Genomic DNA, 115,343 nt, shown 5'->3' with positions numbered 1-115,343 from the left:
CCACCGCAACCCCCTCGTGTTCGACACGCACGAGCTGGGCCGGCGGCCCGGTGCGCTGCAGCGCCTGACCCGCACGGTCGACGCTCCCAAGGACTTCGGTATCAAGGGAGTCATCGGAGTGCCGGAAGGCGCCCCGGTGGAACTCGAACTCCGCCTGGAGTCGGTCATGGAAGGGGTGCTTGTCACAGGCACCGCCCGTGCCGGGGCCGAGGGGGAGTGCGTAAGGTGTCTGGAGCCGCTTCAGCTCGACGTCGAAGCGGAATTCCAGGAGATGTTCTCGTACCCTGACGCCGACGACCGGGGCCGTGTGATCGCGGAACCGGGCGACGACGCCGAGGACGACGAGGACAGGCTCTTCCTCGAGGACGGCTTGTTCGACCTCGAGTCCGTGCTGCGTGATGCGGTGGTGCTCGCACTGCCGATGCAGCCGGTGTGCCAGGAAGACTGCCCTGGTCTGTGCGCCGAGTGCGGTGTGCGACTGGCGGACGACCCGGACCACCACCACGACGCCGTCGACATCCGTTGGGCGGCTTTGCAGGGACTCGCCGGCACCATGAAGGACGGCGAGAAGGACGAGATGAGCGGCGCCGAACCGGGCGTCGACGAGAAGCAGGAGAAGTAGCCGTGGCTGTTCCGAAGCGGAAGATGTCGCGCAGCAACACGCGCCACCGCCGGTCGCAGTGGAAGGCTGCGGTCCCCACCCTGGTTGCGTGCGAGCGCTGCCACGAGCCCAAGCAGCAGCACATCGCGTGCCCGTCTTGCGGCACCTACAACAAGCGCCAGGTCCTCGAGGTCTGAGCGGCTGGTGAGAGGCACTGTGTCCACGCCGAAGAAAACCTCTGCGGACAACCAGGCCTCGTCCCACACGCTGTTGGAAGGGCGGCTCGGGTACAAGCTCGAGTCCGCCCTTCTGGTGCGTGCGCTGACCCACCGTTCCTACGCGTACGAGAACGGCGGTCTGCCGACCAACGAGCGCCTGGAGTTCCTCGGGGACTCCGTGCTCGGCCTCGTGGTCACGGACACGCTGTACCGAACCCACCCCGACCTGCCCGAAGGCCAGCTGGCCAAGTTGCGGGCCGCGGTGGTCAACTCGCGTGCGCTGGCGGAGGTGGGCCGTGGGCTCGACCTGGGCTCCTTCATCCGGCTCGGCCGCGGTGAAGAGGGAACGGGCGGCCGGGACAAGGCGTCCATCCTCGCCGACACCCTTGAAGCGGTGATCGGTGCGGTCTATCTCGACCAGGGACTGGAGTCCGCGGCGGAGCTCGTGCACCGCCTGTTCGACCCCCTGATCGAGAAGTCCTCGAACCTCGGAGCCGGCCTGGACTGGAAGACCAGTCTCCAGGAGCTCACCGCGACCGAGGGGCTCGGCGTGCCCGAGTACCTGGTCACGGAGACCGGCCCCGACCACGAGAAGACCTTCACTGCTGCCGCCCGCGTCGGAGGCGTCTCGTACGGCACCGGCACCGGCCGCAGCAAGAAGGAGGCGGAGCAGCAGGCCGCGGAATCCGCATGGCGGGCCATCAAGGCCGCCGCGGACGAGCGTGCCAAGGAGGCGGCCGCCCAGCAGGCAGCCGCCGACGAGAGTGCCGGCCCCGAGCCGGCGTCCGCCTGACCGAACAGAAACAGCGCACCCGAGCGCCCGCCCCTGCCCGGGGGCGGGCGCTCGGCTCGTACACCGGGGGAGCGAATGCCCGAGTTGCCCGAGGTCGAGGTCGTACGGCGCGGCCTGGAGCGGTGGGTCGCCCACCGGACCGTCGCCGAGGTCGAGGTGCTGCACCCGCGCGCGGTACGCCGCCATCTCGCCGGCGGCGACGACTTCGCGGACCGTCTGAAGGGTCATCGCATCGGCACGCCCAGCCGCCGGGGCAAGTACCTGTGGCTGCCGTTGGAGGACACGGACCAGTCGATCCTGGCCCACCTCGGCATGAGCGGCCAGCTGCTGGTGCAGCCGCGCACGGCTCCCGACGAGAAGCACCTGCGCATCCGCGCCCGCTTCACCGACGCCCTGGACACCGAACTCCGCTTCGTCGACCAGCGCACCTTCGGCGGGCTGTCGCTGCACGACAACACCCCCGAGGGCCTGCCCGACGTCATCGCGCACATCGCCCGCGACCCGCTCGACCCGCTCTTCGACGAAGAGGCCTTCCACGGCGCGCTGCGCCGCAAGCGGTCCACGATCAAGCGGGCCCTGCTCGACCAGTCGCTGATCAGCGGCGTCGGCAACATCTACGCGGACGAGGCCCTGTGGCGCGCCCGCGTCCACTACGAGCGCCCGACCGCGACCTTCACCCGTCCGCGCACGCTGTCGCTGCTGGGCCATGTGCGGGACGTGATGAACTCCGCCCTCGCGGTGGGCGGCACCAGCTTCGACAGCCTCTACGTCAACGTCAACGGCGAGTCGGGCTACTTCGACCGGTCGCTCGACGCGTACGGCCGCGAGGGCCTGCCCTGTCGGCGCTGCGGCACGCCGATGCGCCGGCGGCCCTGGATGAACCGGTCGAGCTACTACTGCCCGAAGTGCCAGCGGCCGCCGCGGATCACGCCCTAGCGGAGTCGTACCGCTCGCGCGCGGCCAGGACGTCGTCCATGCTGCCCTCCACGAAGTGGATCAGGGCGAGCAGGCGCTCGGCCACTCCGCGTCCCAGCGGCGTCAGCTCGTAGTCCACACGGGGCGGGTTGGTCGGCTGGGCCTCGCGGTGGACCAGGCCGTCGCGCTCCAGCGCGTGCAGCGTCTGGGACAGCATCTTCTCGCTCACACCGTCGACCCGGCGGCGCAGCTCGTTGAAGCGCAGCGACCCCTCGAACAGAGCGGTCAGCGCGAGCCCGCCCCAGCGGCCCGTGACGTGCTCGAGCGTGCCACGCGAAGGGCAGGCCTTGGCGAACACGCTGTACGGAAGGTCGTCCAGCCCCTCCGTGAACTCCTGGGTGGTGGTCATCCCCCCAGCGTACGCCAGCACAGCGCTGGCCAACAGATTGCGCTAACTGTGGGTTAGTGTCGAGAGGGTCTAGTAGCCGAAGTTCTGGGTCCACCACGGGCCGCCCGAGCCGAGCTCGACACCGACGCCCAGCGTCTTGAAATCGCAGTTCAGTATGTTGGCGCGGTGGCCGGGGCTGTTCATCCAGGCGTCCATCACGGCCGCGGCGTCCGCCTGGCCGCGGGCTATGTTCTCCCCGCCGAGGTTGGATATCCCGGCGGCCTCGGCCCGGTCCCACGGCGTCTTGCCGTCGGGGTCGGTGTGGTCGAAGAAGCCCCGGGCGCGCATGTCCTCGCTGTAGTTCTGCGCCAGCTCGGTCAGCGCGCTGTTCGCGGCGAGCGCGCTGCAGCCCACCTTGGCCCGCTCCTCGTTCACGAGTTTGAGCACCTGGGCCGCGGCGGCGGACTCCTCGGAGAGGGCTGCGGGGGCGCTGGGCTTCTCGGGTGCCTGCGCGGCCGTACGGGAGGGCGTGTTCTCCGGCTTCCTGCTGGGGGTCGCGGCCGGCTTCTTCTCCGGCGTCTTCTCCTGCGTCTTCTCCGGCTTCTCGGGCGTCTTCGTCGGCGCGGCCGACGACGTCGAGGCGGACGGCGACGGCGACAGGGAGCGCTCGGCGTCCCGGCTCGTGGGCGTGCCGCCCCGGCCGTCGGCGCTGCCGGAGGTGCCGCCCTGCTCGCTCGGGGTGTTGGTCGGCGTGTCCGCGGCCTGCACCTTGTCGGCGCCGCCGTCGCCGCCGAGCTTGTAGTTCTCGAGGCCGGGAACCGCGCCCGTGGCCACCGCGACCGTACCGATGGCGACCGCCGCGGACACCCCGAGCAGGCCCGTGCGCATCGGCCGTGCGGCCTTCTTGCGGCGGCGGTGCGAGCCCGCACGCCGGGTGCCGCCCTCGGGAGTGAAGCCGTCGCTCGCGAAGACCGCCGTCTCGGCGGTCCGCTGGCGGGGAATGGCGGCGTACCCGCCGTCACCCGCCGCGGTGGCCTCCGTCTCGAACAGGTAGGCCTCGCTCCGGGCGTACGTGTCGGCGTACGCCTCCGGGTTCAGATAGGGCGCGATGCCCATGGTCGGGCCGTCTTCCCCGCCGTACAGCGGATCGTGGCCCTCCGCGGCGCCGTCGGCCTGCATGATCCCCGTGGCGCTGCCCGTGGCGGCGCGGCCGGCGTCGGAGCGACGGTGGCGTCCCATGTTCTGGCCTTCCTCGTCCTGGCGGTCGACTCGTCCTCGAGATCAACACCAAACTCACTCGATGGTGTGAGTTTCATATGAGATTCGTTGGGTGGGGACGGTACCGCATGGTGCAAGTGGAGGAAGTGACCCCGAGGGAGATTGGGCGGTTAGGTTGCAGTCATGAGCGAGGATGTGCGACTGGTCGCCTGGGTGCGTGGACGCGTCCAAGGTGTGGGTTTCCGCTGGTTCACGCGGGCCAAGGCCCTGGAGATCGGCGGCCTGAGTGGTTTTGCTCTCAATTTGGGCGACGGCCGGGTCCAAGTGGTCGCGGAGGGCGCGCGAGAGGGTTGTGAAGGCTTGCTGGAGTGGCTCGAGGGTGACGACACGCCCGGCCGTGTGGACGGCGTCACCGAGATCTGGGACACACCTCGCGGCGGCTACGACGGCTTCGCCATTCGCTGATCCCGCGTCGGAGGGCGGGCCTCAGGGGCGCCCTCCGGCAGGCCGCCGATGGCCGCCGCGGACGGAAAGTGGCTGGTGATTGCCAAGAATCGCTTGCCTTGGCAGGCTCCGCACGCAAGGATGATCGACACGCCCCGAGGGCCCCGCAGAAGCCGCAGCGCCGCCGTATCAGGCCGCGCGCGCCCGGTCGGCCCCCAATACGGGGCGTGATCGTGTTGACCGTCAAACTTTTTGGTGAGACGCTGAAAGCCCCGCGCACCTTAGCTGTTTGGCATGGCTGAACGGCGGTACAACTCCAGGCCCTGCCAAGCATCGCGGGTGCGAATCCCTCACGACCCACACCGCATCGGTCGGTCACGCATTGTGGAGGACCATCCATCATGGCAAAGGCGCTTCTCGGTTACGTCGGCGGCTCCGACCCTCGACTCCTCGCCGAGATGCGACGGCTCCAGCAGCGCGTCCAGGACCTGGAATCCGAGCTCGGACGGATCCAGGCCGAGAACGAGGCGCTGACGGCTGCCGCTTCTCACGACAGGATCATGGAGAGCGTTGACGCACACCAGGCGGAGCCTGCGCTCACCTGATCACTGCATCGCTCCACAACAGCACAGCAGTGGTTGGGCCGCCCGTCATAACCGCTAAGTTGTCAGAAGTGCAAGGGACGCCATCGGCGTCCCTTCTTTCTTTCCCCCGCATCCTTTCACCGTCTTTAACGTGTGGTGTGCCCTGCGCGTTCAGCGGCGAAACCGTGGGTTCATGGAGTGAGACGAACCCGGGCGGTAGAGTCCGGCGGCGTGCACCTCAAGGCCCTGACCCTCCGCGGGTTCAAGTCGTTCGCCTCGGCGACCACACTCCGGTTCGAGCCGGGGATCACGTGCGTCGTAGGACCGAACGGCTCGGGCAAGTCCAACGTCGTGGACGCGCTCAGCTGGGTCATGGGCGAGCAGGGCGCCAAATCGCTGCGCGGCGGCAAGATGGAGGACGTCATCTTCGCCGGCACCACCGGCCGACCTCCGCTGGGCCGCGCCGAGGTGTCCCTGACCATCGACAACTCCGACGGGGCCCTGCCCATCGAGTACGCCGAGGTCACCATCACGCGGATCATGTTCCGCAACGGCGGCAGCGAGTACCAGATCAACGGCGACACCTGCCGCCTCCTCGACATCCAGGAACTCCTCTCCGACTCCGGCATCGGCCGAGAGATGCACGTCATCGTCGGGCAGGGCCAGCTCGACTCCGTGCTGCACGCCGACCCCATGGGCCGCCGCGCCTTCATCGAGGAGGCCGCCGGCGTCCTCAAGCACCGCAAGCGCAAGGAGAAGGCGCTGCGCAAGCTGGACGCGATGCAGGCCAACCTCGCGCGCGTGCAGGATCTCACCGACGAACTCCGACGCCAGCTCAAGCCCCTCGGCCGCCAGGCTGCCGTCGCCCGCCGGGCCGCCGTCATCCAGGCCGATCTGCGCGACGCCCGTCTGCGGCTGCTGGCCGACGACCTCGTACGGCTGAAGGAAGCCCTCAACGCCGAGGTCGCCGACGAGGCCGCGCTGAAGGGGCGCAAGGAGGCCGCCGAGCAGGAGCTGCGCAAGGCGCTCCAGCGCGAGGCACTCCTGGAGGACGAGGTACGGCAGCTCACCCCGCGCCTCCAGCGCGCCCAGCAGACCTGGTACGAGCTCTCCCAGCTCGCCGAGCGGGTGCGCGGCACGATCTCGCTGGCCGACGCCCGCGTGAAGAGCGCCACCTCCGCGCCCCCCGAGGAGCGGCGCGGCCGCGACCCCGAGGAAATGGAGCGCGAGGCCGCCCGCATCCGCGAGCAGGAGGCCGAGCTGGAGGCGGCCCTGGAGGCGGCCGAACGCGCCCTGGAGGACACGGTCGCCCACCGCGCCGAGCTGGAGCGCGCGCTGACCGAGGAGGAACGGCGCCTGAAGGACGCCGCCCGCGCCATCGCCGACCGGCGCGAGGGACTGGCCCGGCTCAGCGGCCAGGTCAACGCGGCCCGCTCGCGCGCGGCCTCCGCCCAGGCCGAGATCGAACGCCTGGCCGCCGCCCGTGACGAGGCACAGGAGCGGGCCGTCGCCGCGCAGGAGGAGTACGAGGCACTCAAGGCCGAGGTCGACGGCCTCGACGCCGGCGACGCCGAACTCGCCGAACAGCACGAGGCCGCGAAGCAGCGGCTCGCCGACGCCGAGTCCGCCCTCACAGCAGCCCGCGAGGCCGCCACGACGGCGGAACGCAAGCGCGCCGCGACCCAGGCTCGCCACGAGGCCCTGGCCATGGGCCTGCGCCGCAAGGACGGCACCGGAATACTGCTCGCGGCGAAGGACCGCCTCTCCGGCCTGCTCGGCCCGGCGGCGGAACTCCTGACGGTGACCCCGGGATACGAGGTCGCCCTCGCGGCTGCGTTCGGGGCGGCTGCGGACGCCATCGCGGTCACGACCCCGGCATCAGCGGCCGACGCCATCAGACTCCTCCGCAAACAGGACGGAGGCAGGGCGACTCTGCTCTTGGCAGGAGATCCTCGCCCTGTGGGCGCGGGGAACTGCGCGACCAGCCCCGACGAACCCGCGGACGAACGACGAATCTTCGCTGCCGACCTGGTCCGGGGCCCCGCCGAGCTGATGCCCGCCGTACGACGGCTCCTCCACGGCATCGTCGTAGTCGACACCCTCGAAGACGCAGAAGACCTCGTCTACACCCACCCCGACCTCACCGCCGTCACCTCCGAAGGCGACCTCCTCGGCGCACACTTCGCCCACGGCGGCTCCGCCGGCGCCCCCAGCCTCCTCGAAGTGCAGGCCTCCGTCGACGAGGCCGCCGCCGAGCTGGAAGAGCTGGCGGTGCGCTGCGAGGAGCTGACCGAGGACCAGCACGAGGCCGTCGAACGGCGCAAGGAGTGCGCCGCGCTCGTCGAGGACGTGGGGGAGCGGCGCCGGGCCGCGGACCGCGAGAAGTCGTCCGTCGCCCAGCAGCTCGGCCGGCTCGCCGGGCAGGCCCGGGGCGCGGCGGGGGAGGCCGAGCGGTCCACGGCCGCCGCAGCACGGGCGCAGGAAGCCCTCGACAAGGCCCTCGCCGAGGTCGAGGAACTCGCCGAGCGACTCACCGTCGCCGAGGAGATGCCGATCGAGGAGGAGCCCGACACCTCCGCACGGGACCGGCTCGCCGCCGACGGTGCCAACGCCCGCCAGACCGAGATGGAGGCCCGCCTCCAGGCCCGTACGCACGAGGAGCGGGTCAAGGGCCTGGCCGGACGGGCCGAGTCGCTCGACCGGGCCGCCCGCGCGGAACGGGAGGCACGCGCGCGTGCGGAGCAGCGGCGGGCCCGGCTGCGGCACGAGGCCGCCGTCGCCGAGGCCGTCGGCTCGGGCGCACGGCAGCTGCTCGCGCACGTCGAGGTCTCCCTGGCCCGCGCCGACGAGGAGCGCACCGCCGCCGAGGCCGCCAAGGCCCGCCGCGAGCAGGAACTCGCCCGCGCCCGCACTGAGGGACGCGATCTCAAGGCCGAGCTCGACAAGTTGACGGATTCGGTCCACCGAGGCGAGGTACTCGGCGCCGAGAAGCGGCTGCGGATCGAGCAGCTGGAGACGAAGGCGCTGGAGGAGCTGGGTGTCGAACCGGCCGGACTGGTGGCGGAGTACGGACCGCACCAGCTCGTGCCGCCCTCGCCCCCCGCCGAGGGCGAGGAGCTGCCGGAGGACCCGGAGCACCCGCGCAACCGGCCGAAGCCGTTCGTCCGGTCCGAGCAGGAGAAGCGCCTGAAGTCGGCCGAGCGTGCCTATCAGCAGCTCGGCAAGGTGAACCCGCTCGCCCTCGAGGAGTTCGCGGCACTGGAGGAACGCCACCAGTTCCTCAGCGAGCAGCTCGAGGACCTGAAGAAGACGCGGGCGGACCTCCTGCAGGTGGTGAAGGAGGTCGACGAGCGCGTCGAGCAGGTCTTCACCGAGGCCTACCGGGACACGGCCCGGGAGTTCGAGGGCGTCTTCAGCCGGCTGTTCCCCGGTGGGGACGGGCGGCTGATCCTGACCGACCCCGACAACATGCTCACCACGGGCGTGGACGTCGAGGCCCGGCCGCCGGGCAAGAAGGTCAAGCGGCTGTCGCTGCTCTCGGGCGGGGAGCGGTCGCTGACCGCCGTGGCGCTGCTCGTGTCGATCTTCAAGGCGCGGCCCAGCCCGTTCTACGTCATGGACGAGGTCGAGGCCGCCCTCGACGACACCAACCTCCAGCGGCTCATCCGGATCATGCAGGAGCTGCAGGAGGCCTCGCAGCTGATCGTGATCACCCATCAGAAGCGCACGATGGAGGTCGCCGACGCGCTGTACGGCGTCTCCATGCAGGGCGACGGTGTGTCGAAGGTCATCAGCCAGCGCCTGCGCTAGATGGATGCTGCATACACCTGTCTCACCTGCGACGCTCGATGGCTTCAATTCTTGAACACATCGCCCCCACACTCCTGACGCAGATTCACGTCTCGCGACCTATTGACTTCGAAACTTGAAGGCATAGTCTCGGCAACGTTCCTTTTACCTTCAGGTACCTTCAGGTGGCACCTCGAAGGGCTGATTCCCTCCGGCAGCGTTGCCGGTGGCCCGAGGAGTACACGTGACCAGCACAGCGCAGGCACCCAAGTCCGGAGCCAGGACGGCTCACCCCGAACATCTCGGGCACGTCATCTTCATCGCGGCGGCGGCCGCGATGGGCGGTTTCCTCTTCGGCTACGACAGTTCCGTGATCAACGGTGCGGTCGAGGCCATCCGAGGCCGCTACGACATCGGCTCCGCAGCCCTCGCCCAGGTCATCGCCGTCGCCCTCATCGGCTGCGCCATCGGCGCCGCGACCGCCGGCCGGATAGCCGACCGCATCGGCCGTATCCGGTGCATGCAGATCGCCGCGGTCCTCTTCACGATCAGCGCCGTCGGCTCCGCGCTCCCCTTCGCCCTGTGGGACCTCGCCTTCTGGCGCGTCGTCGGCGGCTTCGCCATCGGCATGGCCTCCGTGATCGGCCCGGCCTACATCGCCGAGGTCGCCCCGCCCGCCTACCGCGGCCGGCTCGGCTCCTTCCAGCAGGCCGCGATCGTCATCGGCATCGCCGTGTCGCAGCTGGTCAACTGGGGTCTGCTGAACGCAGCCGACGGCGATCAGCGCGGCAAGCTGATGGGCCTGGAGGCCTGGCAGGTCATGCTCGGCGTCATGGTCATTCCGGCCGTCCTGTACGGCCTGCTCTCCTTCGCGATCCCCGAGTCCCCGCGCTTCCTGATCTCCGTCGGCAAGCACGAGCGCGCCCGGGAGATCCTCACCGAGGTCGAGGGCAAGGACATCGACCTGGACGCCCGCGTCGCCGAGATCGAGCACGCGATGACCAGCGAGCACAAGTCCAGCTTCAAGGATCTGCTCGGCGGGAGCTTCTTCTTCAAGCCGATCGTCTGGATCGGTATCGGCCTGTCGGTCTTCCAGCAGTTCGTCGGCATCAACGTCGCGTTCTACTACTCCTCGACGCTGTGGCAGTCGGTCGGCGTCGACCCGGCGGACTCGTTCTTCTACTCCTTCACCACGTCGATCATCAACATCGTCGGCACCGTCATCGCGATGATCTTCGTCGACCGCATCGGCCGCAAGCCCCTCGCGATCATCGGCTCCGTCGGCATGGTCGTCGGCCTGGCGCTGGAGGCCTGGGCGTTCTCGCACCCCCTGGTCGACGGCACCCTGCCGGCGGCGCAGGGCTGGATCGCCCTGATCGCCGCGCATGTCTTCGTCCTCTTCTTCGCCCTGTCCTGGGGTGTGGTCGTCTGGGTCATGCTCGGCGAGATGTTCCCCAACCGGATCCGCGCCGCCGCCCTGGGCGTGGCCGCCGCCGCGCAGTGGATCGCCAACTGGGCCATCACCGCGAGCTTCCCGTCGCTGGCCGAGTGGAACCTCTCCGTGACGTACGTGATCTACACGGCCTTCGCCGCGCTCTCCATCCCGTTCATCCTGAAGTTCGTCAGCGAGACGAAGGGCAAGGCCCTGGAGGAGATGGGCTGAGCCCGCCCCGCACTCGGGGAGAAGGGCCAAAGTCCCCGCTGCCCCTCTCCCCGTAACCCGCCGCCGCCCCGGTTCGGCCACTGCCCGAGCCGGGGCGGCGGTCTGTCGTGTCACCAGACGAAGACGCGCCGGCCGGCGCGGGAAGGAACCGGGCACCCAGCGTGCGCACCGCCTCCAGCCATCAGTGGATCACCGAGGGCCAAGGCGGACCGCCCACGTGAACGTCAGCTCCCCAGCCCCGGCAGCACCCGCTCGCAGAACAGCCGCAGACTCCGCCACCCCTCCTCCACCGGCATCCCGCCCGCCAGCGGATGGAGCACATAGGAGTCCAGGCCCAGATCCGCGCACGCGTCGGGCGTGAGGATGCGGTACACGCCCTCGGCGCGCAGTTCCCCGACCGTCGTCGCGGCCGACTTCACCGCCGAGCGCACCCCGCTCGACTGCCAGGAGGCGTACGTCCGTGCCTCGTGCAGGAAGTGCCTGCCGTACTCCGCCCAGGCCCGGTCCGGGTCCTCGGCCAGGTGCAGCAGGGGTGTCTCGGCGGCGGGCATCATGACCCAGCCCTCGGTGCCGTACTCGGCGAGCCGGTCCTTGTAGTACGCCTCCAGCTCCGGCAGATGCGCGCTGGGGAAGAAGGGCAGGCCGAGCCGGGCGGCCCGGCGGGCGGCGGCCTTGGAGGAGCCGCCGGCCAGGAGCAGCGGGTGCGGGTCGGTGTACGGGCGCGGGGTGATGCGGACCGTGCGGCCCCGGTAGGCGAAGGGCTCGCCCGTCCACGCCTTCAGCAGGGTCTCCAGCAGCTCGTCCTGGAGCCGGCCGCGCCGGGCGAAGTCCACGCCGAACAGGTCGTACTCCTCCGGCCGGTACCCGATCCCGGCGACCGTGACCAGCCGGCCGCCGCTCAGCAGGTCCAGCACGGCGATCTCCTCGGCCAGCCGCAGCGGGTCGTGCAGCGGGCCGATCACCGCCGAGACGGTGACCGCGACACGCCGGGTCGCACCGAAGACGGCCCCCGCGAAAGCGAACGGCGACGGCAGCCAGTTGTTGTCGGCTCCGTGGTGCTCCTCCGTCTGCACGGTGGTGACGCCCCGGTCGTCGGCGTACGAGGCCATCTCCAGGGCCGCCCGGTAACGGGCGCCGAGCTCGGCGGGGGAGGCCCCCGGAGCGACCAGGTTGAAACGTGCGACCGTGACGGGCATGGGGACGTCTCCCTCCACCGGGCGGGTGTCCGGGGGACGTTAGCTGACGGAGCGTCAGACATCCAGGGGTGTGGAGATCCGGCGGCCCTCGGCCTCGCGGGACGCACAAGCGGGGTGACCCGGGGGCCCATGGCTGATACTGGACGCGTTATGGACATCGTCATCCTTGCTGTAGTCATCGCCGTGGTCGTGCTCGGCGCGCTCGGCGGGCTCATCGTCGGCAGCCGGCGCAAGAAGCAGCTGCCCCCGCCCCCGCCCGCAACGCCCGACATCACCGCCCCACCGGCCGAGCCGCACGTCGGCGACGAGGCCGAGACGCCGCGGGAGGAACCGCGGCGCACGATAGAGGAGGTGGATCTCCCGGACGGCTCGGCTCCCGTCACCGTCGAGGAGCCGCCCGCCGAAGCTCCCGAGATCGAGATCCCGGAGCCCACCGCGGGCCGCCTGGTCCGGCTGCGAGCCCGTCTCTCCCGTTCGCAGAACGCCCTCGGCCAGGGGCTGCTCACGCTGCTGTCGCGCGAGCACCTCGACGAGGACACCTGGGAGGAGATCGAGGACACGCTGCTCACCGCCGACGTCGGCGTGCAGCCCACCCAGGAACTGGTCGAGCGCCTGCGCGAGCGCGTCAAGGTGCTCGGCACCCGCACCCCCGTCGAACTGCGCACCCTGCTGCGCGAGGAACTGCTCACACTGGTCGGCCGCGACATGGACCGCGTGGTCAAGACCGAGCCGGAGGACCGCAAGCCGGGCATCGTGATGGTCGTCGGGGTCAACGGCACCGGCAAGACCACCACCACCGGCAAGCTGGCCCGCGTCCTGGTCGCGGACGGCCAGAGCGTGGTCCTGGGCGCCGCCGACACCTTCCGGGCCGCCGCCGCCGACCAGCTCCAGACCTGGGGCGAGCGCGTCGGGGCCCACACCGTGCGCGGACCGGAGGCCGGCGACCCGGCCTCCGTCGCCTTCGACGCGGTCAAGGAGGGCAAGGAGATGGGCGCGAACGTCGTGCTCATCGACACCGCCGGCCGCCTGCACACCAAGACCGGCCTGATGGACGAGCTCGGCAAGGTCAAGCGGGTCGTGGAGAAGCACGCCCCGGTGGACGAGGTGCTGCTCGTGCTCGACGCCACCACCGGCCAGAACGGCCTGGTCCAGGCCCGGGTCTTCGCCGAGGTCGTCGACATCACAGGCATCGTGCTCACCAAGCTGGACGGCACGGCCAAGGGCGGCATCGTGGTCGCGGTCCAGCGCGAGCTGGGCGTTCCGGTCAAGCTCGTCGGGCTCGGCGAGGGCGCGGACGACCTGGCGCCGTTCGAGCCGGAGGCGTTCGTTGACGCCCTTATCGGGGAGTGAGCTCCGGACACAGCCGAGGAGCGACCTCCGGATATCCGTATGTGCTCACGAAGCGCCCGCCCCGATACACCGTCGGGACGGGCGCTTCGCCGTGTACGCCTGTGTTGTGGCTAGGCCCGTGACCGATGTGCCACATACGCCAGCGTGCCCAGCACCAGGCGGGCCTCCGGTGCCCTGGACGCCGAGTCCAGGGCGGGGGAACGCAGCCAGCGCACCGGGCCGAGACCGCCGCGGTCGGAGGGCGGTGCCGTGATGTGCGTACCGGGGCCGAGGCCGCGCAGGTCGAGGGAGGCCGGGTCGTCCCAGCCCATGCGGTAGAGCAGGCCGGGCAGATCGGCGGCGGCGCCGGGGGCGACGAAGAAGTGGGCGCGGCCGTCCGGGGTCGCCGCGACCGGGCCGACGGGCAGGCCCATGCGCTCCAGCCGGGCCAGCGCACGGCAGCCGGCGGGTTCGGCCACCTCGATGACGTCGAACGCCTGGCCGACCGGCAGCATCACCGAGGCGCCGGGGAACTCGCCCCAGGTCTCGGTCACGTCGTCCAGAGTCGCCCCGGCGGGGATCACCGGCGCGAAGTCCAGCGGATGCGCGCCCGGCGCCGGGCAGTCGCGGCGGCCGCAGGAGCAGGCGCCCGCCGAGGCCCGGGCTCCCGGCACCACGTCCCAGCCCCACAGTCCGGTGTACTCGGCCACGGCGATGCCGTCCGACGTGCGGCCGCGGCGGCGCGACCCGGACCGGATGTCGCGCATGCCCCGGCTGATGCCGATCGTGAAGCCCATGCCCCCTCCAACGGGTCCGACGCACCGGTGGTTACGCAGCGGTCGCCTTGCGTGACTCTCTGTTTCCGCCTTCCCGAGCGGCGGTCCGTTCAGTCAGCGCCCGGAAGTGCCCAGGGTGGTGTGCCCGACGACACGCGCCCCTCAGTGCATCGCTGCACCCGCTCCTGGTTGTGCAGTGTCAAGTGAATCGCGAGGAGGCGTACGTGAGTTCATTCGAAGGGGTGGCGAATGGTGGCGTTTCCGTGTGAGCCGTGGCTGGACGGGTGATCGTAGGATTACTTTGTGTGCACGAGTCCTGGGGGCACATGCACTCGTGGGTATGCCGGAGGCAAGTCGGTATTCCGTTCGATGGGTGACAAGGACCGGACGGAGGGCCGTACGAACCGGCATGCTGATAGGGCTTGGCGCACTCGGCGACAAGTGGTCTCAGGGATGGGGGCGTTCCAGTGAGCGGCAACGGCGGAAGCGGAACGAACGCTGCGAGCGCGACGCACGCTGACAAGCGCCAGAACGAGCTGCTCACCTCCTGGTTCGTGCGCAGCGGCTGGTCCAAGGGCGAGCTCGCCCGCCAGGTCAACCGCCGGGCACGCCAGCTGGGCGCCAACCACATCTCCACGGACACCTCGCGCGTCCGCCGCTGGCTCGACGGCGAGAACCCCCGCGAGCCGATCCCCAGGATCCTGTCCGAGCTGTTCTCGGAGCGTTTCGGTGTCGTCGTCTCCGTCGAGGACCTGGGGCTGCGCACCGCGCGCCAGTCACCCTCCGCGACCGGCGTCGACCTGCCCTGGACGGGCCCGCAGACCGTGGCCCTGCTCAGCGAGTTCTCGCGCAGCGACCTGATGCTGGCGCGGCGCGGCTTCCTCGGGAGCTCGCTGGTCCTGTCTGCGGGCCCGGCCCTCATCGAGCCCATGCAGCGCTGGCTCGTCCCCTCGCCCCCGGCCCAGCGGTCGGAGCCCGAGTCCGGCTCCTCCGGGCGGGCCCGTGGCCGGCTCTCCAAACCGGAGCTGGACCTCCTGGAGTCCACGACCGTGATGTTCCGGCAGTGGGACGCCCAGTGCGGCGGCGGCCTGCGCCGCAAGGCGGTCGTCGGTCAGCTGCACGAGGTGACGGACCTGCTCCAGGAGCCCCAGCCCGAGGCCACCACCCGGCGGCTGTTCAAGGTCGCCGCCGAACTCGCCGAGCTGGCCGGCTGGATGTCGTACGACATCGGGCTCCAGCCGACCGCGCAGAAGTACTTCGTCCTCGCGCTGCACGCCGCGAAGGAGGCCGGCGACCGGCCCCTCGGCTCCTATGTGCTGTCCAGCATGAGCCGGCAGATGATCCACCTCGGGCGGCCCGACGACGCGCTGGAGCTGATCCACCTCGCGCAGTACGGCAGCCGCGACTGCGCGAGCCCGCGCACCCAGTCGATGCTGTATGCGATGGAGGCCCGCGCCTACGCCAACATGGGACAGCCCGGCAAGTGCAAGCGGGCGGTCCGGATGGCCGAGGACACCTTCGCCGACGCCGGCGAGTGGGACGAGCCGGACCCCGACTGGATCCGCTTCTTCTCCGAGGCCGAGCTGTACGGCGAGAACTCCCACTCGTACCGCGACCTGGCCTATGTCGCCGGCCGCAGCCCGACGTACGCCTCGCTGGCCGAGCCCCTGATGGAGCGGGCCGTGGAGCTCTTCGCCGAGGACGGCGAGCACCAGAGGTCGTATGCGCTCAACCTGATCGGCATGGCCACCGTGCACCTCCTCCGGCGCGAGGCCGAGCAGAGCACGGTCTTCGCCGCCCAAGCCATGCAGGTGGCCAAGAAGGTCCGCTCCGAGCGGGTCAACACTCGTATCCGAAAGACGGTCGACACGGCCGCGCGGGACTTCGGCGACCTCGGCGAGGTCGTCGACCTCACCGAGCGGCTCGCCGTCGAGCTGCCCGAGGCCGCCGAGGCGGTCTGACCGCCACCTTCCGAGACCAATGAACCCCGGCCGCGGCCGGCCCTCCCGAACTGCCCGACTCGGCTCCCCCATGCCAGGTCATCGGAAGGTCGACCGCGGCCGGCCTGTGTGTCCTGAAGACAGCGGGACCGAAGGTTGCGCCACGATAACGATCGGCGCGCCCGCAATCCGGCAGTTCATCGACGCGTAACACAGAACGCGCCTTCGTCACGGTCGCGAAACAACGAGGGGCTTCCACCGAAACCGCGCTGCGCCAATCTCGTGGCGCATAACCGGCCCGCCCCTCATTCCGCTCGAGGCTTCGCCCGCACGGGGCCGTACCAACGACGAGGAGACGCCGATGGCACCAGCCATCACCCTTGCCGCAGAAGCACCCAAGCTGTCTGCCGCCAACACAGGGTTCATGCTCATCTGTTCCGCCCTGGTGATGCTCATGACCCCGGGTCTGGCCTTCTTCTACGGAGGCATGGTCCGCGTCAAGAGCACCCTGAACATGCTGATGATGAGCTTCATCAGCCTCGGGATCGTCACCATCCTGTGGTTGCTGTTCGGGTTCTCCCTCGCCTTCGGTACCGACTCCGGCCACCTCATCGGCTGGAACTCCGACTGGGTCGGCCTCAGCGGTGTCGACAAGGGCGAGCTGTGGGGGACGTACAACATCCCGCTGCTGGTCTTCTTCGTCTTCCAGCTGATGTTCGCGATCATCACGCCCGCCCTGATCAGCGGTGCTCTCGCGGACCGTGTGAAGTTCTCCGCCTGGGCGCTGTTCATCGCGCTGTGGGCCACGATCGTCTACTTCCCCGTCGCCCACTGGGTCTGGGGCGAGGGCGGCTGGGCCTTCGACATGGGCGTGATCGACTTCGCCGGTGGTACCGCGGTCCACATCAACGCGGGTGCCGCGGCGCTCGGCGTGATCCTCGTCATCGGCAAGCGGGTCGGCTTCAAGCGGGACCCGATGCGTCCGCACAGCCTCCCGCTGGTCATGCTCGGCGCGGGGCTCCTGTGGTTCGGCTGGTTCGGGTTCAACGCGGGTTCGTGGCTCGGCAACGACGACGGCGTCGGCTCCCTGATGTTCGTCAACACGCAGATCGCCACCGCCGCGGCCATGCTGGCCTGGCTCGCCTACGAGAAGATCCGGCACGGCGCGTTCACCACGCTGGGCGCCGCCTCCGGCGCCGTCGCGGGCCTGGTCGCCATCACCCCGGCCGGTGGCGCTGTGACCCCGCTCGGCGCGATCGCCGTCGGTGCCATCGCCGGTGTCCTGTGCGCCATGGCCGTCGGCCTGAAGTACAAGTTCGGCTACGACGACTCGCTCGACGTCGTGGGTGTCCACCTCGTCGGTGGTGTGGTCGGCTCGATCCTGATCGGCTTCTTCGCCAGCGGCAAGGGCCAGTCCGACGCCACGGGCGTGTTCTACGGCGACCACAAGTTCGACCAGCTGTGGAAGCAGCTCGCCGGTGTCGGCGGTGTGCTCGCCTACTCCCTGATCGTCTCCGCGATCCTCGCCTTCATCCTCCACAAGACCATCGGTATGCGGGTCTCCGAGGACGAGGAGGTCGCCGGTATCGACCAGGCCGAGCACGCCGAGACCGCATACGACTTCAGCGGCGCCGGTGGCGGCGCCGCCAAGACCGCCGTCACGGCCCCGGTCGCCGCGGCCGCGAGCAAGAAGGTGGACGCATGAAGCTCATCACCGCCGTCGTGAAGCCGCACCGGCTCGACGAGATCAAGGAGGCCCTGCAGGCCTTCGGAGTCCACGGCCTGACGGTCACCGAGGCCAGCGGCTACGGTCGTCAGCGGGGCCACACCGAGGTCTACCGCGGTGCCGAGTACACCGTCGACCTGGTCCCCAAGATCCGCATCGAGGTCCTGGTCGAGGACGACGACGCCGAGCAGCTGATCGATGTCGTGGTCAAGGCCGCCCGCACCGGCAAGATCGGTGACGGCAAGGTCTGGTCCATCCCGGTCGAGACGGCCGTACGGGTCCGGACCGGCGAGCGCGGCCCCGACGCGCTCTGAGGACCCCTAAGGCAGGCAAACAGAACAGGAGTCGCCGGGTGACGGGAACGGACGTGCAGAAGGAAGCAGAGGACTCGGGACCCAGCGGCTACGCGGCGGCCCGGCTGCGTCTCCTCACCGAGGAGACGCGGTCCGGGCCGCCGCGCCGTGCGGCCCTGGCCGAGCTGACGGACGACTGGCTCACCGGCCTGTTCGCCGCCGGCGCGGAGGGCCTGCGCGGGGCCTCCTTGGTCGCCGTCGGCGGCTACGGACGCGGCGAGCTGTCCCCACGCAGCGACCTCGACCTGCTCCTGCTGCACGACGGCAGCGACACCAAGGCGGTCGCCGCCCTCGCCGACCGGCTCTGGTACCCCGTCTGGGACCTGGGTCTGGACCTCGACCACTCCGTGCGCACACCCGTCGAGGCCCGCAAGACGGCCGGCGAGGACCTCAAGGTGCAGCTCGGCCTGCTGGACGCCCGGCACATCGCCGGCGACCTCGGCCTCACCGCCGGACTGCGCACGGCCGTGCTGGCCGACTGGCGCAACCAGGCGCCGAAACGCCTCCCCGAACTCCAGGAACTGTGCGCCGAGCGCGCCGAGCGCCAGGGGGAGTTGCAGTACCTGCTGGAGCCCGACCTGAAGGAGGCCCGGGGCGGGCTGCGCGACGCCACCGCCCTGCGCGCCGTCGCCGCCTCCTGGCTCGCCGACGCCCCGCGCGAGGGCCTCGCCGACGCCCGGCGCCGGCTTCTCGACGTACGGGACGCCCTGCACCTGGCCACGGGGCGCGCCACCGACCGGCTCGCCCTCCAGGAGCAGGACCAGGTGGCCGCCGAGCTCGGCCTGCTCGACGCCGACACACTGCTGCGGCAGGTGTACGAGGCGGCGCGGCTCGTCTCGTACGCCAGCGATGTCACCTGGCGCGAGGTGGGGCGTGTGCTGCGGTCGCGCGCCGTGCGGCCCCGGCTGCGCGCCATGCTGGGCGGCGGGAAGTCCGTGACGGAGCGGTCTCCGCTGGCCGAAGGGGTGGTGGAGCAGGACGGCGAGGTGGTGCTCGCCCGTGCCGCGCGCCCCGAGCGCGACCCGGTGCTGCCGCTGCGCGCCGCGGCTGCCGCCGCGCAGGCCGGACTCCCGCTCTCCCTGCACGCCGTACGGCGCATGGCCGCCGCCACGCGCCCGGTGCCCACGCCCTGGCCCGCCGAGGCGCGCGAACAGCTCGTGACCCTGCTCGGCTCCGGCCGCCCGACCGTCGAGGTCTGGGAGGCGCTGGAGGCCGAGGGGCTGATCACCCGGCTGCTGCCCGACTGGGAGCGGGTCCGCTGCCGCCCGCAGCGCAACGCCGTGCACCTGTGGACCGTCGACCGGCACCTCATCGAGACCGCCGTACAGGCATCCGAGTTCACCCGCCGGGTCAGCCGCCCCGACCTGCTGCTGGTCGCCGCGCTGCTGCACGACATCGGCAAAGGCTGGCCCGGCGACCACTCCGTGGCCGGCGAGATCATCGCCAAGGACGTGGCCGCCCGGATCGGCTTCGACCGCCACGAGGTGACGGTCGTCGCCACCCTCGTACGGCACCACCTGCTCCTCGTCGAGACGGCCACGCGGCGTGACCTGGAGGACCCTGCCACCGTGCGTTCCGTCGCCGAGGCCGTCGGCTCCCAGGGCACCCTGGAACTGCTGCACGCGCTCACCGAGGCCGACGCCCTGGCCACCGGACCGGCCGCCTGGTCGTCCTGGCGCGGCTCGCTCGTCGCCGACCTCGTCAAGCGGGTCGCGGCGGTGCTCGCCGGGGACGCCCCGGACGACCCCGAGGAGGGTGCGCCGACCGCCGAGCAGGAGCGCCTCGCCCTCGAGGCGGCCGCGACGGGCAGCCCGGTCCTCGCCCTGCGGGCACAGACCGAGCCGCCCGCCGGTCAGGAGCCGTCCGGCGACCCCGAGCCGCTGGGTGTGGAACTTCTCATCGCCGTCCCCGACCAGCCGGGCGTCCTGCCCGCGATGGCCGGAGTCCTCGCCATGCACCGGCTGACCGTGCGCACGGCGGAACTGCGCTCGGTCACCCTCCCGGACGGTGTCGACGGCTCCGTCCTGCTGCTGGACTGGCGGGTCGCCGCCGAGTACGGCTCCCTGCCGCAGGCCGCCCGGCTGCGCGCGGACCTGGTCCGGGCCCTGGACGGCACCCTGGACATCGCCGGCCGCCTCGCCGAACGGGACGCGGCCTATCCGCGCCGCCGCGGCGTGGTGGCCCCGGCGGCGCGGGTGTCGGTCCACCCGGCCGCCTCCCGGCTGGCCACGGTCATCGAGGTACGCTCCCAGGACGCCCCGGGCCTGCTGTTCCGCATCGGCCGTGCCCTGGAGGACGCGGGCGTACAGGTGCGCAGCGCGCATGTCTCCACACTTGGCGCCAACGCCGTGGACGCCTTCTACGTGACCGGCCCGGAGGGCGCGCCCCTGCCCGGGGACGAGGCGGCCTCGGTGGCGCGGAAGCTGGAGGAGACACTGCGTGGGTGAGGCCGACCCGGCGACTTGTCACGCCGGGATACCCTGGAGGGCGATTCCCTGTAGCCACCAACCCTGAGGACCGCGAGCGCCGTGTTCGATACTCTTTCCGATCGCCTCTCAGCGACCTTCAAGAACCTGCGCGGCAAGGGGCGTCTCAGCGAAGCGGACATCGACGCCACGGCCCGGGACATCCGGATCGCGCTGCTCGAGGCGGACGTGGCACTGCCGGTCGTCCGGACGTTCATCAAGAACGTCAAGGAGCGCGCCCTCGGCGCCGAGGTCAGCAAGGCGCTGAACCCTGCCCAGCAGGTCCTCAAGATCGTCAACGAGGAACTCGTCACCATCCTCGGCGGCGAGACCCGGCGCCTGCGCTTCGCCAAGCAGCCGCCCACCGTGATCATGCTGGCGGGTCTGCAGGGTGCAGGTAAGACCACCCTCGCGGGCAAGCTCGGCCGCTGGCTGAAGGAGCAGGGCCACTCGCCCCTGCTGGTCGCCTGTGACCTCCAGCGCCCGAACGCCGTGAACCAGCTCAGTGTCGTCGCCGAGCGCGCCGGCGTCGGCATCTACGCGCCGGAGCCGGGCAACGGCGTCGGCGACCCGGTCAAGGTCGCCAAGGACTCGATCGAGCACGCCAAGTCCAAGGTCCACGACATCGTGATCGTGGACACCGCCGGCCGCCTCGGCATCGACCAGGAGATGATGCAGCAGGCCGCTGACATCAGGGACGCGGTCAGCCCCGAGGAGATCCTGTTCGTCGTCGACGCGATGATCGGCCAGGACGCGGTCAACACCGCCGAAGCCTTCCGCGACGGCGTCGGCTTCGACGGCGTGGTGCTCTCCAAGCTCGACGGTGACGCCCGCGGTGGTGCGGCCCTGTCGATCCGGCAGATCACCGGCAAGCCGATCATGTTCGCGTCGAACGGCGAGAAGCTCGACGACTTCGACGCCTTCCACCCTGACCGGATGGCCTCCCGCATCCTCGACATGGGTGACCTGCTCACCCTGATCGAGCAGGCGGAGAAGACGTTCAGCCAGGAAGAGGCCGAGAAAATGGCCTCCAAGCTGGCGTCCAAGAAGGGCCAGGACTTCACCCTGGACGACTTCCTGGCCCAGATGGAGCAGGTCAGGAAGATGGGTTCCATCTCCAAGCTGCTCGGCATGCTCCCGGGCATGGGCCAGATGAAGGACCAGATCCAGAACCTCGACGAGCGGGACGTCGACCGTACGGCCGCCATCATCAAGTCGATGACCCCGGCCGAACGCCAGGAGCCGACGATCATCAACGGCTCGCGCCGCGCCCGTATCGCGCGTGGTTCCGGTGTCGAGGTCAGCGCGGTGAAGAACCTGGTCGAGCGGTTCTTCGAGGCCCGCAAGATGATGTCCCGCATGGCCCAGGGCGGCGGCATGCCCGGGATGCCCGGCATGCCGGGCATGGGCGGCGGCCCCGGCCGGACGAAGAAGAAGCAGAAGCAGGCCAAGGGCAAGCAGCGCTCCGGCAACCCGATGAAGCGCAAGCAGCAGGAGCAGGAGGCCGAGGCCCGTCGCGCCGCGGCCGCCGAGGGCGGCAACGCCTTCGGGCTGCCGCAGCAGGGCGGCAAGGACTTCGAACTCCCCGACGAGTTCAAGAAGTTCATGGGCTGACGGCCCGTACCCGCACGACACCGAGGGCGCCCCCTTTCCTTCCGGAAGGGGGCGCCCTCGGTGCTCTGTCAGCGGCCTGCCGGTCAGGCGTTCGGGAACTTCCAGATGTAGGGCTCGCCGTCCTCCTCGGACCAGTGGACCTCGACGTTCTTGGCGTTGGCCGGGATCACGTAGGTCTCGCAGAAGACGTGGCTGTCGCCCTGCTTCCAGCTGTCGACGTCGTAGGGGTCCTCGCAGCCCGCGGCGTCCTCGGAGGCGCCGATGAGGACGGTGCCGCGCTGGCCGTCGGCGAAGACCGTGGTGCCGTCGTGCACGTCGGCGCCGTCGGTGAGGGCGGGGCCGCTCTTGTGCGTGTACTTCAGGTACGCGGTGGCCAGCACCTTGCCCTTGACCTTGTCCGGCTCCGAGACGGCCTTGGCGGCCTCGGACTCGGTGCCCACGTCCACCTTCTGCGCCAGGATCTCGTAGGTGACCTTGCCCGGGTCCTCGTCGACCTTGCCCGTGGCGCTCTCGCCGCTGCCCATCTCGCCGCCGGACGTCGGCTCCGGCGAGGGGGAGGCCTTGGCCTTCTCGGTGGCCGGGCTCTTCGCGTCGGCGTTGTCGTCGCCGCCTCCGCAGGCGGTGAGCGACAGGGCGAGGACGGCGACGGGCGCGACGAGACGCAGCGCGGTCGTGTGGTGCGGCAAAGCAGCTCCTGTATGCAGATGTGTAGATCCCCCGAGCGATGGATCAGATTAAGCGGTCATGATCCACTTCAAGGCGTCAGAAGCACCGCACCGTGCTTTCTTCACACCATTCACACCTGCACCAGACAAAGCTCGATCTTTACGGAACCCGGGCGATCAAATAGCGGAACACATTGGGCATCCACACGGTCCCGTCCTGCCGCTGGTGCGGATGCAGTGCCTCGCTCAGCTCCTTGTCGACCTGCACCTGGTCGGTCGCGGCCATCGCCGCGTCGAAGAGCCCCGTCGACTTGAGCCCGCGTACCGCGCTGTCCGCGTCGGCGTAGCCGAAGGGGCACGCCACCCGCCCGGAACCGTCCGGCTTGAGCCCGGCCCGCTGGGCGACGTCCTCCAGGTCGTCGCGGAGGGCGGGACGCCAGCTGCCCGTGTTGCGCAGCGGCTCCGCCAGCTTGGTGGCCACCCGCAGCACGGACGTCGTGGCGCACCGCTCCGGCGGACCCCAGCCCGCCAGCACCACGGCCGCACCGCGCTCGGCGAGCGGCGTCGCCTCCGCGAGCAGCCCGCTCATCCCCTCCGAGTCGCCCGCGAGGCACCCGATCGGCTCGAAAGCCGTCACCAGGGTGTACGCGGGAGCGCCCGGCACCGCCGCGTCCCGGGGCGAGCCCTCGACCAGCCGGGTCTCCGCACGCGGGCGCGTGCCCCACGCCTCGGGCTGCAGCCGCTCCCGTGCGAAGGTCATTCTTTCGGGGGAGAAGTCGACACCGGTGACCGTCGCTCCCCGGGCGGCGGCCATCAGCAGGGCGAGTCCGGAACCGCAGCCGAGGCCGAGCAGCCGCGTGGCGGGACCCACGTCCAGTCGCTCGTGGACGGCCTCGTAGAGCGGTACGAGCATCCGCTCCTGGATCTCGGACCAGTCACGCGCGCGTGCACGCAGGTCCACGCGGGGTGCGGCCCCCGCGTGAGGCAGGTGCTGCCGCACGAGCGTAGGTGTCATAAGTAAGCGCCCCAATCCGCCGAGAGTTGCCTCTTGCCCGATTCCATGGCCCCCGTGACAGTGCGCTCGCACTACCCCCGTATGCCAGGAAACTCCCCCCTCGACCTGTCGTCCAGTGGAATGCGCCCCGGCATATGAGTTGTCATGTGCCTATGGCGAGATTTCACATTCCGGCAACTTGGGCCCGTACCATCTCGCCATGACCAAGGCACCCGTTCTCACCCCCCGGGCGGACGATTTCCCGCGCTGGTACCAGGACTTGATCACCAAGGCGGAACTCGCCGACAACGGTCCGGTGCGCGGCACCATGGTCATCCGACCGTACGGGTACGGGCTGTGGGAGCGGATGCAGTCCGAGATGGACGCCCGCATCAAGGAGACGGGCACCCAGAACGCGTACTTCCCGCTGCTGATCCCCCAGTCGTACCTGACCAGGGAAGCGGACCACGTCGAGGGCTTCGCGCCCGAGCTGGCCGTGGTCACCCATGGCGGCGGCAAGGAACTCGAAGAGCCCGCCGTGGTCCGGCCCACCTCCGAGATGATCATCAACGACTACTTCTCGAAGTGGGTGCAGAGCTACCGCGACCTGCCGCTGCTCATCAACCAGTGGGCGAACGTCGTGCGCTGGGAGCTCAGGCCCCGCCTGTTCCTGCGCACCTCCGAGTTCCTCTGGCAGGAGGGCCACACCGCGCACGCCACCTACGAGGAGGCGCGCGACTTCGCCGCGCACATTCACCGGCAGGTCTACGAGGACTTCATGGTGAACGTGCTCGCGATGGACGTCGTCCCGGGCCGCAAGACCGTCAAGGAGCGGTTCGCCGGCGCCGTCAACACCCTCACCCTCGAAGGCATGATGGGCGACGGCAAGGCCCTCCAGATGGCCACGAGCCATGAACTGGGCCAGAACTTCGCGAAGGCCTTCAACACCCGGTACCTGTCCAAGGACGGCAAGCAGGAGCTGGTCTGGCAGACGTCCTGGGGTTCCACCACCCGCATGATCGGCGCCCTGGTGATGATGCACGGCGACGACAACGGCCTGCGCGTCCCGCCGCGGCTCGCGCAGATCCAGGCCGTGGTGCTCGCGATCAAGGGCGACGAGGCGGTTCTGGCCACCGTCCGCGAGCTCGGCGACCGGCTGAAGGCCGCCGGTGTCCGCGTCCAGGTCGACGACCGCACCGACATCCCCTTCGGCCGCCGTGCCGTCGACTGGGAGCTCAAGGGCGTCCCGGTGCGCATCGAGGTCGGCCCGCGCGACCTGGAGAACGGCACGGCGATGCTGGCGCGCCGCATCCCGGGAGGCAAGGAGCCGGTGTCCCTGGACTCCCTGGTGTCGCTGCTGCCCGAGGTCCTGGAGGAGGACCAGGCCCTGCTGCTGAAGCAGTCCCGCGAGCGCCGCGAGTCCCGTACGACCGAGGTCGCCACGTTCGAGGAGGCCGTCGAGGCGGCCACCGCCGGCGGCTGGGCGCGCATCCCCTGGGCCGTGCTCGGCGAGGAGGGCGAGTCCAAGCTCGCCGATCACGCGGCGACCGTACGGTGTCTGGTCGCCGAGGACGGGTCGGTTCCGGACGCCGATGACGCACCCGGTAACGTCGCCGTCGTGGCACGCGCTTACTGAGCGGGACGCGAGGCGGCCGAAACGCCTCTTGCGTACATGTGGACCCCTGCTTCCCCGGCGCGTGGACCTGATCTACGCGCCGGTCGAGAGGGGTGGCCCGCAGGGCCTCCGTTGAGGGTGGTGGCGGGAGACGGGTGGGCGTACGCGGAACTACGCACCACCTTGTGGTGAGCTGCGAGGCTTCTCCACAGATCAGCGCACGCGCCCTCGTCAGGACGCATCAGAGGCAACTGACGGGTACGTGCAAATTATTTGGGATGGCCCGGAATCGGAACACTGTGGCACCCCGGCTCGTTGTCATTACGTGAGCACGACACAGACACCACCTGTTCTCGCCGCAGAGCTGGCACAGGCGTGGGCCGATATTCAGCGGTACCACCCCGAGCTGCCCGACCTTGCCGCGCCAGAGTCCCTGATCGGGGAGTCGTCGTCCGCGTGCGGTCACGAGCTCTCCTTCGAGCGACTGCTCCATGAGGCAGTCCATGGCATCGCCGCCTCGCGCGGCGTCCGCGACACCTCCCGTGCCGGCCGCTACCACAACCGCAGATTCCTCGCGATCGCCGAGGAGCTGGGCCTGGACCACCCCGAGGAACCGCATCCCAGCAGCGGTTTCTCCCTGGTCACGCTCACCCCCGAGGCGAAGCGCCGCTACCGCCCCACGATGGAACGCCTCCAGCGCGCCCTGAAGGCCCACACGGCCGCGACCTCCTCCGACACCTCCCGCACCTTCCGGGGCCCGGCCGCACGCCACGGCTCCTCCGGTGGCGGCGTACGCGTCAAGGCGGTCTGCGACTGCGGCCGCAACGTGCGCGTGGTTCCGTCCGTACTCGCCCAGGCGCCGATCGTCTGCGGCGGCTGCGGCAAGCCGTTCCGTATCCCGGACGTCGTGGGAGCGGGAGCGGTGGCGGGCTGACGTCGGCAACCGGCATCTCGTGGCTGCCGGTCGAGACGCGCTGCCGGGGTGTGCACCCGACGTACCTCACCTCCGCGCCGGGTGCCGGCCCGGCATGCCCGTGGAGCGGCGCACCCCCGGCAAAGCCGCCCGGCAGGGTGTGGCACAATGGCTAGCTGTACTCGACAGTCGCACAGGACCCCTCTCTCCTCCGGCTGACGCGTCCATCGGGCACTCGGGTACCGCAACCCCACGCGGCCGTCTCGCCGTGCCCAACCACGTCAAATCCAGGAGAATCCACTCCCGTGGCAGTCAAGATCAAGCTGAAGCGTCTGGGCAAGATCCGTTCGCCTCACTACCGCATCGTCGTCGCCGACTCCCGTACCCGCCGTGACGGCCGGGCCATCGAGGAGATCGGCAAGTACCACCCGACGTACAACCCGTCGGTGATCGAGGTCGACGCCGAGCGTGTGGCGTACTGGCTGGGTGTCGGCGCGCAGCCGACCGAGCCCGTGCTCGCCATCCTCAAGAAGACCGGCGACTGGCAGAAGTACAAGGGCGAGCCCGCCCCGGCTCCGCTGCTGCAGGCCGCCGAGAAGTCGGCCCGCCCGTCGTTCGAGGCCCTCGGTGGCGACGACGAGGGCAAGGGTGAGGCCATCACCCAGAAGAAGAAGGCTGAGAAGAAGGACGAGGCGGCCGCTGAGTCCTCTGCGTCTGCGTCGACTGAGGCCTGAGCATGCTCGAGGAGGCTCTCGAGCACCTCGTGAAGGGCATCGTCGACAACCCTGACGATGTGCAGGTCGCCTCGCGCAACCTGCGCCGCGGGCAAGTGCTCGAGGTCCGGGTGCACCCGGACGACCTCGGTAAGGTGATCGGCCGCAACGGCCGCACCGCACGCGCCCTGCGTACCGTCGTGGGCGCCATCGGCGGTCGCGGTGTCCGCGTCGACCTCGTCGACGTGGACCACGTCCGCTGACGCTTATCGCAACCGGCTCGGGCCGGGGAGGGCCTTCAGGGCCGTCCCCGGCCCGCAGTCGTATGACAGGAGAGTTGGACACGTGCAGCTGGTAGTCGCACGGATCGGCCGTGCCCATGGCATCAAGGGCGAGGTCACCGTCGAGGTCCGTACCGACGAGCCGGAGCTCAGGCTCGCGCCCGGCGCCGTACTCGCCACCGATCCCGCCACCACGGGACCGCTCACCATCGAGACGGGCCGCGTCCACAGCGGCCGTCTCCTCCTGCGCTTCGAGGGCGTCAGCGACCGCACCGGCGCCGAAGCCCTGCGCAACACCCTCCTGATCGCCGAGATCGACCCGGAGGAACTGCCCGAGGGCGAGGACGAGTACTACGACCACCAGCTCATCGACCTCGACGTGGTCACCGCGGACGGCACGGAGGTCGGCCGGATCACGGAGATCTCGCACCTGCCCTCCCAGGACCTGTTCATCGTGGAGCGCCCCGACGGCAGCGAGGTGCTGATCCCCTTCGTCGAGGAGATCGTCGCCGAGATCGACCTCGAGGAGCAGAAGGCCGTCATCACCCCGCCGCCGGGCCTGATCGACGACCGCGCCGAGATCGCGTCCAGCCGGGACGAGTCGTAATGCGCCTCGACGTCGTCACGATCTTCCCCGAGTACCTGGAACCGCTGAACGTCTCCCTCGTCGGCAAGGCACGCGCGCGTGGACAGCTCGACGTCCATGTGCACGACCTGCGTTCCTGGACCTACGACCGCCACAACACCGTCGACGACACGCCCTACGGCGGCGGCCCCGGCATGGTCATGAAGACCGATCCCTGGGGGGACGCGCTCGATTCCGTCCTGGCCGACGGCTACGAGGCCGGCTCCCGCCAGCCCGCCCTCATCGTGCCCACGCCCAGCGGGCGCCCCTTCACCCAGGAACTCGCCGTCCAGCTCTCCGAGCGCCCCTGGCTGATCTTCACGCCGGCCCGCTACGAGGGCATCGACCGGCGGGTCGTCGACGAGTACGCGACACGGATGCCGGTGTACGAGGTGTCCATCGGCGACTACGTCCTGGCCGGCGGCGAGGCGGCCGTCCTCGTCGTCACGGAGGCCGTGGCGCGGCTGCTCCCAGGCGTCCTGGGCAACGCCGAGTCCCACCGGGACGACTCCTTCGCGCCCGGCGCCATGGCGAGCCTGCTGGAGGGGCCCGTCTACACCAAGCCGCCCGAGTGGCGCGGCCGGGACATCCCCGACGTGCTGCTCAGCGGCCACCACGGGAAGATCGCGCGCTGGCGCCGGGACGAGGCCCTGAAGCGTACGACCGCCCACCGGCCCGACCTCATCGAGCGGTGTGATCCCAAGGCCTTCGACAAGAAGGACCGCGAGATGCTGTCCATCCTGGGCTGGGCTCCGGACCCCGCGGGGGAGCCGTACGGCCGATTTTGGCGCAGGACCGAGGGCATGGAACAATAGGTCGCTGTTGTGCGTCCGTCCGGCGTGCGCCCCTGCCACAGGGGGAGATGACGCCCGTTCCGACGCGTACAGCCCTGATCCGAAACACCTAGATTCCGTTGATGACCTGTGGCATCAGCGAGGAAAGCAGACGAAATGTCTCACCTGCTCGACACCGTCGACTCCGCGTCGCTGCGCAGCGATGTCCCCGCTTTCCGCCCGGGCGACACCGTCAACGTCCACGTCCGCGTCATCGAGGGCAACCGCTCCCGTGTGCAGCAGTTCAAGGGCGTTGTGATCCGCCGCCAGGGCTCCGGCGTGCGCGAGACCTTCACGGTCCGCAAGGTCTCCTTCTCCGTCGGCGTCGAGCGCACCTTCCCGGTGCACACCCCGATCGTCGAGAAGATCGAGCTCGTCACCAAGGGTGACGTCCGCCGCGCCAAGCTGTACTACCTGCGCGAGCTGCGCGGCAAGGCCGCGAAGATCAAGGAGAAGCGCGAGAACTGAGCGCTCTCCGGGGTTCGCGTCGGGGCCGGATAGCATCTGGCTCCGATGGACACCGAAGCACAGCCGACGGAGCGCGACCGCTCCTCCCGCCCTTCCGACTCCGAGGAGACCTCGGACTCAGGAGGGCCGGAGGAACGGTCGCGTTTCGCGTTGGTGTCGCGTGTCAGCGCATGGGTCCCGGGCGGCCGGATCACTCTGACCTTGCTGACCTGCCTGCTTTTCCTGCTGCTGCTCAGCACGTTCGTGCTGCGGCCGTTCCAGATCCCCAGCGGATCCATGGAGCCGGGATTGAGGATCGGGGACCGGGTTCTCGTAAATAAGTTGGCGTACCGTTTCGATGCCCAGCCGCAGCGGGGAGACATCGTCGTGTTCGACGGTACGGGGTACTTCGGGCACGCGGACTACATCAAGCGCGTTGTCGGTGTGGGGGCGGACCGCGTGGTCTGCTGCGACAAGAAGGGGAGGATCCAGGTGAACGGCCGGCCGGTCGACGAGTCGGGCTTCCTGTACCCCGGGGACAGTCCCTCCACGGTTCCCTTCGACGTCGTCGTGCCCGACGGCACTCTGTTCGTCCTCGGCGACCACCGCGGCGACTCCAGTGACTCCCGCGACCACCTCGGCTCCCCGGGCGGCGGCATGATCCCGGTCGGCGACGTGATCGGCCGCGCCGACTGGATCGTCTGGCCCTTCGGCCACGCCACCCGGCTCCAGCGCCCGGACGCCTACGCGCGCGTGCCCGCTCCCGACGCCGGAAGGGCGGGCGCCCATGGGTAACCGCGGCAAGCCGCGCGGCGTCGCCACCAGCGCCGCGGAAAACCTGCTGCCCACCGGCGCCCGGCGTGCCGCCAGCCCGTCCGGCGGACGTACCCGCGCCGAGCGGCGCAAGCTCCAGCGCAAGGTCAAGCGGCGCCGCAGGCGCGGTGCCGTCAAGGAGATACCGCTCCTCGTCGGCGTCGCCGTCCTCATAGCCCTCGTGCTGAAGACCTTCCTCGTCCAGGCCTTCGTCATCCCGTCGGGCTCCATGGAGCAGACGATCCAGATCGGCGACCGCGTCCTGGTCGACAAGCTCACCCCGTGGTTCGGCTCCGAGCCGCAGCGCGGGGACGTCGTCGTCTTCAAGGACCCCGGCGGCTGGCTCCAGGACGACCAGACCGCCACCCCGAAGGAAGACCCCATCGTCATCAAGCAGGTCAAGGAAGGGCTCACCTTCATCGGCCTGCTGCCGTCCGAGGACGAGAAGGACCTCATCAAGCGGGTCGTCGGCGTCGGCGGCGACAAGGTCAAGTGCTGCGACACCCAAGGGCGCGTGACCGTCAACGGCATCCCGCTGAACGAGGACTACCTGTACCCCGGCAACGCCCCGTCCGACACGCCGTTCGAGATCACGGTCCCCCAGGGGCGGTACTGGGTGATGGGCGACCACCGGAACAACTCCGCGGACTCCCGCGCCCACCAGGACACCGACTACGGAGGCACGGTCTCCGAGGACGAGGTCGTGGGCCGCGCCATGGTCATCGCCTGGCCCTTCGGCCACTGGAACATGCTGGAGGAACCGACCACGTACGCCTCCGTGTCCGACTCGGCCACCGGGTCGACCGCTGCCGCCCGGCTGTCGCATAGGGTTGCCTCCGACGATTCGAACGGAACGATCCAGCTCCCGACCCCTGCGGAACTCCCGCTCGTTATGGGAGTGGTGGGCCTGCGCCGTGTATGGGGCAGGCGGCGGCACAGAGTGAGGAGTTGGCGTGGGGGATGTGGCGGTCGGCGCACGGTCCGGACACGACGGCGAGGAGCATCGCGGGCGCCCCGCGGAATCCGCCGTCCCGGCCGCGGACAGCGCCGTGACCTCCGGGAATGACTCCGGGGCAGCCGAGGACGACAGGGTGACAGGCAAGCACACCACAGCGGAGAACCAAGGGCCGGGCGGTACGAACCGGACACCGAAGAAGGCGCGCTCCTTCTGGAAGGAGCTGCCCATCCTGATCGGCATCGCGCTGGTGCTGGCGCTGCTGATCAAGACCTTCCTGGTGCAGGCGTTCTCCATCCCCTCCGACTCGATGCAGAACACGCTCCAGCAGGGCGACCGCGTCTTGGTCGACAAGCTCACCCCCTGGTTCGGCTCCGAGCCCGAGCGCGGCGAGGTCGTCGTCTTCCACGACCCCGACAACTGGCTGGCGGGCGAGCCGACCACGGACCCGAACGCGCTGCAGACGTTCCTCAGCTGGATCGGCCTCATGCCGTCCGCGGAGGAGAAGGACCTCATCAAGCGCGTCGTCGGCGTCGGCGGCGACACGATCGAGTGCAAGGGCACGGGTCCGGTGACGGTCAACGGCAAGGCGCTGGACGATCGGTCGTACGTCTACCCGGGCAACACGCCGTGCAGCGTCGACGACCAGGGCGGCCAGTTCAAGGTGAAGGTCCCCGAGGGCTACATCTGGGTCATGGGCGACCACCGGCAGAACTCCCGTGACTCCCGCTACAACCAGGCGGACCGGCACAAGGGCATGGTCCCGGTGAAGGAGGTCGTCGGACGGGCCGTCGTCATCGCATGGCCGATCAACCGCTGGGACAACCTGCCGGTGCCGGACACCTTCGACCAGTCCGGTCTGAACGCCCAGCCGGCCGCGGCGGGCTGGGCGGTGGCGCCCCAGGGCCTGGCGCTCGCCGGTGCGGTGCCCGTGGTGCTGTGGTGGCGCCGGAAGCGATGATTCCGACGGCGGGCTGACCCTCGCTGGTACCCCCGGGTAGGGTGCGGACCCATGGGTGGCGAGAGCATGACGCACACGGCCCCGCGCAGCGGTGGCACAGGTACGGGCCCGGTGGGCAGCCGGACCGGACAGCGGTTGTCCGGGCTGGCCGTCGCGCTGGGCCTCGTGCTTTTCCTCGGAGGGTTCGCCTGGGGAGCGGTGGTCTACCGGCCGTACACCGTGCCCACCAGTTCGATGACACCGACGATCGACGCGGGCGACCGGATCCTCGCGCAGCGCGTCGACGGCGATGAGGTGCGCCGCGGCGATGTCGTCGTCTTCAAGGACACGACCTGGGCCAACGCGCCGATGGTCAAGCGCGTGGTCGCCATCGGCGGCGACACGGTCTCCTGCTGCCAGGACGGCAAGCTCAAGGTCAACGGCAAGGAGATCGACGAGCCCTACCTGCCCAAGGGCACGCCGGCCGAGATCAGCAACTTCCCGACCGTGACCGTTCCCAAGGGGCGGCTGTTCCTGCTCGGCGACGAGCGTGGCAGCTCCGTGGACTCCACCGCCCACCTGACCGACGCCGCCAGTGGCACGGTGGCGCGCTCCGCCGTCGACGCCCGCGTCGATTCCGTCGTGTACCCGATGAAGGGCATGCTGGAGCGCCCGACCGGCTTCGAGGCGCTCGGCAGCCTCTCCTCGCCCGGACCGCTGCTGACGATCACCGCTGCGGTGATCGCCGGCGCCGTGCTCGTCCTGGGCGGGGGCGCCTACGGCCCGATCGCCAAGCGTGCGGGCGCGGCCCGTGCCCGGCGGTCGAGCGCGGAGCCCGCGGGTGTCCGCTGAGGCCGCGGGGGAGGGCCAGGACTCCTCCGAGGGCGGGCTGCGCAAGGTCGCCCGGGTCGTGCTGCTCGACCCGCAGGACCGCATCCTGCTGCTGCACGGGCACGAGCCGGACGATCCGGCCGACGACTGGTGGTTCACCCCCGGCGGCGGAGTGGAGGGCGACGAGACCCGTGAACAGGCCGCACTGCGGGAACTCATCGAGGAGACGGGCATCACCGAGGTCGAGCTCGGCCCGGTGCTGTGGCGGCGGAAGTGCTCGTTCCCGTTCGCGGGCCGCCGCTGGGACCAGGACGAGTGGTACTACCTGGCTCGTACGGACCGAACGGAGATCGCCGCCGCCGGGCTGACCGAGCTGGAGCGGCGCAGTGTCGCCGGAGCGCGCTGGTGGACGTGTCCGGAACTGACCCGGGCACATGAGACGGTGTATCCGACCAGACTCGCCGGGCTGCTGCGTACGCTGCTCGACGAAGGTCCCCCGGCCAGGCCCGTGATCCTTGACCCGGAAATCGTCTAGGGGCTCACAGGACTGGCGCACAATGGTGGGATCGCACGGCTGAAGGGGAACATGCCATGAGCGCCGAGGACCTCGAGAAGTACGAGACCGAGATGGAGCTGAAGCTCTACCGGGAGTACCGCGATGTCGTCGGTCTGTTCAAATACGTGATCGAGACTGAGCGGCGCTTCTACCTGACCAACGACTACGAGATGCAGGTGCACTCGGTCCAGGGTGAGGTGTTCTTCGAGGTGTCCATGGCGGATGCCTGGGTGTGGGACATGTACCGGCCGGCGCGGTTCGTGAAGCAGGTTCGGGTTCTCACGTTCAAGGACGTGAACATCGAGGAGCTGAACAAGAGCGATCTCGAGCTGCCGAGCGGGTGACGTTCAGTGACGTTCACTCGGGTGGGTGAGGGCGTTTTCCACAGCCGCTGAGCTGTCCACCAAGATCCACTTCGTGGGGGCGGGTGCGTGATCGTTGGCGCCGGAGGTGGTGCCGACATGAACGCACATCGGGCGCGCAGCGCCATGGGCAAGTACGGCGAGAGCCTGGCCGCGCGGCGGCTGGCCGAGGCCGGTCTGACGGTGGTGGAGCGCAACTGGCGCTCCGGCCGGACGGGTGAGATCGACATCGTGGCCAGGGACGGTGACGTCCTGGTGGTCTGCGAGGTGAAGACCCGCAGGGAGGGGCACTTCGAGCATCCGATGGCGGCCGTGACCCCGCAGAAGGCGGAGCGGCTGCGGGATCTCGCCGAGCGGTGGATCCAGTCCCACGGGGGCGCACCACCCGGCGGGGTCCGCATCGACGTGGTCGGCGTGCTCCTGCCGAACCGCGGCGCGGCCGTGGTCGAGCATGTGCGGGGGGTGGCCTGATGGGATTCGCCCGTACGTGTTCGGTGGCGCTGGTGGGCGTCGAGGGTGTGGTCGTCGAGGTCCAGGCCGATCTCGAACCGGGTGTCGCGGCGTTCACGCTGGTGGGACTGCCCGACAAGAGCCTGACGGAGAGCCGGGACCGGGTGCGCGCAGCGGTCGTCAACTCGGGCGCGGCCTGGCCGCAGAAGAAACTCACGGTGGGCCTGAGCCCGGCCTCCGTCCCGAAGTCCGGCAGCGGCTTCGACCTGGCCGTCGCCGCGGCGGTCCTCGGTGCGGCGGAGCGCATCGATCCCCGGGTCCTCGCCGACGTCGTGATGATCGGGGAACTGGGGCTGGACGGCCGGGTGCGGCCGGTCCGCGGGGTGCTGCCGGCGGTGCTGGCGGCGGCGGACGCGGGCTATGAGCAGGTGGTCGTGCCGGAGTGCGCCGCCGCCGAGGCCTCCCTGGTGCCCGGGGTGTCGGTGCTGGGCGTCAGGAGCCTGCGGCAGCTGATCGCCGTCCTGGCCGACGAACCCGTGCCCGACGAGGAACCGGACGAACAGGGTCGCCCGGACCCGCTCCTCGCCGGCCTGCGCGTGCCCGGTACGGGCGCGGCCACGGGCATGCACAGCATCGGAGCGGCCCAGCACGATCACGCCCACGACCTCGCGGACGTCGTCGGCCAGACCTCGGCGCGCACGGCGGTGGAGGTGGCCGCGGCGGGCGGGCACCACCTCTTCCTCGAAGGGCCTCCCGGCGCGGGCAAGACGATGCTCGCGGAGCGGCTGCTGGCCATCCTGCCCCTGCTCGGCCGGCAGGACTCGCTGGAGGTCACCGCGGTCCACTCGGTGGCGGGCCTGCTGCCACCGGGCAAGCCGTTGATCGACGTCGCCCCCTACTGCGCCCCGCACCACTCGGCCACGATGCAGGCACTCGTCGGCGGCGGCCCGGGCATCGCGCGGCCCGGCGCCGTGTCGCTGTCCCACCGGGGAGTGCTCTTCTTGGACGAGACGCCCGAGTTCAGCAGCCGTGCCCTGGACGCCCTGCGTCAGCCGCTGGAGGCGGGGCACGTCGTGATCGCGCGCAGTGCGGGAGTCGTGCGCTTCCCGGCGAAGTTCCTCATGGTGCTCGCGGCCAACCCCTGCCCGTGCGGCCGGTTCTCGCAGCGGGACGACCTGTGCGAATGCCCGCCCTCGGCGATCCGCCGCTATCAGGCCAGGCTCTCCGGACCGCTGCTCGACCGGGTCGACCTGCGCGTCGAGGTGGACCGCGTCACCCGCACCGAGCTGACCGCCATCGGCGCGCGGGGCGAGTCCACGGCGACGGTCGCCGACCGGGTCCGGGCGGCCCGGGAACGGGCTTCGGAGCGCCTCGCCGGCACTCCCTGGCGCAACAACAGCGAGGTCCCCGGCCGCGAGCTGCGCAGCCGCTGGTCCGCGGTGCCCGGCGCGATGGACGAGGCCGAGCGGAACCTGGAGCGGGGTGTCCTGACCGCCCGCGGACTGGACCGCGTCCTGCGAGTGGCCTGGACCGTCGCCGACCTCGTCGGCCACGACCGGCCCCACGCCACGGACGTCGCCCTCGCGCTCCAGATGCGCACCGGTGTGCCACGAGGCGTCCCGATGGCCCTTGGAGCGCTGACGTGAGCGTCGTCGACGAACCGGACGACGAGCTGCTCGCCCGGGTGTTTCTCACCCGGGTCCTCGAGCCCGGTGATGAGGCCGGTGGGCGGTGGGTGCGGGAGTTCGGGGTCGGGGAAGTGGTGCGGCGGCTGGCGCAGGGCGGGCTGCCCCTGCCCGGGGTCAGCGGCAAGCGGTGGACGGGGTTGCTGGCCAGGGCTGAGACGGCACGGCCTGGCGAGGACCTCGCCGTCGCGCGGGAGGCCGGGGTGCGGTTCGTGTGCCCCGGGCACCCGGAGTGGCCCGGGCAGCTCGACGATCTCGGGGATACCCGGCCCCTCGGGCTGTGGGTGCGAGGGCGGGCCAGTCTGCGGATGTGGGCGCTGAAGTCGGTGGCCGTCGTCGGCGCCCGGGCCTGCACCGAGTACGGGGCACACATGGCGGCCACCCTCGCCGCCGGCCTCGCCGAGCAGGGCTGGGTCGTGGTGTCCGGCGGGGCCTACGGAGTCGACGGCGCCGCCCACCGCGGCGCCCTCGGCGCGGGCGGCGCCACCGTCGCCGTCCTCGCCTGCGGCGTCGACCGCCCCTACCCGCGCGGACACACCCAGCTGATCGGCAGAATCGCCGAACAGGGCCTGGTCCTGGGCGAGTTGCCACCCGGCGATCACCCGACGCCCAGCCGGTTCATCCAACGCAACCGCGTCATCGCGGCACTCACCCGCGGCACCGTGGTCGTCGAGGCCGCCCACCGCAGCGGCTCCCTGGTCACGGCGCGGGCGGCACAGCGCCTCAACCGTCACACGATGGGAGTACCGGGCCCGGCCACCAGCGGACTCTCCGCCGGAGTGCACGAACTGCTGCGTGGCGAGGCGGTCCTGGTCACCGACGCCGCGGACGTCGTCGAACTGGTCGGCGACATCGGGCAACTGGCCCCCGACCGGCGCGGCCCCGTTCTGCCCCGGGATCTGCTGGAACCCGTTACCCGGCAGGTGCTCGCCGCCCTGCCCGGTGGCCGGCCCGCCCGGCCGGACGAGATCGCGCGCCGTGCGCAGACCGCACAGGAGGACGCGATCGCGAGACTGTACGAACTCCGGGCACTCGGTTACGTCGAACGACACGGCGATGGCTGGAAGTTGACACGCCAGGCGGTGATGTCGGTCCGCAGTGGTCCCGGACCATGCTGACCCCGCGTGTTCGGCCGTCCGGGGGAACCTCGACACCCCTTGGAAATGCGCCCAGTTGGGCTCCTCCGGTGATCACGCTGAGCGATCGCGGCGCTCCGCCGGGACGCCTCCGGAACGCATTCGCGTCTCCCTTGGCCTCCGCCCTTCGCACACCGCGACACCACAGTCACGCTACGCTCACGAGGATTCCGACACGGACAGACCACTCGACATCAGTCAGACAGCTCACCCCAGCAGCACCACTGCGCAGCAGAACGGCACAAGGCGACGAATGCCCCAGCACACCTCCGGGTCCGACCGGGCGGCGATCCCCCCAGCCGCCCGTGACGGTGGCAGCGTACGGCCGCCCGCTCCCTCGACGCTCGACGAGCTGTGGCGGTCGTACAAGGCGACGGGGGACGAGCGGCTGCGGGAGCAGCTGATCCTGCACTACTCGCCGCTCGTGAAGTACGTCGCGGGACGTGTCAGTGTGGGTCTGCCGTCCAACGTGGAGCAGGCGGACTTCGTCTCCTCCGGGGTGTTCGGGCTGATCGACGCGATCGAGAAGTTCGACGTCGACCGGGAGATCAAGTTCGAGACGTACGCGATCACCCGGATCCGGGGCGCGATGATCGACGAGCTGCGGGCGCTCGACTGGATCCCCCGCTCGGTGCGGCAGAAGGCGCGCAACGTGGAGCGGGCGTACGCCACGCTGGAGGCGCGGCTGCGGCGGACGCCGACGGAGGGCGAGGTGGCCGGCGAGCTGGGGATCGCGGTGGAGGAACTCCACGCGGTGTTCAGTCAGTTGTCGCTGGCCAACGTGGTGGCCCTGGAGGAACTGCTGCACGGCGGGGGCGAGGGCGGCGACGGGCTGAGCGTGATGGACACGCTGGAGGACACCGCCGCCGACAACCCCGTGGAGGTCGCCGAGGACCGGGAGCTGCGGAGGTTCCTGGCACGGGCGATCAACACGCTGCCCGAGCGGGAGAAGACCGTGGTCACGCTGTACTACTACGAGGGGCTCACCCTGGCCGAGATCGGGAACGTGCTGGGCGTGACCGAGAGCCGGGTCAGCCAGATCCACACCAAATCCGTGCTGCAGCTCAGAGCGAAACTCGCGAGCTTCGGCCGCTGACCTGGCCTGATGCCGATGAGTCGGCGTGAGCCACTCCCGTCGGGCGTGACGCGTCCGTAGAGTGTTGACGTGCCAAGGATTCGAGCGGCCTCCGTGGCCGAGCACCGGTCGATGCAGCGAGCCGCCCTGCTGGACGCGGCTCGTTCCTTGTTGTCCGAGGGCGGTACGGAGGCGCTGACCTTCCCGGCCCTCGCCGAGCGGACGGGCCTCGCGCGATCGTCCGTCTACGAGTACTTCCGGTCACGGGCGGCCGTGGTCGAGGAGCTGTGCGAGGTCGACTTCCCGGTCTGGGCGGCGGAAGTGTCGGCGGCCATGGAGCGGGCGGAGACGTCCGAGGCCAAGGTCGAGGCGTATGTGCGCCAGCAGCTTGAGCTGGTCGGGGACCGGCGGCATCGGGCCGTGGTCGCGATCTCCGCGAGTGAGCTCGACGCGGGGGCCCGGGAGAAGATCCGGGCGGCGCACGGAGGGCTGGTCGCGATGATCGTCGAGGCGCTGGCCGAGATGGGACATGCGCAGCCTCGGCTGGCGGCGATGCTGCTGCAGGGGGTTGTGGACGCGGCCGTTCGGAGGATCGAGCTGGGGGCCGCGGAGGAGCCGGACACCATCGCGGAGGCGGCGGTGTCCATGGCCCTGCGGGGTGTAAGAGGCTGAGCCGGGTCTGTGCCGGGGCCGGGTGGGTGCGCAGCCCGGCGTGGCGGGGTGCCGCTGCGCCCACCCGTGCCGCCCCTGACGGCACGATTGCCCGCAGCGAGTCAGTACACCGGCAGCAGCCTCGACGGGCCCCGGTGCAGCAGCCACGGGGGCAGGAGTGACAGCGGGTTCAGGTATGTGTCGCCCCTGCGCAGGCCCCAGTGCACACACGGAGCCGTGCAGTGCGAGCCCGCCGCGTCCACCGTGCCGATCACCTCGCCGGGTTCCACCTCCTCGCCCTCCTGCACCGCCGCCTTCACCGGTTCGAGTGTCGTGCGCAAGGGTGGATCACCGGTCCCCGTGAGTTCCACCGAGACGACCCCCTTGCCGGCCACCCGGCCCGCGAAGGACACCCGGCCCCCGGCCACCGCCCGTACCGGCGTTCCCGGCACGGCCGCCAGGTCCACGCCCCGGTGGCCCGGGCCGTACGCCGTCGCCGGGGGTTCCCAGCCGCGGAGGACCTGAGGGCGTAACCCGACGGGCCAGGCGCGTCCCACCGCGGGAACGCTGGTGTCCGGGCCGGGCGGGGCCGCGAACAGCCGCGGCGGCGGGGACAGCAGGGCGGCCGTCGTCAGAACCAGCAGCAGGATCAGCCGCGTACACACACGCACACTTCGCTTCGCTCGCATGCGCAGAGCGTCCCGTACCACCGCCGGTCACCGTGTGTGGCTGTGGACCGCCGTTCGGTTGTGGACAACGGCGTCACCCGGTACCCCGCGGGTCCCGTACACTTCTGGTGGCGACCCGGGTCACCGGGTCGACTTCGCACGCCCCGATACGCACCCCGGAAACGGGCTGTATCAGCGCCCCTCGGTCCCTCGTGGAACGGCGCGCAGTGGGCGTCAGGCGCGGAAGCCGTCCGGCATCCGCGGCACAACCGAGAAATTCAAGGAGATACGGCCATGGCCGTCGTCACGATGCGGGAGCTGCTGGAGAGCGGCGTCCACTTCGGTCACCAGACCCGTCGTTGGAACCCGAAGATGAAGCGCTTCATCTTCACGGAGCGCAACGGCATCTACATCATCGACCTGCTCCAGTCGCTGTCGTACATCGACCGCGCCTTCGAGTTCGTCAAGGAGACCGTCGCCCACGGCGGCACGGTCATGTTCGTCGGCACGAAGAAGCAGGCGCAGGAGGCCATCGCCGAGCAGGCCACCCGCGTCGGCATGCCCTTCGTCAACCAGCGCTGGCTGGGCGGCATGCTCACCAACTTCTCGACCGTCTACAAGCGTCTGCAGCGCCTCAAGGAGCTCGAGCAGATCGACTTCGAGGACGTCGCCGCGTCCGGTCTGACCAAGAAGGAGCTTCTCGTGCTCTCGCGCGAGAAGGCCAAGCTGGAGAAGACCCTCGGTGGTATCCGCGAGATGCAGAAGGTGCCCAGCGCCGTCTGGATCGTGGACACCAAGAAGGAGCACATCGCCGTTGGTGAGGCCCGGAAGCTGAACATTCCGGTCGTCGCGATCCTCGACACCAACTGCGACCCGGACGAGGTCGACTACAAGATCCCGGGCAACGACGACGCGATCCGCTCCGTCACCCTGCTCACCCGCGTCATCGCCGACGCCGTCGCCGAGGGCCTCATCGCCCGTTCCGGCGTCGCCACGGGCGACAAGGGCGACAAGGCCGCGGGTGAGCCGCTGGCCGCGTGGGAGCGCGACCTGCTCGAGGGCGAGAAGAAGGCCGACGAGGCCGCCCCCGCCGCTGAGGCCGCTCCGGCCGCCGCCGCTGAGGCTGCTCCGGCCGCCGAGGCTGAGGCTGCTCCGGCCGCTGAGGCTGAGGCCGCTCCGGCTGCCGAGGCCGCCCCCGCCGCCGAGGCCGAGAAGCCGGCCGAGGGCGAGAAGGCCGCCGAGGCCGAGCAGGCCTGACCCGTCAGTCCGAGGTGACGGCGGGAGCGGTACTCCATCCCACAGCGCCTTCGGCGCGGTGAAGTCCGCTCCCGCCGTTCACCCGTAGGTCAGCGGAAAGACAGCGCCCTCCGGCTCCATGGGGGGCGCATCCGCAGATCTTCGATCTTCCAGACTTCGAGAAAGATTCACAGACTCATGGCGAACTACACCGCCGCCGACGTCAAGAAGCTCCGTGAGCTCACGGGCGCCGGCATGATGGACTGCAAGAAGGCGCTGGACGAGGCCGAGGGCAACGTCGAGAAGGCCGTCGAGGCGCTCCGCATCAAGGGCCAGAAGGGCGTCGCCAAGCGCGAGGGCCGTTCCGCCGAGAACGGTGCCGTGGTCTCGGTCATCGCCGACGACAACTCCTCCGGTGTCATCGTCGAGCTGAAGTGCGAGACGGACTTCGTCGCCAAGGGTGACAAGTTCCAGGCCGTGGCCACCACCATCGCCGAGCACGTCGCCAAGACCTCCCCGGCCGACCTCGAGGCCCTGCTCGCCTCCGAGATCGAGGCCGGCAAGACCGTCCAGGCGTTCGTCGACGAGGCCAACGCCAACCTGGGCGAGAAGATCGTCCTGGACCGCTTCGCGCAGTTCGCCGACGGCTACGTGACGGCGTACATGCACCGCACGATGCCCGACCTGCCCCCGCAGATCGGTGTCCTCGTCGAGCTGGACAAGCCGAACGCCGAGATCGCCAAGGGCGTCGCCCAGCACATCGCCGCCTTCGCGCCGAAGTACCTCTCCAAGGAGGACGTGCCGGCCGAGGTCGTCGAGTCCGAGCGCCGCGTCGCCGAGGAGACCACCCGCGCCGAGGGCAAGCCCGAGGCCGCCCTTCCGAAGATCGTCGAGGGTCGCCTCAACGGCTTCTTCAAGGACGCCACGCTGCTCGGCCAGCCGTACGCGCTGGACAACAAGAAGTCCGTCCAGAAGGTCCTGGACGAGGCCGGTGTCACCCTGAAGCGCTTCTCGCGCATCAAGGTCGGCATCTGAGTCCGTACCGCGATCGACGCCCGACCCCGATAAGGTCGGCAGCAGTCGTCCGTGTACGCCGTCACATGGGTGGCGGACGACAGCAGATCTGACAAGGAGGCCATTGCCGTATGGGATGCGAAACACGCCCCACCGGCAATGGCCTTCTTGGTATGTGCAACACGTGAAAGAGGCGGAATCCCCCATGACCACCAAGCCCCAGAAGAGCGACGACGGCAAAGTGCGCGGCCGGTTTCTGCTGAAGCTGTCCGGAGAGGCCTTCTCCGGTGGCGGGGGCCTGGGCGTCGACCCCGACGTGGTGCACAAGATCGCCCGCGAGATCGCGGCCGTCGTACGCGACGGCGCGCAGGTCGCGGTCGTCATCGGCGGCGGCAACTTCTTCCGCGGCGCCGAACTCCAGCAGCGCGGCATGGACCGGGCCCGCTCCGACTACATGGGCATGCTCGGCACCGTCATGAACTGCCTCGCCCTCCAGGACTTCCTGGAGAAGGTGGGCGTGGAAACGCGCGTGCAGACCGCCATCACCATGGGCCAGGTCGCCGAGCCGTACATCCCGCTGCGCGCCGTACGGCATCTGGAGAAGGGCCGTGTGGTGATCTTCGGAGCCGGTATGGGCATGCCGTACTTCTCCACCGACACCACCGCCGCGCAGCGCGCCCTGGAGATCGACGCCGAGGCGCTGCTGATGGGCAAGAACGGCGTGGACGGGGTCTACGACTCCGACCCGAAGACCAACCCGGACGCGGTGAAGTTCGATCACCTCGGCTACGGCGAGGTCATCACCCGCGACCTGAAGGTCGCCGACGCCACGGCCGTCACGCTGTGCCGCGACAACAAACTCCCGATCGTGGTCTTCGAGCTCCTGGCGGAGGGCAACATCGGGCGCGCCGTCAAGGGTGAGAAGATCGGCACGCTCGTGGGGGACGCGGCCAGCCGGGACTGAGGACCCGCACCACCCCGTCCGGGGGACGGACGGGACGGAGCCGGGCCGGGGGATGGACAATGTCCTGCCGGTCGGGAACCGTGCAGGAAGAAGACGCGACGCAGCCGGCCGCCGCCCCACATGGAACCGCAGCCGGGCCTACTCAAGACACGCAGGAGCAAGTGGTGATCGAAGAGACCCTCCTCGAGGCCGAGGAGAAGATGGAGAAGGCCGTCGTGGTCGCCAAGGAGGACTTCGCCGCGATCCGCACCGGCCGTGCGCACCCGGCGATGTTCAACAAGATCGTGGCCGACTACTACGGCGCGCCGACGCCGATCAACCAGCTGGCTTCGTTCTCCGTGCCGGAGCCGCGCATGGCGGTAGTGACCCCGTTCGACAAGACGGCCCTGCGCAACATCGAGCAGGCGATCCGCGACTCCGACCTGGGCGTCAACCCGAGCAACGACGGCAACATCATCCGAGTGGTGTTCCCCGAGCTGACCGAGGAGCGCCGCCGCGAGTACATCAAGGTCGCCAAGAGCAAGGGCGAGGACGCGAAGATCTCCATTCGCTCCGTGCGCCGCAAGGCCAAGGAGGCCATCGACAAGCTGATCAAGGACGGCGAGGTCGGCGAGGACGAGGGCCGCCGTGCGGAGAAGGAGCTCGACGACACCACCGCGAAGTACGTCGCGCAGGTGGACGAGCTCCTGAAGCACAAGGAAGCGGAGCTGCTCGAGGTCTGATGAACGACTCTTCCTGGGGGGCGCCGCCACAGGCCGGGTACTGGGGGCCCACCGACCAAGGGCATGGCCACGGGCACATCCAGAGCCCTGGCCATGGGTACGTCCAGGGGGCCGCCCCGGCGGGTCCCGCATACGATGCGTATGAAGCGCCTCAGACTCGCCCCATGCCCAGCGTGCCTGACCTAGCCGGCCACGGCGAAAACCAGGATGACGACCGGAGGGCTGCTCGGCTGAGCGGCCCCCCGGTCCGAAACGAGACGAATCCGGAACCCATGCCCGACGCCTCGCAGCCGGCACCCAAGCCGCCGAAGAAGAGCGCGGGTCGCGACCTGAGTGCGGCGATAGGGGTCGGGGTCGGGCTCGGTGCGGTGATCGTCGCGTCGCTGTTCGTCGTCAAGGCCGTGTTCGTCGGCGTCGTCGCGGTCGCCGTCGTGGTCGGCCTGTGGGAGCTGACCAAGCGGCTGGACGAACGCAAGGGCATCCGGGCGCCGCTCGTTCCGCTCGCGCTCGGCGGTGCCGCGATGGTCGTCGCCGGGTACGTCCGGGGCGCCGAGGGCGCCTGGGTCGCCATGGCGCTCACCACCCTGGCCGTGCTCGTCTGGCGTATGACGGAACCGCCCGAGGGCTACCTCAGGGACGTCACAGCGGGCGTCTTCGCGGCGTTCTACGTGCCGTTCCTGGCGACCTTCGTCGCGATGATGCTGACCGCGGACGACGGGCCGCAGCGGGTGCTCACCTTCCTGCTGCTCACGGTCGTCAGCGACACCGGTGCCTACGCCGTCGGCTGGCGCTTCGGCCGGAACAAGCTCGCCCCGCGCATCAGCCCCGGCAAGACCCGCGAGGGCCTGCTCGGCGCGGTCGCCTTCGCCATGGTCGCGGGCGCGCTGTGCATGGAGTTCCTCATCGACGGCGGTGCCTGGTGGCAGGGGCTGGTACTCGGCCTCGCGGTCGCGGTCAGCGCCACGCTCGGCGACCTCGGCGAGTCCATGATCAAGCGGGACCTCGGCATCAAGGACATGGGCACGCTGCTGCCAGGTCACGGCGGCATCATGGACCGGCTGGACTCCTTGCTGCCCACGGCTCCGGTGGTGTGGCTGCTGCTCGTGCTCTTCGTGGGGTCCGGCTGAGCCGGTCTCTTCCAGCGAGCTCCCGTCCTTGTGGGCGGGAGCTCGCTGTCGTTCCGGGGAGGCAGCGGAAGGCGCCGAGTGGGACGATTCAGGTGTAGGCCGCAAAGGGGGACATCATGTCCAGCATTCGACAGACCATCGATGTCGACCGGCGTCCCGAGGATGTCTACGACTACGTCATGGACACCCCGCGCATGCCGGAGTGGCAGCTGAGCGCCGTGTCCGCGGAACGCCTCGACGAGGGGCCCGTCGGTATCGGTACCAAGGTCCGCGTGACCCGGCACGTCGGGCGCCGCGTCATGCCGATGACCATGGAAGTCACCGAGTACGACCCGCCCCGCACCTGGGGCATGCGCGGCGTCGACGGCCCCGTCCGGGCGCGGGTGCACGGCGAGGTCGAACCGTTCGACGAGGGACAGCGCTCCCACGTGACGATCGACGTCGACTTCGAGGGCCACGGCGTCGGCAAGGTCCTGGTGCCGCTCGTCGTCCGCCCCCAGGTCCGCAAGGAACTCCCGCGCAACGAGCAACTCCTCAAGGACCGGCTGGAGCACACGGGCGAGTAGAACGCCTCTCTCCGGGTGTCGCAGGCGGGGTGCGGGCCACCGCTGACGATCTGCGACACTGGTTGGGCCATGCCTAAGCCCGGAGAACTCACTTTCGTAGCCCCCCGCGGAGCCAAGAAGCCGCCGCGGCATCTCGCTGATCTCACTCCTGCCGAGCGCAAGGAGGCGGTCGCCGCTGTCGGGGAGAAGCCGTTTCGTGCCAAGCAGCTCTCGCAGCACTACTTCGCGCGGTACGCGCACGAGCCGGAGCAGTGGACCGATATTCCGGCCGGTGCCCGGGGGAAGCTGCGGGAGGCGTTGCTGCCCGAGCTGATGAGCGTCGTGCGGCATCTGTCGACCGACCAGGGCACCACGCGCAAGACGCTGTGGCGGCTGTTCGACGGGACGCTCGTCGAGTCCGTGCTGATGCGGTACCCGGACCGGGTGACCATGTGCATCAGCTCGCAGGCGGGATGCGGGATGAACTGCCCGTTCTGCGCGACCGGGCAGGCGGGTCTGGACCGGAATCTGTCCACCGCCGAGATCGTGCACCAGATCGTGGACGGCATGCGGGCCCTCAGGGACGGCGAGGTCCCCGGCGGTCCGGCGCGGCTCAGCAACATCGTGTTCATGGGCATGGGCGAGCCGCTCGCGAACTACAACCGGGTCATCGGTTCCATCCGGCGGCTCACCGACCCCGAGCCCGACGGGGTGGGGCTCTCCCAGCGCGGGATCACCGTCTCGACGGTCGGTCTCGTCCCGGCGATCCACCGGTTCGCCGACGAGGGCTTCAAATGCCGGCTGGCCATCTCGCTGCACGCGCCCGACGACGAGCTGCGCGACACCCTCGTCCCCGTCAACACACGGTGGAAGGTCCGGGAGGTGCTGGACGCCGGGTTCGAGTACAGCGCCAAGTCCGGGCGGCGGCTGTCCATCGAGTACGCCCTGATCCGGGACATCAACGACCAGGCCTGGCGTGGTGACCGGCTCGGGCGGCTGCTCAAGGGCAAGCCGGTGCATGTGAATCTGATTCCGCTGAACCCGACGCCCGGGTCGAAGTGGACGGCCTCACGGCCCGAGGACGAGAAGGCGTTCGTGGAGGCCATCGCCGCCCATGGTGTGCCGGTGACGGTCCGGGACACCCGTGGACAGGAGATCGACGGGGCGTGTGGTCAGCTCGCGGCCACCGAACGGTAGTCTGACCGGCGTAAGAACATCTGCATATCCGACACCTGCATATTCCGACAGGGGAGCGCCACAGCGCTGAGAGTGCGGCACACGGCCGCAGACCCTCCGAACCTGGCCCAGGTCATTCTGGGTAGGGAGATCGGTCATCACTCGAGCTGTTGCGCCCTGCCCGGGATCCCCTGAGTTCCCGGGCGGGGCCGCGTCTTCTCCTGGTCATCCAGGAGGAATCCAGTGAGTAACAAGAGCAAGCGGCTGACGGCTGTGGTCGTCGGGCTCGGCATGGTCGGCACGCTCGCCGCCTGCGGGTCGTCCGACGGCGGCCAGGGGTCCGGCGACTCCAAGACCGTGACCCTCGTCAGCCATGACTCGTGGGCCGCGTCCAAGGGCGTCATCGCCGCCTTCGAGAAGCAGTCCGGCTACAAGGTCGACGTCCTGGAGGACGGCGACGCCGGGCAGGCCGTGAACAAGGCGATCCTGACCAAGGACAACCCGCAGGGCGACGTCTTCTTCGGCGTCGACAACACCCTGCTGTCCCGTGCCCTCGACAACGGCCTGTTCCAGCCGTACGAGGCGAAGGGGGCAGAGCAGGTCAAGGCCGAGTACCGGGCCGACCAGGACCAGCACCGGGTCACGCCCGTCGACACCGGCGACATCTGCGTCAACTACGACAAGAAGTACTTCGCCGACCACAAGCTGGAGCCGCCGAAGAGCTTCGACGACCTGGTCGAGCCCCGGTACAAGAACCTGCTCGTGACCGAGAACGCCTCCGCTTCCTCGCCCGGCCTCGGTTTCCTGCTCGGCACCGCCGCGAAGTACGGCGACGAGGGCTGGCAGGGCTACTGGAAGAAGCTCAAGGCCAATGGCGTGAAGGTCGTCGACGGCTGGGAGCAGGCCTACAACGAGGAGTTCTCCGGCTCGGCCGGCGGCAAGAAGGCCAAGGGCGAGAGGCCGCTCGTCGTGTCGTACGCCTCCTCGCCGCCCGCCGAGGTCATCTTCGCCGACCCCAAGCCGGGCACGGCACCGACCGGGGTCGCCGAGGGCACCTGCTTCCGGCAGGTCGAGTACGCCGGGCTGCTGAGCAACGCGAAGAACACCAAGGGCGGCAAGGCGTTCCTCGACTTCCTGCTCACCAAGAAGTTCCAGGAGGACATGCCGCTCAACATGTTCGTGTACCCGGTGCGCGAGGGCGCCCAGGTGCCGCCGGAGTTCGTGAAGTTCGGGCCGCAGGCGAAGGATCCCGAGACCCTGGACCCGGCGAAGATCGCCGACCACCGTGACCAGTGGGTCAAGTCGTGGACCTCACTCGTACTGAAGTAGCCGTCCGCGAGGACCGTCGCGGGAGCGCGGCGCGGTTCGGGCTCATCGCCCTGCCCGTCGCGTTCTTCGCGGCGTTCTTCGCCTACCCCGTCGCCGCGATCGTCGCGCGCGGCCTGAAGGTCGACGGGGCCTGGCGGTTCGGGCGGATCGGGGAGGTGCTGGCGCAGTCCGACGTCCGGCACGTCCTGTGGTTCACCACCTGGCAGGCGTTCGTCTCCACCGCGCTCACCCTGCTGATCGCGCTCCCCGGCGCGTATGTCTTCGCGCGCTTCGACTTCCGGGGCAAGCAGGTCCTGCGGGCGGTCGTGACCGTCCCGTTCGTGCTGCCGACGGTCGTCGTCGGTACGGCGTTCCTGGCGCTGGTCGGGCGGGGCGGGCTGCTCGACGAGCTGTGGGGCGTACGGCTGGACACCACCGTGTGGGCGATCCTGCTCGCGCACGTCTTCTTCAACTACGCGGTCGTCGTACGGACCGTCGGCGGGCTCTGGGCGCAGCTGGACCCGCGGCAGGAGGAGGCCGCGCGGATGCTCGGGGCGTCGCCCTGGAAGGCCTGGCGGCAGGTGACGCTGCCGGCGCTCGGGCCCGCGGTGGCCGCCGCCGCGCTCATGGTCTTCCTGTTCACCTTCACCTCCTTCGGTGTCGTCCAGATCCTCGGCGGGCCCACCTTCTCGACCCTGGAGGTGGAGATCTACCGGCAGACGTCGGAGATCTTCGACCTGTCCACGGCGGCCGTGCTGACGCTGATCCAGTTCGTCGCCGTGGGCGCGATCCTCGCCCTGCACGCCTGGACCGTACGGCGGCGGGAGACCGCGCTGCGGCTGGTGGACGCGTCGGTGACGGCGCGCCGGCCGCGCGGCGCCGGGCAGTGGGCGCTGCTGGGCGGGGTGCTTCTCACGGTCGTCGTATTGCTTCTGCTGCCGCTCGCCGTGCTGGTCCAGCGGTCCCTGGACGCGCCCGGCTTCGGCTACTACCGCGCGCTGACCAGGGCGGACGGCGGGATCTTCCTGGTGGCGCCGATCGAGGCGATCGGCAACTCGCTGGAGTACGCCGTCGCCGCCACCGTGATCGCCGTGGTGATCGGGGGACTCGCCGCCGTCGCGCTCACCCGCCGGGACGCCGGGCGGTTCGTGCGCGGCTTCGACGCGCTGCTGATGCTGCCGCTCGGGGTGTCGGCCGTGACCGTCGGCTTCGGGTTCCTGATCGCCCTCGACGAGCCGCCGCTGGACCTGAGGTCCTCGTGGATCCTGGTGCCGCTCGCGCAGGCGCTGGTCGGGGTGCCGTTCGTCGTCCGGACCATGCTGCCCGTGCTGCGGGCGGTGGACGCGCGGCTGCGGGAGGCGGCCTCGGTGCTCGGAGCCTCGCCCTGGCGGGTGTGGCGGGAGGTGGACCTGCCGATGGTGCGACGGGCGCTGCTGATCGCGGCCGGGTTCGCCTTCGCGGTGTCGCTCGGGGAGTTCGGGGCGACGGTATTCATCGCGCGGCCCGACAACCCGACGCTGCCGGTGGCCGTGGCGCGGCTGCTGGGACGGCCCGGGGACCTCAACTACGGCCAGGCGATGGCCCTTTCGACGATTCTGATGGTGGTGTGCGCCGTGGCCCTGCTGGTGCTGGAGAGGCTCAGGACCGCCGACCGGACAGGGGAGTTCTGATGCTGCTGGCTCTGCGGGGCGCGACGGTCCGTTTCGGCGGGCGGGCCGTGCTGGACGCCGTCGATCTGGAGGTCGCCGAGCACGAGATCGTGTGCGTGCTCGGGCCCAGCGGCAGCGGCAAGTCGACCCTGCTGCGGGCCGTGGCCGGGCTGCAGCCGCTCGACTCCGGGCGGGTGTCGCTGGACGGGCGCGACCAGGCCGGCGTGCCCGCGCACCGGCGCGGGGTCGGGCTGATGTTCCAGGACCACCAGCTGTTCCCGCAGCGGGACGTGGGCGGCAACGTCGCCTTCGGGCTACGGATGCGCGGGGTGTCGAAGCGGCAACAGGCCGATCACGTACAGGAGTTGCTGGACCTCGTCGGACTGCCGGGCGCGGCCCGCCGGGCCGTCGCCGCGCTGTCCGGCGGGGAGCAGCAGCGGGTGGCGCTGGCCCGGGCCCTCGCGCCGAGTCCCAGGCTGCTGATGCTGGACGAGCCGCTGGGCCAGCTCGACCGGTCGCTGAGGGAGCGGCTGGTCGTGGAACTGCGCGAGCTGTTCGGCCGGTTGGGCACGACCGTGCTCGCCGTGACGCACGACCAGGGGGAGGCCTTCGCGCTGGCCGACCGGGTCGTGGTGATGCGGGACGGGCGGATCGCCCAGTCCGGTACGCCGCTTCAGGTGTGGCAGCGGCCGGCCGACGCGTTCGTGGCCCGTTTCCTCGGCTTCGAGAACGTCGTCGAGGCGACGGTGGGCGCGGAGGCCGCGGACACGCCGTGGGGCAAGGTGCCGGTGCCGGAGGGAGCCCCGCAGGGCACGCGGACCCTCCTGGCGCGGCCCGCCGGCGTACGTCTGGTGCCCGTCGGCGAGGGCCTGCGCTGCACGGTGACCGCCCGCACCTTCAAGGGCACCCATGTCGCCGTCCACCTCCAGCCGGAGGACGCCCCGCGCCTGGAGGCGGCGTGCGCGCTGCGGGCGGCGCCGGAGGTCGGGGACGAGGTCGGAGTGGAGTTCGACGCGGCGGAAATCGCCGTGCTCGACTGATCGTCGCCCGCTTATGGTGCGGGCATGACGCTCCTCGAGCACGACCGCTACTGCGATGAAATCGCCCACCAGGTCGGCCTGTTGAGGTCGGTGGTGACCTCCGGGGCCGACCTGTCCGCCACTGTGCCGACCTGCCCGGACTGGTCGCTGGAGGAGCTGGTCCGGCATACGGGCGGCGCCCTGCGCTGGGTGGAGCTCATGGTGCGGACCCGGGCCCGGGAGGAGGTGCCCGAGGAGGAGGTGCCGGGTGGCGAAGGGCCCGAGATCCGGGGTGACGCCGCCGCGCTGGACGCGTGGCTGGGGGAGGCGGGCGAGCAGGTCGTCGCCGCGCTGCGGGAGGCCGGGCCGGACGCGAAGGTGTGGGGCTGGGCGGGGATCCTCAACGCCGGGTTCTGGGCCCGCCGGATGGCGCACGAGATCACCGTGCACCGCGCGGACGCGACACTCGCCGCCGGACTGCCCTACGAGGTCGCGCCCGACATCGCCGCCGACGCGATCGACGAGTGGCTGCAGATCGTGGAGTACGCGCAGCGGACGGACCCGCACGACGAGGCGGTGAGGGAACTGCGCGGCCCGGGCCGCAGCATCCACCTGCACGCCACCGACACCGGGCCGGAGGTGAACGCCGAGCGAGGCGAGACGGGGGTCCCCTCGCCCGAAGGGTGGGGGAGGCTGATCGCGCTCACCGAGGACGGCGTCACCTGGCGCCGGGGCCACGAGAAGGCCACGGTCGCCCTGCGCGGACCGCTCACCTCCGTCCTGCTCGCGTTCTACCGGCGGCTGCCACTGGACGCTCCGGAGCTGGAGGTGCTGGGAGAGCGGGAGTTGCTGGAGTTCTGGCTGGAGCGGGCGACGTTCGGATAGGGCAGTGGCCCGCCCCCGCGAAGGGGACGGGCCACCACCGTGCGTGGAGTGCGTCGGGCGTCAGCTGTCGCTGTTCGCCCCACGACGGCGCATGCCGAAGAACACCGCGCCACCACCGACGACGACCAGGGCCGCCGCGATGCCGGCGATGATGCCGGTGTTGGAGTTGGCGCCGGTCTCGGCGAGGTTGGAGTCACCGGCCGGGCCGGGCGCGTTGCCCGCCGGCGTGGTGCTCTCGCTCTCCGACGGCGTCGGAGCCGGGGTGTCGGTCTCCTCGGCCGGCTTCGAGGGGGAGGCCGACGGGGTCGGCGTGGCCGGGGGAGTCGAAGCCGGGGGCTCCTCCTCCTTCTTCTTGCAGGCCGTGGCCGGGGTGACGAGGTTCGGCTTGATGTCCTCGTCGACGTACGGAGCGGCCTTCACGTGGATGCGGTACTCCGCGTTCGGCTTCCAGTCCTCGGCGAAGGTGATGGTGGTCCCTTCGCGCGAGCCCTTGACCTCCTGCTCGCCGACCTTCTGCGCGTCGGCGCCGTTGTTCTGCAGGTACACGGTGACGGTCGCCTTGATGCCGGCGGGGTCCACGTCGGTGACGGTGATGACGCCCTTGTCGCCGTCACACTTCGCCTCGGCGGAGAACTCGTTGATGTTGCAGGCGAGCGCGTTGCCGGCGGTGCCGAGGGCGAGCGCGGCCGAGGCGGAGACGACACCGAGGATGCGCACGGCACGTGCGCGACGGGATACGGACAGAACTGCCACGTTTGTCCTTTACAGGATGCGTATAAGCGGGGGGTTGAGGCAGTGGTGACGGAACATCAGCACTACCGGGAGACTCACAGGTTTATAAGCGCCGCATAAGTAGTGTCAACGCATATGCAGCTTGCAAGCACTTGCTTTGCCTGCTTATTAACCGCCGAGGCGTTTCAACGCCTCGGGCGCCTCCTCGATCCGCTCGACCAGCGCGATCCGCGCCGCCATCGAACGCCCCCTGGCCAGCGACTGGAGCAGCGGCCACGTCGGCAGCTTCTCCGTCCAGTGCGCGCGGTTCACGAGGACCATGGGCGTGGGCTCGCCGCGCGACTCGTAGTAGTTCGGCGTCGCGTTGTCGAAGATCTCCTGTACGGTGCCGGCGGCTCCCGGCAGGAACACCACGCCCGCCGTCGACCGGGCCAGCAGGCCGTCCTCGCGGGTGGCGTTGGCGAAGTACTTGGCGATGTGCGAGGCGAACGCGTTCGGCGGCTCGTGGCCGTAGAACCAGGTCGGGATGCCGACGGAGCGTCCGCCCTGCGGCCAGCGGGCGCGTATCTCGAAGGCCGCCGCCGCCCACTCGGTGATCGACGGTGTGAAGCGCGGGGCCTTGCCGAGCAGTTCCAGCGACTCGGTGAGCATCTCGTCGTCGAACGGGGCCGCGTACGCGCCGAGGTTCGCCGCCTCCATCGCGCCCGGGCCGCCGCCGGTGGCGACCGTGAGACCGGCGCGGGCCAGTTCGCGGCCGAGCCGCGCCGCCCCCGCGTACTCCTCGGTGCCCCGGGCCATCGCGTGGCCGCCCATCACCCCCACGACCCGGGCGCCGGACAGGAGTTCGTCGAGCGCGTCCGAGACGGAGTCGTCGTGGACCGCGCGCAGCATGGACGCGTAGATGTCCCGGTCGGCCTTCGTGCGCTGGAACCAGGCGTAGGCGCGGGCGTCGGGCGTGGCCTCGTAGCCGTCCGGCAGCGACGCGAAGAGCTCGTCCGGCGAGTAGACCAGGCCGCGGTACGGGTCGAAGGGCAGATCCGGGACGGGCGGGAAGACCAGGGCGCCGTCGCCGCGTATCTTGGCGGCCGCGTCCTCGCGCATCGCGCAGCCGAGGAAGACCGCGCCCGCCGTGTCCGTGGTGAGCAGTTCGCGCGTACGGTCCGTCAGGTCGACGGCCTGGACGCGGTGACCGGCGAGTGTGCCGCGCGCCGCGACGGCCGCGTCGAACTCCTCGAGCGTCTCGATCTCACGGTCGTCATGGTGGGCCGCATGGGCGGGCATCGTCTGCACCCGCCCATGCTGGCACAGCGGGTCTCAGCCCTGGACGGCCGCCGGGTCCATCCACACGACCTCGAAGGTGTGGCCGTCCGGGTCGTCGAAGGCGCGGCCGTACATGAAACCGTGGTCCTGGGTCTCGCCGGAGACGGAGCCACCGGCCGCGACCGCCTTCTCCACGAGCTCGTCGACCTTCTCGCGGCTCTCCGAACTCAGCGCGATCAGCACCTCGCTGGTCGTCTTCGAGTCCGCGATCTCCTTCTTCGTGAACTGGCGGTACTTCTCCTCGGTGTGCACCATCACGACGATGGTCTCGCTGATCACAACCGAGGCGGTGGTGTCGTCGCTGAACTGCTCGTTGATCGTGTAGCCGAGCTCCGTGAAGAACTTCTTCGAGGCGGCGACGTCGCTGACACACAGGTTCACGAAGATCATCTGCTGGTACATGTGCGGTCTCTCCCATCGGGGCCGTGCCATCGGGTCCGTGTCGTTACGCGGGGATAGACCGGGGGTCCGCGCGGAACTCATCGCGGTCCGGAGATTTTTTTCCTACGGTTTCTCAGCGCGCCAGCGGCAGCGCCGCCAGCTCCGCGACCGTCAGGGTGAGCGGAGCGAACAGGGCGAGCAGCGCGCCCGCGCGCAGGGCCGCGGCGCTGCGCAGCATGGTCGCGGGGGCACCCAGCCGCAGCAGCGCGGAGGTGGTGTCGGCACGGGCCTGCCGGGCCTCGACGGCGGCCGTCAGGAGCGTCGCCACGGTGCAGCCGGTCACGAGGAGCACGCCCAGGAGGGTGAGCGGACCGAGCGACAGCCCGTCGGGGGCGTGCAGCAGCGCCATCGCGTACGTGGCCGACAGCACCGCGCAGACCACGCCCAGGGGGCGGCCGATGCGGGTGGCCTCCGTCATGAGGATGCGGCCGGCCAGCAGCCGCAGGGCGCCGGGGCGGGCCGACTGGAGCAGCCGGCCGCACAGGTGGGTCAGGCCGGGACCGGCCAGGGCCAGGCCGACGGTGGCCAGCGTCCAGCCCGCCATGACGCCGGGGGACGCGCCGGAGAAGGTGAGGTCGGGCGCCGTGGGGGCGGTACGGCTCGCGTAGGTCTCCACGGCGAGCCCCGCGGCCAGGACGGTGATGCCCCAGGGGAGGCCGGAGGGGGCGGCGGTGGGGGCGGAGTCGGCCGTGACGACGTCCGGCAGCACCGCCTCGGAGACCGCGAGGGCGTCGGTGGGATGCGGTGCCGTGGCGTGCCGGGCGGACGGCTGAGCGGGGTCCTCGATCGTGCTCACCGCACTCACCGCACTCCCGGCGTCCGTGACGGTCGCCGCCGAGGCCGGTTCGCTCGTCCGCGCCGGCGGGGGCGCGCTCCGCTGCCCGGCGGGAGCGCCCCCGGGCCGGATGATCTGCCGGCCGAAACGGCCGTACGCCCCGAAGGTGTCGAGCGTGCTCGTGCGCCGGTACGCGCCGAAGCGGCCGTACACCACTCTGGCCGCCGCGGCCGCCCGCTGTTCCCTGGGCCGCAGCGCCAGCACCACCGAGATCGACGCGCCCGCGGGCACGAGCGCCAGCAGCGTCAGGGCGCCCGGCAGCGGCAGCGGCCGGCCCGCTGCGAGGGCCTCGGCCGCCGCGCCGTCGAACGGCAGGCCCGTCAGGTCGCCCCGCAGGTGCAGGAAGACCAGCAGGGCCACCATCGAGCCCAGGGTGCAGGACAGGGCCGTCGTCGTCGCCGAGATGGCCATCAGGCGCAGCGGGCCGAGGCCGATCGCGGAGAGGCCGGTGCGGGGCTGGGTGCCGGGATCGGTGCGGGCCACCGCGAGGGCGAAGTACACCGTGGCGGCGAGGGGCGCCGCGCACCAGGCCAGGCGCAGCGCGGCGGCGCCGGGGGAGCCGGGGTGGCCCAGCGCGTAGCCCAGGGCGCAGAGCAGCAGGAAACCCGTGCCCGCCGAGGCCGCCGCGACCAGGAGGCGGCGCAGCTGGACGGCGGGGCGGGCGGCGCGGGTCAGACGGAGAGCGAGCACGCCGCCCGGCCTTCCGGCTCGGTGGTCTCGGCGACCGGTGGCAGGTGCACCGTCTGCACGCGCCGCCCGTCGAGCAGGAAGACCGTACGGTCGGCGAGGGCCGCGGTGTCCGGGTCGTGGGTGGCCAGGACGACCGTGATGCCGTGCGAGCGGGCCGCCGTGGTGAGGGTGCGCAGCGCGTGGGCGCGGTCGGCGCGGTGCAGGGGCGCCGTCGGCTCGTCGGCGAACAGGACCGAGGGCGCCGGGGCGAGGGCCCGGGCGATGCACACCCGCTGGCGCTCGGCCTGCTTCAGCTGGTGCGGGCGCTTGCGGGCGCCGTCGCCGATGTCCAGGCGCTCCAGCCACTCCAGGGCCGCTCTCTTGGCGCGGCGCCTGCTGGTGCCGCGCAGCATCAGCGGCAGGGCGGCGTTCTCCCAGGCGTTGAGTTCCGGGACCAGTGAGGGGACCGGGTCGATCCAGCCGAAGCGGTCGCGGCGCAGCCGCTCCCGGGTGAGGGCGCCCATGGTGTGCACGGGCACGCTGTTGAACCAGACCTCGCCGCGCCGGACGGGTGCCAGGCCGGACAGGCACCGCAGCAGGGTCGTCTTGCCGCTGCCGCGGGGGCCGCTGACGGCGAGGATCTCGCTCTCCCGGACGCCGAGGGAGACGCCGCAGAGCGCGGGCGAGCCGTCATGGTGCTGGAAGTGCAGGGCGCGTGCCCAGAGCACGTCGTTGTCCGGCGGGGCCTCCATGGGCGTACACCTCGGTTCAGATCCGTAGTTCCCGTGCCATCCCCCGTGCGGGGGAACGAAGGCGGGGCCGATCAGTCACTGGGCACGCTAGGCAGCAGGAGGCGGGAGGCCGGACAGCACGCGGCCCCGGGCCGCCGTTTCTCACTCGAACGGGCGGCACCGGGGCTGGTGTTGATCGTCCAGTCAGACGATCGGAGCGACGATGCTCAGAGCTTCGTCCAGGCCTCCGAGAGGGTGGCCCGCAGGATCTGCTCGATCTCGTCGAACGTCGACTGGTCGGAGATCAGCGGCGGGGCGAGCTGGACGACCGGGTCGCCGCGGTCGTCGGCGCGGCAGTACAGGCCGTTGTCGTACAGCGCCTTGGAGAGGAAGCCGTACAGGACGCGCTCCGTCTCCTCGTCGTTGAAGGACTCCTTGGTGTTCTTGTCCTTGACCAGCTCGATGCCGTAGAAGAAGCCGTTGCCGCGGACGTCGCCGACGATCGGCAGGTCGTGGAGCTTCTCCAGGGTGGAGCGGAAGTCGCCCTCGTTGTCCAGGACGTGCTGGTTGAGGTTCTCGCGCTCGAACAGGTCGAGGTTGGCCAGGCCCACGGCCGCGGAGACCGGGTGGCCGCCGAAGGTGTAGCCGTGCAGGAAGGTGTTGTCGCCCTTGTAGAACGGCTCGGCCAGGCGGTCGGAGATGATGCACGCGCCGATCGGGGAGTAGCCCGAGGTCATGCCCTTGGCGCAGGTGATCATGTCCGGGACGTAGTCGAACTTGTCGCAGGCGAAGATCGTGCCCAGCCGGCCGAAGGCGCAGATGACCTCGTCGGACACGAGCAGTACGTCGTGCCGGTCGCAGATCTCGCGGACGCGCTGGAAGTAGCCGGGCGGGGGCGGGAAGCAGCCGCCCGCGTTCTGCACCGGCTCCAGGAAGACCGCGGCGACCGTGTCCGGGCCCTCGAAGAGGATCTGCTGCTCGATCTGGTCGGCGGCCCAGCGGCCGAAGGCCTCCGGGTCGTCACCGAAGAGCGGGGCGCGGTAGATGTTGGTGTTCGGGACCTTGTGGGCGCCCGGGACCAGCGGCTCGAAGGGGGCCTTCAGACCCGGCAGGCCGGTGATGGACAGGGCGCCCTGCGGAGTGCCGTGGTAGGCGACCGCACGGGAGATGACCTTGTGCTTGGTGGGCTTGCCGACCAGCTTGAAGTACTGCTTGGCGAGCTTCCAGGCGGTCTCGACGGCCTCGCCGCCGCCGGTGGTGAAGAAGACCTTGTTCAGGTCGCCCGGCGCGTGGTGCGCGAGGCGCTCGGCCAGCTCGACGGCCTTGGGGTGGGCGTAGGACCACACCGGGAAGAACGCCAGCTCCTGCGCCTGCTTGAAGGCGGTCTCGGCGAGCTCGACACGGCCGTGCCCGGCCTGCACCACGAACAGTCCGGCGAGACCGTCCAGGTAGCGCTTGCCCTGGTCGTCGTAGATGTAGGTGCCCTCACCACGGACGATGGTGGGTACGGGGGCCTTCTCGTACGACGACATGCGCGTGAAGTGCATCCACAGGTGGTCGTACGCGGACTGGGAGAGGTCCTTGCTCACGGCTATCGGGTCCTCACGGTTATCGGGTTCCCCACATGTAGGTCTGCTTCTTGAGCTTGAGGTAGACGAAGCTCTCCGTCGAGCGCACTCCGGGCACGGCCCGTATGCGTTTGTTGATGACCTCGAGGAGGTGGTCGTCGTCCTCGCAGACGATCTCCACCATCAGGTCGAAGGAGCCCGCGGTCATCACCACGTACTCGCATTCGGACATGGCCGACAGCGCGTCCGCGACCGACTCCACGTCGCCCTCGACGTTGACGCCGACCATCGCCTGTCTGCGGAAGCCCACGGTGAGCGGGTCCGTGACGGCGACGATCTGCATCACGCCCTGGTCGAGCAGTTTCTGGACGCGCTGGCGCACGGCCGCCTCGGAGAGGCCGACGGCCTTGCCGATGGCGGCGTACGGCCGGCGGCCGTCCTCCTGGAGCTGTTCGATGATGGCGAGGGAGACGGCGTCCAGCTGGGGCGCGCTGCCGTTCCTGGACTCGCGGGAGGACTCGCGGAGTTCCCGCGGCCCCTTCTGGTCTGCGCTTCGACTGGCCACGGGCTCACTGTGCACGAGGTCTCGTCACTTCCGCAAGGCGTGATCGATGAAATCCGTTGTTTCGATTGCCTGAGTCTGCGGATTCCGCACGGATGAAGGGAGTGGGGGTGTTGAAAACGTGGACCTGGCGACTAGGGTGGGTGTCTCAAGTACTGGACATCCGAACTGGAGGGCCGGCAGTGAGCACCGAGCTTCGTCGTCTGCGCAACTACATCGGCGGTGAGTTCCGGGACGCCGCCGACGGACGGACCACCGAGGTGGTCAATCCCGCGACGGGTGAGGCGTACGCGACCGCTCCGCTGTCCGGGCAGGCGGACGTGGACGCCGCGATGGCGGCGGCCGCCGAGGCCTTTCCCGGCTGGCGCGACACCACGCCCGCCGAGCGGCAGAAGGCCCTGCTGAAGATCGCGGACGCCTTCGAGGAGCGCGCCGAGGAGCTGATCGCGGCCGAGGTGGAGAACACGGGCAAGCCCATCGGGCTGACCCGCTCCGAGGAGATCCCGCCGATGGTCGACCAGATCCGCTTCTTCGCGGGCGCGGCGCGGATGCTGGAGGGCCGCTCGGCCGGCGAGTACATGGAGGGCCTGACCTCCATCGTCCGCCGTGAGCCGGTCGGTGTCTGCGCGCAGGTCGCGCCGTGGAACTACCCGATGATGATGGCCGTGTGGAAGTTCGCCCCGGCGCTCGCGGCGGGCAACACCGTCGTCCTGAAGCCGTCGGACACCACCCCGGCCTCGACGGCCCTCATGGCCGAGATCATCGGCTCGATCGTCCCCAAGGGCGTCTTCAACGTCATCTGCGGCGACCGCGACACCGGCCGCATGATGGTCGAGCACGACACCCCGGCCATGGCCTCCATCACCGGCTCGGTGCGCGCCGGCATGCAGGTCGCCGAGTCCGCCTCCAAGGACCTCAAGCGCGTCCACCTGGAGCTGGGCGGCAAGGCGCCCGTCGTGGTCTTCGAGGACACCGACATCGCGAAGGCGGTCGAGGAGATCTCGGTCGCGGGGTACTTCAACGCCGGCCAGGACTGTACGGCCGCCACCCGCGTGCTCGTCCACGACTCCATCCACGACGAGTTCGTCTCCGCGCTGGCGAAGGCCGCCGCCGAGACGAAGACCGGGCAGCCGGACGACGAGGACGTGCTGTTCGGCCCGCTCAACAACCCCAACCAGCTCAAGCAGGTCGAGGGCTTCATCGAGCGGCTGCCCGCGCACGCGCGCGTGGAGGCCGGCGGCAAGCGCGTCGGCGACAAGGGCTACTTCTTCGCGCCCACCGTCGTCTCGGGCCTGAAGCAGGACGACGAGATCATCCAGAACGAGGTCTTCGGCCCGGTCATCACCGTCCAGTCCTTCTCCGACGAGGAGCAGGCCGTGACGTGGGCCAACGGCGTCGAGTACGCGCTCGCCTCCTCCGTGTGGACCAAGGACCACGGCCGCGCGATGCGCATGTCCAAGAAGCTCGACTTCGGCTGCGTGTGGATCAACACGCACATCGCGCTGGTCGCCGAGATGCCGCACGGCGGCTTCAAGAAGTCCGGCTACGGCAAGGACCTCTCGTCGTACGGCTTCGACGACTACACGCGCATCAAGCACGTGATGACGTCGCTGGACGCCTAGTCACCCGGTCGACGCCGCGGCCCCGGACGGTTGGTCTCCGTCCGGGGCCGCGGTGCGTGCTCAGGTGCTGTTCGCGCTCGACGGGCCGAAGAACTCGATCTCCGCGATGGCGACCTGCTTGTCCGCCGAGATGCCGTGGGCGGACTCGATGGTGAAGCGGACGGCGGTGACCTCGCCCACGCGGAAGGCACGCCGCTGAGGGCCCGCGCCCTGATCGAGAGTGATCTGACGGGTCGTCTTCTTGCCGTCGGCCCCCGTGATGGTGGCCTCCACGCGGTGTGGGAGCGCCGACTCGCGGAGCTTGTCGGGGCGGGTGGAGACGCCCGGTGTGATGATCAGGTCCAGGAGCCGGGTCGGCTGGTCGAAACGGGCCTCCACCCACTGGCCCTTGCCCGACTCGGAGACGCCCGGGCCCCACCAGGTGTCGTTGAGCTTGTCGAAGGCCAAATCCGGCTTGTGGCCCGGGAAGTAGCGGGACGCGGCGTAGCGGTCCGGGGACACCTCGGCGCGCTTGGCGAAGTGGTCGCGGGTGGCCTGGATGCCCTGGGGGATGTTGATCACCAGAACGATCAGCAGGGCCAGCACGATCACGATGCCCAGCCAGGACAGGACACGGTCGAAGGCACGGCGCAGCCGTGGGCGGTCGCCCGCCCACGGGGCCTCCTGGCTGCCGAACGGGCCGAACCGCCGCCACCAGGGGAGTCTGCCGAGAGCCGGTCCGTCACCGGCCATGGGCATCGCGCACCGGGCGCAGAAGTGCCGCTCGGGCCGGTTGCGGGTGGCACACCAGGGGCAGGGGGCGCCGCCGTCCATGCCGTGTTCCTGGCCCGGGGCGCGTACGGCCTGCGGGCGCTGCGGTTCGGGGCGGCCGGGCAGGACCGGGGTGACGGAGGGGTGCGGGTCGGGCCGGGGCTCGGGGTCGCCGACCGGGATGAGGAGGCTGCGGGCGCGGTCGGTCATGCCGTGCGTGTCGGCGTCGGTGTCGGCGGGGTGCGGGGTCCGGGTGGCCGGGGGGACGGGCTCGGTGGGGGCGGTGTCGTCCGGGAAGGGGACTGCCGTGGAGGGAGTGCCGGAGCCGGCGGTGTCGTGGTGAGGAGTGGCTCCGGGGCCGGAGGTCGTGTCCCGGTGAGCGGTGGCATCGGGGCCGGAGGTCGTGTCCCGGTGAACGGTGGCGTCGGGGCGGGTGTGGGTGCCAGGGCTCGGTGCGGTGGTGCCGGGCGTGCCGGGGTGGTCGCCGTGCCGTGGGGCGGCTTCGTCGGTGGCCGGGTCGGATGTGCCGGGGGTCGTGGCGGCTGTGCGGGTGGCGCCCTGGTGCGTCGCCGTGCCGGTGCCGAGCCGGTCGCGGGGTGTGCGGGCCAGACCTGTCCCGCCGTCCGGCCGGGCGAAGGCGTCCCAGCCGGGCTCGGGCGAGGGGGAGGAGGCACCGCCCGGCTCACCGTCGGGCCTCGCGTGGCCGGTCGGCCCCGAAGCCCTGGAACCCCCGGCGGGTCCGGTGGTCCCGGACGACCGGGCCGGCCCGGTGGACTCGGGCTCGCCGGCACTCTCCGAAGTCCGGGAGGGGCCGGTCCGCTCAGCGGCCCGGCCCGGGGCGGGCGGCCGGGAGGGCTCGGGCGGCCGGGACGCCCCTGCGCGGGAGCCGGAGCCGCCTGCCGGGCGGTCCGTCCAGCTCAGTACCGCCCCGCAGGCGTCGCAGAAGGACTGGCCCGGTTCCGCGCGGGTGCCGCAGTCGGCGCAGTTCTGGGGGGTTGTCATGTCTCCCGGGTCCTTTCGGCGGGGGCACTGGCGGTCACCTGGACCGTGTACGGCATATGAGCGGGGCGGGCGGCGGACACGAGGGTCTCCAGGCGGTAGTGGTCCGCGGGGGTCGGGGCGGGAAGTCGTAGGTGGACGTGCAGACGGGGGCGGGGCGCGCCGGGGAACGGGCCGAGCGGCCGGGCGCTCCACGCGGCGCCGCCGCTCTCGGTGATCTCGGGCTCCACGCCGAACGCGAGCCGGACCGCCTCGGACAGCCCGCGCCGGGTGCCGCGGATGCGGTGCAGATACGCGGCGGCGGCCACGGCCGCCCGCAGACGTGCTTCGGGTTCGTCGCCCGAGGTCTCCGCGCCCACCCAACTCCCCAGCCACTGGGTGAAGTCGAGCGGGGTGAGGGACGGGCGGAAGTAGGTGTCGAGACAGTCCAGCACGCCCAGGATCGGGGCGATCACGTCGTCGAGCCCGGCGACGAACCGCTGCGCGAGGTCGTCGTCGGCGAAGACGGCCGGCAGCATCGTGCCGATCGGCGCGGAGGATCCGAGGCCGTCGATCGAGCCCCTCATCAGGAACCGTCTCCGATCACCCGGACGCGGTGGTCGAACGAGAACACCAGCGACGGCGCGGACAGATCGATCCGGTTCGTGGGCTCGCCGCGTTTGCCGGTGAGCGGGTCCGCGGGGTGCAGGACCACCTCGTCGACCAGCTCCACCCCCGGCACGCGTTGCAGCACCGCGAAAACCTCCCCGGCCTGCACGGGCCGCCCGAACGGCCAGCCGGTGCCGTCCGTGCCGCCGGTCAGCGGATCGAGGTGCCGGTAGAGGGCGTCGTGCGCCTCCCGGCGCACCCGGTCGGTGTCGACACCCCGGAAGGCATGCACCGTGGCCACCACGGTGACGCCCTGGTAGTACGGCGGGCCCACCGCCAACCGGGTCCCGATCAGGCGCCGTTCGTCCAGATGCCGGGTGATGCGGTCCAGCAGCGCGTCGCCGGGCACGAGTTGCTCGAAGCGCAGCCGGCCGCCGGGGTCCGGCACGGCCTGCGGCACGACCAGCACCCGTACCGCGTAGGCCCCGTGCTCGCCCTCCTCACCCTCCAGGCAAGTGATGCGAGCCGTCTCCGGGGCGGCGCGGCGGGCCAGTTCCTCGTAGTCGCGCAGCGTCACGGCACGCTCCTGGGCGCGCAGGGTGATCGGGGCCCGGACCTTCGCCTCCTGAACCGTCTCCCCGTCCACACCGCCGCGCGCGGCCTCGCGGTTGACGACCTCGGAGACGTACGGGATGGAGGTGCGCAGGACCTGCACGGCACCGCGCGCCACATTGCCCGCGCGCCCGCCGCCCGTGCGGTAGCGGCGGGCCCGGACGGGGGCGCCCTTGGGGGCGACCATCCCGTACTGCCGCAGGGATCCGTCGGGTTCGCGCACGGCCGGGCCGAAGGCGATCTCGCCGGTCGTGGCGTCGAGGGTGATGTGCCGGTCGTACGGCCCGGAGCCCGCGAAGTTCGGGACGACCCGCCAGTCCGTCCAGCCGTCGTGCTCGGCGGTCTGCAGCAGCACCGGCGGGTCGTCGCCGACCACGGGCGCGTGCACCAGGCGCAGCCGCTGGCCCGGCAGCCCGGTGGACTCGCCGAGCGCCTCGTCGTACACCGTCTCGGCGTGCACGGCCCCGGTCGTGCCGCCGATCGTGAAGGCCTCGGCGGCGCGCACGGTGGGCGAGGTGGTGTAGAAGGGCTGGTTCGGCCGAGGGTCGGTGACCCGGCAGCGCAGCCAGCCGGCCTCCTGGCCGGCGTTGCGGGACAGCACATGCCCGCCGGGGATGTGCAGGACGACCTCGCCGGGCCGGTTCAGGCCGCCCGTGCCGTCCCGGTCGACCTCACAGGTCTGCCAGCCGTCCGCGGTCCACGCCTCCCACACCAGCGGCGGCTGGCGCGGGTCCACGCCGACGCCGTCCACCCGGCTGTCCAGGTCCAGGGCGACCGCGCAGTGCGGAACCGCGGCGGTCAGACCGAACAGCATGGCATCACCGGGGCCGGGCGACTCGGCGAAGCACAGCAGGTCCTTGTCCTCCTCGGCGAGGTCGGAGGTCCGGTCGACCATCGGCTCACCCCGGTGCTGCACCAGCAGATGACGCAACGCGCAGGGCACCACCGTCAGTTCGCGCTCGGTGCCGAAGACCACCGCCTCCTCGCTCTCGGTGCGCAGCGTGGCGATCTCCGTGCCGACCGGCACCCACACCGCCTCCTCCTGCGGAGCCGACAGCCAGAACGTCACCTCGGTGCGGGCCGCGGACGGCGGGAACAGGGTGATCCCGACGAGGTCCAGGAACGCCAAGTGGTTCTTCTCCGGCACCCGGTTGAGCCGGTAGACGATCTGGTCGGCCATGTGGGCGACCGTCTCGACGAGGGTGACGCCGGGGTCGGAGACGTTGTGGTCCGTCCACTCCGGGGCGCGCTGCTGGATGTAGCGCTTGGCGTCGTCGACGAACTGCTGGAAACGGCGGTCGTCGAGGTTGGGGGAGGGCAGTGCCATCAGCGGTCGCTTTCGGGGGCGTCGGGCTCGTCGTGGGACGGAATGACGTAGAAGGGGAAGACCAGGCTGCGCGGGTTGTTGGTGCCGCGGATCGAGTACCGGACGTCGATGTAGAGGACGCTCTGGTCGGTGCCGGTGGTGACCTCGACGTCGTCGACCTCGATGCGCGGCTCCCAGCGGTCCAGGCTGGCGTACACCTCGTGCTGGATACGGCCCGCGGTCTGCTCGTTGACCGGCGCGAACACCAGGTCGTGGATCGCGCAGCCGAAGTCCGGCCGCATCGGCCGCTCGCCCGGAGCGGTCGACAGGACCAGCCGGATCGCCTCCTCGATCTCCCGCTCCCCGCTGACCAGGGCGATCCCGCCGGTCGGCCCGATGCGCAGCGGGAACGACCAGCCGGACCCGACGAACTGCTCGGCCATCAGAACCACACCCTGTCTTCTCTGGAAACGGTCACGGGATCGGCATCGGCACGGGAATGGTGGTGACGCCGAACACCTTCGAACCGATGAGGGTGGTCGGGGACTTGATCGTCGTGTTCGCGAGCGAGTTGATCTGCACGGTGCCGACGCCGGTGAGGTTCGCGACGCCCTTCGCGTCCAGGTTCAGGGCGCCCAGCGCGTTCACGCTGATCGCTCCGGCGGCCCGCATGTTGACCACCCCGCCGCCCTGGATGGTGAGCGGACCGCCGCTCTTGAGGGTCAGGCTGCGCCGGGCGCTGAGCAGGAGATCGGCGCCGGCCTCCACCGACACCGACCGGCTGCCCTTGATGGTGACCGAACCCTTGCTGTCCACGACGATCTCGGTCTTCGTCCGGTCCAGGTTGATGATCAGCTGCTTGTCGCCGGAGGCCAGCCGGACACCCTGTTTGCGCAGGCCGGTCTTCTGGCTGAGCAGGTCCATCCGGTTGCCGTCCCGGTCCGAGACGGTGTGCCGGCTCGCCTTCTTGCGCACGGTGTCGTGCAGCGGCACGTCGTTCACGGGCGTCGGCTTGTCCTTGCCGTTGTAGAGCCCGCCGATGACGAAGGGATGGTCGAGGGCTCCCCGGTCGAACGCGACGAGCACCTCGTCGTTGACGTCCATGGGGAAGATGCCACCGCCGCCGAGACCTCCCCACTGCACGGTCCGCGTCCAGTCGCTGACATAGCTGTCGTCCAGCCAGGGGAACTGCAACCGGACCCGCCCCTGCTTGAGGGGGTCGTTCACATCGGTGACCAGGGCGTTGGCCACGCTCGGCAGCCGCGGCGCGCTCTCGGCGCCGCCGGAGGCGAGCCCGTACAGCGACCGCCACTGCCGCCCGCTGACCGTCACCCACGCCTCGTAGTGCTTGCCGTCGCCGAAGACGTGCCGTACGGACGTGGCCGTGTACTTGCCCTCGAAGGGCTCCCCCACGTCCGACAGCGTCACCGGAACTCCCGGGCGCAGCTTGGGATTTCCGCGCGCGACGACCTCCATCTCGGCGAACGAGGAGGTGAGGTCGTCGGCGAGGGCGTCGGCGGCGAACTTCACCTCGTTCTGCCGGTCGTACGGCGTGCTCGTCTCGACCAGCTTGGCCGGCTTGAACTTGCCGGCCGCCGCGCCGGGTGTCGTGCCGATGCCGATGCCCGGGTTGTCGGTGGCGGGCGCGGTCGCCGTCAGCTTCTTCTTCGTCGTGACGTCCCAGCCCCGCGACTCGACCTTGCCGACCTGGTCGGCGGCGGTGACCGCGGACCGCAGCCGCAGGATGTCGCGCCCGGCCTGGAGCACGAACGGGCTCTTGTCGCCGTCGGTCTGCGGCGAGGGCGCCCCGGACGACGGCTTCGGCTTCACGAACTGGAACGTGCCGTCCGCGTCGACGGACATCACCATCTCGTTCTCGTCGGCGAGCCGGGCGAGGAAGTCCCAGTCGGTGACGTTCGACTGGCTGATGAACTCGTACACGGTCTTCGTCGACTGCACCCGCCCCACCGGCACCCCGCCCTGCGCGGCGAGCTTGCGCGCGATGTCCGACGCGCTCTGGTTGCGGTAGGCGGCCACCCGGCGGCGGCGCAGCAGACGGTGCCCGAGGTCGTAGCCGCGGATCACGGTGAAGGTGCCCGTGCCGTCGTAGTCGGCCTCCAGACCGGTGACCTCGCCGGTCAGCAGCGGGTCGGCGGCGCCCTGGCCGTCGGACACCGGCGCGATGACCACCGGTGTGCCGAAGGTGACCTTCAGATCGCGCAGGAGGATCCGGTACGGGTCCCGGAACGTCAGCCGGAACGCGGCCGGCACCCCGGCGCCCTGGTCGACGTAGCTGTCGACCAGCGCCCGGGCGAACTCGGGAGGCAGCTTGGCGCCCCCGAGCTTCACCTCGACGACGTTGGAGAACGCGGACTGCACCATTACGGACGTACCTCCTCGGCGGCGGGCAGCACCAGTTCCGCACCGGCCGGCAACCGGGACGGGTCGTCGATGCCATTGGCCTCGGCGATCGAGCGCCAGGCGGCGGCGTTGCCGTACTCCCGCCAGGCCAGCGACTGCAGCGAGTCGCCCGCCACGACCCGGTGCACGCGCTGCGCGGTGAGCGCGCCCGACGTCGGGTTCTGCCTCTTGGTCTTGCTGGGGATCTCGTGCAACTGGAGCCGGCAGGTGGCGCGGATGGGCACGCCCGTCGTGCCGAAGAGGGAGTACGTCGCCTCCACCGAGCTCACGTACGCCGTGAACCGGGCCGTGGAGAACGACCCCCACTGGAACACCACCCAGGGCGGCGACGGCTGTTTCGCGGCGATGCTGGCGTTGGTCACCTCGCAGCAGGCGAGCAGCGACTCCACCTTCTTCAGCACGGTGTTGCCGGTCGGCCTGGCGGAGGAGTCGAGGAAGATCTCCACGCCCATCTCCCGCGCCTCGGCGCCCATGAACTCCGGCAGGGCGCCGTCCCGTTCGATCTGCGCGGGCGTCGACTTCCACTGGGCGCGGCGGGTCAGGGACAGCTGCGCGGGATTGAAGTCGAAGCCGAAGGTCTTGATGATCCCGCCGGGCGTGGTGCTCTTGCCGACGGGGGGCTCGTGGATCGCGAGCGTCGCCCTGACCAAGCTCTTTCCGGCGCCCCTGCTGCTGGCTCGTGCCATGTCGTGATGCCCCTTCAGTCCGTGAACCCGTGGTGGGCGATCTCCAGGACCTCGGTCGCCACGGCCGGGTTGGCGGGGTCCAGGCTGGGACCGCTCCAGCTCACCGGCAGTACCTCGATCAGCCCCCAGCGGGCGACCTCCGAACCGTCCGCGCGCAGCGCCGCGATCTGGGCGGTGGGCCGCTTGATCCCCGTCTGCACGGACGAGATCCACTTGGCGACCTTCGTGGTGTCCGGGGTGAGCGGGCGGGTCAGCCGGATGGTGGAGAAGGTGACACGGGTGGGCAGCTGCCAGACGAACCCGTTGTTGCCGCCCTCCTGGCGCTGCTCGACCTCCACCTGGGACGACAGCCCTTCGCATCCGTTGAAGTAGCCGAGGCTCTCACCGTCGATGCTGAGGGTGAACCAGATGGTGGAGCCCGGGTCCTGGCGGGACATCGAGGGCCTTTCTGTATCAGTGGCGGGGGTCGCGGAGTCGGCCGATCCGCTCGCGGTCCATGCGGAGTTCCGTGCGGATCAGCCGGGTGATGCGGCCGATGAGGCGGTGGACCAGTTCGTCGAGCTGGAAGTCGGTGAGCTCACGGGGGTCGAAGCCGCCGTTCGGGATCTCTGTGTAGGCGGGTGGGGGTGGTTGGTTCGCGGACGCGGATGTGGACGCGGATGTGGACGCGGATTCCGTGTACGGGGGTGGGGAGCTTTGGGGTGGTGAGGTCTGGGGCGTGAGGGTGTTGGCGATGGTGGCGGCCGCGGCGGCTGCGAGGGCGCCGGTGGTGTTCTTGGGGGCGTTCTTGGTGGTGGTCTTCGACTTCTTCCAGAAGCGTTGGACCACCGGGAGGGGGGAGGTGGGGGTGTGCGTCTGGGTGGCCGGGGGTGTCGGTGGTTGTGGCGTTGTGTTTACGGGGGCGCCCAGTGAGGGGCGGTTGGGCGTGGTGGGTGTGGCGGGGAGGGGCGGTGCCGGCTGCTGAGGTGAGGCGGTGGGCTGTGGGGTGATCGGTGCGCCGAGGCCGAGGTGGGGGGTGCGGCGTGTCGCGGGCGGTTGTGCGGGGCCGGATGCGGTGGGGCGGTTGGGCGACGGGGTGGTGGGAGGGAGGACCGCTCGCTGAACGGTGCGCGCTGAGGGCGGTGGAGCGACGGTTGCCTTGGCAGCGGGTGCTGAGGGCGGGGTGCCATGGGGCGGCTGTGGCTGCGGTTCGGGGCTCGTGGGGGACGGTGTGACGCCGGTGGGTGCCGGGGCAGGCCTGTCGGCAGGGGACCGTGGTGGTGCGGCGGGGGCGGGGGAGTCGGTCCGGCTGTCGTTGGCCGGTGCGGGTGTGGTCTTGCCGGGCTGTGGGCGTGGCGGTCGGGCGGGGGTGGCCTGTTGGCGTTGGACGGTCGGGGCCGGGCTGGTGCTGGTGTGGGTGTGGGCGGGCGTGTGGGGCGGTGGGGTGGGGGTGTCCGTCGGCGGTGTGGGTGTGGTGGGTGCCGTGTGGCTGTCCCGGCCGGGTGCGGGTGTGGTCTTGCCGGGCTGTGGGCGTGGTGGTCGGGCGGGGGTGGCCTGTTGGCGTTGGACGGTCGGGGCCGGGCTGGTGCTGGTGTGGGTGAGGGCGGGCGTGGGGGGCGGTGGGGTGGAGGTGCCTGCCGTCGGTGTGGGTGTGGTGCGGTTGGGGGCGGTGTCGCCGGTGGGTGTTGTGGTGCCGTTGCCGGACTGTGGGTGTGAGGGTGGGGCGGGGGTGTCCGTCGGCTGTGTGGGTGCGGTGGGTGACGTCGTAGCGGCGTTGCCCGCCTGCGTGCGTCGTGGCGCTTGTGCGGGGGTGGTCGGGGTGTGAACCGGTCCGGTGCCCCTGCCGGTGGGTGAGGGCTGGGGGCGGGTAGGGATGGCCGGTCGTCGTTGGACGGTCGGAGTCGGCGCGGCTGCGGTGTCCGCCGTGCTGTGTGCGGACTTGCCCGGCAGCGACGGAGCGCGGGTGGGCCCTTGCGCCCCGGCCGGTCCTGACGGCGGCGTCACCGCACCCGGCCGGGGCACGGCTCCCTTCGGCTGCGTGGGTGCTGCCTCCGCAGCCGGGCTGTTCGTCGTACGGCTCGTGACGGCCGGGCCCGACGGGAGGTCGTCGCCTCGGTGGGTGGTGGCCGGGGTGTTGCCGTGGCCTGTATCGGCCGGGCTGGTGACCGCGCGCTGCACAGAGGCCGGGGCTGTGGGCGCGGGTGTGTCAACTTCCGCCCTACTGCTGCTCGCTGACGTCCTGGACGTGGCGTCCGCCGGGGTATCGCCCTCGAGCCTCGCGGTCCGGCGCGTCGCCGGGAGCGTCCGTCGCTGTACCGGCGCCGCTCCTGCCTGTGTCCTCGTCAGGGAACTCGGCCGGGGCGGCCGGCTTGCCGGAACGGGCGTCACGTGGAGGCCAGGAACGGGGAGCGGTGCGGCGACCCGCTCCCGGACGGGCGGCGGTATCGGGGACACCACGGGCACTGCCGGAGCAGCCGTGGTGACAGGAGTGGTCGAACGGGCGGCCGCAGCACGTGCCGATCCCGCCGGCACCGATCCGCCACCCGACGGTGCAGAGCCGCTTCTACCCAGCCGCTGGACCACGCGCGCGTGCGCCCCGGCAGCCCTCGCGACCCCGCCGGCCTCCGCGCTCGCGGCAGACCTCGGGGTCACACCGGCTTCCGCGCCGCCTCCGGCATGCTCCGAGCCCCCGGGAACCTTCGTCGAGTCCCCGGCACCCATCGATGCCCGGGGAGTCTCCGAAGCCTGGGGGACCTTTGAGGCGTTGGCATCCTTCGGGGCCCCGAGAGCCCCTGAGGTCCCGGGTACCCCTGAGGTCCCGGGTGTCCCTGAGGTCCCGGGGGCCTCTGAGGTTTCGGCGCCCTTTGAGGCTCCGGGAGTCGACGAGGCTCGGGGAATTGTTGAGCCCCCGGCACCCTTCGAGGTCCCGGGTGTCCCTGAGGTCCCGGGGGCCTGTGAGGCTTTGGCGCCCATTGAGGCTCCGGGAGTCGACGAGGCCCGGGGAATCGCAGCGCCCCCGGCACCCTTCGAAGCCCGGGGAGCCCCCGAGCCTCCGCGCCACTTCGAGCCTCTGGCCACCTTCGAAGCCCCGGGAACCCCAGAGCCCCGGGAAACCCCCGAAACGCCGGACCCCTCCGAGCCCGAAGGCACCCCCGAGCCCCCCGAAACTCCGGCAACACTCCCAGCCCTGGCGGTACTGCCACTGCCACTGCCACCGGCCCCGGCCCCAGCACCGGCCCCAGCACCATCCCCGGCCCCAGCACCGACACCGGCCCTGGCCCCAGCACCATCCCCGGCCCCAGCACCGACACCGGCCCCGGCCCCGGCCCCAGCACCATCCCCGGCCCCAGCACCGACACCGGCCCTGGCCCCAGCATCAGCCCCGGCCCCAGCACGGGACCCCGTAGGCCCCACCCCCCTCGCCGGAATCTCTCGCAACGGCACCGCCGGTGCCCGTTGCACCACCGGCTCCGGGCCGGGCAACGGCAAAGCTCCAGTGGGGCGTTCGAGGCCGAAGACCGGTCGGCCCGACGCCGGGTGGGAGAGGTCGCCGAGGAGGGTGCGGGACTGCCCGTTCAGGACCGCGGGCGACGCCGTGCCCGCGAACGACGGGTTCTGCCATGTCGGCAGGCGCCCGCCGAACCCGGCGTCCGCGACCCCGGCCTCCTGGCCGGAGGCCAGGGTCCGCTGGATCGACGGCAGCCTCGACCAGGCGGCGCTCACCACAGGGCCGGCACCGGTGTCCGCACCCGTACGCGCGGAAGCAGCGTCGGCCGGTGCCGCTCCGCCGGGCGCCTCGGCGGCAGCGACCCGGTCGCCGCCGTCAGGCCCGTCGCCCCGTCGTGCCCGCAACCGGTCCAGGAACCCCATGCCTCAGTCCTCCGCCCCGCCCCGCGTGACCAGGGACGCGATCTCGGCCGTGTAGCGGCGGCGGTCGCGGTGTTCCAGGTCCAGGATCTCGTCCATGCTCCAGTGGAAGTGGTAGGCGACGTACGCGATCTCCTCGTGCAGCCGGTCGGTCGCGTACGTCACGATTCCCCCAGGCGGCTCCCGCCGAGTTCCACCTCGAAGGGCTCCGCGCAGTGCGGGCACTCCACCGCCGCGCGGGTGTGGCCCTCCGCGTTGATCTGGCGGTAGAAGTCCTGCAGGAAGGCGAGGTCCGAGGCGAACATGTTCTCCACGGTCCCGTCGTGCACATTCGGCAGCGTGCCGAGCCGGGTGATCACCCGGCCCAGCAGCACCACCGACAGGAACGCCGGGTTCTCCTGCACCCGCACGTCCCGCAGCGGCACGAGTTCGTCCCGGGCCGTCGACAGGCGCATCACGCCGTCGCGGTGGACGGTGCCCGCCTCGTCGACGTACCCGCGCGGCAGCTGGAAGGGGAACTCGGTGCGCAGTTCGTACTGTTGCTGCGGCGCGGCCTGCTCCGGGACCGGGGCGGCGGGCGGGGCCTGCATCGGCCCCGGCCCCACCGTCCCCGCCGCGTCGGCGCCCGCGTGCATGACCGCGCCGCCGGCCCTGGCAGCCGTACGCCGCATTACTCGATGTCCAGTTCTTCGAACACGATGGTGACGGTCTCGGTGAGCGCCGACGCCTCGCCCGCCTTCACGGTGCTCGTGTCGATCTTGCTGCACCACGCGTTGCGCATGTTGTAGCGCTTCACCGGGTTGCTCTGGTAGTCCATCATGATGATGGACGCGTTCTTGCGGGCCGTGCTCATCTGGCCGGTGATCGACTGGTTGATCCACTCGGTGAACGCGGCCGACTGGGTCATGCCGCGGACGACCGTGCAGGTCCCGTTCTTCTTCACGCCCGGCAGGTTCACGACCTTGTTCTGGCCGTTCTGGGTGTTCTGCTGGTACGTGATGACGTCCTGCTCCATGGACAGGCCGCTGACCTCGGCGAGGTACTCGACCATGACGCCGTCGATCTGCAGCCCGAAATTGTGTGAGGTGAGGGAGTCACCCGGCGAAAGGCTCATGTGCTGTTCGCAGTCCTTCTGGGGGGTCTTGGTGGATGGCGGGTGTGCGGCCGGGGCTTACTCCTCCAGCTCCCCGCCGCCGCTGGAGAACTGGGCCAGCCTGAAGATCACGAACTCGGCGGGCTTCACCGGGGCGATGCCGATCTCGCAGACCACCCGGCCGACGTCGACCGACTCCGGCGGGTTCGTCTCGTCGTCACACTTGACGTAGTACGCCTCCTCGGGGCGCTGGCCGAACAGGGCGCCGTCGCGCCACTCGTTGACCAGGAACGCCGAGATGTTGCGCCGGATCCGCGCCCACAGGTTGTGGTCGTTCGGCTCGAACACCACCCACTGGGTGCCGATCAGGATCGACTCCTCCAGGTAGTTGAAGTACCGGCGGATGTTGAGGTAGCGCCAGGCCGGGTCGGAGGAGAGGGTGCGGGCGCCCCAGACGCGGATGCCGCGGCCGGGGAAGGCGCGGATGCAGTTGACGCCGATCGGGTTGAGCAGGTCCTGCTCGCCGCGGGTGATCTGGAGTTCGAGGTCGACGGCGCCGCGGACGACCTCGTTGGCGGGGGCCTTGTGGACACCGCGCTCGGCGTCGTTGCGGGCCCAGATGCCGGCGACATGGCCGCTCGGCGGCACCAGCCGGGCATGGCCGGTAGCCGGGTCGAAGGTCTTGATCCAGGGGTAGTACAGGGCCGCGTACTTGGAGTCGTAGCCGGCGGTCTCCTGGCGCCAGACCCGGATCTGGCGGGCGTTCATGCCCGGCGGCGGGTCGATCACGGCGACCCGGTCGCCCATCAGCTCGCAGTGCGCGATCAGCCCGAGCTGGACCGCCTTGACGGCCTCCAGGTCGATCGCGCCGCGCTGGTAGGCGGCCATCAGGTCGGGGACGGCCACCATGGAGACCTCGTCCACGGCCTCCAGGCCGCCGAAGCCGGTGCGGTCGGCGGAGTCGCCGAGGTACTGGGCCGGGCCCGGGTGCGAGGCGTCCGCGTTCCCGGTGGGGGCGGCGGGCGCGGCGGGCGCGGGCGCCGGGGCGGCGAGGGCCACGGTCTGGTTGTCCGGGCGGGCCAGCTGCGCGGCCGGCGCGGCCTCGGTGACGGTGATGAGCTTGGAGCGCTCCTTGACCTGCGTGACGACGTAGTTGCGGCCGCCCTTCTTCGCGGTCACGTCGAACGTCTCGACCGGCTTGTCACCGTCCTTGACGATGAGCTTGAACCGCTCGGCGGGACCCTCGCCCTCGGGGTCCGCGACCTCGACGCTCAGGTCGCCCTGCGCCACGGCGGTGACGGCGAAGGTCCCGAGCTGCTTCGGCTCGCCCGCGGGCAGTGCGGCCGGGGCGTTGCCGGAACGGCCGGTGACGGCGGCGGGCCCCTGGCCGGCCTCGGCGGGAGCGCCCTCGGAGGAGCCCCCCACGCGGACGACGTACGCGGCGGAACCGCCGTTGTTGAAGAAGCCGTAGACGGAGTGCGCGAGGTAGTACCCGTCGGTGAACTCACCGAAGGCCGCCACGTACTGCGTCCAGTTGGTGACCAGTGTCGGCTCGTTCAGCGGTCCGGTCGGCGCGAGTCCGACGAAGGCCGCCACCGACGTCCCCACCCCCTCGATCGGGCGCGAGCCGCTGGCCACCTCCTCGACGTAGACGCCGGGCGACAGGTAGGACGGCATGCTCTGCTCTCCTCGGGGTACGAGACACGAACAGCTCTCACCCTCGCGCGCGCCGGACCTGCGGGGAAACGGCCTCCGGTGCCGAAGCGGGGGCAATCCGGTTGCCCGCAAGGGCACTTCCGACGGTGCCCCGGCCCTCGCCGCGCGCGCCCTGCCCTCACCTCTGCCCTCGTGGCCCTCCCGTTCCACTCCCGTGGCGGGTGAAACTGACGGGTCAGCCGTCCAGTGACGAGTCGAGTGTCGAGGAGAACGCCGTGCACGCACACGGAACAGGGGGCAGGCAGGCCGCCGATCGGGACGATCGCCGCGCGAACGCGCCCGGCGTGCCGGCGCACCCGATGCTGGCACTCCAGCGCATGGCCGGCAACGCGGCCGTGGCCCGGACCGTGGCGGAGGAGCGGCACGAGCACGACGCGCACTGCGGGCACACGCCCTCCGTGCAGCGCCGCGCCCTGGTGCACGACGTGCTGAACACCCCGGGCCAGCGCATGGACTCCGGGCTGCAGACCGAGATGGAGGCCCGTTTCGGCGGCGCCGACTTCAGCGGCGTACGCGTGCACAAGGGGCCGCTGGCCCGGGATTCGGCGGCGGAGCTGGGCGCGAAGGCGTACACCTCCGGGGCCCACATCGTCGAGGGCGCGCCGCTGACCAAGGAGGACTGGGCGCACGAACTCACCCACTTCCAGGACCAGATGGCCGGCCCCGTCCCCGGTACGGACAACGGCGCCGGCGTCAGGATGTCCGACGTCGGCGACTCGGGCGAGCGGCACGCGGTGGACAACGCCCGGCGGGTGATGAGCGGGCCGGTGCCGGCGGTCCAGCCGACCCCGGCCAAGGACACGGCAGGGCCGGTCGCGAGCGCACCGGCCGCGGGGGCGGTCCAGCGGACCGTGTGGGCGTTCGACCAGGGCGCCAGCGTGCAGGACGAACGCGAACGACCGCACTACCGGTGGCGGAGCGAGGGCGGCTCCGGCGCTCTCAAGACCTCCGCCGAGCTGGGCCTCGACCCCGGGCGGAAGCCCCACCCGGGTGACACGTACGACGACGAGAGCGAGCAGCTCCACAGCAGCGAGAACGTCGCGTTCTCCACCAAGGGCCGGATCTCCGAGAAGGACCTCGTCCGGCGCAGGACACAGACCAGCCGCGCGGTGGCCGAGGCCAAGCACCGCATCGCCTCGGCACTGAAGATGCTCAAAGACGCCAACGGCGCGCCCGCGGGCCCGCTGCTGGCGGGTCTGCAGTCGGGCTTTCCCGTGTTCCGGACCGCCCCTCCCGGGCAGCTCGCGCCGTTCCTGCCCCGGATCGCCGAGATCATCCAGCGCATCCAAGACGGACTGAACGCGCAGGGCGCGAAGATCGCCCTGGTCGGCAGCGGGGTGCCGGGCGTGCCCGGCAACGCCACCGCCTGGGTCGACGGGAACCTGTCGGAGAACATGGCGGGTCTGTTCAGCCTCGGCCACGACAAGATGAGCGAGGAACTGCCGCCCCTGATGGAGCGCTCAGGGCCGATCCACCTGCTGGAGCCGGGCCAGATCGCCTGGTACATCGTCCACGAGGCCACGCACCGGTTCGCCGGAACACTCGACTACCAGTACAGCCCGTACTTCGAGGAGGTGCAGGAGGACGAGTTCACGGCCTCGGCGGATCCCGAGGTCGCGGCCGCGATGGAGCCCGCGATGCTCGACCGGCGCAAGGTGCGCGATCCGAAGGAGTTCAACGGCAAGGACGAGCAGACGTACCTGGGCAAGCAGTCCAACTGGTACGCCCTGGGCCGGCGCGCCCTCATGAACGCCGACTCCTACGCCCAGTTCGTCCTGACGGCGACCGGAGCGCCGACGCCCCGGACCTGACGGCCCGCACCGTGGCCCGTTCGGCCCTCTCATCCTGCCCTTTAGCTTCCTGACGTGCCGTGGGCACCCCGGCTAGCGTCGCGACGTGAGCCTGTGGACATCTCTGGAACCCGCCTCCGCGACCGTCGACCCGGGCAGCAGCACGCGCGTGCGCCTGCGCCTGCGCAACACCGGTGACGTCGTCGACGAGTACCGCTTCGAACCGGTCGGCCCCGTCGCCCCCTGGACGACCGTGGAGCCGGCGTCCCTGCGCCTCTACCCCGGCACGACCGGCACGGTGGAGCTGACGTTCGCGCCGCCGCGTACGCCGGACGCCACGGCGGGCCCGAACCCGTACGCGGTGCGGATCACGCCGACCGAGCACCCCGAGGCGACGACCGTCCCCGAGGGGAATCTGACCATCACGCCGTTCACCGAGGTGCGGGCGGAGCTGGTGCCGCCCACGGTCAAGGGGCGGTTCCGGGGGCGGCCCCGGCTCGCCGTCGACAACGTGGGCAACACCAAGCTGACCGCGTCCCTGAGCGGCAGCGACAACGGCGACGAGCTGTCGTACGACATCCACCCGGCCAATGTGCAGATCGAGCCGGGGCGGGCCGCGTTCGTCAAGACCACGCTCAAGCCCAAGAACATCATCTGGTTCGGGTCGAAGGAACAGCGGCCCTACACCCTCGCCGTGCAGCGGTCCGGCGCCACGGCGATGCCCGTGGAGGGGACGTTCGTCCAGCGCGGTTTCCTGCCGGGCTGGCTGGCGACCCTCTTCGGGATCCTGTTCGCCCTCGCGTTCACGTTCCTCATGCTGTGGCTCGCCTACAAGCCCTCGGTCACCACCAAGGCCGACGCGTCGCCCGTCGGCGCCGGCAGCACCCTCGCGCCCTCCCCGACACCCACCCCGACCCTGACCTCGGCGCCGCCCCCGTCGCCGACGCCGCAGGAGCAGGAGTCGGAGGCCGGTGCGGGGCAGGGCGGCGGGGGTGCCGCACCGCCGCCGCCCGCCAAGAAGAAGCCGAAGCCCGTGGTGCCGGCGATGAACGTCCTGCTGTACAACCCCACCACCAAGAAGTGCGCGGCCGCCGCCCAGAACAAGGCCGACGGGCCGGTCAAGCAGTTCACCTGCGACGAGACCCAGCAGGACAACCAGCGGTGGAACCTGGAGGTGAAGTACGCGAACAAGGGGCCGGGCGGGCACGCGCTCTTCCAGATCCGCAACGTCAAGGACCAGCTCTGCATGGACCTGCCGAACTTCGGGGCTGCCCCCGTGCCGTCCGGGATCACCGAGTACACCTGCGACGGCACGATGCAGGACAACCAGCTGTGGTGGATCGACAAGCAGGAGAGCGGGGCCTACTGGATCCGCAACTACGCCAGCAACAGCAAGTGCCTGGACGTGTCCGGCTACAGCACCGGCGGTGACGGCAGCAACCTCACCCTGTTCCACTGCTCCAACACGGACGACCAGGAGTGGAAGATCGTCCAGCCCTCGGACGGCTGACGGCCCGGCCGGCCGCTACCAGGTGCCTTCCCCCGGCACCAGGCGGCCGGCCTTGCGGTACTCGCGGCGGGCGCCCTCCAGGAGGTCGTCCGCTGTGACGTGCCCTCCGCGACCGGCGGCCAGGTACGCGGCGGTCACCACCGCGCTGCGGATGGAGCCGCCCGCCAGTTCGAAGCCGCCCGCCACCGCGTCGAGTTCGATGCCGTCGGCGCCGGGCACGTGCGAGAGGCTGTGCCGCCACAGCGCGACGCGCTGCCCGGCGTCCGGGAACGGGAAGTCGACGATCAGGTCCAGGCGCCGGGTGAACGCCTCGTCGATGTTGGCGCGCAGGTTGGTGGTGAGGAGCGCGATGCCGTCGAAGGACTCCAGCCGCTGGAGCAGGTAGGCGCTCTCCAGGTTGGCGTACCGGTCGTGCGCGTCCTTCACCTCGGACCGCTTGCCGAAGACGGCGTCGGCCTCGTCGAAGAGGAGCACCGCGTCGGTGCGGTCTGCCTCGGTGAAGATGCGTTCCAGGTTCTTCTCGGTCTCGCCGACGTACTTGTCGACGACGGACGACAGCTGGACGACGTAGAGATCGAGCCCGAGGTCGGCCGCGACGACCTCCGCCGAGAGTGTCTTTCCGGTGCCGGACTCGCCCGCGAACAGGCCGAGGACACCCCGGCCCCGGCCGCCGCCCGCACTGAGCCGCCAGTCGCCGAGGACCCGGTCGCGGTGGCGGGCGCGCAGGGCGAGTTCCCGCAGCTGGGTCAGGGGCGCGTCGGGCAGGACGAGGTCCCGCCAGTCCACGTCGGGCCGGATCCGGCGGGCATGCTGCTCCAGGCCGGAGGCGGACTGCTGCCGGGCGGCGAGGCGCAGATGGGCGGGGGAGAGCGGGGTCCCGTCGAAGTCGGCGAGGCTCCGTGCCGCGCGGGCGGCACGGGTGATGTGCTCGCCGGCGAGGTGGTACGGGGCGACGGTGGCTGCCAGGTCGAAGCCGGGTTCTCCGCCGAGGGCGGCCGACCAGGCGTCCACCGCGCCCGCGCGCCGTGCGGGTGCCTCCAGGACGAGGGGGTCCTCGTCGCACCACTGGGGGTCGTACGGGCGGGACCCGGTCACCAGCACGGGGACGTCGACCGCCGCGGCCAACTCCCGGAACAGCGCCGCCGGTTGCTCCGGCAGCCCCGTGACGACGACCGCACGGTCAGTCAGCCGGGCCTCCCGCAGCAGGTCCGGGACACGGTCCTCGGGCCCCGTGAACCGCACGGCCGCGACCCCCGCGGCGCGCAGGGCGGCGGCCACACAGGGGAGCCCGTCGCCCTCACGGCGCTCGCGCAGATACACGGTGGGCGGGGGACCGGAGCCCAGCCGGGCGGCCAGCCGCTGGGCGATCCGGTCGGCCTCGTCGTCCGGGGCGGCGGGGTCCCGGGGGTTTGCGCGGGGGGCTGGTGCGTCGTGGTCGGGGGCTCGGTGGTCGGCGCCGGGGGGCGGTGCGTCTTGGCCGGGATCGGGGTGGTCGGTGCCGGGGGCGCGTGCGTCGTGGTCAGGTCCCCGGTGGTCAGTGCTGGTGGGCGGTGCGTCCTGGCCGGTGTGGGCCGCGCCGGGCGGTCGTGTGTCGTCGTCAGGTTCCCGGAGGTCCGCGCCGGGGGCCGGTGCGTCCCGGTCGGGGGCCAGGAGGTCCGCGCGGGGAGCAGGTGCGTCCTGGCCCGGTTGCCGGAGGTCCGTACCGGGCTCCGGCGCGGGCAGCGCGTGTAGATGCCCGGTGAGTGACGCGTCGGGGGTGTCGTCGCCGAGCAGGTGGGCCACGAGGCGGTCCGGTACGCGCAGGGCGCGGCTGAGGAAGGGCCGTTCGGGATCCTCCACGGTGAGGAGACCGAGCGCGGACAGGGGGGCCGCGGGATGCAGGCGGGCCCGGCCCTCGGCCAGGTGGACGGGGATCCCGCACAGGTCGAGGGCGAGCGCGACGGTGGCCCGCCGGCGGCTGACGTCGTCGTTGAGGTAGCCGTACAGCGGCTCGAAGCCGCGGTCCAGGTCGGGGGCGAGGGCGATGAGGAGCAGCGCGGTGTCGAGCTCGGTCAGGCCGAACCGGGCGGAGAGGCCGGCCAGACGGTCACCGGGCGGCCCGTCCGTGCCGGGGCAGGTGAGGGGCAACGGCTCGGCCGGGCGCAGCAGATGCCGTACGGCCTCCTCCGACAGGTACAGGCCGCGCAGCGGGTCGCCGGCCGTCGGGTCGCCGGCGGACCGGTGCTCCACCAGCAGGGCGACCCGGTCCCGCAGCTCGGTGAGGCGGGCGAGGAGTGCGGTGGCGGGGGTATCGGTGTCGGACGTCTGCGTGGTCATGTCGTGCGGCCCGGCCCCCGCCCCCGGCGGGCCGTCCTGCGGGCCTCCCGGGCCTCCTGTGCCGCCGCCACCTGCCGTGCGCTGTGCGCGCGTTCCTCCGTCTTCGGCGGTGTGCCGTCCACGGTGCGGACACGGACCGCGACGCCCTCGGTGACGGGCGGACCGGCGTCGTACTCGGGGTAGGCCGGGAAGGGAGCGGTGATCACGAGGTCGAGGGACGGCTTGAGTTCACCGCCGAGCGCGGACCAGATCTCCGCGAGGGAACGCGACTCGGTCTGCGTGCCGGCCACGGACATCGGGATCGTCATGCCCAACGCGCCCAGGGAACCCGGAAGTTCGGAGGGGCCGATCAGCTCGCGCGGGATCAGCGTGGCCAGCACCGCGGACAGCAGCCGGTGTTCGTCCTGGGGCTGCTTCGTCCACGCCGTGACCAGGTACGACAGCCGGAACCAGCGGGGCGGCTGCCGGTGCTTGACGACGATGTCCCGTTCGTCGTGGATCGGGACATGGCCCCGCTGGCGTCGGGCGACGTCCTCCCGGATGTCGTACAGATAGGCGTTGATCGTGGGCGCGTTGCGGCGGGCGGCCCAGTCACGGGTCGGCGCGTCGAGCGCGACGTCGATGCCGGAACCGGCCAGCGCGCCGCCGCTGAGCAGGTTCTTGAGAACCTCGTCCACTTCGTGGATCACCGATGTGCTCCCGTTCCCGCCCTGCCGTGCTGTGCGCCGCCGTATCCGATCCTGCCCTCCGCCCCGCCCCGGCCCGCAGGGGCGCCGGGGACGGCGGCGGGGCAGAAAGCGCTGCCCGTGGGGGCGACTTCGGATGCCCGTTCGGTCAGATGTAGCCTTCCCGCAGGGCATGGGCCACGGCGTGGGCCCGGTTACGCAGGTGCAGTCGGGTGGTCAGCCCGTGCATCACGTTCTTGACGGTGCGTTCGGAGTAGGACAGCTTGCTGGCGATCTCACCGGTGTCGAGTCCCTCGGACACCAGCCGCAGTACGTCCACCTCACGGGGTGTCATCCCCGAGGCCGGAGCGCCGGTACGGCCGGCGGCGCCGCGATGCAGGGTGCCCACCTGGTTGATCAGCCGGCCGAGCAGATCGGCGGGCAGGTCGCCGTCGCCCCGGGCGGCCGCGAGCACGGCCTGCACCAGCCGGGTCGCGGTGGCCTCGCGGCGCCACACGATGGCACCGACCCCGCACTCGATCACGTCCAGCAGCTCCGTCTCCCGCAGCGCGGACACCACGAGCACCGCCCGCGCGCCCTCGCTGCGCACCAGCCGGCGCAGCCGGGTCAGGGCGGTGTCGTCGAGGACGTCGTCGATGAGCAGGGCCACCGTGCCGGGGCCCGACTCGGTCTCCTCCCGCAGGTCGATCTCCGGGAACCGGCGCAGCTGGCTGAGCGCTCCCTCGCGCGATATCGGGTCCGTGGCGTGCACCGCCACGGGTATCCGGGACGCGGAGTCGGCCGTGCCGGGGCGTGTGGTCCGCGATGAGCTGAGCAACCGTTTCCCCTATGTCCGCGTACGCGCCACCTCGGTGGGGCCGGTGGCGGATGTGCACTCCTCACCCTTCTGGGGCGGACGGTCCGGTCGCAATCGTGGATCACCACGAGACGCACCACGAGATCGGCCCCGCGCCGACCACGAGACCGCCGACGGCCGCACAGCGGCCTGCGGTGACGGCCCGTCCGGTTCCACCGGGGCCGGAACTCGACGCCGTGGCACTTGTCACGGCACCAGCCCCGGGCGCAGGCCGTCCTCGACGGGGGAAGACGCCACGTCCGACCAGGGAGGCAGGAATGCCTGATCCTCAGCCCGAGCAGCTGCGGCGTGCGCGGCCGGCCGAACACCGGGAGGCCGCCGCCCTGCTGACGGCCGGCCTCGCACGCGCCCGGTCCGGAACGGGCGGCCTCGTGCTGGTGCGCGGAGCGACCGGCACCGGCCGGACCAGCGTCCTGGAGGCAGCCGCTGAGGCCGCCGCCGCACAAGGCGTGCGGGTGATGCGTGCCCGCTGCTCGCCGGGTTGTGCGGCGGGGCCCTTCGCCGCCGTGCTCCAGCTCCTCGGACCCGTACCGGGCTCGGGTCAGTTCGACCCGGCCGGCGACGAACGCGAGCAGGGCGCCGTGTTCCGGCACGCGCTGCGCTCGTACGCCGGTGAGTCCCCGCTGCTGCTCGCCGTGGACGACGTCCACCTCGCCGACGGCCCCTCGTACCGCTGGCTGGTGGAGGCCGCCCGGCACGTGGACCGATTACCTCTGCCGATCCTGCTGGCCGTCACCGAACGCAGCCAGTACGACGTCGATCCGCCGTCCCCGGGCTTCACCCACACCCTCTCTCCCGCCCTCGTCGACACCCACACCCTGTCCCCGCTCACCCCGGACTCGGCGACCGGCCTGGTGCGAGCGGAGCACCCGAACGCCCCCACGGCATGGGTCGAGAGCTGTGTCCGGGCCGGCGCGGGCAGCCCCCTGCTGCTGAGGGCCCTCCTGGACGACCTCGGCGCCTCCGCCGGGTACGCGACGTACCCCGACCTTCCCGAGGCCTCCGCCGCCCTGTACCAGGGCTCGTATGTGGCCGCCGTGCGGTGGTGGCTGGACAGTGCCGGGAACGGCACGGCGGAGGTGGCCCGGGCTCTCGCCGTGCTCGAGGAGGGAAGGGAGCGGGCCGGAGGGGGAGCGGGCGTGCGCGAGGCGCCGGCCGGTCTGCTCGGGGAGCTCGCCGGTGCCGATCCGGCCCGGGTGGCGGGCTGGCTCACCGCGATGACCGGGCTCGGCCTGCTGCGCCCCGGCCCGGACGGACTGCCCCGCTACGCCCATCCGCTGCTGAGGGACGCCGTACTCACCGGCGTCCCCGCGGCCCGGCGGCGCGCGGTGCACCGGACCGCCGCCGAGGCGATGCTGCATCGCGGTGCCCCCACCGCGGCGGTGGCACGGCACCTGCTGCGGTCCGGCCCCGTGGGCGCCTCCTGGGCCCCGGCCGTGCTGCGGGACGCCGCCTCCCTCGCGCTGCGCGACGGCCGCTCCGACGACGCCGTCGCGTTCCTGCGCAGGGCCCTGGAGGAGCCGCTGCCCGACGACCACCGGCAGCGGGTGCTGACCGAGCTGGGCTCCCTGGAGTGCGCGGGCCGGGACTCCTCGGCCGGTATCCCCCGGCTCACCGAGGCACTCGGGCTGCACGGCACACCGCAGGACCGGGTGCGTGCCGCCGTGGCCCTCGGCACCGCGCTGGCCGGACGCGGCCGGGCCCGCGCCGCCGTCGAGGTGCTGCGCACGGTGGACGGCCAGCTCACCGGACACCCCGACCTGGGCGGTGCCCTGGAGACCGCGTCCGCCCTGCTGTCCGACCAGGACCAGACGGTCCGCAGCGACGTGTACCGCCGCCTGTCCGAGACCGCCGAGCGCTCACCGGAACTCGTAGGACCGGCGACCCGGGCGTTGCTCGTCCGGTACGCGGCCAGCGCCGCACTGACCTCGGCGGGTGACGCGATGCGGCAGGTGCGCGCGCTGCTCGCCGAGCCGGCCCATCCGCTGACCGAGCCCTTCCTGCTCGGCACGTCCGCCGCGGTCGCCCAGTGGGCCGACGAACTGGACGAGGCCGACCGCCTCGTGGACCGCGGCCTGGCCGGACAGCGCCCCGACCTGCTGCACCCCATGCACGCGGCACTGCTCAACACGCGGGCCGACATCGCCGCCGCGCGCGGCGAGTACACGCTGCTGCCCGCCGAACCCCCCACCCACGCCCACGGCCCCTCCAACGTGCACGCCACCACCCTGATCGCACTCGTGGAGACCGGCCGCACCGCCGAGGCCCGGCGGCTCGCGGACGGCTTCGACCTGCGCGAGGCGCCCGACAACTGGGAGCTGAACCGCTTCCTGTACGCCCGGGGCCTGCAGCGCGCCGCCGCGGGCGACACGGCCGGGGCCCTGCACGACTTCCTGGAGTGCGGCCGCCGCCAGAGTGCCCGCGAGGTGGTCAGCCCGGTCGTCACCCCGTGGCGCTCCGCCGCCGCCGAATGCCGACTGGCCCTCGGCAGCCCCCAGGAGGCGCTCGCCCTGGCCGAGGAGGAGTTGCGCCTGGCCCGGGTGTGGGGCACGCCCCGCACGGTCGGCCGCGCCCTCAGGGTGCTCGGCACGGTCACCGGCGGCCGCCGGGGCCTGCGCCTGGCCGAGGAGGCGGTGGCCCTCCTCGCGGACGCGCCGGCCGCCACGGAGGGGGAGCTGGTGGCCGCGCTCCTGGCGCAGGGCCGGCAGCTGACCGCCGCGGGCGAACGCGCCCGCGCCCGGGGCTGTCTGCGGACCGCCGCGGAACGCGCCGAACGCCTGGGCGCGGTGCGGCTGCGGACCCTGGCGGAGGAGGCCCTGCGCGAGGGCGGGGCCCGCCGCGCCGCCACCGCCCGCACCGGCTCCGGCGCCCTCACCGGGAGCGAGCTGCGCATCGCCCGGCTGGCGGCCGGCGGCCGTACGAACACCGAGATCGCCGGCCTCCTCCACCTCGCCCGGCGCACCGTCGAGACCCACCTGACCAGCACGTACAAGAAGCTGGGCATACGGCGGAGAGGTGAGCTGGGACAGGCTTTGAGCGGGGACTGACCCATCACGGAAGAAGGCCCCGGCGCCAAAAAGTGTTATCGCCCCGCCCTTCACGCCATCTCCACCCTGTGATCCCCGACATGGCGGGGACCCCCGGACCGGCTGAGAGGGTGCGTGCGGAACATCAGTGATCCGGACATCAGTGATCCCAGGCGTCGAGAGGCCACCGTGGACAGTCAGCACTGGCGCGCCACCGTCACGGCGGCGCGGGACGGCGACCGGCAGGCGCTGGATGATCTGGTCGCGGGCTGGCTGCCGCTGGTCTACAACATCGTGGGCCGGGCCCTGAACGGCCACGCCGACGTCGACGACGTCGTCCAGGAGACCATGCTGCGCGCGGTCGGCAACCTCGGCTCCCTGCGCGACCCGGACAGCTTCCGGTCCTGGCTGGTGGCGATCGCCATGCGGCAGATACGGGACCGCGCACGCCGCAGGACCCCGGACCGGCTGGAGGAGACGGCGTCCTCCGACTTCGCCGACCTGACCGTGCTACGACTCCAGTTGGAGGGCCAGCGGCGCGAGGTCGCCGAGGCGGCGCGATGGCTCGACGACGAGGACCGGCAGCTGCTGTCGCTGTGGTGGCTGGAGGTCGCGGGCGAACTGACCCGGCGCGAACTGGCCGCCGCCGTCGGCATCACCCGGCAGCACGCCGCCGTGCGCGTCCAGCGGATGAAGGAGCGCCTGGAGACCTCGCGCGGCATCGTCCGCGCCCTGGACGGCGCCTGCGCCGACCTGCGCGAGCTGACCGGCCGCTGGAACGGCCGGCCCGACTCGGTGTGGCGCAAACGGCTGGCCCGCCACATCCGCGGCTGCGGCTACTGCGGCGGCACCCGCGCGTCCGTCGTACCGGCGGAACGCCTCCTGGTCGGCATCGCGCTCGTCCCGCTGCCCGTCGGGTTCACCCTGTCGCTCGCCTTCGGCGGCAAGACGGCCGTGGCCGCGGGCACCGCAGGCTCCGTCGGCTGGTCGGCCAAGCTGCTCGGCGCCCTCACCAAGCCGGCCGTCGCGATGACCGCCGGCGCGACCATCGTCGCGGGCGGCGCCTACGTCGTCACCCAGCCGCCGGACGCACCGCCGCCCCGGGCCGCGGTCACCCCCACGGCGACGGCCACCACGCCCGCACCACCCCCACCGACCTCCGCCCCGCCCGCCCCGAAGCCCTCGCCGACGAAGAAGGCCGACCTCTACGGCACGGTCGTCGACGCCGTCGACCGCGCACCCGACCCGAACACCCGGCCCGCCGCCCTGCCGCGCCGCCCCGAGGCCGGCATCACCAGCACCGGCGGCCCGAAGGCCGTCATGCAGCACCGGGGCGACAGCGTGACGCTGAGCGGCCGGGGCTATGTCCTGGTCCGCTGGCAGATCTCGCCCAAGTCCCGGCCCGGCGCGCTGGTCATGCCCTCCTGGACCGGCCTGAAGGGCAAGCTCTTCCACGTGGCCTCAGGCGGCTGGCGCAGGATGGACGACCCGCTGCCCGGCGCCCCGGACGGCTACGCCACCGGCATGGGCGGGCCCGCCATCGGGTACGCCGAACTGCCGTCAGGCACCCAGCAGATGTGGCAGAACGAGTACTTCTGGGTCGACGGCACCGTCACCCTCACCCAGAACGAACGGGGCTGCGACTACGGCCTGACCGTCTTCCCGTCGAACCGGCAGGCCGTGGAGGAGGACATCAACGCGGGTCCCGCCCAGGGCGCCCTCCGCTACGGCCTCGTCCGCGACACCGGCACGGACAGCGCGCCGGTGCCGCAGTACGTCACCCGCTCGACCCCGGACGATCCGGCGACGGTGCCGCAGCGCTCGCGCGTGTAGCGCACAGCACGTCGACGCGGTTGGTCGTGATCGAGTCCACCCCGGCGTCCAGGAGCCGTCGCATGGAGCGGCGGGTGTCGGGGGTCCACACGGACAGCAGATACCCGTCGCGGCGCACCTGCTCGGCGAGGGGCCGGTCCACCAGCGAGAAACGGTAGTTGAGCCAGCGCGGGCGGATCGCCTCCAGCAGGACCGGCCGGGGCGGGGCCAGGGTCGTCCAGGTCAGGGCGATCTCCGCGTCCGGGTCCGCCGCGCGCACGGCGAGCATGGCGTCGGCGCCCGCGCAGTAGTACACGCGGTCCGCCGCCCCGGCCTCCCCTACGGCGTCCATGACCCGGCGCACGGCCCGCACGCCGGGCGAGCCGGGCAGGTCGATCATCACCCGGTGCCCGTCGGTCGCGGCCAGCGCCTCCGCCAGGGACGGCACCCCGCCGCCGGTCAGCCCGCGCACCTCCTCCCAGGACAGCGCGCGCACCGGCCGCTCCTGCTCCCAGAGCCGCTTCAGCGTGTCGTCGTGCAGCAGCACCGGCACGCCGTCCCGGGTGAGGCGTACGTCGATCTCCACCGCGTCCGCGCCCCGTCGAAGCGCGGAGCGCAGCGAGGCGACGGTGTTCTCGCGGTGGCGGTAGGGGTCGCCGCGGTGGCCGACGGCGAGGGGAACAGGGGTCACCGGTCGAGCCACCCCGCGGTGTACGTGTCGATCTCGCCCTTGATCCGGGCCTTGCCCGCCGCGTCCAGGAACGACACGTCGACGGCGCTCTTCGCCAGCTCGGCCAGGCCTCGCTCGTCGAGGCCGAGCAGCCGGGCGGCCACCGCATACTCGTTGTCGAGGTCGGTGCCGAACATCGGCGGGTCGTCGGAGTTGATCGTGACGACGACCCCGGCCTCGACGAACTCCTTGATGGGGTGCTCGTCGAGGGTGCGGACCGCGCGCGTGGCGATGTTGGAGGTCGGGCACACCTCCAGCGCGATCCGGTGCTCGGCGAGGTGCGCGAGGAGCCTGGGGTCCTGCGCGGAGCTGGTGCCGTGGCCGATGCGCTCGGCCCGCAGATGCGTGAGGGCGTCCCACACCGTCTCCGGGCCGGTGGTCTCGCCGGCGTGCGGTACGGAGTGCAGCCCGGCCGCTATCGCCCGGTCGAAGTACGGCTTGAACTGCGGACGCGGCACGCCGACTTCGGGCCCGCCCAGCCCGAAGGAGACCAGGCCCTCCGGGCGCAGCCGGTCGTCGGTGGCGAGCCGGGTCGTCTCCTCGGCGGCCTCCAGACCGGCCTCGCCGGGGATGTCGAAGCACCAGCGCAGCACGGTCCCGAACTCGGACTCGGCGGCCTTGCGGGCGTCCTCGATCGCGTCCATGAAGGCACGCTCGTCGATGCCGCGGCGGGTGGAGGAGAACGGAGTGATGGTCAGCTCGGCGTACCGCACCTGCTGCCGGGCCAGGTCACGGGCCACCTCGTAGGTGAGCAGCCGGACGTCCTCCGGGGTGCGGATCAGATCGACGACCGACAGGTACACCTCGATGAAATGGGCGAAGTCGGTGAAGCTGAAGTAGTCGACCAGGGCGGCGGGATCGGTCGGCACCTTGGAGTCGGGATGCCGGGCGGCCAGCTCGGACACGATCCGGGGAGAGGCGGAACCCACGTGGTGTACATGCAGCTCGGCCTTGGGCAGTTCCGCGATGAACGCCGCGAGATCGCGCGGGGCGCGGGGGTCGACGAGATGCTGGGTCAAGGTTCCTCCCCGGAACGGCGCCCCTGCCGGCACGGGGCAGGCGGGCGCGGGTGATCGGCTGATCGATGACTCGGAAGCATCGTATGCCGTGGGTGCATCGCCCTTCTTTTTCGGGGGCGCGGGGCTATATCGACATGCGGCTTCGCCGCGTGGGCGCGACCAGCCCCGACGCACCCGCACGATGGCACGCACCGAACCGCCCCGTAGCATGACGGCACGAACGATCCCGGGGGGATACAAGATGACGGACGCGACGCAACCTGACGGCAGCAGCCACGACCCGTGGGCGCCTCCGGAGCACAAGACCTCACTCGACAAGAACCAGACGCCACCGCCGCCGTCCGTGCACGACCAGGCCACGGTCACCTCGATGCCCAGCGTCGGCTTCACCCCGCCCACCGGCACGCCGCAGTTCGACCACACCGGCTCCGGCCCCACGGTCCCGCCCCCGCCGGCAGCGCCCGGCGGCTACGGCTACCCCGGCTACCCCCAGGCGGGCTCCGGCTACCCCCAGAGCGGCTACGGCTGGTCCGGCATGCCGATGGTCCCCCAGAACGGCATGGGCATCGCGGCGATGGTGCTCGGCATCGTCTCCTGCACGCTGTTCTGCCTGTACGGCGTGGTCTCGCTCGTCACCGGCATCCTCGCCGTGGTCTTCGGCCTCAAGGGCCGCAAGCGGGCCGAGGCGGGAGTCGCCACCAACCACGGCCAGGCCCAGGCGGGTCTGATCATGGGCATCATCGGGATCATCCTCGGCATCACGGTGATCGTCCTGATCGCCGTCGGCATCACGGCCGCGATCAACAGCGACACCTCGTCCGACGACGACCCGTACTACGGCGCCCACGGCCCCGTGGCCACCGCCCCGTCCCACCGCTGAAACACCCGTCCTCCTCGGCGGACTTGGCTACTACGATGCCTTGGTCTGACAACGGAGGGGAGTTCGTCCATGTCCAACACCAATCCCACCCCAGGTGGGTTCGGTCCGCCGTCCCAGCCGCCGCAGCCCCCGCAGCAGCCGGCCCCCGGCTACGGCTACCCGCAGCAGTCCGGCCCGGGCTACGGCTACCCCCAGGGCAGCCCCGGCTACCCGGCCGCGCCGCCCGTGGGCTACCCGCAGGCGCCGGGCTACGCGATGCCCGCGCAGCCGAGCAACGGCATGGGAACCACCGGACTGGTGCTGGGCATCATCGGCGTGGTGTGCAGCGTGACCTTCCTGCTGTGGTTCTTCGGCGTGATCCTGGGCATCCTCGCGATCATCTTCGGCGCCATCGGCCGTCGCAGGGCCACCCGTGGTGAGGCCACCAACAAGGGCGCGGCGACCGCCGGCCTGGTCTGCGGCATCATCGCGACCGTGATCCTGCCGCTGCTGGGGTTCCTGCTCTTCGCCAGCATCATGGGCGGACTCGGCGCGGCGAGCTGAAACCGCCGCTCACAGGGGGCCGGTCCCAAGGACCGGCCCCTCACTCATGCCCGCGCTCAGGCCCCGCGCAGCCGCTCCCGCGCCGCCATCAGCGCGAACCCCAGCAGGTTCGGCCCCCGCCACCGCTCCGGATCCGACGCCGCCTCGTCGTCCGCGGCCAGCCCGATGCCCCACACGCGGTCCACGGGGCTGGCCTCGACCAGCACCCTCTCGCCCGTGTTCAGCAGGAACTCCCGCAGCCCGGGATGCGCGGCGAACTTGTGGACGCTGCCGTCCACGACGATCCGGAACCGCTCCCGCTCCCATATCGCCTCGTCGAAGCCGCGCACCAGCCGCCCGGCCTTCTTCGCCTCGGCGGGACGGGCGGCGGCCAGCACGGCACGTTCAGCCGCCGCGTCCCCGAACAGCCGGGCCTTGCCCGCCATCATCCAGTGCTCGGCCGTCGCGTACTCCACGCCGGCCACCGTGAACGGCGCCGGCCACCACTGGCTCAGACAGCTCGCCCCGATCCGGCCGTCCGGCCGCGGCCGGTGCCCCCAGAAGTGCAGATACCTGATCCTCGCCCCGTCGCGGCAGGCCCTGATCAGGGCCTCCCGGGAAACGACCGCCCCCGTGATCTTCTCCATGCACCCGAGTCTGGCACGCACCACTGACACACCGTCCTGCCTTTTCGTGGCGGACTCGACACCTGGTCGACAGATTCCGTCGCGTAACCAAAAATCAACAACGGAATCCCTTGTTGGTGTGACATCCCTCTGTCAGGATCGGCACTCAAATCGAGCCTGAGCCACGCCGGCCCCACCAGGGGACACGGAGGAGAGCCACATGCACAACCCGGGCAACGCCACCCCGGACCGATTTCCGGCCGCGGAGCGCTTCGAGGAGGGCGCTCAGTTCATCGCGGGCCGCCTGACCAGGGGCACCTCCGGCCGTACCCACGCGGTCGTCGACCCGGCGTCGGGCGAGGAGGTCCTCCGCTACGAGCTGGCCGGCACGGCCGACGTCGACCGGGCCGTCGCCGCGGCCCGCGAGGCCTTCCCCGGCTGGGCGGGCGCCACGCCCGGCGAGCGTTCCGACGCTCTGCACCGGTTCGCCGCAGTCCTGGCCGACCGGGCCGAGGACTTCGCCCGCGCCGAGTCGCTGCAGTGCGGCAAGCCGCTGAAGCTGTCCCGCGAGTTCGACGTCCCGGGGTCCATCGACAACACCGCCTTCTTCGCCGGTGCCGCGCGGCATCTCCAGGGGCAGTCGGCCGGTGAGTACTCCGGCGACCACACGTCGTACGTCCGGCGTGAGCCCATCGGCGTGGTCGGGTCGATCGCGCCCTGGAACTATCCCCTCCAGATGGCCGCCTGGAAGGTCCTCCCGGCGATCGCGGCGGGCAACACCATCGTCCTGAAGCCCGCCGAGCTCACCCCGCTGACCTCGCTGCTCTTCGCCCAGGCGGCGACGGACGCCGGGATCCCGGACGGTGTCGTCAACATCGTCACCGGCACCGGACGGGAGGTCGGCGAGCACCTCGTCGGCCACCCCGACGTGGCCATGACCTCCTTCACCGGCTCCACCGCCGTAGGCAAGCGCGTCGCGGAGATCGCCACCGCCACCGTCAAGCGCCTCCATCTGGAGCTCGGCGGCAAGGCGCCCTTCGTGGTCTTCGACGACGCCGACCCGGAGGCCGCCGCCCACGGCGCGGTCGCGGGCGCGCTCATCAACACCGGGCAGGACTGCACGGCCGCCACGCGCGCGTACGTGCAGCGGCCGCTGTACGAGGCCTTCGTGGAGCGGACCGCCGCGCTCATGGAGAGCGTCCGGCTCGGCGACCCCTTCGCCCCCGGCACCGACCTCGGGCCGCTGATCTCGCACGTCCAGCGGGACCGGGTCGCCGGTTTCGTCGACCGGGCGCGTGCCTACGCGCGCGTGGTGACCGGCGGAGAGGCACCGGAAGGCGAGCTGGCCAAGGGTGCCTACTACCGGCCCACCCTCATCGCCGACGCGGCCCAGGACAGCGAGGCCGTCCAGTCGGAGATCTTCGGGCCCGTCCTGGTGGTGCTGCCCTTCGACACCGACGACGAGGGCATCGCCCTCGCCAACGACACGCCGTACGGGCTCGCGGCCTCCGCCTGGAGCCGGGACGTGTACCGGGCCAACCGGGCCACGCGAGAGATCAAGGCGGGCTGCGTCTGGGTCAACGACCACATCCCGATCATCAGCGAGATGCCGCACGGCGGTCACAAGGCCTCCGGCTACGGCAAGGACATGTCCGCGTACTCGTTCGAGGAGTACACCCAGATCAAGCACGTCATGTTCGACAACACCGCGGTGGCCGCGAAGGACTGGCACCGCACCGTCTTCGGGGACCGATAGCAGGAAGTCAGGCCGCCTGACCCGCGGCCGCCCACCCTCCGAAAGGGCACCACGCGCATGGAGCAGTACGAGCCCGACCGCCTGTCCCCGGCCCAAGTGGCCGCCGTGCGGCGCAGCTTCAGGAACGGCAGGGCCGCCCTCACCCGGCGGTCCCTGCTCCGCGCCTCCGCCGGCGGGGCGCTCGCGGCCGGCGGACTCGGGACGCTGAGCGCCTGCGGCATCCCGGCGGCGGGCCAGTCGCAGGGCGGCGTCTCGGCGCAGGACCACTCGGCCAAGGAGAAGACCGTCGCCTTCTCCAACTGGACCGAGTACATGGACGTCGACGACAGCGGCAAACACCACCCGACGCTGGAGCAGTTCACGAAACGCACCGGCATCAAGGTCAAGTACACCGAGGACATCAACGACAACAACGAGTTCTTCGGCAAGATCAAGCCGCAGCTCGCCGCGGGCCAGGACACCGGCCGCGACCTGATCGTCCTCACCGACTGGCTGGCCGGACGGCTCATCCGCCTGGGCTGGGTGCAGAAGCTCGACCCGAGCAACCTGCCGCACGCCTACGCCAACCTGTCGGCCCAGTTCCGCAGCCCCGACTGGGACCCGGGCCGCGCCTACTCGTACGTCTGGCAGGGCATCTCCACCGTCATCGCGTACAACAAGAAGGCCCTCGACGGCGTCGAGGTGAAGTCGCTCTCCGACCTGCTCGACAACCCCAAGCTCAAGGGGCGTGTGGGCTTCCTGTCGGAGATGCGCGACAGCGTCGGCATGACGCTGCTCGACATGGGCAAGGACCCGGCGAAGTTCACCGCCGACGACTACGACGCGGCCATAGCCCGGCTCCAGAAGGCCGTCGACAAGGGCCAGATCCGCCGCTTCACCGGCAACGACTACACCTCGGACCTGACCAGCGGCGACTTCGCCGCCTGCGTCGCCTGGGCCGGTGACGTCGTCCAGCTCAAGGCCGACAGCCCCGACATCGACTTCCTCATCCCGGACAGCGGCTACATGACGTCGACCGACAACCTGCTGATCCCCAACAAGGCCCGTCACAAGACGAACGCCGAGCGGCTCATCGACTTCTACTACGAGCCGAAGCCGGCCGCCGAACTCGCCGCGTACATCAACTACGTGTGCCCCGTCGACGGCGTGAAGGCCGAGCTGGAGAAGATCGACAAGGACGCGGCGAACAACCCGCTGATCATCCCCGACAAGGCCATGGCCGCGAAGTCCCACGCCTTCCGCTCGCTGAGCTCGAAGGAAGAGACCGAGTTCGAAGCGAAGTTCGCGAAGCTGACGGGGGCGTGACCACCATGACGAACAAGACAGACTCCACCGGCGACGTCCGCCTCAAGGGCATAGCCAAGACCTACGGCGCCTTCACCGCCGTCCACCCGCTCGACCTGACCGTGCCGCAGGGCTCCTTCTTCGCCCTGCTCGGCGCCTCCGGCTGCGGCAAGACCACCACCCTGCGCATGATCGCCGGTCTGGAGGAACCTTCCTCCGGGACCGTGTCGCTGGGCGACCAGGACGTGACCGCGCTCCCGCCGTACAAGCGGCCGGTGAACACGGTCTTCCAGTCGTACGCCCTCTTCCCGCACCTCGACATCTTCGAGAACGTCGCCTTCGGTCTGCGCCGGCGCGGCGTCAAGTCGGTGAAGAAGCAGGTCGGGGAGATGCTCGACCTCGTGCAGCTCGGCGAGCAGGCCCGCAAGAAGCCGCACCAGCTCTCCGGCGGCCAGCAGCAGCGCGTCGCCGTGGCCCGCGCGCTCATCAACCACCCCAAGGTGCTCCTGCTCGACGAGCCGCTCGGCGCCCTCGACCTCAAGCTGCGCCGCCAGATGCAGCTGGAGCTCAAGCGCATCCAGACCGAGGTCGGCATCACCTTCGTGCACGTCACGCACGACCAGGAGGAGGCCATGACCATGGCCGACACGGTCGCCGTGATGAACGCGGGCCGCGTGGAGCAGCTGGGCGCGCCCACCGACCTCTACGAGAACCCGCGCACCACGTTCGTCGCCAACTTCCTCGGCACCTCGAACTTCATCGAGGCCGAGGTCGACTCCAAGAGCGGCGAGGAGCTCGTGCTGAAGGCGGGCGGCGGCAAGCTCGTCCTGCCCGAGGCCCGGTGCGGCGCGCCCGCGACGACCGGCGGCAAGGTGCTGGTCGGGGTGCGCCCGGAGAAGATCTCCCTCGCCCACGCGGACGACGCCGGCGAGATACCCGAGGGCCGCAACCGCATCACCGGCCGGATCGCCGACTCCAGCTTCATCGGTGTCTCGACGCAGTACGTCGTCGACAGCCCGGTCTGTTCCGACTTCGAGGTCTACGCCCAGAACATCGACCGCGACCCCCGGCTGGTGCCCGGCGCCGAGGTCGTCCTGCACTGGAACCCGGCCCACACCTTCGGCCTGGACGCCGCCCAGGACGCCGAGGCCGGAGTGGAAGAGGCGGCCTGATGTCCACACTCACCGAGGCGCCACCGCCGCTCGCACCGGAAGCCCCCGAGCCGAAACCCCCCAAGCGCAGGGGCCGCTGGACGCCGTACTGGCTGCTGCTGCCCGGCATCCTCTGGCTGCTGGTCTTCTTCGCGCTGCCGATGATCTACCAGGCCTCCACGTCCGTGCAGACGGGCTCCCTGGAGGAGGGCTACAAGGTCACCTGGCACTTCGCCACGTACTGGGACGCGCTGTCCGCTTACTGGCCGCAGTTCGTCCGGTCGGTGCTCTACGCGGGCACCGCCACGATCCTGTGCCTGCTGCTCGGCTACCCGCTCGCGTACCTGATCGCCTTCCGCGCGGGCCGCTGGCGGAACCTGATCATGATCCTGGTGATCGCGCCGTTCTTCACCAGCTTCCTGATCCGTACCCTGGCGTGGAAGACGATCCTCGCGGACGGCGGCCCGCTCGTCGGCGCGCTCGACACGCTGCACGTCCTGGACGTCACCAACTGGCTCGGCTGGACCGCCGGCGACCGCGTCCTGGCGACACCGCTCGCCGTGGTCTGCGGTCTGACGTACAACTTCCTGCCGTTCATGATCCTGCCGCTCTACACCTCGCTGGAGCGCATCGACGGCCGGCTGCACGAGGCCGCGGGCGATCTGTACGCGAAGCCCTGGACGACCTTCCGCAAGGTCACCTTCCCGCTGTCGATGCCGGGAGTCGTCTCCGGCACGCTGCTCACCTTCATCCCGGCGACCGGCGACTATGTCAACGCCGACCTCCTCGGCTCCACGGACACCCGCATGGTCGGAAACGTCATCCAGACGCAGTTCCTGAGAGTGCTGGACTATCCGACGGCGGCCGCGCTCTCCTTCATTCTCATGGCGGCCATTCTGCTCATGGTCACCCTCTACATCCGCAGGTCCGGGACGGAGGATCTGGTCTAAATGCCCTTCGTCAACTGGCTCAAGAGAAATCTCGTCGTCATCGCGGGACTGCTGACACTCGGCTATCTCCTGCTGCCGAACATCATCGTGACGGTGTTCTCCTTCAACAAACCGAAGGGGCGCTTCAATTACGAATGGCAGCGGTTCTCCCTGGACGCCTGGAAGGACCCGTGCGGGGTCTCCGACCTGTGCGGCTCGCTGTCGCTCAGCCTCCAGATCGCCGTCTGGGCGACGCTCGGTGCCACCCTCCTCGGCACCCTGATCGCCTTCGCGCTGGTCCGCTACCGGTTCCGGGCCCGCTCCGCCGTGAACTCGCTGATCTTCCTGCCGATGGCGATGCCCGAGGTCGTCATGGCCGCCTCGCTGCTCACCCTGTTCCTCAACATGGGCGCCCAGCTGGGCTTCTGGACGATCCTCATCGCGCACATCATGTTCTGCCTGAGTTTCGTGGTCACGGCCGTGAAAGCACGGGTCATGTCGATGGATCCCAAACTCGAGGAGGCGGCACGGGACCTGTACGCGGGCCCGGTGCAGACCTTCGTGCGGGTCACCCTGCCGATCGCCGCCCCCGGAATCGCGGCGGGCGCTCTGCTCGCCTTCGCCCTCTCCTTCGACGATTTCATCATCACCAATTTCAACGCCGGCTCGACCGTCACCTTCCCCATGTTCGTCTGGGGCTCGGCGCAGCGTGGAACGCCCGTTCAGATCAATGTCATCGGTACGACCATGTTCGTCGTCGCCGTACTGTTCGTTCTGGCTTCCATGGCCGTCGGAAATCGCCGCAACAGGCAAAAGGCATAAAGGCATAAAGGCATCACCGTAGGGAGTTGAAATCATGGCCCCGAGCGCCATGAATCAGTGGACTCGTTCGCTCTCCGACGTCCAGCCGGTCCCGTACTGGCTGGACGACCCCGGCCGGCCCCGTCCGGAACCCGCGCTCACCACCTCCGAGACCTGCGACCTGCTGGTCGTCGGCGGCGGCTACAGCGGACTGTGGACGGCGCTGATCGCCAAGGAACGCGACCCGGGACGGGACGTGGTGCTGGTGGAGGGCCGCGAGGTGGGCTGGGCCGCCTCCGGCCGCAACGGCGGATTCTGCGCCGCCTCCCTCACCCACGGCCTGCCCAACGGCCTCGCCCGCTGGCCCGACGAGATCCACACGCTCCAGGAGCTCGGCACCCGCAACCTCGACGCCATCGAGGCGGCCGTCGCCCGGCACTCCATCGACTGCGACTTCGAGCGCACCGGCGAGATCGACGTCGCCACCGAGCCGTACCAGGCGGCGGAACTGCGCGACTGGCACGAGGAGACGGCCCGGCGGGGCCTCGCCGAGGGCGTCGAGTTCCTGGACGCGGACGCCGTGCGGGAGCAGGTGGACTCACCCACCTTCCAGGCGGGCCTGTGGGACCGCAGGGGTGTGGCCATGCTGCACCCGGCGAAGCTCGCCTGGGGCCTCAAGCAGGCGTGCCTCCGGCTCGGCGTCCGCGTCTACGAGCACACCCCGGCCTTGACCCTGAAGCCGTACGGCCCCGGTATGGCCGTACGCACCCCCTACGGCCGGATCCGCGCCCGCCAGGTCGCCCTCGGCACGAACATCTTCCCGAACCTGGTCAGACGCGTCCGCTCGTACACCGTCCCGGTCTACGACTACGCCCTGATGACCGAGCCGCTCACCGCCGCCCATCTGGCGTCGATCGGCTGGAAGAACCGCCAGGGACTCGGCGACAGCGCCAACCAGTTCCACTACTTCCGCCTGTCCGCCGACAACCGGATCCTGTGGGGCGGCTACGACGCGATCTACCCCTACGGCGGCCGCGTCCGTGCCGAGTACGACGACCGCCCGGAGACCTACGCCAAGCTCGCCGGGCACTTCTTCACCTGCTTCCCGCAACTGGAGGGCGTCCGCTTCAGCCACGCCTGGGGCGGCGCGATCGACACCTGCTCCCGCTTCTCGGCGTTCTTCGGCACCGCCCACCAGAAGAAGGTCGCCTACGCGGCGGGCTACACCGGCCTGGGCGTCGGCTCCACCCGCTTCGGCGCCGAGGTGATGCTGGACCTGCTGTCCGGTGAGCCCACGGAGCGCACGGAACTGGAAATGGTCCGCAAGAAGCCCCTCCCCTTCCCCCCGGAGCCCTTCGCCTGGACGGGCATCGCCCTCACCAAGTGGTCCCTGGCCCGCGCGGACGCCCAGGGCGGCCGCCGCAACCTGTGGCTGCGCACGATGGACCGGCTGGGGCTGGGCTTCGACAGCTGATCGAGCGGGGTGTGAGCCGGTTCACTCCAACGAGGAGCCGAAACACGCGTAATGACCTACTGAGACCCCCTTCTCCCTCGTGACGCCCTCGGGACGCGCCGCGCGTCCGCGAGATTCACGGGCTTCACGAGAGAACAGGGGGTCTCCTCATGACCGGTGCGAAGACGGCGGTCGAGTGGCTCGCATCCGCCGCACCCGACCCCGAGGCCTGCCGCTCGGAGTGGGAGCGCAACCCGCTCGGGGTCGCGCTGCTGCCGGCCGGCGGCGCCTGGGACGTGCTCATCCTGCCCGGAGACCTCGGCTACGCCACGCTCGACGTGCTCACCCGCGTGCTCGACCGGCCGGGGCCCGTGCTCGTCGACTTCGGCGACGAGCGCATCGGGTTCTTCGTGCCGCCGGGCACCGCGGCCCGCTGGCTCGGCACGGGCATCAGGACGGCGGGCGCCGGCACCTGGATCGTCGTGCCGTACCCGGGCCGTTCCTCACCCGGCGGCGTCCGCTGGCTGATCCCGCCGGACGGCTCGGGCATGCTGACGGACCCGACGCTGCTGGAACTGGCGATGCACGATGCGGCGGCGCGGCTGGCCACGGAAAGGGACGGCTAGGACACGTGGCCGTGACTCACCGCGGCTGCTCGGCGGTCCCTCGCCTCAGAAGCAGCCACAGCGAGGAGAGCAGCACCGCGCACAGACACCAGCTGGCCGCCACGTCCAGGGGCCAGTGGTAGCCACGGCGGACCAGGCCGTAGCTCGCGCCGAGGACGAGGGCGGCGCAGACGGCGACCAGGGCGCCGCGGGCGAGGGGGGTGCGGAGCCGGGGGAGCAGGAGCAGGGTCGAGCAGCCGTAGGCGATGGCGGCCGTGGCGGTGTGGCCGGAGGGGTAGTAGCCGGTCCCCGGCGGCACGGCCGGGGTGCCCGGGCGGTCCGTGAGGTCCTTCAGCGGAATGATCAGCGCCGGGACCAGGGCCATGAGGAGGGCAGCGGCGGTGACCGGCAGCCACCAGCGTCCCGTACGGCGGGTCCGCAGCGCGACGTATCCGAGGGCCACGGCGAGGACCGGGACCGCGACCTGGACGTTGCCGAGGTCGGCGAGGAGTTCGGAGTAGCGGTCCGGGTGGACGAGTTCGCGGCTGGCGCGCTCGTCGAGGCGGATGAGCGGGCCGTCGGCGACGACCTGCCAGGTGATCAGGACGAAGAGCAGAGCCGGGAGGCTGAGCAGGAGGGCCAGGACGCGCGAGTATGTCGCGGTGGGCTCGTCGCGAACCTGGTTCCCGGAGATCGGCATGGGACACAGCTTGGCACGGGCACGGATGTTCCTTGCCCACCCCGCGCGACCCCCGTGGAGGATCACGTGAACCAGCCGGAGAGCGACGACGGCCTCTTCGACCACTGCCCGTGGCTCTACGCCGAGCAGGCGTCGCAGGCACAGCGCGCGGCACAGGAGCAGCGCCGGAAGCGACTCCTCGCGGGAGCGGGGGCGGTACGGCTGGGCGAGGGCTGCTTCGTCGCGGAGACGGCCGCCGTGTACCCGGACCACCTGGACCTGGGCGACCGTTCGTACATCGCGGCCCACGCGTATGTCACCGGCGCCATACGCGCCGGCGCCGACTGCACGATCAACCCCTTCACCGTGGTGCGCGGCACCGTCACCCTCGGGGACGGCGTACGCGTCGGCGCCCACAGCTCGCTGCTCGGCTTCAACCACGGGACCGCGCCCGACCTGCCGGTCCATCGGCAGCCGGTCACCAGCCGCGGGATCACGATCGGCGACGACGTGTGGATCGGCTCGCACGTGGTCGTCCTGGACGGCGTCACCATCGGCGACCACTGCGTCATCGGCGCGGGCGCGGTCGTCACCAAGGACCTGCCCGCCTGGACGATGGCGGCCGGCAACCCGGCCCGCCGCATCAGGGACCGCCGCGATCCGCGCGAAACGGGGCCTGGCAGTGGGGCGGAGGCGAGCGCGGCGCCCGGCAGTGCCGCAGCGGGAACCGCTTTGCCCGGCAGCGCGGTGGGGGAGGGTGCGGTGCCGGGCAGCGCGGTGGGGGAGGGTGCGGTGCCGGGCAGCGCGGTGGGGGAGGGTGCGGTGCCGGGCAGCGCGGTAGGGGAGGGTGCGGTGCCGGGCAGCGCGGTAGGGGAGGGTGCGGTGCCGGGCAGCGCGGTAGGGGAAGGTGCGGTGCTGGGCAGCGCGGTAGGGGAAGGTGCGGTGCCGGGCAGCGCGGCAGGGGACAGGGCTGCGCCCGGCAGTGCGGGCACGGTCGGTGCGGCACCGCGCGGTGGGGATCAGCGGCCCGCCGACGACGGGTTCGGTCACGCTCCCCGGACCTCGCACGGAGTGGCGCCGCGTCCCACCGGCACCCCCGCCCTCGTCGAGGCGCTCTCGGCGTTCGCCGGGGCGGCCCGTGCGCAGGCGGTCGAGGTGCTGGACCGCTGCCGGCAACCGGACACCCGCCGGTACGTCGACCGGCCCGGCGCCGAGCCCACCGTGCGGGCGCACTGCGACGCCGTCGAGATCGCCGACCTCCTCCTCGGGGAGGCGCCGCCCCAGCTGCCCGCCGCCGAGCACGTGGCACGACTGCGCGGCCTCCAGGACCCGGCCACCGGCCTGATACCCGAGTACGGCGCACCGCCGCCGCTCCCCGGCCCGGCCGGAGTACCGGACGACGGGGCCCCGGCCTATCACGTGCTGTGCGTCGGGTACGCGCTGGACCTGCTCGGCAGCTCCTTCGCCCACCCCGTCCACGCGGTCCGCCGCACCACCGCCGACCGACTGGTCTCCCACCTGGCCGAACTGCCCTGGGACGACCGTGCCTGGCACGCCGGTGCGTGGGTCGACTCCTGGGCCACCGCCGCACACTGGAACCTGCGCCTCGGAGTGGAAGCGGCCGCGCCCGGGGCGCTGGAGGCGCTGTTCGGCCGGCTGCACACCCGGGTCGACCGCCGTACCGGCATGTGGGGTTCGCCCACGCCGCGGGACGGACACCTCCAGATGGTCAACGGCTACTACCGGCTCACCCGCGGCTCCTTCGCCCAGTTCGGCCTGCCCGTGCCGTACGCCGAGCGCGTGATCGACACGGTCCTCGACCACGCCCGCGACCCCCGCCACTTCGCACCCGGCCGCGAGAACGCCTGCAACGTCCTGGACGTGATCCACCCCCTTTGGCTCTGCGCCCGGCAGACCACCCACCGCTGTGAAGAGGCCCGCTCCTGGGCGGCGGCCCAGCTCACCGCCGCCCTGCGCCGCTGGCATCCCGGCCAGGGCTTCGCCTTCGGCCTGGCCCCCGACGGCACAGGACCGGGCCGCGACCCCGGCCTCCATGGCACGGAGATGTGGCTCGCGATCATCTGGCTGCTCGCGGATGTCGTCGGTGTCGCCGACGCCCTGGGCTACCGCCCGCGTGGCATCCACCGTCCGGAGCCCGCTCTGCCCGGCTGATTGTCAGTGCCGGGTGCCAGACTCCCCGCATGACCGAACCCAACCCGAAAGCCGACCTGCTCCGATACCTCCAGGACGCCCGCGACGCTCTGCTCTGGAAGCTCGAAGGGCTCTCCGAGTACGACATCCGCCGTCCGCTGACGCCGACCGGGACCAACCTGCTGGGCCTGGTCAAGCATGTCGCCGGGGTGGAGCTGGGGTATTTCGGCGACACGTTCGGGCGGCCGTACTTCGTCGAGGAACCGCCCCCGCCCTGGTGGTACACGCAGGACGCCGAACCCAACGCGGACATGTGGGCCACCGCGGACGAGTCGCGCGAGCAGATCGCGGGGCTCTATCGCGCGGCGTGGGAGCACTCGAACCGCACCATCGAGAAGCTGGCACTGGACGCGACCGGTCACGTCCCGTGGTGGCCCGAGGAGCGCCGGGAGGTGACGCTGCACCACATCCTGGTCCGGGTGATCGCCGACACGCAGCGGCACGCGGGCCATGCCGACATCGTGCGCGAACTCATCGACGGCAGTGTCGGGCTGACGAAGAGCACCGACAACATGCCGGAAGGCGATCAGGACTGGTGGGAGAACCACCGGCGCCGGCTGGAGCGCGTCGCACGGGAGGCCGATGACAGCTGATCCGGCTCGCGGCCGCGGCGGAAGGGAAGGGGGGAGAAGAAGAGGGAGGTCGGCCGCCCCGGAACAGGGGGGGTGGTTCCGAGGCGGCCGTCCGGACCGGAACGTCGCGCGCCCCGGGGGGTTTGGGGCGGGCGACTGTCCGATCGGTGAGGAGATCCAGAGCCTCGGGCTCCGGTTGTGTGCGCGAGGGCACGACCAGGTCGAAGCTGGGGAGGCCCCGGCCTGATGTCACCCACAGTCCCCTGTGGGTGGGGGTGTATCTCTCATCTGGTTAGAACCTACGACAGGGGCTGGGTGGAGGACAGGCCATAGGGTCGCCTGTCATCCACCTCGCACACCTTCTTCACACGCTCTGCCGCTCGCCGCCCCGGGAGCGGAACCGGGACGGCTCACCTGCCCCGACGGCGGCTCAGATGCGCGACTGCCGTGTCAGATACGGGCGAAGGCCTGCTCGATGATGTCGAGGCCCTCGTTCAGCAGGCCCTCGCCGATCACCAGCGGGGGCAGGAAGCGGAGCACGTTGCCGTAGGTGCCACAGGTCAGGACCAGCAGGCCCTCCGCGTGGCAGGCCTTGGCGAGCGCGGCGGTCGCCTCCGGGTTCGGCTCCTTGGTGGCACGGTCCTTCACCAGCTCGATGGCGATCATGGCGCCGCGCCCGCGGATGTCGCCGATGATGTCGAACTTCTCGGCCATGGCGGTGAGGCGGGCCTTCATGACCGCCTCGATGCTCTTCGCCCGGGTGTTGAGGTCGAGCTCCTTCATCGTCTCGATGGAGCCCAGCGCACCGGCGCACGCGACCGGGTTGCCGCCGTAGGTGCCGCCCAGGCCACCCGCGTGGGCGGCGTCCATGATCTCGGCGCGACCGGTTACGGCGGCCAGCGGGAGACCACCGGCGATGCCCTTGGCGGTGGTGATCAGGTCCGGGACGATGCCCTCGTCCTCGCACGCGAACCACTGACCCGTGCGGCAGAAGCCGGACTGGATCTCGTCGGCGACGAAGACGATGCCGTTGTCCGAGGCGAACTTGCTGATCGCCGGCAGGAAGCCCTTGGCCGGCTCGATGAAACCGCCCTCGCCGAGCACCGGCTCGATGATGACAGCGGCCACGTTCTCCGCGCCGACCTGCTTGCTGATCTGGTCGATGGCCTGCGCTGCGGCCTCGGGGCCCGCGTTCTCCGGGCCGGTCGGCCAGCGGTAGCCGTACGCCACCGGCACCCGGTAGACCTCGGGAGCGAACGGTCCGAAGCCGTGCTTGTACGGCATGTTCTTCGAGGTCAGCGCCATGGTCAGGTTGGTACGCCCGTGGTAGCCGTGGTCGAACACGACGACCGCCTGGCGCTTGGTGTAGGAGCGGGCGATCTTGACGGCGTTCTCGACGGCCTCGGCGCCGGAGTTGAACAGGGCGCTCTTCTTGGCGTGGTCACCGGGGGTCAGCTCGGCGAGCGCCTCGGCGACCTCGACGTACCCCTCGTACGGCGTGACCATGAAACAGGTGTGGGTGAAGTCGGCGAGCTGGGCGGAGGCCCGGCGGACGACGGCCTCGGCGGAGGCGCCGACGGACGTCACGGCGATGCCCGAGCCGAAGTCGATGAGCCGGTTGCCGTCGACGTCCTCGATGATCCCGCCGCCCGCGCGCGCCGTGAACACGGGCAGTACGGAGCCCACGCCCTGCGCGACCGCGGCGGTGCGGCGGGCCTGCAGTTCCTGCGACTTCGGTCCGGGGATGGCGGTGACGACGCGGCGCTCCTGCGGAAGTGAGGTCATGCGGGGCTCCTGGGGTGGTGCGGACGGTGTTTTTGCGGACGCTTGGCTTCTTTTCTCGCAGGCTAGGGCGGCGAAAGGGGGGTGGGCATGCTCCATGTGGGCGTTGTCGGAGGGGCGGCTTGTCCGGGGTGGACATGGCGCTCTGGTGGGCTGCTGCCCACGACCCGGCCGTGTAAGCGGTGAACTCCCCAGGGGAGGGCGTTAGATTGGCACGCTGATGGTGGACGGAGCGGCTGGTCAGGGGGCAAGGGCGATGGACAGCGACGGGACGCAGGAGGCGCGGGGTACGCATGCGAACCCCGTACCGCGTCCGGCGGGGGCGCCGGAGGTGCCCTCGGCACCACCGAACGGCCCCGGCGAGCCACCGGGCGGCCGGAGCGCACCCCCGGACGGACCGGCCGTGCCGCCCCGGCCCACGCGGGCGCCCGGGACCCCGCCGGTGCCCGACGGCTCGTCCTTCATGACGTGGCTGCGCACGCCCAGGCCCGACGCGGCACCCGGCGTCTGGCGGTTCGGGCACCGGCCGCGGCCCGCCGAGGAGCCCGAGGAGATCCCCACCCGGCAGTTGCTGAGCGGGGCGCTGATCGCCTTCCTGGTGGGGTGGCTGATCTGGTCGCTGCTGCAGAACGGGTACCTCGGCAACTGGTGGTGGGTGCCTTTCGACCTGATCATTCCCGATGCCTGGCGCGGCGGCGACAGCGATCTCGGCGAGACCGGCACCTTCATCGTGTACCAGGGGTACGAGTTGCTCGTCGCCCTGGCGATCATGGTCGGGGTGGCCCGGCTCGGCCGCTGGGGCGAGGTGTGGCGCCGCTTCGTCGTCCCCCGCTTCCGCCGGCCGGAGCCCCAGACGGCCCATCGGGACCCTCAGGACGACCCGGCCCAGTGGAACGAGCTCCGCGCCGCCGGAGCCGTCGACGCTGCCGAGCGGCTCGCAGCCGAGGCGCGCTCGGGGCTCATGCGCGACGTCGACCACGCCCGGATCCTCCGTGCCTGGCAGGGCGTGCGCACCGGACGGCACAGCCTCGCCACCTTCAGCTCCACCGTCCTGCGGGACGGCGCCGCCGCCTGCCTCCACCCCTCCGGAGAGCGCGACCTGCCCGCCCGCCTCGCCCGGCACGACCTCGTCACCGGCCAGGTGCGGCTGGGGACCACCGTCGACGACATCCGTAACCCGTACGCCTACCGAGGCGCGGGGCTCGGTCTGGGGCCCGATCTGCTCGGTACCTCGCTCGTGGCCGTCGGCCCCGCCGGGTCAGGCAAGACCGGTACCGTCGTCCGGCCGCTCGCCGAGTCGCTGTGTCTGCACGCGCTGGCCGGGCGGGCCGCCGTGGTCGTGGTCGGTGGGGCGGGCGCGGGGCTCGGGCCGGCCGACGCGTACGACGTCGTCGTGCGGATCGGGAACCAGGACTCCGAGTACGACCTCGACCTGTACGGCGGGACCGCCGACCCGGACGAGGCCGCGGCCGTGCTCGCCGAGGCACTCGTCGGGGACCTCGCCGATCCGCACCCGGGCAGTGACACCCGGCGCTCCACGACCGTTCTCGCCCAGTTGCTCGGACCGTTCCGGGCCGTGCACGGGCGTTTTCCCTCCGTACCGGAGCTGCGGCAGCTCCTGGACGGGGCGCCCGGGCCGTTCGCCGCGCTGCGGCAGGGGCTGCAGGACTCCGGGCAGGAGTCGCTGCTGCGGGAGCTCGACGCCCGGGAGCGGCAGATGGGGCAGCCCGGAGATGTCGGCGGGGTGCTCGCGGACCGGGTCGCGCTGCTGGACCGGCCCGCCTTCGCCTCGTTCTTCGACACGTCCGGTGCCACCCGGCCCTTCACTCTCAAGGCCCTCGACCACCCCGTGCGGGTGCGGATCGATCTGCCCGAGCGCGGGCACGCCGACGCCTCCCGGATGCTGGCGCGGCTGGTGCTCGCGCAGTTCTCGGCGAGTGTCGCGGTGCGCGAGGACCGGTCGCTGTTCGCCTGCCTGGTGCTGGACGACGCGACCGGCGTGGTGACGCCGGAGGCCGTGCGCGGCATCCAGCGGCTGCGGTCCGGCAACGCCGGTGTCGTGCTCACCCTGCGGACGCTGGACGACGTGGCCAGGCCGCTGCGCGGACCGCTGCTCGGGGCCACCGGGTGCCGGATGGCGCTGTCGGGGCTGACGCCCTGGGACGGGCAGGACTTCGCCGAGGTGTGGGGCAAGGAGTGGATCGAGGCCCGGGACGTCACCGACCGGCAGATCATCGCCGAGACCCCGGCGGGCAAGGCCGTGCACATGCTGCGCCGGGTGATCACCGGCAAGGCGCCGACCGCGCGGGCGGTGACCGTGCGGCAGGTCGAGCGGGAGCGCTGGTCAGCCTCCGAGCTGGCGCACGGCGTACCGGCGGGGCACGCGGTGTTGTCGCTGACCGATGTGAAGGGCGAACACGCGCCACCCCTGCTGGTGGATCTGCGGGGCTGACGCCTGCCGGCACCGGTGTGGGTACGCGAGGACCGTACGGTGAGGCAGAATCATCACAGGTCGTTCATACGCGGCGGCCAAATGAGCACAAAGATCACACAGCACCGCACAGCCCTGACGCAGACATGAAGGCCTCATGCCCCCGACGCTCGCCTCGCTCGTCCACCACTCCGCGCTGAAACTGACCGTGCGGGCGGGCGAAGACCGCCTCGACGTGCCGGTGCGCTGGGCACACGTCAGCGAGCTGGCCGACCCCGTGCCCTACATGGAGGGCGGGGAACTGCTGCTGATCACCGCGCTCAAGCTGGACGCCGAGGACCCGGAGGCCATGCGGCGCTACGTGCGGCGGCTGACCGGGGCCGGGGTGGTCGGGCTCGGCTTCGCCATAGGCGTCAACTACGAGGAGACGCCCAAGGCCCTCGTCGACGCGGCCGGGGAAGAGGGCCTGCCGCTGCTGGAGGTGCCGCGCCGCACCCCTTTCCTCGCCATCAGCAAGGCCGTGTCCGCCGCGATCGCCGCCGACCAGTACCGGGCCGTCACGGCCGGGTTCGCCGCCCAGCGCGAGCTGACCCGGCAGGCGCAGACCGGCGGACCGGAAGGGCTGCTGTCCGCGCTGGCCTCGCAGGTCGACGGCTGGGCGGCGCTGTACGACGCCTCGGGCGCCGTCGTCGCCACGGCACCGGAGTGGGCCGGCCGGCGGGCCGCGCGGCTCACCGGCGACGTCGAGCGGCTGCGGGAACGCCCCGCGCCCGCCTCCTCGGTGGTCGGCGGGCCGGAGAACGAGGACCGGGTCGAGCTGCACACCATCGGCACGGGCCGGCGCCCTCGCGCGGCCCTCGCGGTCGGTACGGCCGCCGCCCTCGGCACCGCCGAGCGCTATGCCGTCCACTCGGCCATAGCGCTGCTGACCCTGACCACGGAACGCTCCCGGTCCCTCCAGGCCGCCGAGCAGCGGGTCGGCGCGGCGGTGCTGCGCATGCTGCTGGCCGGGGAGCCGGACCACGCGCGCACGGTCGCCGGGAGCCTGTACGGCGGGCTGCTGGACGCGCCGTTCCGGATGCTGGTCGCGGAGCGGGTGCCGGTGTCGGCGTCGGCCGCGCTGACCCGTGCGGAGACCCGGGCGGGCACACCGGCCGTCGACCGGCCCTCCGCCGCCGCGCTCGCAGCAGCCGACACCGGCGGTGACCCCCTCGCGGCGCTCGCCGACGTCATGGAGTCCGCAGCGGCCCGGGCCGGCGAGGCCGTCCTGGTGGTGCCCGAGGGGGAGCGGTTGGTGGTGCTGGCAGCGGACCGGGGTGCCGCCGCGGCGGCCTGCGGGGAGTACGCGGCAGCCCTGGAGGCGGCCCGGGCGGGCGTACGCGAGAAGGTGCCTGGCGGGGAGGAGGCCGAGCTGGTCGTGGGCCTGTCGGCACCGGCCGGGCCCATCGCCGCCTCCTCCGCGTACAAGCAGGCCGAGCAGGCCCTGTCGGTGGCCCGGCGGCGCGGACGCGTCCTGGTGGAGCACGAGCAGTTGGCGGCCGGATCGGTGCTGCCGCTGCTGGCGGACGACGCGGTGCGGGCCTTCGCCGACGGGATGCTGCGGCCGCTGTACGAGCACGACGCCACGGGCCGCGGCGACCTCGTCGCCTCCCTGCGCGCCTGGCTGTCCCGGCACGGCCAGTGGGACGCGGCGGCGGCCGACCTCGGCGTCCACCGGCACACCCTGCGCTACCGCATGCGCCGAGTCGAGGAGATCCTCGGCCGGTCCCTGGACGACGCGGACGCGCGGATGGAGCTCTGGCTGGCCCTCAAGGCGACGACCACCGAACCGGCCTCGTCCGCCAGACCGTAGTGTTCGCGGCCGGTACTGCTACACCCTGTACAAACGCCGTTCGGCCACCCCGCCCCTACCGTGGGAACCCGCAGCACAGGAACCACACCCGACGCCGAAGGGCCGGAACTGAGATGACTTCCACCCACGCCTTCTGGCTCGCCGGCCGCCAGGCCACCGGCGAGGACACCTTCGACGTCAGCTCCCCGTGGGACGGGCGGCTCGTCGGCAAGGTGAGCGTGCCGACGGACGCGCAGGTCGAGGAGGCCGTGGCCGCCGCGTACGCCGTGCGGGACGAGTTCGCCGCCACCCCCGCCCATGTGCGGGCCGCCGCCCTCGACCACGTCAGCAGGCGCCTCGTCGAGCGCACCGAGGAGATCGCCCGGCTGATCTCCGCCGAGAACGGCAAGCCCCTGAAGTGGGCGCGCGGCGAGGTCGGACGGGCCGTGTCCGTCTTCCGGTTCGCCGCCGAGGAGGCCCGGCGCTTCAACGGCGGCGAGGCACAGCGCCTCGACACCGACCTGGGCGGCCAGGGCCGGCTGGCCCTCACCCGCCGCTTCCCGAAGGGCGTCGTGCTCGGCATCGCGCCCTTCAACTTCCCGCTCAACCTCTGCGCCCACAAGATCGCCCCGGCCATCGCCGCCGGCGCGCCGATCATCCTGAAGCCGGCCCCGGCCACCCCGCTGTCCGGCCTGATCATCGGCGACCTGCTGGCCGAGACCGAGCTGCCGGCGGGCTCCTGGAGCGTCCTGCCCGTCGCCAACGACAAGATGCCGGCTCTCGTGCAGGACGAGCGCCTGCCCGTCATCTCCTTCACCGGCTCCGAGAAGGTCGGCTACGCGATCATGGACTCGGTGCCGCGCAAGCACTGCACCCTGGAGCTGGGCGGCAACGGCGCGGCCGTCGTCCTCGCCGACTGGGCGAGTGACGAGGACCTGGACCGGGCGGCGCAGCGCATCGCCACCTTCTCCAACTACCAGGGCGGCCAGTCCTGCATCTCCGTCCAGCGCGTCATCGCCGACGCCTCGGTGTACGACCGGCTCCTGCCGCGCGTCGTCGCCGCCGTCGAGGCCCAGGTCACCGGCGACCCGAGTGACGACGCGACCGACGTCGGCCCGCTGGTCAGCGAGGACGCCGCCCAGCGCGTCGAGACGTGGGTCCAGGAGGCCGTGGACGCCGGTGCCGCGCTGCTCACCGGCGGCAAGCGGGACGGCGCCTCGTACGCGCCGACCGTCCTGGCCGACGTACCGGCCGATGTCACGATCTCCTGCGAGGAGGTCTTCGGACCGGTCCTCACCGTGCAGAAGGTGAACGGCGAGGCCGAGGCCTTCGCCGCCGTCAACGACTCCAAGTACGGCCTCCAGGCGGGCGTCTTCACGCACGACCTCCAGACCGCCTTCCGCGCCCACCGGGCCCTGGAGGTCGGCGGTGTCGTCGTCGGCGACGTGCCGTCCTACCGTGCCGACCAGATGCCGTACGGCGGCGTCAAGCAGTCCGGCGTGGGCCGCGAGGGCGTGCGGTTCGCCATGGAGGACTACACCTACGAGCGCGTGCTGGTCCTGACCGGAATCGACCTCTAGCTCATGGGAACCATTTTCATATAGGCTCTGCGAAGAGGCCCGGCACCGATGCCTTCCGGTGCCGGGCCCCTTCTGTGCGCCGGCCTGCTCCGGACCCTCAACCGGAGAAGCCGACGTGCGCGAGCCGCAGCGGGCCGCGCAGCCTGAGGCGGACGTCGTGCACGCCCGCGGCGGCGAGGGACGCGCCGAGGGAGACATAGTCGTACGGACCCGATGTGGGGGCACTGGTCGACAGCACCGCGAGGGCCGGGCCGCCGTCGAGGGACACCTCGACCGTGCCCTCGCCGGCCACCTCCACCGTCACCTCGCTGATGCCGCGGCCGAAGTCGCAGTCGCGGTAGACCAGTTCACCCGTGCCCCCGCCCGCCGGCGTCACCGCGTCGTCCGACACCTTCGTCCGGTCGACGATCTCGATGCCGCTCTGCTCGTCGAAGCCGGCCGCGGCCAGGCCGCCCGCGACGACCGGGCGCGGCAGGGTGGGCTCGCCCTCCAGCGTGACGGCCGTCCGCAGCCGGATGTCCTCGCTGGAGGCCCCTGCCAGCAGCTCGTACGCGCCCGGCTCCACGCGCCACCGGTCCTGGGCCACGTCCCAGAACGCGAAGGCGGACAGCGGGACCTCGAAGCTCGGCTCCGCCGTCTCGCCGGGGGCGAGGGCGACGCGGCGGTGGTCCAGCAGCTCGCGGCGCGGACGCGGCACGGACGGGTCGACGGCCCGTGTGTAGAGCTGGGCGACCTCGTCGGCGGTGACGTCACCGGTGTTCGTGACCGAGAACGAGACGTGCAGCGTGCCGTCCTCGACCCGGGTCGTCAGGCCGTCGTACGCGAACGACGAGTACGACAGGCCGTGCCCGAACGGGAACAGGGGCGTGCCCTCGAAGTACAGATACGTCTGGCGGGCGCCGATCACGTCGTAGTCGAGGAGGCCGGGCAGATCGGCGTCGTCGGCGTACCAGGTCTGCGGCAGGCGGCCGGCCGGGGAGACGTCGCCCGCCAGCACACGGGCCAGGGCGGTGCCGGCCGCCTGGCCGCCGTGCGCGGTCCACAGCACGGCCGGGAGGGTGGCCGGGTCGACGGCGTACGGGTAGGCGGAGACCAGGGCCAGCACGGTCGCCGGGTTCGCCGCGCGGGCGGCCCGCAGCAGCCGTTCCTGGTGCTCCGGCAGACGCAGGGTCGTACGGTCCTCCGTCTCGCGGCCGTTGATGTGCGGGTCGTTGCCCGCGACCACCACGACCGCGTCGGCCTCCGCGGCGGCCCGCGCCACCGCGTCCTCGCCGCGCTCGGCGACGACCAGCTCGAACACCTCGGGATCTTCCTCGGCAACCTTCACGCCGTCGGCGGAGACACACACGTGACGACCCGTCCCCACGTGCTTCAGGAGGTGCCCGCCATCGTGCGGTTCCAGGCGGAACGTCTCCTGGACGATCCAGCCGCCCGGCTGGTCGGCGGAGGCGCGGACCCGGCCGTCCTCGGCGACCGAGAGGTAGCGGCCGTCGGGCGCGCGCAGCGTCAGGACGCCCTCACCCCAGTCGACCAGCGCCAGTTCGGTGCCGGTCGCGTCGGTGGTCAGCGAGGGCAGGTCGGTGCGGCCCGCGAGCAGCGCCGGGTCGAGCGCGCCCTCGGCGCCGCGCACCTCGTCGGCGGCGTCCTCCGCCACCGGCACATGCAGGAACACGCCCGCGGAGGTCTTCAGCCGGACCCGGTCCACACCCTCCGCGAACTCCACCCGCTCCGCGCCGAACCGCTCGTACAGCCCCTCCAGCGGGGTCGAGCGGTGGATCAGCGTGCCGCTGTACCAGTCGAGCTTGCACTCGTCGGCGAGCAGCCCGACCACGGCGATACGGGTGTCCGGGGCGAGCGGCAGCACCCCGTCGTTCTTCAGCAGCACGACCGCCTGCTCGGCCGCCTCCTGGGCGAGGGCGCGGTGCCCCGGGGAGTCGAACTCGCTGGTGGCGTCGTGCGGGTCGTACTCCGGGTCGAACTCGCCGAGGCGGAAGCGGACCGAGAGCTGGCGGCGGACGGCCCGGTCGAGGTCGGCCTCGGTCAGCAGGCCGCGCTCCAGGGCGACGCGCAGCCGCCCGGTCATCTGCGAGGAGTCCGTGCCGTGGTCGGTGAAGCTGTCGACGCCCGCCACGAGGGAGGCGGCGGTGGCCTCCTCGTGGGTGTCGAAGTAGTGCTCGGAGTCGACCAGATTGCTCGGCGCGCCCGCGTCCGAGCAGACCAGCAGCTCCTCGTCGGTCCAGGCCCGCAGGTGCTCGCCGAGGTACGGGGAGACGTGGTTGGGGCGGCCGTTGACCAGGTTGTACGCGGGCATCACCCCGGCCACCGCACCCGCCTCGACGGTCTCGCGGAAGGCCCTCAGGTCGTACTCGTGCAGCACGCGCGGGCGCACCGAGCTCGACGTCGTCGACCGGTCCGTCTCGTTGTTGTGGGCGAGCCAGTGCTTCAGCACGGGCGCGGTGCGCCAGTAGGTGGGGTGGTCGCCGCGCAGACCGTGCGTGTACGCGGTGGCGATCGCCGAGGTGAGCTTCGGATCCTCCGAGTACCCCTCCTCGTTACGGCCCCACAGGGGGTGGCGCAGCAGGTTGACCGTCGGGGCCCAGACGTTGAGCCCGACCCTGTCGTCCTTGGCGCGCATCGCGCGGACCTCCTTGGACACCGCGTCGCCGACCCGCCGCACCAGCTCCGGGTTCCAGGTGGCGCCGAGGCCGACCGCCTGCGGGAACACCGTCGCCGGGCCCATCCACGCCACGCCGTGCAGGGCCTCCTGGCCGGTGCGGAAGGCGGCGATGCCGAGCCGCTCGACGGCGGGCGCGAACTGGTGCAGGAAGGCGGTCTTCTCCTCGCGCGTGAGCCGCGACAGGAGGTCGTCGATCCGCTTCGCGAACGGCAGGCGCGGATCGCGGAACGGCGGCGTGGGCGGCGTGTGTGCGGTCACGTGGGAATCCCTTTGCGATGGAGCGGCGAGACGCTTTCGAAGCGCTTCGATGCTGGTTCGACGTGGGGGTGGGTGTCAAGACACCTCGGCGCAACAACTCCGACCCTGCGGCGCCATTCCAAGCGCCATTTGTGTCAGATCGCGATCGTGCACACCTCGGGAGAATCTTGGAATCGCCCCTTGTGCACCCCTGGGTGTTCACTTAATCTCGCAGCAACATCGAAGCGCTTCGACTGTGAAGTCCGCCACCCGGTGGTGCGCATTCCTCGTCACTCGTCGGAGTCTCGCTTCGGCTCAGCCAGTTCCACTCGAGACACCGCAGCCGACGGCCCTCCGCCGGGTGTCCTGGTGTGCCATGAAGGGTTGACGCAATGACGCCGAACGCCGCCTCCGCCTCCTCCGGACCGAGCCGGAGATCCTTCCTCGCCTCCACGGCGGTCGCCACCGCGGCTGTGGCGGGTGGGATGCCGCTGCTCGCCGCCTGTGGCGGCGGGCAAGAGGGACAGAAGGACGGAGCCACGTCGGGCAAGAAAGCCGCGAAGATCCTCCCGGCCTACGTCGCGTCGAACGTCGTGACCCCGGACCTCCCCTCGAAGAACGGCTCGCCGGTCGGCTTCACCAAGGCGATCCCGGCGGCCGAGCTGAAGACCTCGGTGTCGCAGAAGCTGGGCAGCGGCGGCAAGCTGACCATCATGGCCCCCTACTGGGGCGCCCCGCCCAAGGGCGACAACCCGTACTACTCGGCCATGAACAAGGCCATCGGCGTGGACATCACCTGGCAGAACCAGGACGGCGTCACCTACGACCAGAAGCTCGGCGCGATTCTCGCCTCCAGCGACATCCCCGACGCCGTGGTGGTGCCCGACTGGAACCTGACGGGCCGGATACCCACCGCCATCAACGCCAAGTTCGCCGACCTCGGCCCGTACCTGTCCGGCGACAAGGTCAAGGACTACCCGAACCTCGCGGCCGTGCCCTCCGACGCGTGGCAGCGCGGCATCTTCGGCGGCCAGCTCCGCGCGATCCCCATGCCGACCTCCTACGTCACCGGCATGGCGGCCATGTACCGCAAGGACATCTTCGAGAAGAAGGGCTACGCCGTCCCGAAGAGCCCGGACGAGTTCCTGTCCTGGGCGAAGGAGGCGACGCAGGCCAAGTCGAAGGTCTGGGCCTGCGACGACATGAAGTGGTCGGCCCTGCAGATCTTCGGTGTCCAGCCGGGCGGCGACAAGGCGCTGTGGTGGAACATGGAGGACGGCAAGCTCGTCAACCGCATCGAGACCGAGCAGTACCTGGAAGCCCTGGAGTGGACGCGCAAGCTCTACGCGGCGAAGGTGGTCCACCCGGACGCCGTCTCGGGCAAGGCGGGCGGCATGGCGGCCAACCGCTTCACTTCCGGACAGGTCCTGGTCTACAACAACAACATCTCCGACTGGTGGGGCAAGACCGCCGAGCAGCGGACCCAGAACCCCGACTTCGAGATGGGCGTGTTCGACGTCTTCGGGCCCGACGGGGGCGATCCCACGCTCTGGGCCGGCCAGCCCGGCGGCATGTTCACCTTCATCAGCAAGAAGGCGAGCAAGCAGCAGATCAAGGACTTTCTCGCGCTCTGCAACTACTGCGCCGCTCCCTACGGCACCAAGGAGTTCATGCTCACCGCCTACGGCGTCGAGGGCACCGACTACACGGTGAAGAACGGCCTGCCGACCAAGACGCAGCAGGGCATCAACGAGGTCAGCAGCACCTACGACCTCACGGGCAACCCCGCACCGTACGTCGCCTACCCCGACTTCCCCGACATCACCCGGGGCATCGTCGAGTGGCAGCAGCGCATGGGCGCCTTCACCAAGAAGTCCTCCTTCTACGGGCTGACCGTCACCGAGCCCAACCGGTGGGCCAACCTCGCCGACGACTTCGAGCAGCTCGAGGACGACGTGGTGCGCGGCCGGAAGAAGATCAGCGACGTTCAGCAGGCCGTGTCCGACTGGAAGAAGAAGGGCGGCGACGACCTGCGCGACTGGTACAAGAAGCTGCTCGACGACAACGGCTCGGCGAACTGATCCGGGGCTCAGGCAAGGAGAAGGCCGTGTCCAACAGCACGGTGCCTCGGACGACGACCGAGGACAAGACCCCCGCGAGGTCTCCGGCGGCGTCCGGCGGCGCCGCCGGAGACCAGGCCCGCGGCAGGAAGAACTCGGGCAAGCTGAGCCTGAAGCTCAGATTCAGGCGTGACCGCACGCTGATCCTCATGACCCTGCCGGCGGTCCTGCTGATCCTGGTCTTCAACTACATACCGATCCTCGGCAATGTGGTGGCCTTCCAGGACTACGACCCGTACGCCGGCGACAACGGCTTCGTCGCCATCTTCAACAGCCCCTGGATCGGCTTCGAGCAGTTCGAGCGGATCTTCGCCGACTCGGCCTTCTGGCACGCGGTGCAGAACACCCTGGTGCTGTTCTTCCTGCAGCTGGTGCTCTACTTCCCGATCCCCATCCTGCTCGCGCTGCTCATCAACAGTGTGGTCAGGCCCCGGATACGAGCGGTCGCCCAGGCGGTCATGTACCTGCCGCACTTCTTCTCCTGGGTCCTCGTCGTCACCGTCTTCATGCAGATCTTCGGCGGAGCCGGGATCATCGCCCAGACCCTGCGCCAGCACGGCTACGAGGGCTTCGACGTGATGACCGACCCGGAGGTCTTCAAGTACCTGGTCACGGCCCAGACCGTCTGGAAGGACGCGGGCTGGGGCATCATCGTCTTCCTCGCCGCGCTCTCCTCCGTCTCGGGCGACCTGTACGAGGCCGCCGCCATGGACGGCGCAGGACGCTGGCGGCGGATGTGGCACATCACGCTGCCCGCCCTGCGACCGGTGATCGCCCTCCTGCTCGTGCTGCGCGTCGGCGACGCCCTCACCGTCGGCTTCGAGCAACTGCTCCTCCAACGACAAGCCGTGGGTGTCAACGCCTCGGAGGTCCTCGACACCTACGTGTGGTGGAACGGTATCCGCAACCAGGACTTCAGCTATGCCGCCGCCGCCGGGCTCATCAAGGGTGTGGTCGGGCTGGCGCTCGTACTGATCGCCAACAAGGTGGCCCATCTCATGGGCGAGCAGGGGGTGTACAAGAAATGACCGCCGTCCTCGGCACTCCGCCCGACGACGCGCCGCGCGTCTCGAAACCGAGCCGCTGGGCGGCCCCGCCCCGCCCCGTCTGGGAGGAGCCGCCCAACAAGGCCGGACTGGCCGGCAAGGGCATCGCCCTGACCCTGGCCTGCCTGGCCATCCTCTTCCCGCTGTGGATCGTCATCGTCACCAGCCTCCAGTCGAAGAAGACCATCGACGAGGCCGGCGGCCTGGTGGTGATACCCAAGGGCATCACCTTCATCGCCTATCAGGAACTCCTCAGCGGCGGCCAGGTCCAGAAGGCCGCCCTGGTGAGCATCGGCGTGACCGTGGTCGGCACGCTGTTCAGCATGACGGTGTCGGTCCTGTGCGCGTACGGCCTGTCGCGCAGCGGCTCGCTCGGCCACCGCGGCATCCTGATGACACTGCTGGCGACGATGTTCTTCGGGGCCGGCCTCATCCCCACCTACCTGCTGGTGCAGGCCCTCGGCCTCACCGACACCTATCTGGCGCTGATCCTGCCCAGCGCCGTCAGCGTCTTCAACATCCTGGTGCTGCGCGCGTTCTTCATGAACATCTCCCAGGAGCTGATCGACAGCGCCCGCATCGACGGCGCCGGCGACTGGCGGATCCTGTGGAAGATCGTTCTGCCACTCTCCCGTGCGGTCCTCGCGGTGATCGGCCTCTTCTACGCCGTGGGGTACTGGAGTGCCTGGTTCAACGCGTCGATCTACCTGACCGACCAGGAGATGATGCCGCTGCAGAACGTGATGATCCAGCTGGTACAGATGCAGCAGCGTCCGGTGGGCCTCCAGGCACAGATCAACACCGGCCAGCTCTCGCCGCTCGCGATCCAGATGGCGGTGATGGTGATGGCCCTGCTGCCGGTGGCCGTGCTCTCCCCCTTCGTCCAGAAGCATTTCAAGAAGGGCATGCTCACGGGGGCCGTCAAGGGGTGACGCCCTTGTCTCGAGTCTCGCCGTAGGGCTGTCGGTTGTTTGTGTCCGCGGCTGCGCTGTGGTCGTTCGCGCAGTTCCCCGCGCCCCCAAAAAAAGGGCCTCCGCCCCTCCCTGTCTTGTAAGGACCGAGG

At 71.3% G+C, this 115,343-nt stretch carries 100 protein-coding genes, 1 pseudogene and 1 riboswitch (1 of these 102 only partly in view); of the genes and pseudogenes, 65 read left to right on the top strand and 36 right to left on the bottom strand.

Going from position 1 to position 115,343, the window contains the following annotated elements; genetic code table 11:
* The 4 genes from ACZ58V_RS00730 to mutM form a co-directional block, all read left to right on the top strand.
* Positions 1-622, top strand: the 3' portion of a protein-coding gene (locus ACZ58V_RS00730; RefSeq protein WP_468195005.1) for a YceD family protein. It extends 23 nt beyond the left edge of the window; 622 of the gene's 645 nt are visible here — the last part of the coding sequence; the start codon falls outside the window, past its left edge; its stop codon occupies positions 620-622.
* Positions 623-624: 2 nt separating this feature from the next.
* Positions 625-798: a 50S ribosomal protein L32 gene (gene rpmF, locus ACZ58V_RS00725; RefSeq protein WP_003951102.1), complete on the top strand. Its 174-nt coding sequence runs from the start codon at positions 625-627 to the stop codon at positions 796-798.
* A gap of 19 nt (positions 799-817) precedes the next feature.
* On the top strand, positions 818-1,612 hold the full coding sequence (rnc, locus tag ACZ58V_RS00720; RefSeq protein WP_468195310.1) for a ribonuclease III: 795 nt from the start codon (positions 818-820) through the stop codon (positions 1,610-1,612).
* 75 nt (positions 1,613-1,687) lie between these two features.
* Positions 1,688-2,548 carry a bifunctional DNA-formamidopyrimidine glycosylase/DNA-(apurinic or apyrimidinic site) lyase gene (gene mutM, locus ACZ58V_RS00715; RefSeq protein ID WP_468195008.1) on the top strand — a complete coding sequence of 287 codons (861 nt, stop codon included), beginning with the start codon at positions 1,688-1,690 and terminating at the stop codon, positions 2,546-2,548.
* On the opposite strand, the gene ACZ58V_RS00710 is transcribed toward mutM, so the two are convergent.
* Both ACZ58V_RS00710 and ACZ58V_RS00705 read right to left on the bottom strand, forming a co-directional pair.
* A complete protein-coding gene (locus ACZ58V_RS00710; protein WP_468195011.1) occupies positions 2,538-2,936 on the bottom strand; it encodes a winged helix-turn-helix transcriptional regulator in 399 nt (132 codons plus the stop codon). The two genes, mutM and ACZ58V_RS00710, sit on opposite strands and share 11 nt — an antisense overlap.
* A gap of 69 nt (positions 2,937-3,005) precedes the next feature.
* A complete protein-coding gene (locus ACZ58V_RS00705; RefSeq protein ID WP_471287739.1) occupies positions 3,006-4,154 on the bottom strand; it encodes a CAP domain-containing protein in 1,149 nt (382 codons plus the stop codon).
* 162 nt (positions 4,155-4,316) lie between these two features.
* Between ACZ58V_RS00705 and ACZ58V_RS00700 the strand changes: the two genes are divergently transcribed.
* The 4 genes from ACZ58V_RS00700 (at position 4,317) to ACZ58V_RS00685 (ending at position 10,613) form a co-directional block, all read left to right on the top strand.
* A complete protein-coding gene (locus tag ACZ58V_RS00700; protein WP_189727968.1) occupies positions 4,317-4,598 on the top strand; it encodes an acylphosphatase in 282 nt (93 codons plus the stop codon).
* 380 nt (positions 4,599-4,978) lie between these two features.
* Positions 4,979-5,182 carry a hypothetical protein gene (locus ACZ58V_RS00695; RefSeq protein WP_030852030.1) on the top strand — a complete coding sequence of 68 codons (204 nt, stop codon included), beginning with the start codon at positions 4,979-4,981 and terminating at the stop codon, positions 5,180-5,182.
* A gap of 210 nt (positions 5,183-5,392) precedes the next feature.
* A complete protein-coding gene (smc, locus tag ACZ58V_RS00690) occupies positions 5,393-8,971 on the top strand; it encodes a chromosome segregation protein SMC (RefSeq protein WP_471287737.1) in 3,579 nt (1,192 codons plus the stop codon).
* A 223-nt stretch (positions 8,972-9,194) separates the two neighbouring features.
* The gene (locus ACZ58V_RS00685) at positions 9,195-10,613 is read left to right on the top strand and encodes a sugar porter family MFS transporter (protein WP_468195021.1); all 1,419 of its coding nucleotides are present in this window, start codon (positions 9,195-9,197) and stop codon (positions 10,611-10,613) included.
* A 224-nt stretch (positions 10,614-10,837) separates the two neighbouring features.
* Here ACZ58V_RS00685 and ACZ58V_RS00680 read toward each other — a convergent pair whose 3' ends face one another.
* Positions 10,838-11,809, bottom strand: coding sequence for an LLM class flavin-dependent oxidoreductase (locus tag ACZ58V_RS00680; RefSeq protein ID WP_468195025.1), 972 nt, complete (start codon positions 11,807-11,809; stop codon positions 10,838-10,840).
* A gap of 150 nt (positions 11,810-11,959) precedes the next feature.
* Between ACZ58V_RS00680 and ftsY the strand changes: the two genes are divergently transcribed.
* Positions 11,960-13,159, top strand: a complete 1,200-nt coding sequence (gene ftsY, locus ACZ58V_RS00675) for a signal recognition particle-docking protein FtsY (RefSeq protein ID WP_468195028.1) — start codon at positions 11,960-11,962, stop codon at positions 13,157-13,159.
* Positions 13,160-13,269: 110 nt separating this feature from the next.
* On the opposite strand, the gene ACZ58V_RS00670 is transcribed toward ftsY, so the two are convergent.
* Positions 13,270-13,935, bottom strand: a complete 666-nt coding sequence (locus ACZ58V_RS00670) for a bifunctional DNA primase/polymerase (RefSeq protein WP_468195031.1) — start codon at positions 13,933-13,935, stop codon at positions 13,270-13,272.
* Positions 13,936-14,381: 446 nt separating this feature from the next.
* Here ACZ58V_RS00670 and nsdA point away from each other — a divergent pair, with 446 nt between their 5' ends.
* The 5 genes from nsdA to ffh all read left to right on the top strand — a co-directional run bounded on the left by nsdA (position 14,382) and on the right by ffh (position 22,012).
* Complete coding sequence (gene nsdA / locus ACZ58V_RS00665; RefSeq protein ID WP_468195034.1) at positions 14,382-15,875, top strand: transcriptional repressor NsdA; 1,494 nt, start codon at positions 14,382-14,384, stop codon at positions 15,873-15,875.
* A 340-nt stretch (positions 15,876-16,215) separates the two neighbouring features.
* Positions 16,216-17,559: an ammonium transporter gene (locus ACZ58V_RS00660; RefSeq protein ID WP_468195037.1), complete on the top strand. Its 1,344-nt coding sequence runs from the start codon at positions 16,216-16,218 to the stop codon at positions 17,557-17,559.
* Positions 17,556-17,894 carry a P-II family nitrogen regulator gene (locus ACZ58V_RS00655; RefSeq protein WP_030231663.1) on the top strand — a complete coding sequence of 113 codons (339 nt, stop codon included), beginning with the start codon at positions 17,556-17,558 and terminating at the stop codon, positions 17,892-17,894. Before ACZ58V_RS00660 ends, ACZ58V_RS00655 begins: the two co-directional genes overlap by 4 nt.
* 38 nt (positions 17,895-17,932) lie before the next feature.
* A complete protein-coding gene (locus ACZ58V_RS00650; protein ID WP_468195040.1) occupies positions 17,933-20,380 on the top strand; it encodes a [protein-PII] uridylyltransferase in 2,448 nt (815 codons plus the stop codon).
* A gap of 81 nt (positions 20,381-20,461) precedes the next feature.
* Complete coding sequence (gene ffh, locus ACZ58V_RS00645; protein ID WP_468195043.1) at positions 20,462-22,012, top strand: signal recognition particle protein; 1,551 nt, start codon at positions 20,462-20,464, stop codon at positions 22,010-22,012.
* A gap of 83 nt (positions 22,013-22,095) precedes the next feature.
* Here the strand turns inward: ffh and ACZ58V_RS00640 are convergent, their stop codons facing one another.
* Positions 22,096-22,698 carry a hypothetical protein gene (locus tag ACZ58V_RS00640; RefSeq protein WP_468195046.1) on the bottom strand — a complete coding sequence of 201 codons (603 nt, stop codon included), beginning with the start codon at positions 22,696-22,698 and terminating at the stop codon, positions 22,096-22,098.
* A 139-nt stretch (positions 22,699-22,837) separates the two neighbouring features.
* Positions 22,838-23,692 (bottom strand): methyltransferase domain-containing protein, encoded by an 855-nt coding sequence (locus tag ACZ58V_RS00635; RefSeq protein WP_189727987.1) that lies wholly within the window; start codon positions 23,690-23,692, stop codon positions 22,838-22,840.
* A gap of 199 nt (positions 23,693-23,891) precedes the next feature.
* On the opposite strand from ACZ58V_RS00635, the gene proS reads away from it, so the two are divergent.
* The 18 genes from proS (at position 23,892) to ACZ58V_RS00545 (ending at position 38,573) form a co-directional block, all read left to right on the top strand.
* A complete protein-coding gene (proS, locus tag ACZ58V_RS00630) occupies positions 23,892-25,307 on the top strand; it encodes a proline--tRNA ligase (RefSeq protein WP_189727989.1) in 1,416 nt (471 codons plus the stop codon).
* Between the two features lie 304 nt (positions 25,308-25,611).
* Positions 25,612-26,220, top strand: a complete 609-nt coding sequence (locus ACZ58V_RS00625) for a hypothetical protein (RefSeq protein ID WP_184598513.1) — start codon at positions 25,612-25,614, stop codon at positions 26,218-26,220.
* 284 nt (positions 26,221-26,504) lie between these two features.
* Positions 26,505-26,933 carry a 30S ribosomal protein S16 gene (gene rpsP, locus ACZ58V_RS00620; RefSeq protein ID WP_468195053.1) on the top strand — a complete coding sequence of 143 codons (429 nt, stop codon included), beginning with the start codon at positions 26,505-26,507 and terminating at the stop codon, positions 26,931-26,933.
* A 2-nt stretch (positions 26,934-26,935) separates the two neighbouring features.
* Positions 26,936-27,175: an RNA-binding protein gene (locus tag ACZ58V_RS00615; RefSeq protein WP_115744409.1), complete on the top strand. Its 240-nt coding sequence runs from the start codon at positions 26,936-26,938 to the stop codon at positions 27,173-27,175.
* Positions 27,176-27,257: 82 nt separating this feature from the next.
* The gene (rimM, locus tag ACZ58V_RS00610; RefSeq protein WP_382496900.1) at positions 27,258-27,800 is read left to right on the top strand and encodes a ribosome maturation factor RimM; all 543 of its coding nucleotides are present in this window, start codon (positions 27,258-27,260) and stop codon (positions 27,798-27,800) included.
* Positions 27,800-28,633 (top strand): tRNA (guanosine(37)-N1)-methyltransferase TrmD, encoded by an 834-nt coding sequence (gene trmD / locus ACZ58V_RS00605; RefSeq protein WP_471287732.1) that lies wholly within the window; start codon positions 27,800-27,802, stop codon positions 28,631-28,633. Before rimM ends, trmD begins: the two co-directional genes overlap by 1 nt.
* Positions 28,634-28,768: 135 nt before the next feature.
* Positions 28,769-29,119, top strand: a complete 351-nt coding sequence (rplS, locus tag ACZ58V_RS00600) for a 50S ribosomal protein L19 (RefSeq protein ID WP_030852073.1) — start codon at positions 28,769-28,771, stop codon at positions 29,117-29,119.
* Positions 29,120-29,164: 45 nt separating this feature from the next.
* The gene (gene lepB / locus ACZ58V_RS00595) at positions 29,165-29,893 is read left to right on the top strand and encodes a signal peptidase I (RefSeq protein ID WP_468195058.1); all 729 of its coding nucleotides are present in this window, start codon (positions 29,165-29,167) and stop codon (positions 29,891-29,893) included.
* Positions 29,886-30,977 (top strand): signal peptidase I, encoded by a 1,092-nt coding sequence (gene lepB, locus ACZ58V_RS00590; protein ID WP_468195061.1) that lies wholly within the window; start codon positions 29,886-29,888, stop codon positions 30,975-30,977. Before lepB (ACZ58V_RS00595) ends, lepB (ACZ58V_RS00590) begins: the two co-directional genes overlap by 8 nt.
* A complete protein-coding gene (gene lepB, locus ACZ58V_RS00585; RefSeq protein ID WP_468195064.1) occupies positions 30,865-31,827 on the top strand; it encodes a signal peptidase I in 963 nt (320 codons plus the stop codon). The genes lepB (ACZ58V_RS00590) and lepB (ACZ58V_RS00585) overlap by 113 nt, the downstream gene beginning before the upstream one ends.
* Before the next feature lie 51 nt (positions 31,828-31,878).
* On the top strand, positions 31,879-32,658 hold the full coding sequence (lepB, locus tag ACZ58V_RS00580) for a signal peptidase I (RefSeq protein ID WP_468195067.1): 780 nt from the start codon (positions 31,879-31,881) through the stop codon (positions 32,656-32,658).
* Positions 32,648-33,172: an NUDIX hydrolase gene (locus ACZ58V_RS00575; RefSeq protein WP_468195070.1), complete on the top strand. Its 525-nt coding sequence runs from the start codon at positions 32,648-32,650 to the stop codon at positions 33,170-33,172. Before lepB (ACZ58V_RS00580) ends, ACZ58V_RS00575 begins: the two co-directional genes overlap by 11 nt.
* Positions 33,173-33,228: 56 nt before the next feature.
* Positions 33,229-33,537 (top strand): DUF2469 domain-containing protein, encoded by a 309-nt coding sequence (locus ACZ58V_RS00570; protein WP_003993268.1) that lies wholly within the window; start codon positions 33,229-33,231, stop codon positions 33,535-33,537.
* 87 nt (positions 33,538-33,624) lie between these two features.
* The gene (locus ACZ58V_RS00565) at positions 33,625-34,026 is read left to right on the top strand and encodes a YraN family protein (protein WP_468195074.1); all 402 of its coding nucleotides are present in this window, start codon (positions 33,625-33,627) and stop codon (positions 34,024-34,026) included.
* On the top strand, positions 34,026-35,651 hold the full coding sequence (locus tag ACZ58V_RS00560; protein WP_471287729.1) for a YifB family Mg chelatase-like AAA ATPase: 1,626 nt from the start codon (positions 34,026-34,028) through the stop codon (positions 35,649-35,651). The genes ACZ58V_RS00565 and ACZ58V_RS00560 overlap by 1 nt, the downstream gene beginning before the upstream one ends.
* Complete coding sequence (gene dprA, locus ACZ58V_RS00555; RefSeq protein ID WP_471287728.1) at positions 35,648-36,808, top strand: DNA-processing protein DprA; 1,161 nt, start codon at positions 35,648-35,650, stop codon at positions 36,806-36,808. Before ACZ58V_RS00560 ends, dprA begins: the two co-directional genes overlap by 4 nt.
* Positions 36,809-37,079: 271 nt before the next feature.
* Complete coding sequence (whiG, locus tag ACZ58V_RS00550) at positions 37,080-37,922, top strand: RNA polymerase sigma factor WhiG (RefSeq protein WP_189728016.1); 843 nt, start codon at positions 37,080-37,082, stop codon at positions 37,920-37,922.
* Positions 37,923-38,015: 93 nt separating this feature from the next.
* Positions 38,016-38,573 carry a TetR/AcrR family transcriptional regulator gene (locus ACZ58V_RS00545; protein WP_468195313.1) on the top strand — a complete coding sequence of 186 codons (558 nt, stop codon included), beginning with the start codon at positions 38,016-38,018 and terminating at the stop codon, positions 38,571-38,573.
* Between the two features lie 101 nt (positions 38,574-38,674).
* On the opposite strand, the gene ACZ58V_RS00540 is transcribed toward ACZ58V_RS00545, so the two are convergent.
* Positions 38,675-39,241 carry a peptidoglycan DD-metalloendopeptidase family protein gene (locus tag ACZ58V_RS00540; RefSeq protein WP_468195082.1) on the bottom strand — a complete coding sequence of 189 codons (567 nt, stop codon included), beginning with the start codon at positions 39,239-39,241 and terminating at the stop codon, positions 38,675-38,677.
* 273 nt (positions 39,242-39,514) lie between these two features.
* Between ACZ58V_RS00540 and rpsB the strand changes: the two genes are divergently transcribed.
* The 11 genes from rpsB (at position 39,515) to ACZ58V_RS00485 (ending at position 50,865) form a co-directional block, all read left to right on the top strand.
* Complete coding sequence (gene rpsB, locus ACZ58V_RS00535; RefSeq protein ID WP_471287725.1) at positions 39,515-40,477, top strand: 30S ribosomal protein S2; 963 nt, start codon at positions 39,515-39,517, stop codon at positions 40,475-40,477.
* Positions 40,478-40,654: 177 nt separating this feature from the next.
* Positions 40,655-41,491 carry a translation elongation factor Ts gene (gene tsf, locus ACZ58V_RS00530; RefSeq protein ID WP_468195088.1) on the top strand — a complete coding sequence of 279 codons (837 nt, stop codon included), beginning with the start codon at positions 40,655-40,657 and terminating at the stop codon, positions 41,489-41,491.
* A 184-nt stretch (positions 41,492-41,675) separates the two neighbouring features.
* Entirely contained in the window at positions 41,676-42,434 is a 759-nt protein-coding gene (gene pyrH / locus ACZ58V_RS00525) for a UMP kinase (protein ID WP_189728022.1), read from the top strand.
* 164 nt (positions 42,435-42,598) lie between these two features.
* Positions 42,599-43,156, top strand: coding sequence for a ribosome recycling factor (frr, locus tag ACZ58V_RS00520; protein WP_184598490.1), 558 nt, complete (start codon positions 42,599-42,601; stop codon positions 43,154-43,156).
* The gene (locus tag ACZ58V_RS00515) at positions 43,156-44,283 is read left to right on the top strand and encodes a phosphatidate cytidylyltransferase (protein WP_468195091.1); all 1,128 of its coding nucleotides are present in this window, start codon (positions 43,156-43,158) and stop codon (positions 44,281-44,283) included. Before frr ends, ACZ58V_RS00515 begins: the two co-directional genes overlap by 1 nt.
* A 116-nt stretch (positions 44,284-44,399) precedes the next feature.
* On the top strand, positions 44,400-44,849 hold the full coding sequence (locus ACZ58V_RS00510; RefSeq protein WP_468195094.1) for an SRPBCC family protein: 450 nt from the start codon (positions 44,400-44,402) through the stop codon (positions 44,847-44,849).
* Positions 44,850-44,918: 69 nt separating this feature from the next.
* Positions 44,919-46,025 carry a dual-specificity RNA methyltransferase RlmN gene (gene rlmN / locus ACZ58V_RS00505; protein ID WP_382496865.1) on the top strand — a complete coding sequence of 369 codons (1,107 nt, stop codon included), beginning with the start codon at positions 44,919-44,921 and terminating at the stop codon, positions 46,023-46,025.
* 39 nt (positions 46,026-46,064) lie between these two features.
* Positions 46,065-46,171, top strand: a riboswitch (TPP riboswitch).
* A 124-nt stretch (positions 46,172-46,295) separates the two neighbouring features.
* The gene (locus ACZ58V_RS00500) at positions 46,296-47,333 is read left to right on the top strand and encodes a thiamine ABC transporter substrate-binding protein (RefSeq protein ID WP_471288710.1); all 1,038 of its coding nucleotides are present in this window, start codon (positions 46,296-46,298) and stop codon (positions 47,331-47,333) included.
* Positions 47,309-48,982 carry an ABC transporter permease gene (locus tag ACZ58V_RS00495; protein WP_471287723.1) on the top strand — a complete coding sequence of 558 codons (1,674 nt, stop codon included), beginning with the start codon at positions 47,309-47,311 and terminating at the stop codon, positions 48,980-48,982. The genes ACZ58V_RS00500 and ACZ58V_RS00495 overlap by 25 nt, the downstream gene beginning before the upstream one ends.
* On the top strand, positions 48,982-50,001 hold the full coding sequence (locus tag ACZ58V_RS00490; protein ID WP_468195099.1) for an ABC transporter ATP-binding protein: 1,020 nt from the start codon (positions 48,982-48,984) through the stop codon (positions 49,999-50,001). The genes ACZ58V_RS00495 and ACZ58V_RS00490 overlap by 1 nt, the downstream gene beginning before the upstream one ends.
* Positions 50,002-50,025: 24 nt before the next feature.
* Positions 50,026-50,865 carry a maleylpyruvate isomerase family mycothiol-dependent enzyme gene (locus tag ACZ58V_RS00485; protein ID WP_471287721.1) on the top strand — a complete coding sequence of 280 codons (840 nt, stop codon included), beginning with the start codon at positions 50,026-50,028 and terminating at the stop codon, positions 50,863-50,865.
* A 60-nt stretch (positions 50,866-50,925) separates the two neighbouring features.
* On the opposite strand, the gene ACZ58V_RS00480 is transcribed toward ACZ58V_RS00485, so the two are convergent.
* The 7 genes from ACZ58V_RS00480 to ACZ58V_RS00450 all read right to left on the bottom strand — a co-directional run bounded on the left by ACZ58V_RS00480 (position 50,926) and on the right by ACZ58V_RS00450 (position 57,741).
* On the bottom strand, positions 50,926-51,609 hold the full coding sequence (locus tag ACZ58V_RS00480; protein ID WP_468195318.1) for an LAETG motif-containing sortase-dependent surface protein: 684 nt from the start codon (positions 51,607-51,609) through the stop codon (positions 50,926-50,928).
* A 156-nt stretch (positions 51,610-51,765) separates the two neighbouring features.
* On the bottom strand, positions 51,766-52,887 hold the full coding sequence (locus ACZ58V_RS00475; RefSeq protein ID WP_468195105.1) for an LOG family protein: 1,122 nt from the start codon (positions 52,885-52,887) through the stop codon (positions 51,766-51,768).
* Positions 52,888-52,911: 24 nt separating this feature from the next.
* The gene (locus ACZ58V_RS00470; RefSeq protein ID WP_189728040.1) at positions 52,912-53,319 is read right to left on the bottom strand and encodes a VOC family protein; all 408 of its coding nucleotides are present in this window, start codon (positions 53,317-53,319) and stop codon (positions 52,912-52,914) included.
* Positions 53,320-53,431: 112 nt separating this feature from the next.
* The gene (locus tag ACZ58V_RS00465) at positions 53,432-54,883 is read right to left on the bottom strand and encodes a hypothetical protein (RefSeq protein ID WP_471287720.1); all 1,452 of its coding nucleotides are present in this window, start codon (positions 54,881-54,883) and stop codon (positions 53,432-53,434) included.
* On the bottom strand, positions 54,865-55,614 hold the full coding sequence (locus ACZ58V_RS00460) for an ABC transporter ATP-binding protein (protein ID WP_189728044.1): 750 nt from the start codon (positions 55,612-55,614) through the stop codon (positions 54,865-54,867). Before ACZ58V_RS00460 ends, ACZ58V_RS00465 begins: the two co-directional genes overlap by 19 nt.
* Positions 55,615-55,820: 206 nt before the next feature.
* A complete protein-coding gene (locus tag ACZ58V_RS00455) occupies positions 55,821-57,188 on the bottom strand; it encodes an aspartate aminotransferase family protein (protein WP_468195321.1) in 1,368 nt (455 codons plus the stop codon).
* A gap of 13 nt (positions 57,189-57,201) precedes the next feature.
* Positions 57,202-57,741, bottom strand: a complete 540-nt coding sequence (locus tag ACZ58V_RS00450; RefSeq protein WP_468195112.1) for an Lrp/AsnC family transcriptional regulator — start codon at positions 57,739-57,741, stop codon at positions 57,202-57,204.
* A gap of 164 nt (positions 57,742-57,905) precedes the next feature.
* Between ACZ58V_RS00450 and ACZ58V_RS00445 the strand changes: the two genes are divergently transcribed.
* Entirely contained in the window at positions 57,906-59,345 is a 1,440-nt protein-coding gene (locus tag ACZ58V_RS00445; protein WP_468195115.1) for a gamma-aminobutyraldehyde dehydrogenase, read from the top strand.
* 60 nt (positions 59,346-59,405) lie between these two features.
* Here ACZ58V_RS00445 and ACZ58V_RS00440 read toward each other — a convergent pair whose 3' ends face one another.
* The 12 genes from ACZ58V_RS00440 to ACZ58V_RS00385 all read right to left on the bottom strand — a co-directional run bounded on the left by ACZ58V_RS00440 (position 59,406) and on the right by ACZ58V_RS00385 (position 73,323).
* Positions 59,406-61,097, bottom strand: coding sequence for an NADase-type glycan-binding domain-containing protein (locus ACZ58V_RS00440; protein WP_471287716.1), 1,692 nt, complete (start codon positions 61,095-61,097; stop codon positions 59,406-59,408).
* On the bottom strand, positions 61,094-61,660 hold the full coding sequence (locus ACZ58V_RS00435) for a phage tail protein (RefSeq protein ID WP_468195120.1): 567 nt from the start codon (positions 61,658-61,660) through the stop codon (positions 61,094-61,096). The genes ACZ58V_RS00440 and ACZ58V_RS00435 overlap by 4 nt, the downstream gene beginning before the upstream one ends.
* Entirely contained in the window at positions 61,660-63,621 is a 1,962-nt protein-coding gene (locus tag ACZ58V_RS00430) for a putative baseplate assembly protein (RefSeq protein WP_468195122.1), read from the bottom strand. Before ACZ58V_RS00430 ends, ACZ58V_RS00435 begins: the two co-directional genes overlap by 1 nt.
* Complete coding sequence (locus ACZ58V_RS00425; RefSeq protein ID WP_468195125.1) at positions 63,621-64,043, bottom strand: GPW/gp25 family protein; 423 nt, start codon at positions 64,041-64,043, stop codon at positions 63,621-63,623. Before ACZ58V_RS00425 ends, ACZ58V_RS00430 begins: the two co-directional genes overlap by 1 nt.
* A 31-nt stretch (positions 64,044-64,074) precedes the next feature.
* Positions 64,075-65,982 carry a VgrG-related protein gene (locus ACZ58V_RS00420; protein ID WP_468195127.1) on the bottom strand — a complete coding sequence of 636 codons (1,908 nt, stop codon included), beginning with the start codon at positions 65,980-65,982 and terminating at the stop codon, positions 64,075-64,077.
* Positions 65,982-66,707 (bottom strand): CIS tube protein, encoded by a 726-nt coding sequence (locus ACZ58V_RS00415; protein WP_189728059.1) that lies wholly within the window; start codon positions 66,705-66,707, stop codon positions 65,982-65,984. The genes ACZ58V_RS00420 and ACZ58V_RS00415 overlap by 1 nt, the downstream gene beginning before the upstream one ends.
* 14 nt (positions 66,708-66,721) lie before the next feature.
* Complete coding sequence (locus ACZ58V_RS00410) at positions 66,722-67,144, bottom strand: phage tail protein (protein WP_184598457.1); 423 nt, start codon at positions 67,142-67,144, stop codon at positions 66,722-66,724.
* A gap of 16 nt (positions 67,145-67,160) precedes the next feature.
* Entirely contained in the window at positions 67,161-67,535 is a 375-nt protein-coding gene (locus ACZ58V_RS00405; protein WP_471287713.1) for a hypothetical protein, read from the bottom strand.
* Positions 67,536-70,559: 3,024 nt separating this feature from the next.
* The gene (locus ACZ58V_RS00400) at positions 70,560-70,718 is read right to left on the bottom strand and encodes a DUF6760 family protein (RefSeq protein ID WP_471287711.1); all 159 of its coding nucleotides are present in this window, start codon (positions 70,716-70,718) and stop codon (positions 70,560-70,562) included.
* A complete protein-coding gene (locus ACZ58V_RS00395) occupies positions 70,715-71,224 on the bottom strand; it encodes a hypothetical protein (RefSeq protein ID WP_468195134.1) in 510 nt (169 codons plus the stop codon). Before ACZ58V_RS00395 ends, ACZ58V_RS00400 begins: the two co-directional genes overlap by 4 nt.
* Complete coding sequence (locus ACZ58V_RS00390; protein WP_189728071.1) at positions 71,224-71,667, bottom strand: phage tail protein; 444 nt, start codon at positions 71,665-71,667, stop codon at positions 71,224-71,226. Before ACZ58V_RS00390 ends, ACZ58V_RS00395 begins: the two co-directional genes overlap by 1 nt.
* Before the next feature lie 57 nt (positions 71,668-71,724).
* Entirely contained in the window at positions 71,725-73,323 is a 1,599-nt protein-coding gene (locus ACZ58V_RS00385; protein WP_468195136.1) for a phage tail sheath subtilisin-like domain-containing protein, read from the bottom strand.
* Between the two features lie 254 nt (positions 73,324-73,577).
* Here ACZ58V_RS00385 and ACZ58V_RS00380 point away from each other — a divergent pair, with 254 nt between their 5' ends.
* Positions 73,578-75,173, top strand: a complete 1,596-nt coding sequence (locus ACZ58V_RS00380; RefSeq protein WP_468195139.1) for an eCIS core domain-containing protein — start codon at positions 73,578-73,580, stop codon at positions 75,171-75,173.
* 85 nt (positions 75,174-75,258) lie between these two features.
* Positions 75,259-76,662, top strand: a complete 1,404-nt coding sequence (locus ACZ58V_RS00375) for an RICIN domain-containing protein (RefSeq protein ID WP_468195140.1) — start codon at positions 75,259-75,261, stop codon at positions 76,660-76,662.
* A gap of 15 nt (positions 76,663-76,677) precedes the next feature.
* On the opposite strand, the gene ACZ58V_RS00370 is transcribed toward ACZ58V_RS00375, so the two are convergent.
* From ACZ58V_RS00370 to ACZ58V_RS00360, 3 genes are all read right to left on the bottom strand, one after another.
* A complete protein-coding gene (locus ACZ58V_RS00370) occupies positions 76,678-78,978 on the bottom strand; it encodes an ATP-binding protein (RefSeq protein WP_471287709.1) in 2,301 nt (766 codons plus the stop codon).
* The gene (locus tag ACZ58V_RS00365) at positions 78,975-79,667 is read right to left on the bottom strand and encodes a Pvc16 family protein (RefSeq protein ID WP_468195145.1); all 693 of its coding nucleotides are present in this window, start codon (positions 79,665-79,667) and stop codon (positions 78,975-78,977) included. Before ACZ58V_RS00365 ends, ACZ58V_RS00370 begins: the two co-directional genes overlap by 4 nt.
* Before the next feature lie 145 nt (positions 79,668-79,812).
* Positions 79,813-80,481: a helix-turn-helix transcriptional regulator gene (locus ACZ58V_RS00360; protein WP_382830816.1), complete on the bottom strand. Its 669-nt coding sequence runs from the start codon at positions 80,479-80,481 to the stop codon at positions 79,813-79,815.
* 296 nt (positions 80,482-80,777) lie between these two features.
* On the opposite strand from ACZ58V_RS00360, the gene ACZ58V_RS00355 reads away from it, so the two are divergent.
* Together ACZ58V_RS00355 and ACZ58V_RS00350 are read left to right on the top strand one after the other, a co-directional pair.
* Positions 80,778-83,567, top strand: a complete 2,790-nt coding sequence (locus tag ACZ58V_RS00355; RefSeq protein WP_471287705.1) for an AAA family ATPase — start codon at positions 80,778-80,780, stop codon at positions 83,565-83,567.
* 168 nt (positions 83,568-83,735) lie between these two features.
* Entirely contained in the window at positions 83,736-85,379 is a 1,644-nt protein-coding gene (locus tag ACZ58V_RS00350) for an RNA polymerase sigma factor (RefSeq protein ID WP_471287702.1), read from the top strand.
* On the opposite strand, the gene ACZ58V_RS00345 is transcribed toward ACZ58V_RS00350, so the two are convergent.
* Both ACZ58V_RS00345 and ACZ58V_RS00340 read right to left on the bottom strand, forming a co-directional pair.
* The gene (locus tag ACZ58V_RS00345; RefSeq protein WP_471287700.1) at positions 85,324-86,049 is read right to left on the bottom strand and encodes a glycerophosphodiester phosphodiesterase; all 726 of its coding nucleotides are present in this window, start codon (positions 86,047-86,049) and stop codon (positions 85,324-85,326) included. The genes ACZ58V_RS00350 and ACZ58V_RS00345 overlap by 56 nt on opposite strands.
* A complete protein-coding gene (locus ACZ58V_RS00340; protein WP_468195157.1) occupies positions 86,046-87,107 on the bottom strand; it encodes an adenosine deaminase in 1,062 nt (353 codons plus the stop codon). Before ACZ58V_RS00340 ends, ACZ58V_RS00345 begins: the two co-directional genes overlap by 4 nt.
* A 241-nt stretch (positions 87,108-87,348) precedes the next feature.
* Here ACZ58V_RS00340 and ACZ58V_RS00335 point away from each other — a divergent pair, with 241 nt between their 5' ends.
* Together ACZ58V_RS00335 and ACZ58V_RS00330 are read left to right on the top strand one after the other, a co-directional pair.
* A complete protein-coding gene (locus ACZ58V_RS00335) occupies positions 87,349-87,987 on the top strand; it encodes a DUF4190 domain-containing protein (protein WP_471287697.1) in 639 nt (212 codons plus the stop codon).
* A 69-nt stretch (positions 87,988-88,056) separates the two neighbouring features.
* Complete coding sequence (locus tag ACZ58V_RS00330) at positions 88,057-88,530, top strand: DUF4190 domain-containing protein (protein WP_471287695.1); 474 nt, start codon at positions 88,057-88,059, stop codon at positions 88,528-88,530.
* A 56-nt stretch (positions 88,531-88,586) separates the two neighbouring features.
* On the opposite strand, the gene ACZ58V_RS00325 is transcribed toward ACZ58V_RS00330, so the two are convergent.
* Positions 88,587-89,156, bottom strand: coding sequence for an NADAR family protein (locus ACZ58V_RS00325; RefSeq protein ID WP_468195163.1), 570 nt, complete (start codon positions 89,154-89,156; stop codon positions 88,587-88,589).
* Between the two features lie 199 nt (positions 89,157-89,355).
* Between ACZ58V_RS00325 and ACZ58V_RS00320 the strand changes: the two genes are divergently transcribed.
* From ACZ58V_RS00320 to ACZ58V_RS00290, 7 genes are all read left to right on the top strand, one after another.
* On the top strand, positions 89,356-90,891 hold the full coding sequence (locus ACZ58V_RS00320; protein WP_468195165.1) for a gamma-aminobutyraldehyde dehydrogenase: 1,536 nt from the start codon (positions 89,356-89,358) through the stop codon (positions 90,889-90,891).
* Between the two features lie 57 nt (positions 90,892-90,948).
* Positions 90,949-92,196 (top strand): polyamine ABC transporter substrate-binding protein, encoded by a 1,248-nt coding sequence (locus tag ACZ58V_RS00315; protein WP_471287693.1) that lies wholly within the window; start codon positions 90,949-90,951, stop codon positions 92,194-92,196.
* 5 nt (positions 92,197-92,201) lie between these two features.
* Positions 92,202-93,347, top strand: coding sequence for an ABC transporter ATP-binding protein (locus ACZ58V_RS00310; protein ID WP_468195171.1), 1,146 nt, complete (start codon positions 92,202-92,204; stop codon positions 93,345-93,347).
* Positions 93,347-94,276, top strand: coding sequence for an ABC transporter permease (locus ACZ58V_RS00305; RefSeq protein ID WP_468195172.1), 930 nt, complete (start codon positions 93,347-93,349; stop codon positions 94,274-94,276). The genes ACZ58V_RS00310 and ACZ58V_RS00305 overlap by 1 nt, the downstream gene beginning before the upstream one ends.
* Positions 94,277-95,077: an ABC transporter permease gene (locus ACZ58V_RS00300; protein ID WP_468195175.1), complete on the top strand. Its 801-nt coding sequence runs from the start codon at positions 94,277-94,279 to the stop codon at positions 95,075-95,077.
* Between the two features lie 34 nt (positions 95,078-95,111).
* Positions 95,112-96,530, top strand: a complete 1,419-nt coding sequence (locus tag ACZ58V_RS00295) for an NAD(P)/FAD-dependent oxidoreductase (RefSeq protein WP_471287689.1) — start codon at positions 95,112-95,114, stop codon at positions 96,528-96,530.
* Between the two features lie 149 nt (positions 96,531-96,679).
* On the top strand, positions 96,680-97,135 hold the full coding sequence (locus tag ACZ58V_RS00290) for a bifunctional DNA primase/polymerase (RefSeq protein WP_468195181.1): 456 nt from the start codon (positions 96,680-96,682) through the stop codon (positions 97,133-97,135).
* A gap of 16 nt (positions 97,136-97,151) precedes the next feature.
* Here the strand turns inward: ACZ58V_RS00290 and ACZ58V_RS00285 are convergent, their stop codons facing one another.
* Positions 97,152-97,814, bottom strand: coding sequence for a phosphatase PAP2 family protein (locus tag ACZ58V_RS00285; protein ID WP_468195182.1), 663 nt, complete (start codon positions 97,812-97,814; stop codon positions 97,152-97,154).
* Positions 97,815-97,880: 66 nt separating this feature from the next.
* Here ACZ58V_RS00285 and ACZ58V_RS00280 point away from each other — a divergent pair, with 66 nt between their 5' ends.
* Together ACZ58V_RS00280 and ACZ58V_RS00275 are read left to right on the top strand one after the other, a co-directional pair.
* Entirely contained in the window at positions 97,881-99,965 is a 2,085-nt protein-coding gene (locus ACZ58V_RS00280) for an acyltransferase (RefSeq protein ID WP_471287687.1), read from the top strand.
* A 29-nt stretch (positions 99,966-99,994) separates the two neighbouring features.
* Positions 99,995-100,597: a DinB family protein gene (locus ACZ58V_RS00275; protein ID WP_468195189.1), complete on the top strand. Its 603-nt coding sequence runs from the start codon at positions 99,995-99,997 to the stop codon at positions 100,595-100,597.
* Between the two features lie 41 nt (positions 100,598-100,638).
* Here the strand turns inward: ACZ58V_RS00275 and ACZ58V_RS00270 are convergent.
* A pseudogene (locus tag ACZ58V_RS00270) lies at positions 100,639-100,833 on the bottom strand (phosphatase PAP2 family protein); the annotation flags it as partial.
* Positions 100,834-101,026: 193 nt separating this feature from the next.
* A complete protein-coding gene (gene gabT / locus ACZ58V_RS00265) occupies positions 101,027-102,361 on the bottom strand; it encodes a 4-aminobutyrate--2-oxoglutarate transaminase (protein ID WP_471287685.1) in 1,335 nt (444 codons plus the stop codon).
* Between the two features lie 253 nt (positions 102,362-102,614).
* Here gabT and ACZ58V_RS00260 point away from each other — a divergent pair, with 253 nt between their 5' ends.
* From ACZ58V_RS00260 to ACZ58V_RS00250, 3 genes are all read left to right on the top strand, one after another.
* A complete protein-coding gene (locus tag ACZ58V_RS00260) occupies positions 102,615-104,810 on the top strand; it encodes an ATP-binding protein (protein WP_471287682.1) in 2,196 nt (731 codons plus the stop codon).
* A gap of 136 nt (positions 104,811-104,946) precedes the next feature.
* A complete protein-coding gene (locus tag ACZ58V_RS00255; protein WP_471287679.1) occupies positions 104,947-106,641 on the top strand; it encodes a PucR family transcriptional regulator in 1,695 nt (564 codons plus the stop codon).
* Positions 106,642-106,754: 113 nt separating this feature from the next.
* Entirely contained in the window at positions 106,755-108,200 is a 1,446-nt protein-coding gene (locus tag ACZ58V_RS00250; protein ID WP_471287678.1) for an aldehyde dehydrogenase family protein, read from the top strand.
* A 97-nt stretch (positions 108,201-108,297) separates the two neighbouring features.
* Here the strand turns inward: ACZ58V_RS00250 and ACZ58V_RS00245 are convergent, their stop codons facing one another.
* The gene (locus tag ACZ58V_RS00245; protein ID WP_471287677.1) at positions 108,298-111,135 is read right to left on the bottom strand and encodes a glycoside hydrolase family 3 C-terminal domain-containing protein; all 2,838 of its coding nucleotides are present in this window, start codon (positions 111,133-111,135) and stop codon (positions 108,298-108,300) included.
* Between the two features lie 371 nt (positions 111,136-111,506).
* Between ACZ58V_RS00245 and ACZ58V_RS00240 the strand changes: the two genes are divergently transcribed.
* Genes ACZ58V_RS00240 through ACZ58V_RS00230 form a run of 3 tightly spaced genes read left to right on the top strand, consistent with a single transcriptional unit; the run spans position 111,507 to position 115,212 of the window.
* Entirely contained in the window at positions 111,507-113,195 is a 1,689-nt protein-coding gene (locus ACZ58V_RS00240) for an extracellular solute-binding protein (protein ID WP_471287675.1), read from the top strand.
* A 26-nt stretch (positions 113,196-113,221) separates the two neighbouring features.
* The gene (locus tag ACZ58V_RS00235) at positions 113,222-114,262 is read left to right on the top strand and encodes an ABC transporter permease (protein ID WP_468195210.1); all 1,041 of its coding nucleotides are present in this window, start codon (positions 113,222-113,224) and stop codon (positions 114,260-114,262) included.
* A complete protein-coding gene (locus ACZ58V_RS00230; protein ID WP_468195212.1) occupies positions 114,259-115,212 on the top strand; it encodes a carbohydrate ABC transporter permease in 954 nt (317 codons plus the stop codon). Before ACZ58V_RS00235 ends, ACZ58V_RS00230 begins: the two co-directional genes overlap by 4 nt.
* The last annotated feature ends 131 nt before the right edge of the window (positions 115,213-115,343 follow it).

The organism is Streptomyces sp. NPDC040589, from assembly GCF_055594445.1.
Note: the sequence above shows the minus strand (reverse complement) of the source record. Positions and strands in the feature narration are given on the sequence as shown.

Coding starts and splice junctions, on each gene's coding strand:
- ACZ58V_RS00320 (WP_468195165.1), top strand. CDS start 89,356: ATGCACAACCCGGGCAACGCCACCCCGGACCGATTTCCGGCCGCGGAG.
- ACZ58V_RS00635 (WP_189727987.1), bottom strand. CDS start 23,692: ATGACACCTACGCTCGTGCGGCAGCACCTGCCTCACGCGGGGGCCGCA.
- ACZ58V_RS00680 (WP_468195025.1), bottom strand. CDS start 11,809: ATGCCCGTCACGGTCGCACGTTTCAACCTGGTCGCTCCGGGGGCCTCC.
- lepB (WP_468195067.1), top strand. CDS start 31,879: ATGGGTGGCGAGAGCATGACGCACACGGCCCCGCGCAGCGGTGGCACA.
- rpsB (WP_471287725.1), top strand. CDS start 39,515: ATGGCCGTCGTCACGATGCGGGAGCTGCTGGAGAGCGGCGTCCACTTC.
- ACZ58V_RS00295 (WP_471287689.1), top strand. CDS start 95,112: ATGGCCCCGAGCGCCATGAATCAGTGGACTCGTTCGCTCTCCGACGTC.
- mutM (WP_468195008.1), top strand. CDS start 1,688: ATGCCCGAGTTGCCCGAGGTCGAGGTCGTACGGCGCGGCCTGGAGCGG.
- ACZ58V_RS00355 (WP_471287705.1), top strand. CDS start 80,778: ATGCCTGATCCTCAGCCCGAGCAGCTGCGGCGTGCGCGGCCGGCCGAA.
- ACZ58V_RS00435 (WP_468195120.1), bottom strand. CDS start 61,660: ATGAGGGGCTCGATCGACGGCCTCGGATCCTCCGCGCCGATCGGCACG.
- whiG (WP_189728016.1), top strand. CDS start 37,080: ATGCCCCAGCACACCTCCGGGTCCGACCGGGCGGCGATCCCCCCAGCC.
- ACZ58V_RS00310 (WP_468195171.1), top strand. CDS start 92,202: ATGACGAACAAGACAGACTCCACCGGCGACGTCCGCCTCAAGGGCATA.
- pyrH (WP_189728022.1), top strand. CDS start 41,676: ATGACCACCAAGCCCCAGAAGAGCGACGACGGCAAAGTGCGCGGCCGG.
- ACZ58V_RS00260 (WP_471287682.1), top strand. CDS start 102,615: ATGGACAGCGACGGGACGCAGGAGGCGCGGGGTACGCATGCGAACCCC.
- ACZ58V_RS00500 (WP_471288710.1), top strand. CDS start 46,296: ATGGTCGGCACGCTCGCCGCCTGCGGGTCGTCCGACGGCGGCCAGGGG.
- ACZ58V_RS00420 (WP_468195127.1), bottom strand. CDS start 65,982: ATGGTGCAGTCCGCGTTCTCCAACGTCGTCGAGGTGAAGCTCGGGGGC.
- ACZ58V_RS00570 (WP_003993268.1), top strand. CDS start 33,229: ATGAGCGCCGAGGACCTCGAGAAGTACGAGACCGAGATGGAGCTGAAG.
- ACZ58V_RS00385 (WP_468195136.1), bottom strand. CDS start 73,323: ATGCCGTCCTACCTGTCGCCCGGCGTCTACGTCGAGGAGGTGGCCAGC.
- ACZ58V_RS00540 (WP_468195082.1), bottom strand. CDS start 39,241: ATGCGAGCGAAGCGAAGTGTGCGTGTGTGTACGCGGCTGATCCTGCTG.
- ACZ58V_RS00660 (WP_468195037.1), top strand. CDS start 16,216: ATGGCACCAGCCATCACCCTTGCCGCAGAAGCACCCAAGCTGTCTGCC.
- ACZ58V_RS00330 (WP_471287695.1), top strand. CDS start 88,057: ATGTCCAACACCAATCCCACCCCAGGTGGGTTCGGTCCGCCGTCCCAG.
- ACZ58V_RS00315 (WP_471287693.1), top strand. CDS start 90,949: ATGGAGCAGTACGAGCCCGACCGCCTGTCCCCGGCCCAAGTGGCCGCC.
- ACZ58V_RS00430 (WP_468195122.1), bottom strand. CDS start 63,621: ATGGCACTGCCCTCCCCCAACCTCGACGACCGCCGTTTCCAGCAGTTC.
- ACZ58V_RS00415 (WP_189728059.1), bottom strand. CDS start 66,707: ATGGCACGAGCCAGCAGCAGGGGCGCCGGAAAGAGCTTGGTCAGGGCG.
- ACZ58V_RS00460 (WP_189728044.1), bottom strand. CDS start 55,614: ATGGAGGCCCCGCCGGACAACGACGTGCTCTGGGCACGCGCCCTGCAC.
- ACZ58V_RS00515 (WP_468195091.1), top strand. CDS start 43,156: ATGAACGACTCTTCCTGGGGGGCGCCGCCACAGGCCGGGTACTGGGGG.
- lepB (WP_468195061.1), top strand. CDS start 29,886: ATGGGTAACCGCGGCAAGCCGCGCGGCGTCGCCACCAGCGCCGCGGAA.
- ACZ58V_RS00255 (WP_471287679.1), top strand. CDS start 104,947: ATGCCCCCGACGCTCGCCTCGCTCGTCCACCACTCCGCGCTGAAACTG.
- ACZ58V_RS00410 (WP_184598457.1), bottom strand. CDS start 67,144: ATGTCCCGCCAGGACCCGGGCTCCACCATCTGGTTCACCCTCAGCATC.
- rplS (WP_030852073.1), top strand. CDS start 28,769: ATGTCTCACCTGCTCGACACCGTCGACTCCGCGTCGCTGCGCAGCGAT.
- ACZ58V_RS00240 (WP_471287675.1), top strand. CDS start 111,507: ATGACGCCGAACGCCGCCTCCGCCTCCTCCGGACCGAGCCGGAGATCC.
- proS (WP_189727989.1), top strand. CDS start 23,892: ATGACCAAGGCACCCGTTCTCACCCCCCGGGCGGACGATTTCCCGCGC.
- ACZ58V_RS00615 (WP_115744409.1), top strand. CDS start 26,936: ATGCTCGAGGAGGCTCTCGAGCACCTCGTGAAGGGCATCGTCGACAAC.
- ACZ58V_RS00695 (WP_030852030.1), top strand. CDS start 4,979: ATGGCAAAGGCGCTTCTCGGTTACGTCGGCGGCTCCGACCCTCGACTC.
- ACZ58V_RS00395 (WP_468195134.1), bottom strand. CDS start 71,224: ATGCGGCGTACGGCTGCCAGGGCCGGCGGCGCGGTCATGCACGCGGGC.
- ACZ58V_RS00510 (WP_468195094.1), top strand. CDS start 44,400: ATGTCCAGCATTCGACAGACCATCGATGTCGACCGGCGTCCCGAGGAT.
- ACZ58V_RS00325 (WP_468195163.1), bottom strand. CDS start 89,156: ATGGAGAAGATCACGGGGGCGGTCGTTTCCCGGGAGGCCCTGATCAGG.
- ACZ58V_RS00490 (WP_468195099.1), top strand. CDS start 48,982: ATGCTGCTGGCTCTGCGGGGCGCGACGGTCCGTTTCGGCGGGCGGGCC.
- gabT (WP_471287685.1), bottom strand. CDS start 102,361: ATGACCTCACTTCCGCAGGAGCGCCGCGTCGTCACCGCCATCCCCGGA.
- ACZ58V_RS00700 (WP_189727968.1), top strand. CDS start 4,317: ATGAGCGAGGATGTGCGACTGGTCGCCTGGGTGCGTGGACGCGTCCAA.
- tsf (WP_468195088.1), top strand. CDS start 40,655: ATGGCGAACTACACCGCCGCCGACGTCAAGAAGCTCCGTGAGCTCACG.
- ACZ58V_RS00705 (WP_471287739.1), bottom strand. CDS start 4,154: ATGGGACGCCACCGTCGCTCCGACGCCGGCCGCGCCGCCACGGGCAGC.
- ACZ58V_RS00470 (WP_189728040.1), bottom strand. CDS start 53,319: ATGTACCAGCAGATGATCTTCGTGAACCTGTGTGTCAGCGACGTCGCC.
- ACZ58V_RS00425 (WP_468195125.1), bottom strand. CDS start 64,043: ATGGCCGAGCAGTTCGTCGGGTCCGGCTGGTCGTTCCCGCTGCGCATC.
- rlmN (WP_382496865.1), top strand. CDS start 44,919: ATGCCTAAGCCCGGAGAACTCACTTTCGTAGCCCCCCGCGGAGCCAAG.
- ACZ58V_RS00440 (WP_471287716.1), bottom strand. CDS start 61,097: ATGACAACCCCCCAGAACTGCGCCGACTGCGGCACCCGCGCGGAACCG.
- ftsY (WP_468195028.1), top strand. CDS start 11,960: ATGGACATCGTCATCCTTGCTGTAGTCATCGCCGTGGTCGTGCTCGGC.
- ACZ58V_RS00230 (WP_468195212.1), top strand. CDS start 114,259: ATGACCGCCGTCCTCGGCACTCCGCCCGACGACGCGCCGCGCGTCTCG.
- ACZ58V_RS00370 (WP_471287709.1), bottom strand. CDS start 78,978: ATGACCACGCAGACGTCCGACACCGATACCCCCGCCACCGCACTCCTC.
- ACZ58V_RS00250 (WP_471287678.1), top strand. CDS start 106,755: ATGACTTCCACCCACGCCTTCTGGCTCGCCGGCCGCCAGGCCACCGGC.
- ACZ58V_RS00275 (WP_468195189.1), top strand. CDS start 99,995: ATGACCGAACCCAACCCGAAAGCCGACCTGCTCCGATACCTCCAGGAC.
- ACZ58V_RS00285 (WP_468195182.1), bottom strand. CDS start 97,814: ATGCCGATCTCCGGGAACCAGGTTCGCGACGAGCCCACCGCGACATAC.
- ACZ58V_RS00485 (WP_471287721.1), top strand. CDS start 50,026: ATGACGCTCCTCGAGCACGACCGCTACTGCGATGAAATCGCCCACCAG.
- ACZ58V_RS00335 (WP_471287697.1), top strand. CDS start 87,349: ATGACGGACGCGACGCAACCTGACGGCAGCAGCCACGACCCGTGGGCG.
- ACZ58V_RS00655 (WP_030231663.1), top strand. CDS start 17,556: ATGAAGCTCATCACCGCCGTCGTGAAGCCGCACCGGCTCGACGAGATC.
- ACZ58V_RS00710 (WP_468195011.1), bottom strand. CDS start 2,936: ATGACCACCACCCAGGAGTTCACGGAGGGGCTGGACGACCTTCCGTAC.
- ACZ58V_RS00560 (WP_471287729.1), top strand. CDS start 34,026: ATGGGATTCGCCCGTACGTGTTCGGTGGCGCTGGTGGGCGTCGAGGGT.
- ACZ58V_RS00305 (WP_468195172.1), top strand. CDS start 93,347: ATGTCCACACTCACCGAGGCGCCACCGCCGCTCGCACCGGAAGCCCCC.
- ACZ58V_RS00290 (WP_468195181.1), top strand. CDS start 96,680: ATGACCGGTGCGAAGACGGCGGTCGAGTGGCTCGCATCCGCCGCACCC.
- ACZ58V_RS00670 (WP_468195031.1), bottom strand. CDS start 13,935: ATGGGCTTCACGATCGGCATCAGCCGGGGCATGCGCGACATCCGGTCC.
- ACZ58V_RS00300 (WP_468195175.1), top strand. CDS start 94,277: ATGCCCTTCGTCAACTGGCTCAAGAGAAATCTCGTCGTCATCGCGGGA.
- trmD (WP_471287732.1), top strand. CDS start 27,800: ATGCGCCTCGACGTCGTCACGATCTTCCCCGAGTACCTGGAACCGCTG.
- lepB (WP_468195058.1), top strand. CDS start 29,165: ATGGACACCGAAGCACAGCCGACGGAGCGCGACCGCTCCTCCCGCCCT.
- ACZ58V_RS00390 (WP_189728071.1), bottom strand. CDS start 71,667: ATGAGCCTTTCGCCGGGTGACTCCCTCACCTCACACAATTTCGGGCTG.